Below are 112,702 nucleotides of genomic sequence, written 5' to 3'. Positions count from 1 at the left end.
TGCCGGCGTCCACTCCCGGTTCGGCATCTGCGGAACCGGTGTCGCCGGCCGTGTCGCCATCGACCATCAAGGCGATGCCGCAGGGGCCGTCGCCACCGCGGGCGGGGGCACAGCTGACGAACCAATGGTCGATGAAGGGACCGCCCCGCGCGGCCTCGCCGCCACTGCGCTCGACCATCACCGCCCCGGCCTGTGCCAGGGCGCCGGCCGGCGGCCCATCGTCCGCACCGGGCCGCAGGACGCGGGCCAGAAGCGCCGACCCGATGCCCGGCGTGGCATGGATGTGGAAACGGTCGGCCTGGACCCGCACGGCTTCCAGCGCGGCACCAAACCCGGGAGAAGCGGAGTCCGGCGCGGGCGATGCCGGCAGGTCGGTCGTAGCGGGATCGCGGTCATAGGCCAGACATTCGACGCCGGCCCCGCTCCGCATCCGGGCGATCAGGACGGTCCCGGCCGGCCGGCCCAGGGCATAATCGGCCATCGCCGTCACCAGCCGGTCGAGCCGGGCCGCCTCGTCCGCCGGCAGCACTCCTTCGGCCCGTTCCGCCGCGATCCGGCGCGCCGTGGCGATATCGTCGGGCGACGCCACGGCGATGCGACGGTGACCATGGTCGGGGAACATCGGACCGCTCCTGTCGGCGTTCTGGTTGCTCTTCCCCGGAACTTTACAATCCTCTTCCGATCAATCCCACGGAAAGGACTCTTCCGTCTTCAATTTTCAACCGGCCGGTGCTGACGGAGCCGCAGCCCCCGAGGATGGCGGCATCAGGATGCCGCCACTTCCATCATTGCTGCCTGCGCCGGCTGGCGGATGGAAAGGGCAGGCGGCAGGTCGCGGCCGCGCAGCATCTCCGCCGCTTCCCACAGGCGGCCCAGCCCGACGATGGACCGGCAGCAGGTCTTTTCCATGATGCGGGCGCGGTGGACCTCCACCGTCTTGATGCTGATGCCCAGTTCCCAGGCGATGGTCTTGCTCTGCTTGCCCTCGACGATCAGTTCCAGAACCTCCGACTCGCGGCGGCTCAGCAGGGCGAGCCGGCGGACGGCATCGCGGCTGCGGTCGCGCTGCTGGGCATGCGGACTGCCGGAGGCCAGACAGGCGCGCAGCCGCTCCAGGAAGGCCGGGATGGCGAAGGGGCGGGCGATGCAGTCCACCGCACCGGCCTTCATCGCGGCGACGGCGGCGTCGACGTCGCCCTGCTCGGTCATCACCAGGACCGGCAGGTCATGGCCGTGCAGCGAGGCTTCGGCCATGAACTCCATGGCGCTCATGTCCGGCAGGTCGCTGCGCAGGACGATGCAGGAGGACCCGGTGCCCAGCACGGCCAGCGCATCGGCGGCGGTGCTGTGGACCCGGCAGGCGATGCCGACGGCGCCCAGCGCCCGCGACAGCGTGCTGCGCGACAGCAGATCGCCGTCGACGATATGAACGAGGCAGGTGGTTTGCGAATAAACGGGCGCGGACATTTGCAGGGGCATCTTGGGACCTCCACCACATCGGACCGGCGAACAGCGCCGGCTCCACATGACGATCGATCCGTGAGCGAACCGCCGTCATGACCGACATTTTAGCGGTCATCCCTTATTGACCGCCGCAAGCGCGAGGGATAGTGGGGGTGTCTAAAAGGATATCGGGGATATTATACCGGCGAACGTCCCAACAAGAACGCCGATCTTCGCGCTATCCCGCGGCACATGGCAAAACCATACGGCGAACGGCACAAGTATTTTCGGCGAATTTATATCCAGTCAACCTTTGTGCACAGCAGCAACGCCGTCCGAATTTCATCACAGGGCAAATAGCATCATCCAGTTTGTTTGTTTCACTGGTCAGGTTTGAAAATTACCAACCCTGGGACTTATCGTTTCGCGCTGTACTTCCGGACGACACCCCCGGCACCGCTCAGGCCCGGCGGCGGGTCGCCAGGAGGATGCCGGCGGCGATCAGGGCGATGCCGATCCCATGGTAGAGGTGCGGCTGCTCGCCCAGGAACAGGATTGCCAGCAGGCTGCCGAAGACCGGAACCAGATGGATGGCAAGGCCGGCGGTGTTGGGACCCAGAAGCTCCACCGCCCGGTTGAAGCAAAGATAGGCGGCGATGGACGGGAACAGCACGGTGTAGCCGACCGCCAGCAGGGTGATGCCGCTGGCCTGGACCGGATGGCCGCTCAGGCTTTCCCAGATATAGAAAGGCAGCAGCTCCACCGCACCGATGGCGAAGGTGACGACGACGAAGCTCAGTCCGTGAATGGCCGGCCGGCGGCGCAGCAGCGTGGTGTAGGCGGCATAGATCACCACCGCCGCCAGCATCCAGACGTCGCCGGCATTCAGCTCCAGCCCCAGCAGGGTGCCCGGATCGCCGTGCGAGATCAGGGTCATCGCGCCGACCAGCGAGACGGCGATTCCCACCCCCTGCAATGCCCCGATCCGGTCGCGGAACAGGACGAGGCTCATCAGCACGATCATCACCGGCATCGACGATTGCAGCATCACGCAGTTCAGCGCGGTCGTCGTGTTCAGCGCGATATATTGAAAGGTGTTGTAGATGCCGATGCCCAGCGTGCCCAGCAGCAGGACGCTCTTCCACCGCGCCAGGATCGGCGTGATGTCGTGGCGCAGGTGCGGCCAGGCGAAGGGCAGCACCACCAGCATGCCCAGGCACCAGCGCCAGAAGGCCAGCCCGATGGGCGGCACCGCCCCGGCGACCGCCCGCCCCAGGACCGCGTTGCCCGCCCAGAACAGGGGTGGCAGCATCATCAGCAGCCAGGCCTGATCGGCGAGACGGGATCCCTTCACGGAGACGGTGCGGTCGACGGGCATTGCGCTGTCCCGTGCTTTCAGCTGCGGCGGCGCGGCGAGGCGAAGACGCTCGACGCGGTCACGGTGGCGCTGCGGTCACCACTGTCTTCGGCGCGGAAGACGCTGGGCCGGGCTTCGCGGCGGGGATGGCGCGGCGCGTCCTCGCGGCCTTCACGGCCCTCGCGGGGCGGCTTGGCGGGCTGGCGCAGTTCGGCGTCGAGTTCGGCGATGCGCTTGACCAACGCTTCACGGATGGCGGGGGCCGCGTGGGCTTTCAGCGTCGCCAGCTGCTCCTTGAGCTGAACCAGCTGACGCTGCTTCTCCTCGCGGCTGCGCTTGATGGCGACGTTGTCGGAATGCTGGCCCTCGAAGGAGCGCATGGAACAAGCCCTCGTAAAAAATACGGAAGTCAGGAGGCCGGCGCCCCACGCTGGGGGGCCGGCAAGAGAGGGCGGATTATTGGGAGACGACCGCGGCAAAGCAAGGCGGACTTCGCCTTGACATTTCAGGATCGCGGAATGCTGCGACCACCCCTTGCCCATCCACCCAAAAGAAGTCCGTCCAAAAGAAAAAGGGCGCCCCCTTGCGGAGGCGCCCCTTTCCAAACCGCGGAACGGTTGGCAGACAGGCTATGGGACGCGGGCTGATTAGAAGCCCATGTCGTCCATGCCGCCCATGCCACCCGGCATGCCGCCCGGAGCAGCCTTCTTCTCCGGCTTCTCGGCGATCATCGCCTCGGTGGTGATCAGCAGGCCGGCGATCGAGGCCGCATCCTGCAGGGCGGTGCGGACCACCTTCACCGGGTCGATGATGCCGGCGGCCACCAGGTTGGTGAACTCGCCCTTCTGGGCATCGTAGCCGAAGTTGGCGTCGTTCTGCTCCAGCAGCTTGCCGACCACGATCGAACCGTCGGTGCCCGCGTTGAAGGCGATCTGACGGACCGGGGCCTGCAGGGCGCGGCGGATGATGTCGATGCCGACGCGCTGCTCGTCGTTGACCGGGGTCAGCTTGTCGAGAGCCTTGGCGGCATACAGCAGGGCGGTGCCGCCGCCGGCGACGATGCCCTCTTCCACCGCGGCGCGGGTGGCGTGCATGGCGTCGTCAACGCGGTCCTTGCGCTCCTTCACCTCGACCTCGGTGGCGCCGCCGACGCGGATGACGGCAACGCCGCCAGCCAGCTTCGCCAGACGCTCCTGCAGCTTCTCGCGGTCGTAGTCGGAGGTCGTCTCCTCGACCTGGGCGCGGATCTGGCCGCAACGGGCTTCGATGTCGGCCTTGTCGCCGGCGCCGTCGACGATCGTGGTGGTCTCCTTGGAGATCACGACCTTCTTGGCGGTGCCCAGCATGTCGATGGTGACGTTCTCGAGCTTGATGCCGAGGTCTTCGGAGATGACCTGGCCGCCGGTCAGGATGGCCATGTCTTCCAGCATCGCCTTGCGGCGGTCGCCGAAGCCCGGGGCTTTGACGGCGGCGATCTTCAGGCCGCCGCGCAGCTTGTTGACGACCAGGGTCGCCAGGGCCTCGCCCTCGACGTCCTCGGCGACGATCAGCAGCGGACGGGAGGACTGAACGACGGCCTCCAGAACCGGCAGCAGCGACTGCAGGCCCGACAGCTTCTTCTCATGCAGCAGGATGTACGGATTCTCGAGATCCGCGATCATCTTGTCGGCATTGGTGATGAAGTACGGCGACAGGTAGCCGCGGTCGAACTGCATGCCCTCGACGACGTCCAGCTCGGTGTCCAGGCTCTTGGCCTCTTCCACCGTGATGACGCCCTCGTTGCCGACCTTCTCCATCGCCTGGGCGATCATCTTGCCGATCTCGGCTTCGCCGTTGGCGGAGATGGTGCCGACCTGGGCGATCTCGTCGTTGGTCGTAACCTTCTTGGCGCGGCTCTGGATGTCGGCGACGACGGCCTCGACGGCCACGTCGATGCCGCGCTTCAGGTCCATCGGGTTCAGGCCGGCGGCGACCTTGGTCACGCCTTCGCGGACGATGGCCTGGGCCAGAACGGTGGCGGTGGTGGTGCCGTCACCGGCCAGATCGTTGGTCTTCGAGGCGACCTCGCGGACCATCTGGGCGCCCATGTTCTCGAACTTGTCGGACAGTTCGATTTCCTTGGCGACCGACACGCCGTCCTTCGTGATGCGCGGAGCGCCGAAGGACTTCTCGATCACGACGTTGCGGCCCTTCGGGCCCAGCGTGACCTTCACGGCGTCGGCGAGGATGTCAACGCCACGCAGCAGCTTTTCGCGCGCGGTGGGGCCGAACTTGACGTCTTTGGCAGCCATGTCTCGATTCCTTTTAACTAGCGAATTTCAAAGGATACGGGCAGAGGACTTAGGCCTCGATGATGCCCATGATGTCGGATTCCTTCATGATCAGGAAATCCTGGCCTTCGATCTTCACCTCGGTGCCCGACCACTTGCCGAACAGGATGCGGTCGCCGGCCTTGACGTCCAGCGCCACGACCTTGCCCGACTCGTCGCGGGCGCCCGGGCCGACGGCGATGACTTCGCCTTCCTGCGGCTTTTCCTTCGCCGTATCGGGGATGATGATCCCGCCCTTGGTCTTGGTGTCGGACTCCAGACGCTTGACGACGACGCGGTCGTGCAGCGGACGGAACTTCATGGAATGCCTCCTTGGATCAAGGCTTGGTTCTGACTGACGTGAATTGGCGCGGGCTGGTTGCTGTTAGCACTCCCTCCCGGCGAGTGCCAGACAGCTAATCGAAGCGGTTTTGGGATTCAAGAGGCTCGTTTCGAAATTTGCCGCAAATGCCGGCAGCACTCACCCAAACCTGCTGCTAACACACTGAAATAACTTGATATTTCCCGTTGCACCCGAGGGCGGGCACAGGCAAGATTTCTTCAAACGGTCACGAAGGACCAGCCTGCCCGGCAGCGGCGCCCCGCGCCGGGACAGCAGAAAGAGGAAACCGACGCCGCCAGAGCCCGCCCAATCCACCCACTGCATGGGAGACCGTCCATGGCCGATCTCTGCCTTCAGCTCCGCGATTTCCGCCTGACCACCGCCGAGATTCTCTACCATATGCCGGACCATCCCGGCCTGTTGCAGTGCTACCTTTGGCAGGAGTTGGACCAGGCGCCCGACTATCCGGTGCTGCGGCGCTTCCTCGATTTCTGGCAGCGCAATCTGGACGGCAAGCTGCATTCGGTGCGGCTGGCGAGCCAGACCCTGATCACCCCCGGCGAGTTGCGCCACGCCGCCGCCGATTTCCGCCTCCACTGATCTCCGCCCCCGCTTCCCACGCCTGTGATTGCCGTCACAGCGCCACCCGTCGGTATTAGCTAAAATTTTAGCCAATACCGACATTGGAGAGGCGGAGGGCACGATGATGGCGAAGCGGAAGGCGGATGGCTGGACCGGAGGCCCTGCAGCCGGCCGCATCCGGAAAATGCCGCCGGCCGACAAACGGCTGGCCCGCACCGCTTCGAACCCGAACCCGACCAGGTGGACGCGTTGGCAGGACCGGGAGAGCCGGCTGGTGGAGGCTCTTCTGGAGTTCACGACCATCGCCGGCCTGTTCGCCCTGCTGTTCGCCCTGTTCGTGCTGTTCGGCGCCGCGCAGACCCTGTCACCCTGAGACCCTGCCGCCCTGAAATCCTGGGAAGCTCCGATCCTGCTGCGCACCCTCTCCGCTGGGATTTCCGCGGCTTGCGACAAATTTAAATCCCACCTTCCCGCTCGGCGGGTATCTCGCATAGCATCGCCCCCGATGCGGGCGGCGCCATTCCGCCCGGCGCGCCAACCGGGAGTTTCCATCCATGACCACCAAGCCGGTCTGCCAAGCCGCGGTCGATCTCGTGAAGCATTTCGAGGGGCTGTACCTCAAGGCCTATCTGTGCCCGGCCGGCGTTCCCACCATCGGGTACGGCCACACCGCCGGCGTGACGATGGGCGAGACCATCACCGCCGATCAGGCGGACGCCTTCCTCGCCTCCGACCTGACGGCCGCCGCCGGCCATGTCGACGCCCTGGTGAAGGTGCCGCTGAACGACGACCAGCGTGGTGCGCTGTCCTCCTTCGTCTTCAATCTCGGCGCCGGCAGCCTGCAAAGCTCGACCCTGCTGAAGCTGCTGAATGCCGGCGATTACGCCGGGGCCGCCGGCCAGTTCGGCCGCTGGGTCTATGCCACGGTGAACGGCACGCCGACCAAGCTGCCGGGTCTCGTCGCCCGCCGCGCGGCGGAGGAGGCGCTGTTCGAGGGGCAGACCGCCCAGCCGAAAGCCGGCGTGACCACCGCCGAGGGCACCCCCTGATATGGGCCAGTTCTCTGGGCCGGATCCCTGGGCCTGATCCGGCATTCCGGCAGACACCGGACAAGAGCCGTTTGACGGGACGGGATGTTCGCCCCACATTTGCGGACATCCCACCGCCGCGCTCCGGAATGCCGCATTGACCGCCTTTGCCTCCGACGGCCTCGCCGCCGACACCCGCCCCAATCCGAACCGGCCGATCGCCGTCTGGCTGCTGATCTGCGCCGCCATGGTGCTGGCCATGGCCGTGATCGGCGCCATCACCCGGTTGACGGAATCCGGCCTGTCGATGGTGGAATGGAAACCGCTGATCGGCATCCTGCCGCCGCTGTCCTCGGCGGAATGGAACCGGGTGTTCGACCTCTACAAGGCGACGCCGGAATTCCGCATCTACAACAGCCACATGGATCTCGCCGGCTTCCAGTCGATCTTCTGGTGGGAGTGGTTCCACCGGCTGTGGGGCCAGCTGATCGGTTTCGTCTTCCTGATTCCCTTCCTGCGCTTCTGGATGCAGGGCCGCATCTCTTCGGCTCTCTGGCCGAAGCTGGCCGGCCTGTTCCTGCTTGGCGGGCTTCAGGGCGGCATCGGCTGGTTCATGGTGAAGAGCGGGCTGGTCGATTCGCCGAACGTCAGCCATTACCGGCTGGCGCTGCATCTCGGCACCGCGATCCTGATCTACGCCCTGCTGCTGCGCACGGCGCTGGGCCTGCTCGACCCGCTGCCGCTGGCGGGCTGGCGGCCGGAGTCGGCGTCTTTCCGCCGCCACACCCGCTGGGCGCTGGGGCTGGTTGCCGTCACCATCGTCTGGGGCGCCTTCGTCGCCGGATCGGATGCCGGCTTCGCCTACAACAGCTTCCCGCTGATGAACGGCCACTGGATCCCGCCGGAGGTCGACACGCTGACCCCCTGGTGGCTCAACCCGGTCGAGAACACTGCGGCGATCCAGTTGATCCACCGCGCGCTGGCGATCCTGACCGGCGTGGTGGTTCTGGTGCTGGCCGCCCGAGTCTTGAATGCCCGCCTGCCCGGCCGCGCCGGCCGCGCGGCATTGGCGTCGGGCGCCATGGTCCTGCTGCAGATCGCCATGGGCATCGCCACGCTGCTGACCGTGGTGTGGGTCCCCATCGCCGCCGCCCATCAGGCCGGCGCCATTCTGGTGGTGTCGATGCTGGTGTGGCTGCTGTTCGAACTGCGGCCGATCGGTCGGGAGTAACGCGCGCTGTATTCTTGCCGGCGTGCGGGCGCGGCTGGCAAGATCTACACGGATGTTACGGATTTAAGCACGGATTACACGGATTTTTTAATGGCTTGCCGACGCGGAAGCTGCCCGGCAAGCCGAAGCATTGCGGAGAAACGTCCGCGACATCCGTGTTCTAATCCGTGACATCCATGGAAAAATTGCCGAATACGCCGGCCCCCCGCAAAGGCGCGTGGCTCACGCCCCTTCGGCCAGATCGTACATCGCGTCGATATCGGCGATCAGGACCTTGTTGCCTTCCTGGAGCGAGATCACGCCGGCGGTCTTCAGCTGGGTGAAGGTGCGGCTGACGGTTTCGGTGGTCAGGCCCAGATAGTCGGCGATGTCGGCGCGGCTCATCGGCACGAAGACCGGGTTTTCCTTGTGGCCGCGGCGGGCGGCGCGCTGCGACAGCATCAGCAGGAAGGAGCAGATCTTCTCCTTCGCCGTCTTGCGGCCAAGCAGAAGCATCTGGTCCTGTGCCGCGGCCAGCTCGTTCGACGCCATCGAGAACAGGCGCCGCTGCATCTTGGGGAATTCCTCCAGCAGCGCGTCGATCTTCTTGCGCGGGAAGCGGCAGAGCGAGGCGCTGGTCACCGATTCGGCGGTGTAGGCATAGCTGTCGTTGACCGCCAGCCCCAGGAAATCGCCGGTCACCAGGAAACCGGTGATCTGGCGGCGGCCGTCGGGCAGCAGCTTGTACAGCTTCACCGTGCCGGAGGTGACGTTGTAGAGCGCATCGGCGGCGTCGCCCTCGGCGAACAGGGTGTGGCCGGCATCGATGCGCACATTCTGCAGAATGTCGGCAAGACGGCGCAATTCCTCGGGGTCCAGCGCGGCGCAGACCGTCAGGCTGCGCACGGGACAGGCCCCGCAGGGATTCATTTCCGTCGCAGCGCTCTTTTCCCGAGCGCGAACCATATCAAAAGGTGGCATGGAGGAACCCAGCCTTTCATTCCGCATGGGCTCATATTGGTGGCAATCGCGCGGAATCGCAACCTCGCACGCATACAACCTAATCTTTGCCCATAGGGAATTTGGCACTATTGCCCGCGGACGGCCTCCGCCGGCTTGGCCGCTTCGCCGCCCGGGCGGGCGGGCGGCGGCAGATCATCGTCGAACAGGACACGGTGGGCCGCTCCGTCCAGATCGTCAAACTGGCCGGACTTCAGCGCCCACAGAAAGGCCGCCAGCCCCAGGCCGCCCAGGCTCAGCGCGATCGCGATCAGATAGAGAAGCTCGTCCATCACCCGAATCCTTACCCGGCAGTTCCCGGACGGCGATGTCCCGCACGGGAAGATCCTTGACGACGGCGCCGCGGGCCAGCCGCAGCGCGTTCAGAATGACGATCAGCGACGACGACGACATCGCCAGCGCCGCCAGCAGCGGCGTCAGCATGCCGCCCATCGCCAGCGGCACGGCGCACAGGTTATACACCAGGGCGATGCCGAAATTCTGCTTCACCAGACGGCCGGACCGGCGGGAAACCTCCACCGTCTCGACGATCGGGCGCAGCAGCCGGCCCTGGAACACCACGTCGGCCGCGGTCTGGCTGACGTCCACCGCGGTGGAGGGCGACATCGACACCGCGGCGGCGGCCAGCGCCGGGGCGTCGTTCAGCCCGTCGCCGACCATCAGCACGGTGCGTCCCCGGGCCGCCAGTTCGGTCAGCGCCGCGGTCTTGTCGGCCGGAGTCTGCTCGGCCCGCCAGTCGGCGATGCCCAGCCGCTCCGCCACCGCCGCCACAGCGCCGCGGCGGTCACCCGACAGCAGTTTCACCTCCAGCCCGCGCGCCTTCAGCGCCGCCACCACCGCGGCGGCGTCGGGGCGCGGGGCGTCGAGGAAGACGATCCGGCGCGGCTCCTCGCCCGGACGGGCCAGCCACAGCTCCGGACCGGCGGCGTCCTCCGCCTCCAGCGGCGCGCCGGTGAAACGGCGGCTGCCCAGCCGCACCTCGCCATCCGCCGTCTGCAAGGATAGGCCGGCACCGGCGATCTCGCGCACGCCCGCGGCCACCGGCACCTCGGGAGCGGCGGCCGCCAGCGCGCGGGCCAGCGGGTGGCGGCTGGCCGCGGCGAGTGAGGCCGCCAGCGCCAGATCCTCCGCCGGCAGCCCGTCGAGCTGCGGCACCGGACGCCCTTCGGTCAGGGTACCGGTCTTGTCGAACACCACCGTGTCGATGGCGGCGAGCCGTTCCAGCGCGGTCGGGCTCTTCAGCAGCGTGCCCTGGCGCATCAGCCGGCCGCTGGCGATCACCTGCACCACCGGCACGGCCAGAGCCAGCGCGCAGGGGCAGGTGATGATCAGCACAGCAATGGCGTTCATCAGCGCGTCCTGCCACACCACCCCGCCCAGCAGCATCCAGGCGGCGAAGGTGGTCAGCGCGGTCAGATGCACGACGGGGGCGTAGAGGCGCGACACCCGGTCGGCGATGGCGACGTATTTGGCGCGGCCCTGCTCCGCCACCTCCATCAGCCGGACGATCTCGGCCAGCAACGTGCCCTCCCCCACCGCGGTGACGGTCAGGCGCAGGGGTGCCGTCAGGTTCAGGGTGCCGGCGAAGACCTGATCGCCCGGCCGCGCGGTGCCGGGCACCGTCTCGCCGGTGATCAGGCCGGTGTCGAGGTCGGACACGCCGTCGGACACCCGGCCGTCGACGGGGATGCGCTCGCCGGCCGCGACCAGGATGGTGGTGCCGGGGACGATTTGCTCCGGCGCCACCACGGCGCTGGTGCCGTCGGCGTTCAGGATGGTGACGGCGTTGGCGCGCAGGCCCAGCAGCTGTTCGGCCGCCGACCGCGCCCGGCCACGCGCCCGCTGGTCGAGATAGCGGCCGACCAGCAGGAAGAACAGCAGCATGACGCCGCCGTCGAAATAGGCATGCTCGCCGCTGTGGATCGTCTCGAACAGGCTCATGCCGGTGGCGAGCAGCACGCCGATGGTGATCGGCACGTCCATGTTGGTGCGGCCGTGGCGCAGGGCCGACAGCGCCGAGCGCGCGAAGGGACGCAGCGCATAGGCAATGGCCGGCATGCAGATCAGCGCCGAAATCCAGTGCATCAGGTCGCGGGTGGCGGTGCCCATGCCCTGGCTGTGTCCAGCCCACACCGACACCGACAGCAGCATGACGTTGCCCATGGCGAAGCCTGCCACCGCCATGGCACGCAGCAGTTCCTTCTCGCTCTTGGCCTGGGCACCGCCCAGCCGGTCGGGGTCGAAGGGAACGGCGCGGTATCCGAGCTGCGCCACGGTGCCGACCACCGCGTTGGCGTCGGTCACCTCGGGCTTCCAGCGCACGGTCAGCCGGCGCGTGGTCATGTTCATGCGGGCCTGGGCGACGCCCGGCTGGCGGTTGAGCGCCGATTCGATCAGCCAGACGCAGGCCGCGCACTGCATGCCGTCGACCATCAGATGCAGGCTGCGGCTGCCGTCCTGCTCCTCGCGGGCATGCGGTTCGTAATCGACCGCCGGGGCGTCGTCGGGGCGCAGAGGGCGGGCGGTGGGATCGACGCTGCGGCGCTCGTAATAGCGCTCCAGCCCCAGCCCGCGGACGAGGTCGTAGGCGGCGGCGCAGCCGGTGCAGCAGAACGGCCCCGCGCCATCACCGGCCGTCATCGTGGCGACCTGTGCGCCCTCGCCCAGCTCTTGTCCGCAATGGAGGCAGACGGTCATCTCAACGTCACCCTGACAGTCCCGGTCGCGGCGTCTTCGCCGCCATCACTGCACCCAGGTCACTGCACCCAGACGCGCTTCTGGTCCTGATAGTCGCCGCTGGCGTGGGTGATGACGAAGCGCATGTCCCACTGGCCTTCCAGATCCAGCTCCACCGGGGCGCCATAGCGGCCCTCGCCCAGATAGGGCAGCGACAGGGTCTTGTCATGCCCTTCGGAGATCGGACGGATCATCGTCACGGTGACGGTAGCATCCTTCAGGATCTGGCCCTGCTTGTCGCGGACGGTGATGGCGATCACGCCCTTGCGCGGTTCGGTGCTGGTGAAGTCCGGCTGGACCTGCCAGCCGCGCTCGGCCTGGGCACGGGCACCGGCGAGGTCGTTGTTGTAGCCGAGCCCCTTGATGAAGTGGTTCTCGGTCTCGATCCCGGTCCAGCTCGACACCGCGAAATGGACCATGATCCCGTTCACCGCCAGGACGATCATGAAGACGCCGACGAAGATCCAGGGGATGTACCATCCCGGCTGACGCGGCGCCTTCAGGCGTTTCGGGGGGGCGGGACGGTTTCCGGTGGTGGTGCTGATGCTCATGGTCGCTGGCTGCCCTTCGACTGGTCGGCGGCGTTCGATCGCGGGAACTATGGCGACCGATTGCCGCAGGGACATTGCGATGGATCAAATGACAGGAAGTTAACGAACCGGCCTGCCGGCCTTGAAGCTTCCAAAGAAAAAGGCGCCGGGGAGAGACCTCCCCGACGCCCTTTCCGGTCGGTTCCGTAACGGTCCGCCCGGACTTTGGCTTACTTGCCGCCGCCCAGGTTGTGGACGTAGACGGCCAGCGACTTGATCGTCGCGTCGTCCAGGCGCTTGGACCAGGCCGGCATGACGCCGGCGCGGCCGTTGGTCACCGTCTCGACCAGCGTCTGCTTGTCGCTGCCGTAGAGCCAGTTGGCCTGCTTCAGCGGCGGGGCGCCGACGCCGTCGACACCGGCGGCAACCGAGCCCTGGGCCGCGTCGCCGTGGCAGGCGGCGCAGTTCTCGTCATAGACGGTCTTGCCCTTGGCGACCTTGCCCGCATCGGCGGTCTTGCCGTTCAGCGACAGGACATAGTCCGTCACCTGATCGATCTGGTCGCGGTTGAGGATGCCGTCCTTGCCGAAGGCGGTCATGCCGACGTTCGGCGTGCCGCGGGTGTCGCCGTCATCCGAGCGGATGCCGTGCTGGATGGTCTTGTAGATGTCGGCCGAGGAGCCGCCCCACAGCCACACGTCGTCGGCCAGCGTCGGGAAGCCCTTGGCGCCCTGGCCGCCGGCGCCGTGGCAGGCGGCGCAGTTCTCGTTGAAGTAGGAGCGGCCGCCGGCCATGGCGAAGCCCAGCAGGTCCTTGTCCTTCTGGATTTCGTCGACCGACTTGGCGGCGATGGCGGTCAGGTACTTGGCCTGGCCGGCCTTCGCTTCCGCCAGCCTGGTGTCCAGCTCCTCGCGCTGGGAATATCCCAGGATGCCCTTCGTGTAGGTCTTGCCCAGCGGCCAGGCCGGGTAGAACACGTAGTACACCATCGCCCAGGCGATGCAGACGTAGAACAGGTACAGCCACCACTTCGGCAGCGGATTGTTCAGCTCGCGCAGTCCATCCCACTCGTGGCCGGTGGTCTCGACGCCGGACAGCTCGTCCTTGTAATTCTGTGCCATGGTCTAAAGCTCCTGACCATCATCCTTGAGCGGGATCTGGGCGGCGTCGTCGAAGGTGCGGCGGTTGCCGGGCCACATGGCGTAAACCAGGATGCCCGTCAGCAGCAGCATCAACCACACCGTCCAGAAGGACCGAAGCATCACCGTGATCGAATCCAAGTCCATGGATTCCTCCCCCGATTACTGCTGCAGCTGCTTGGACTGGTACTTGGTGAAGTCCACCATGGTGCCCAGCACTTGCAGGTAGGCGACGAGAGCGTCCATTTCGGTGACGTTCTTTTCGCCGGTGAAGTTCGCCACCACGGCCTTCGGATAGCGCTTCATCAGCCCGGCGGTGTCGCCGTCGGGGTTCTTCTGCGCTTCCAGGTCGGCCTTGGCGTTGGCGATCTGCTCGTCGGTGTAGGGAACGCCGACGATCTTCAGCGTCTTCAGGTGATCGGCGATGTCGCCGTAGCTCAGCGGACGGTCCTTCATCCAGCCGTAGGTCGGCATGATCGACTCCGGCACGACCGCGCGCGGGTTCACCAGATGGGCGACCTGCCAGGCGTTGGAGTATTTGCCGCCGACGCGGGCCAGATCGGGACCGGTACGCTTGGAGCCCCACTGGAACGGATGGTCGTACATCGACTCCGCCGCCAGCGAGTAGTGGCCATAGCGCTCGACCTCGTCACGGAACGGACGGATCTGCTGGCTGTGGCAGTTGTAGCAGCCTTCGCGCAGGTAGATGTTCTGCCCGGCCAGTTCGAGCGGGGAGTAGGGACGGACCCCCTCCACCTTCTCGATGGTCGATTCGATCGTGAAGAGCGGGACGATCTGAACCAGACCGCCGATCGACACGGTGATCAGCACGAGCACGATCAGCAGAAGGGTGTTCCGCTCGATCAGGTCGTGGCTGAAGCCCTTTTTATCCTGAGCCATTTCTCGCATCCTTCCCTAGCGTCAGGCCGCGCCGACCGTCGCCTTGTGCGGCGTGGTGACATAGGGCTTCTCGATGCGGACATCGCCCTTCGCCGTGCGCCACAGGTTGTAGACCATGATGAGAGCGCCGGTGACGAACAGGACGCCGCCCATCGCGCGGATCACGTAGAACGGGTGCATCGCCGCGACGGTCTCCACGAAGGAGTACTGCAGGAAGCCCAGGTTGTCGTAAGCGCGCCACATCAGGCCCTGCATGATGCCCGACACCCACATGGCGGTGATGTAGAGCACGATGCCGATGGTGGCGGTCCAGAAGTGGTAGCTGACCAGACGCAGGCTGTAGAGCTGCGACCGCTTCCACAGCACCGGAACCAGATAATAGATCGCGCCGAAGGAGATGAAGGCGACCCAGCCGAGGGCGCCGGAGTGCACGTGGCCGACGGTCCAGTCGGTGTAATGCGACAGGGCGTTGACCGGCTTGACCGACATCAGCGGGCCTTCGAAGGTCGACATGCCGTAGAAGGCGACCGAGGTGACCAGGAAACGCAGGACCGGGTCGGTGCGCAGCTTATCCCAGGCGCCCGACAGGGTCATGATGCCGTTGATCATGCCGCCCCAGGACGGCATCCACAGCATGACGGAGAAGGTCATGCCCAGTGTCTGCGCCCAGTCCGGCAGGGAGGTGTAGTGCAGGTGGTGCGGGCCGGCCCAGATGTAGAGGAAGATCAGGGTCCAGAAATGGACGATCGACAGGCGGTAGGAATAGACCGGCCGCTCGGCGCGCTTGGGCACGAAATAATACATGATGCCCAGGAAGCCGGCGGTCAGGAAGAAGCCGACTGCGTTGTGGCCGTACCACCACTGCACCATGGCGCTCTGCACGCCCGACACGAAGGTGTAGGACTTCATGCCGAACAGCGACACCGGAACGTTGACATTGTTGCCGATGTGCAGGATGGCGACGGTCAGGATGAAGGCCATGAAGAACCAGTTCGCCACATAGATGTGCGACTCGCGCCGCGTCATCACCGTGCCGATGAACTGGACCGCATAGAGCACCCAGGTGACCGTCAGGTACAAGTCGAGGATCCACTCGGGCTCGGCGTATTCCTTGCCCTGGGTGAAGCCCAGGACATAGCTCAGCGCCGCGAGCACGATGAAGACGTTGTAGTTCCAGAAGATGAACTTGGCCAGCCCTTCGCCCCCGAAGAGATGCTGGCGGCAAGTCCGCTGGACCGAATAAAGCGAAGTGGCGAACAGCACATTGCCGCCGAACGCGAAAATCACGGCCGAGGTGTGGACGGGGCGCAGGCGCCCGAAGCTCGTCCACTCCAGCCCGAGATTCAGCGCCGGGAAGGCCAGCTGCAGAGCGATGAAGGTACCGGCCAGGAAACCGATCACGCCCCAGAACACTGCAGCGATAACGAAGAGTCGGATGGCGTCCTCATGGTAACGCACGTCTTCCGACACCCGCTGGCTGCCCAGGGTGGCCCCTGAAGTCAGAGTCGCTGATGTCATACAATCTCTCCCGTTTGCCCCGGGCAGCCGTAAGGCCACGCCGTCTGGGTTGCACCACCACTGGGTACGTACTGTTAAGGAGCGGGACAGGTTGCACTCGGAAATGCCGAAAAGGACGCCGGGCGCGCCTGTCTCCAATGGCGCCCACTATGTGGATGGGGGGGTTCAGCAACATTGATCTACGTCAACGACCCTTCCGCCCCGGGCCTGCCATCGTTCAGTGTCCTTGCAATCGGCCGGGCTGAAATGGACGACGGTTTCATCGCTAAACCCCTTGGTCGGCGCCAGATCGACCAGGCTTACCCGCTGGTCTGCGCCATAGCGCCGGGCCTGGGGGTCGACCAATGGCGCGCATTTGCCGCAGCGCTTCTGGACAGCGCAACCGGGAGCGGCAGTGGAAAGGGTACGGTCGAGGGTGCCGGCCGGCCCGCCGACCGGGGCATCATGACGGTGCAGAACGCGCAAGGGTACATGCACGGCCTGTTCTCCTACGCCGCCGAACCGCATCTGCTGCACGGGCGGACGCTGTGCGTCGACAACTTCGTGGTGCTCGACCTGTTCGACGTCGCCGGCGTGGCGGAGGCCCTGCTGCGGGCGATGGAGGGGCTGGCCCGGCAGCTGGGCTGTGCGGCCATCCATACCACCCTGCCCGACCGCACCGTCCAGCGGGACTCCCGCCGCGACCCGATCCCCGACTGTTTCCGCACCGAAGGGCACCGGCAGGAGACGATCCGCTTCTGCAAGGATCTGGCGGTGGTCAACGACAACGCCCCGGCGGTGGCGGACGGGCGGCGCGGCGCGGAATAGCCCCAGCCGGATGGCAGGGCGCTCGGCGGCTCTCGACCGGCCGCTGCCGCTGGTGCAGGATCGCGATCCCGGCCCCGTCCATGACGGCGTCGCGTTGCAACCACCGGACCCGGAAGCTTTTGGATGAGCGGAGCACGATTCGGCAGCCTGCTGGAGGGGCTTCCCGCAAGCCCGCAGCCCGACGAACTCTTCACCACGCTGGCGGCGCTGCCCGGTGTGCGGATCGAGCGGATCGTCTCCACCGGCCAGACCTCGCCGGACGGCTTCTGGTATGACCAGCACTGGGACGAGTTCGTCCTGCTGGTCGCCGGCACCGCCAGCTTGCAGGTGGAGGGAACGGGCGACCGCGTGCTGACGCCCGGCGACTGGACGCTGCTGCCCGCCCGCACCCGCCACCGCGTCGTCGCCACGGCGGTCGGCGAGCCGACGGTGTGGCTGGCGATCCATGTCGGCGAACCGGACAGCGAACCGGGCGACGCCATCGGAGCAGAGTAGAAACACCGCCGCCATTGCGCGCCGCCGATTTGCCGCTAGGATGCGGGCCCATGAGCGACACCGGCACCAAACCCGTCAAGAAATACCCGGCGATCCATCTGCAGTCCGGCCGCCAGCGGCGCGTCATGCATGGACATCCCTGGGTCTATTCCAACGAAGTCCAGATGGACAACACCGCCAAGGCGGTGCCGCCCGGCAGCCCGGTGCGGCTTCTGGACCCCGGCGGGACGCCGCTGGGCATCTACACCTTCAATCCGCACACGCTGATCGCCGCCCGGCTGCTGTCGGGCGACCCGGCGACCGTGGTGGACCACGCCTTCATCGCCGGCCGGCTGCGCCGCGCGGTGGAACTGCGCGACAGGCTGTTCACCCGCCCCTTCTACCGCGTCGTCCATGCCGAGGCGGACGGGCTGCCCGGCCTGATCGTCGACCGGTTCGACGATGTGGTGACGGTGCAGGCCAACTCCGTCTTCATGGACCGCCGGATCGACGAGATCCTGGCCGCCATCGACGAGGTGATGGCGCCGCGCGCGGTCATCCTGCGCAACGACAGCACCCAGCGCGCGCTGGAAGGGCTGGCGGAGGAGACCCGGCTGGCCAAGGGCGAGATCGACGGGCCGATCCGGCTGGAGGAGAACGGCGTCACCTTCTTCGCCAACCCGCTGGACGGCCAGAAGACCGGTTGGTTCTACGACCAGCGCGACAACCGCGCCTTCATCGCCTCGCTCGCCAGGGGCGGCCGGGCCATCGACTTCTTCAGCTACAATGGCGGCTTCGGCATCCAGTGCGCAGTGGCCGGCGCCACCCAGGTGATCGCGGTCGACCGCTCCGCCCTGGCGCTGGAGAACGCCACCCGCGCCGCCGAGGCGAACGGCGTCGCCGACCGCTTCGAGGCACGCAAGGCCGACGCCTTCCAGGAGCTGGAACGGCTGAACGCCGCCGGCGAGACCTTCCAGGTGGTGGTCGCCGATCCGCCGGCCTTCGTGAAGTCGAAGAAGGATCTGGCGGTCGGCTGCCGCGCCTACCGCAAGATGGCGCGTCTGGCGGCGAAGATCACCGCTCCCGGCGGCTATCTGCTGTGCGGGTCGTGCAGCCACAATGTCGACCCGCCGACCTTCGCCGAGCAGGTCGCCCGCGGCCTGAACGACGCCGGCCGCACCGGCCGCATCCTGCGCAGCGCCGGTGCCGGCCCTGACCACCCGGTCCACCCGCATCTGCCGGAGTCGGCTTATCTGAAGGCGATCGTACTGCAACTGGATTGAGGTTGCGGGCGCGGGGGCGCACGTACAGGTCAGGTACAGCCCCCATACGCCCCGGTATCGGCACGTACGCCCGCCAGCCGGGCAAATCCTATCCTGCAAATCCCGCCATCGCCCGCACTTCGGCCGGGCTGCGGCCCTCGTCCCGCAACGAACGCAGGGACTGGGCACGGTCGCGCTTGGCCAGCCGCTCGCCCGCCGCGTTCCGCAGCAGGCCGTGGTGGTGATAGTCGGGGGGATCATAGCCCAGCAGAGCCTGCAACAGCCGGTGCAGGTGGGAGGCGAAGAACAGGTCCTCGCCGCGGGTGACCAGGGTCACGCCCTGCAAATGGTCATCGACGGTGACGCTGAGGTGATAGCTGGTCGGCGTGTCCTTGCGCGCCAGCACCACGTCGCCCAGCAGCTCCGGTGTCGCGTCCTGCCAGCCTTGCACTTGGTCGTGCCAGCGCAAGGGACCGGTCAGCCGGCGGGCGGCCTCCACATCGAGTCGCAACGCCCAACTGTTGCCGGGGGCATCGCCATGCGCGATCCGCTCGGCGCGCTCCGCCGCGGAGCGATGGCGGCAGGTGCCGGGATAAAGCGGGCCATCCGGCCCATGCGGAGCGGCCCCGGCCCGCGCGATCTCGGCGGCGATGTCCTTGCGGGTGCAGAAGCAGGGATAGAGCACGCCCAGCGACTCGAGCCGGGCCAAGGCGGTGCGGAAATCGTCGAAATGGTCGGACTGGCGCCGGATCGGACCGTCCCAGTCGAGGCCGAGCCACGCCAGATCCTCGATCAGGTCGCGCTCGTAGTTCGGGCGGCAGCGGTTGGGATCGATGTCCTCGATCCGCAACAGGAAGCGGCCGGCGGCGCTGCGGGCGGTGGTCCAGCCGAACAGCGCGGAATGGGCATGGCCCAGATGCAGATGCCCGGTGGGGCTGGGGGCGAAGCGGGTGACGAGATCGCTCATCCCCGCTTTATAGCGGATCGCGCACCGGATCGGGCGCGGGATGTGAAAGGCGGAGCGGGCTTAGATATACGGATTGTCGCGGATCGGCTCGACCGGGATCTCCTCGCCTTCCAGATAGAGCGCCAGACGGCGGCGCAGCTCGCGGTCGAACGCGTCGATGCGGATCTGGCGTTCACGCTCCTCGCGTTCACGGCGCTTCTGGGCGAGGTCGATGATGACGGCGGTCATGGCGGGCTATCCTCGGGGTCGCGTCCGGCCGGGACAACCGGCGGGGTCTGCTTGGATCAACGAGACCCACCATGGTGCCGTCATGGTTAACGAGGGGTAACCGCGCAAGGGAAGCCACTGGTCTTTTTGTCGATGTCACAGCCTGCGCGCGTGGTGGCGGCCGGCCCCTTCACGGCCTCGGCGGCATGCCCACAGCGCGGAAAAGGTTACACAACGGTGAAGAAATTCGGCCGCACCGGGTCAAGATATTGAGTCCGGGCGCTTGATCCACTATGTATCTGGTTGTCCCGGAGGACGATCCGGCCGCCGGGGCACAGCAGACACGACCCCGCGCACGAGGCCGCATCAGTGTCGCGTGCCGGGATCCAGACAACGGTTACAGACAAGGGAGTGGCCATTGGCTCCACCACCCGATCACTGTCCGGCTCTGGTGCTGAACGCGGATTTCCGCCCGCTCAGTTACTTCCCCTTGTCGCTATGGTCCTGGCAGGAAGCGGTCAAGGCGGTCTTTCTCGAACGGGTCAACATCGTATCGCACTATGACCGAGTCGTCCGATCCCCAAGTTTCGAAGTCCGGTTACCCAGCGTCATCTCGCTGAAAGAGTTCATCCCGGCCACGCGCCGCCCCGCCTTCACCCGCTTCAACGTCTTCCTGCGCGACCGCTTCACCTGCCAGTATTGCGGCCGCCCTTTCCCCACCCACGATCTCACCTTCGACCATGTGATCCCGCGGTCCCGCGGCGGCCGGACAACATGGGAGAACGTCATCACATCCTGTTCGGCCTGCAACCTGGCGAAGGGCGACCGCCTTCCCCATGTCTGCGGCATGATCCCCCTCAGTCCGCCCTTCCAGCCCAGTGCCTACGAGCTGCAAGAGAACGGACGCGCCTTCCCGCCAAACTTCCTCCATGAAAGTTGGCGGGATTTTCTTTATTGGGACTCGGAATTGGACCCGATGTAGGGCCAATGATGTCGGGCCGATGCGGCAGAGATGCGGATGGGGGCCGCTGTTGGCCCCCGGCCCGCCCTACACCCGCCCCTTTATACTCTCTCGGCCACCCAGATCACCGCCCGGGTGCCGGCCTTGATCGCCGCCGACAGCAGCGGATAGCCCGCAGCACGCTCCGCCTCGTTCTGCAAGCCGATGTCGCGGTGCTCGACCTCTTCCGCCTGGAATTTGCGGATGCTGTCGGACAGCTCCTGCTCCTCCGGGCCGAGATGCTTCAGCTGCGACTCGTAATGCTCCTCGATCACCTCTTCCACCGCGACGGTGCAGGCCATCGCCGCCCGTTCGCCGAGGATCGCGGTGCCGGCGCCCAGCAGGAAGCCGGTGACGTGCCACAAGGGCTGTAGCAGCGTCGGGCGCACCCGGCGCCGGTTCAGCTGCTTTTCGAAATATTCCAGATGGACCAGCTCCTGCTCGGCCATGTGGCGCAGGGTCTTGCCGTGCCGGCCCTTGCCCATGACGGCGATCTGGCCCTCATAGATGCGCTTGGCGCCATATTCGCCGGCATGGTCGACGCGGACGATGCGGGCCAGCCGGTCGCGGCGCGGCAGGTCGCCGGGCATGGAACCGGGCAGCGCCCCCCGGCTCGAATCGGAGCGGGTGACAGCGGCTGGAGACGTCGTTTCACTCACAATGCGGTCCTCGACACCGGGGTGCGGGTGTAGGCGATGCGCGCCGCGACGAAGGCGTAGGCCGCCAGCGCCAGCGAGATCACCACGTTGTAGCCCGCCATGGAAATCCCGAACAGCGACCACGCCACTTCGTCACAGCGGGTGACCGGAGCGGCCAGCACCTGGGCGCGCAACGCCTCCAGCGAATTGGCCGGCGCCGAGCCGCCGCAGGACGAGGTGCCGGCCCACCAATGCTGCTCCACCCCGACATGATAGGCGGCGATGCCGGCCCCGGCCAGCAGGGCCAGCCCGCTCACCACCAGCAGGGCGTCGCCCAGCCCCTTCCAGCGGCGGAACAGCCAGGTCACCAGCCCCAGCACCATCACCGCCACATAGGGCCAGCGCTGCATGATGCACAGCACGCAGGGCTGGTAATTCAGCACGAACTGGAAGAACAGGGCCGACAGCAGCACGCCGGCGCTGGCCAGGGCCAGAAGCAGGGCGGCAATGCGGGGATCGTCCAGGACACGGTCGGATAAGGGCTTGGTCGTCATGGCCGACAAGGTAGCGCGTGCGGGGCCGTTCGGCCAGCCGTCCGCGTGGCCCGCCGCAAGCCTGCGACGGCATGACAGGGGCCGCGGCATCGATGGGGAATAAGCGGCACCGCGGCGGCGTCGCCGGGACGTTAGCGGGGGGTCGGCACGGTGCGAACGGAGATGCCCCGACGCCCCGTTCTTTTGCACTTTCCGTTTGCGGACTGTTGCGCTAGAAGAGGCGTCGCTGCGGGCGTGGTGAAATTGGTAGACGCGCCGGACTCAAAATCCGGTTCCGCAAGGAGTGTCGGTTCGAGTCCGACCGCCCGCACCACCCGATCCCAAGTTACGGGATCGCTTTTTCGGCGAACTGGTCGAACGCCTCGACCGCCTGGGCGGCATACATCACCGACGGTCCGGCGCCCATATAGACCGCCATTCCCATCGTCTCCATCACCTCGTCGCGGGTCGCTCCCTGCTTCATCGCCGCTTCGGCATGGAAGGCGACGCAGCCGTCGCAACGGATCGCCACCGCGATGCCGAGCGCGATCAGCTCCTTGCTCTTGGTGTCCAGCGCATTCGCCTTCAGCGCCGCCTGGGCCATCCCGGAAAAGGCCTTCATGACGTCGGGCGCGCCGCCGCGCAGCTCGCGGATGGCGCCCGACAGCTCGCCGGTCATCTGCGGCCAGTTCTTGTGCATGGTCGTCTCCTGTTTTCGAAAGATGCGCCTGCTGGAAGGCGGGGCTTCCGGTCAGCACCAGCCCCGCTCCATTGACTTAATATTAGAATGTACTAATTATTAGATCAAGAGCCCTTCACCGGCCCTCCCCGCTCCGATGCCACCGGTTGCCCCATCACCATCTGCAAGGACCGATTGCAATGTTCCTGTGCTCCCTGATGCGCCGCCTGTTCCCGACCGCCCAGCCCGGGACGCAGGGCGGTGCCGACCGCATCCAGCAGGTCGATCCGCAAACCGCCATCCAATGGCAAGCCAAGGACGAGGCGGTGATCGTCGACGTCCGCGAACCGCATGAGCACGCCGCCGGCCATATCCCCGGCGCCATCCTGAACCCGCTGTCGCAGTTCGATCCCTCGCGCGTCCCGGCCGACCCCGGCAAGCATCTGGTCTTCCATTGCCAGGGCGGCATGCGCTGCGGCCCGGCCGCCGAGCGCATGTTGGCCGCCGGCCATACCGGCACCGTCAACCGCCTGCGCGGCGGCTTCGCCGCCTGGGCCGATGCCGGCGGTCCGGTGGAGCGCTGACCAGCCCCGCCGCAACCGATGGCGTCGAAGCCGCTGGCCTGAACGCCACAGCGGACGTATGTGTCTGTCCGTGTCAGGCAGATGCACGGACCGTCGAATGAAGCCAGCCCCTTCCTCCATCGTCGTCGACGAAGCCGGCCCGCAGAGTTTCACCCTCACCGTGACGTTCGACGGCCAGCGGTTCGACTGCGGCAGCTACATCAGCCGCGCCGCCGCGATGCAGGCCGGCCGCCTGTTCCTCCAGCGCAAGGAGGGCGAAGCCGCCAGCGGCCGGACGAAACGCAAGCCGGGTAAGAAATGATGCCCGGCAGGATGCCTGACGACGACCGCACCCGCATGGCCGCCAACCTCGGCGCGGCCATCGCCATCATGATCGTCCTTGGTCTCGGCTATTGGCTGATGGGCGCCCTGATGCATCAGTCGAAGACCGAGGACTGCCTGCTGGCCCACCGGCGCAGTTGCGGGACCGTCGAGGTGCGGTGAGGATCGCGACTGGCCGAGTTCATGAAGGCATGACGGCGATTTGACCGGTGCGTCGTCGTCAGCTACGCTCGATCCCGTGCTGTCGGAGGATAAATCCATGGCCGATTTGATGGAAGCCCTCTGGGATATCCTGCTTGGAAACCGTCTTCTCAGATGGTTCTTCATCGGCCTGCTGATTGGATTGATACTGATCGCCTCCATGATTTGGTCCGGTTCCGATATGGAGGCCGCAGATGCCCTGATGGGTATCGTCGCCAGCGGCATTCTCGTCTTTGGTCTGCGCCTGTTCCTTTGGTTCTTTGACCATTGAATTCGCAAGGTTGCGCAGGGGTGACCGCCGGGAGGTGACGCCACCCCCCTTCTATTCCGTACCCGCTGCCGGGCCGGAGGCTTGCCTGGTCAGCCGATCAGAAAGTGGACCTGGAGCTTGCCGTGATGTGGCGAGCGTTCGACATGGGCGTTCACCCCATAGACGTCCCGGATCGTCTCCGCGGTCAGGACCTGGTCCGGCGGCCCCGCGCAGACCACCCGTCCATCGCATAGGATCGCGATGGTGTCGCAGAACAGGGCGGCGAGGTTGAGGTCGTGAAGGGCGACGATGCAGGTCGCCGGCAGCCGACTGACGAGCGACAGGATCTCCAGCTGATGCCGGATGTCGAGATGGTTGGTCGGTTCGTCGAGCAGCAGTTCGCTCGGGGTCTGCGCCAGGGCACGCGCGATGTGGGTGCGCTGGCGCTCGCCGCCGGAGAGCGTGTGCCAGAGCCGATCGCGCTTCTCCTCCATGCCGACATGGCGGAGCGCGCTTTCGACCGCCGCGTCGTCGGCACCGGTCCAGGGCGAGAGCGGTCCGCGGTGGGGCGTCCGCCCGAGCCGGACGATTTCGAGCACGGTGAGCGGGATCTCCGTGGTCGCCTGCTGCTCGACCAGCGCGAGCCTCCGGGCAATGGCGGCATGCGGCAGGGCGGCAATGTCGGCGCCGCCGAGCGTGACGATTCCGGCATCGGCCCGCCGCAGGCGGCCGATCAGGCGCAGCAGGCTCGATTTCCCCGACCCGTTGGGACCGAGCAATCCGAGCGTCGATCCCGCCGCCGCCTCGATGGTGACGCCATCCACGATCATCGCCCCGCCGGCCGCCCAGCGCACGTCCCTGGTCGCGATGCTCACAGCCGCCGCCTCGCCTTGTAGAGGATGAATGCGAAGGCCGGGGCGCCGAACAGGGCCGTGACCACGCCGATGGGGAGGATCTGCTGGGGAACGACGATCCGGGAGACGATGTCGGCCAGCACCATGAACACCGCGCCGATCATGAAGGATACCGGCAACAGCCGCATGTGGCCGGGGCCGACCAGGAAGCGCGCCGCATGCGGGACGACGAGCCCGACGAAGCCGACCGATCCGACAATGCTGACCATGGTCGCCGTCATCGCCGCGGTCAGGCCGAACAGGATCAGACGGACGCGCGTAACCGGAATCCCGAGTGCGACGGCGGCATCGACGCCGAAGGCGAAGGCATCCAGCGCGCGGGCGTGAAGGATGGCGATGGCGAAGCCGCCGATGGCGACCGGGGCCGCGAGGCCGACATCCGGCCAGCGGATGCCGCCGAGGCTGCCGAGCAGCCAGAACATGACGCCCCGCGCCTGTTCCGCATTCGCCGACGTCGTCACGATGTAGGAGGTCAGGGCGCTGAAGAGCTGGGACCCGGCGACCCCGGCGAGAATGATCCGTTCGGCCCCAGTCCCAGTTAAGCCTCCGGTACCGGCCGCCAGGGCGCAGACCAGCGTGAAGGCGATGATAGCGCCGGTGAAGGCGCCGCCCGACATCGACAGTGCCCCGCCGCCGAGGCCCGCGATCATCACCGCGACGGCCCCCGTCGAGGCCCCGGCCGATATCCCCAGGACATAGGGTTCGGCCAGCGGATTGCGGAGGAGCGCCTGGAGGATGGCCCCGGACATGGCAAGCGCCGCGCCGCAGCAGGCGGCGGCCAGCGACCGGCTGAGCCGGTAATCCCAGATGATGCCCTCCTGGATCGGGCTGATCGTGAAGCCCGTGCCCAACAGCCTGTTGCCGACGGCCTTGGCGATGGTGCCGAGCGGGATCGCCATCTCCCCGATCGAGACGGCCAGTCCGATGGCGACGACAAGGATGCCCAAAGCAAGGATGGCCAGGGCGAAGAGTGCCGGAACCGGAAGGGCGGGCACGGCCCGCAGCGTCCATCCGCCGGCGATGGCCGGGTTGCGCATCAGTCGGCCAGGCCGAACGCCTTGATGCCATTGGCAAGCGCCTCGATGCCGTCGATCGTCCGGATCGTCGGGTTCATCGATTGCGCGTCCATCAGCACGAAGCGCTTCTTGCGGACGGCCTCCAGCTTGCCGGTGACGGGATCGCTTTCAAGGAAGGCCAGCTTGACGGCGGGGTCGTCGGCGGCGTAGCGGCGGCGGTCCATCGTGGCGATGACGATGACCGCGGGATCGGCGGCGGCGATCCTCTCCCAGCTCGCCAGCGGCCATTCCTCTTCCGTCGTGACGACGTTCCTGGCGCCCAGCGCCTTCACGATGTAGGCCGGCGCCCCGTTCCTGCCGGCGACGAAGGCATCGCCCCGCACCTCCTTGCTCGAAAACCAGAAGACGACCGGCACGCCCTTGGCATCGCCGCCGGCGACGGATGCGATGGCGGCGGCCTCGCGCGTCCTGAGCGCCGCGACCAGTGCCTCGCCCCGGTCGTCGACGCCGAAGATCCGGGCGAGGTCACGGATCTCCTGATAGACGAGATCCATGGTGAACATCTGCTTGCGCAGACCGTCGCCGCCGCCGGAATTGTCCTTCTCGACGCAATCCGCGGGCGAGATGTAGGTCGGGATCCCGAGCTGCGCGAACTGCTCCCGCTTGCCGACCGAGCCGTTGGAGCCGATATGCCATTCGAACTGGGCCGCGACCAGATCGGGTTCCTGCTGAACCACGGATTCAAAGCTCGGGTCGTTGTCGGCCAGGCGCTTGATCCTGGCGTTCTGCGCTTCGAAGGGCTTCAGGACCGGGCCGACCCATACGGCCGTGCCGGCGATCCTGTCCGCCAACCCCAGCGACAGCAGGATCTCGGTGGTGCTCTGACCGATCGCGACCACCCGTGCCGGTGCCTTGCCGAACGTAACGGACATGCCGCAGTTCTGGACTGTCAGCGGATATCCGGCGGCTTCGGCGGCCGATCCCGGCGCAAGCCCAAGACCAAGCCCGGCGAGGCTGGAGAAAAAGGCTGGGAAGGCCCAGCGCAAAAGACTGGTGCAGAAGGTCTTTGCCATGATTCCCCCTGAGGTTTGACGAAGCAGGGGAACGAGATGGCCGTGCCCGTCGAAGTCGTCCGCAAGCCCTGACATCCGCAATCCCTTGGGTCGGGAGCGGCGTGCCGGACAGACGGCTTGCGGGGGACGGGCGGCCAGCGGCCGCGCATCAGCAAGCGACCACCGGGGCACCCCGCCCGAGGACGTTTCATTGCGGTACTGGCAGGTCTCCTGGCTTGCGGATCATCGCCGTTCCGTCCAGCCTTCCCAGCGCCGCAAGGTGCCAGTGGCAGGAGATGACGGAATGGCTCACCGCTCACAGTTGCGGGGGCAGCCCCGGTCTCGCCGCGCGATGCGGCTCACCGGGTTCCCTCTTAGCTTCCGGCGGAGACCGCCGGAAGAACCAGAACCGGGACCATTCATGAGCGAGCACAGCGCTCCGGTCAAGCTTCGTGAACGAACCGTCCGAGAGGGCGCCGGGCGGTCCACCCCGATCCCCGCCCCCTTCGCCTCCTTTTCAGGAAAAGTGGCAAATGGGGGGCGCACAATGCCTCTGCGGGGCGTGCCGCATGGTCGATAGGAGATAGCTTGGTGCGGTAGCAGGATTTTCGGAGACTGTTCTATCCGCCCCTGTCTGGACAGTGAGCGGCTTCGAAAACCGCCAACCACACGGCAGTCTCCTCACGCTGACACTGGGGCCGCCGAACACCAGTCGCGGGCTATGCCGAGACTTCTCAAGTCATTTCAATATGGTGCGGGCGGCGGGACTCGAACCCGCATACCTAAGGGTGAGGGATTTTAAGTCCCTTGCGTCTACCGGTTTCGCCACGCCCGCGTCCCGAACTCTGCCATTGCAAGCCGGTCCAGACGACCGGATCCGTAACGGCAAAGCCCATGTCCAAGAACGGTCCCACGCTGCGCGCGGAGATTGCATACGTTAATATGCAACGCACCGTTCCGTGGTCATGACTTAGACAATCGCAGGGGCGCGGGTCAAGGGGCCTTCGCAAAACCGCAGGCATTCCCATATCGAGGGACACGCAACTGGAAGACCGGCCCGGACGGGGACGGAAGAAGGAAGGAGGCGGCGTGAGCGAGACGGATTGGATGTCGCTGGTGGCGTTGCTGATGGTCGCGGTCCTGGTGGTGCCGGCGGCCCTTCGCCGCAACCGCGGAGTCGTGCTGCGCAATGCCGCACTGTGGCTGGCGCTGAGCGTCGCTCTCGTCTGGGCCTATGACCGCTTCGGACCTTTCGGCAACTGATTGCGGCAATCGATCACGGCCAACCGATCAGGGACGCGTGTCCTCGTTCATCGTCATGATGCCGATCCCCATCGACACGCTGCCGAAGGTCAACATCAGGCCGGCATAGAGCATCACGGTGGCGGTGATGCCATATTCGCTGCTGCCGATCAGCGTCGCCAGCTTGGCGACATCGAACCACAACAGCCCGGTCGCCAGCACCACGGCGCCGACGATGCCGGCGAACAGGTGGCGGAGAAGAAACAGCAACGCTGCTTTCTCGAAGCTCTTCATGGCGGGGCTCCCGCGGCAGGCCTGATGCGGATGAGAAAAAATCAATGTAGGACCGAATCGGTCCGCGACAATCGATCCGCCGACATAGGAGCCATCTGAGCCGCAGTCATAGGCACCGCTAACCTTTCGTACCAACCGTGAGGGTCGGCGTACCGCCCAGCCGGCGGACGATCCCCGCCAGTTCGTCGGCCGCGGTCGTCACCTCCGCCTCGTCGGTGCCGCGCAGCACCAGGCTGACGCCGAAGGAGCCGCTGCGGAAGTAAGGATAGCTGCCGATCTCCAACGCCGGATGGCGGTCCTGCAAGGCCGACAGGTCGGCGGCGATCACACCCTCCGCCAGCTCGCAGGCAACCGTGCGGGCATGCAGGGCCGGACCGCCGGCCAGTCGCGGCAGGATACCGTCCAGCATCGCCCGCATGATGTTGGGCACACCGGCCATCACGAAAACGTTGCCGATCTGGAATCCCGGCGCCTGGCTGATCGGGTTGTCGATCAGGATCCCGCCGGCCGGGACATTGGCCATGCGCAACCGTGCCTCGTTCAGCTGGCCGGCGGCGTAATGGCGCTCCAGTCGGGCGACCGCTTCCGGGTTGCGCTCCAACGCCACGCCGAAGGCCTTGGCGACGCAGGCGGCGGTGATGTCGTCATGGGTCGGCCCGATGCCGCCGGTGGTGAAGACGTAGGTGTAGCGGGGGCGCAGGGCGTTTACCGCGGCAACGATCTCCTCCTCCACGTCCGGCACCACGCGGGCCTCGCGCAGCCGCACGCCGATCCCCGCCAGCGTCTCGGCGATGTGGCCCAGATTGGCGTCCTTGGTGCGACCCGACAGGATCTCGTTGCCGATCACCAGCACGGCGGCGGTGGGGTTGGCGGCAGTCGGGGTTGCGGCGGTCTCGGACGTCATCTGGCGGGGATCTCCATCGGAACACCCTTGTCGAACGGGAAGGCCAAGGGTAGCGTCGCCGCCAAGATGCGCTTTCCCACCCCTCTTCTTCAAGGCCGCCTGATCCGCCGCTACAAGCGGTTCCTCGCCGATGTCCTGCTGGACGGGGTGGAGGTGACGGCGCATGTCCCCAATTCCGGCAGCATGATCGGGCTGGACATTCCCGGTTCCGCCGTCTGGCTGTCGCGCTCCGACCATCCCAAACGCAAACTGGCCTACACGCTGGAGCTGGTGGAGGCCGCCGCCCCCTGGGGCGAGGGGCTGGTCGGCGTCAACACCGGCCATCCCAACGCGCTGGTCGCCGCGGCGATTTCCGCCGGCACCATCCCGGAACTGGCCGGTTACGACCGGCTGCGGCGCGAGGTGAAGTACGGCCGCAACAGCCGGATCGATGTGCTGCTGGAGGACGATCCGGCCAGGCCCGGCGCCCGGCCTGCCACCTATGTCGAGGTCAAGAACGTCCATCTGCGCCGCCCCGACGGCCCCCATGGGGACGCCGCCGAATTCCCGGACTGCGTCACCGCCCGCGGCGCCAAGCATCTGGAGGAGATGGCGGCGATGGTGGCGCAGGGCTGCCGCGCGGTCATGCTCTACCTTGTCCAGCGCGGCGATTGTTCCCATTTCCGCACGGCGGGCGATCTCGATCCGGCCTATCATGACGGGCTGCGCCGCGCGCTGGATTCGGGGGTGGAGGCGCTGTGTTGGTCTTGCGCGATCACGCCCGAATCGATTGAATTGGACCGTCCGCTGTCGATCCGGCTTTGACGCTGCGGCGGGCTTCGTCATCCGGCATCTGGTTATCTGGCATAGGGGCTTTCGTCTTGGAACAGGATCACGTCGAATCCAACCGCGTCCGCCTTCATGGTCCGGAGGGATTCGAAGGCATGCGCAAGGCCGGCCGGCTGGCCGCGCTGGCACTGGACTACATCGTCCCCTATGTGCAGCCGGGCGTCACCACGGGCGAGCTCGACCGCCTGCTGGAGCAGTTCATCCGCAACCATGGCGGCATCCCCGCCCCGCTGGGCTATCGCGGCTTCCCGCGCGCCAACTGCATCTCGGTCAACCATGTCGTCTGCCACGGCATCCCCGGCGACAAGCGGCTGGTCGACGGCGACATCCTGAACATCGACGTGACGCCGATCGTCGACGGCTGGTACGGCGACAGCAGCCGCATGTATCTGTGCGGCGACGTCGGGGTGAAGGCGCGCAAGCTGGTCGACGTCACCTATGACGCGCTGATGATTGGCATCGCCGCGGTGAAGCCGGGCGCTACGCTGGGCGACATCGGCCATGCCATCCAGACCTTCGCCGAATCCCACCGCTTCTCGGTGGTCCGCGATTTCTGCGGCCACGGCGTCGGCCGCGTCTTCCACGAGCCGCCGTCGGTCCTGCATTACGGCAAGCCGGGCGAGGGGTTGGTGCTGCGGGAAGGCATGATCTTCACCATCGAGCCGATGATCAACACCGGCCGACCGGACGTGAAGATCCTGGGCGACGGCTGGACCGCCGTGACCAAGGACAAGTCGCTGTCCGCCCAGTTCGAGCATTCCATCGGCGTGACCGCCGACGGGGCGGAGATCTTCACCCTGTCGCCGGCGGGCTTTACCAAGCCGCCTTACGCAGTGGAGTGAGGGCGATGGGCATAGTGAGGTGAGTGGCGGGCGCCGTGTCGGGGGATGCGGCGCCCGAGTTGTTTTCAGCCTTCCGGCAGGGCAGACCCGGGACCGCGTCATGCCGGATGACGGGCACGAGCTTCCGTTCGCCCCATCGGAGCACGGACGCCCAACGGACGTGACTCGGAAGATGTATGGAAAACACCGATACAGAGCGCTTGATCCATCCAATCCAATAATTCACGCTAAGCCGTTTAGTCTTTCAAATCAACATACCGCTGTATGAAAATACTGCAAGATGGGGAGGAAGACATGACGGATATCGACAACGATAATTCAGACACTGATGAGGACGGCACCGGACCGTCTTTCCTGATCATCCACCTCAAAAACACCGCCGATATTCCTTACCTGGAGCACAGCGTCGCTGCGCAACTGTCCTGGCCCGGGCAATCTCTTCTAACCCTGCTGAAAGGCCCCGGTCGGAACCCCAGGGAGGGCGTAGAGGTCGTCCTGTCCCGCGCCGCCTACAAAAAGCTGCTGATGCTTCAGGGCGGCACCGACGCCGCCGTCATCTCGATGCTCAAGAGGGTGCCTGGCGTCGAGAACGCCCGGATCGTTCCTGGCGCCTTCATTCGCAATGCGATGGTGAACGGCAGCAACGCCGCGCGGCAACCAGCAGGGCCGGGGCCGGGTCAGTGGTATCTAGACACCATCAGGGCACGCCCGGCATGGAGCCTGCTCGGTGCGTCACCCGACACCCTGCCGTGGGGCGATATCAAGGTTGGCCATATCGATACGGGCATAACAGAGCACCCCGTGTTCTTCAATGCGGCGGGAAGCAGTTGGGTTCGCTGGGACCGCGGCATCAATTTCAAGGAACCCGGCAGGTTACCGGTCGATCCGCTGAGCTACGACGGCTATCCCGGACACGGAACCCGAACCTCCAGCGTTCTCGCCGGCCGCGCCGCGGCCGAGCCGTTCTACGGGGTGGCCCCCGGCGTCACGGTCATTCCGTACCGGATCACCAACACCGTCGTCATCGATTTCCTGAACAACGACACCCAGATCGCCAGGGCGCTGAAGCATGCGGTTTTCGACGCCGGCTGTCATGTGCTCAGCATCAGCCTGGGCGATCCCTGCCTTCCGGCGGAAGGGGCCGGTGCGATGATCGATGCCGCTTATGACAGCGGCGTCATCGTCGTGGCCGCCGCGGGCAACGTGACGAGCGAAGTGACCTATCCCGGCCGCTTCTCCCGCGTCATAACCGCTGGCGGATCGACGCGGATGAACACCCCCTGGCAGGGTGGTTCGCGCGGACTGAAAGTCGACCTGTCCGCCCCGGCCGACGAAATCCATCGCGCCGATGCGATCCTGGACAAGGACAAGGGCACGACCGCCTATGTCTATGGCGGCGGCGGCGACGGCACCTCCTATGCCACGGCGATGATCGCCGGTGCCGCGGCGTTGTGGCGTGCATTCCACGTCGGGGCGTTGGCAACCCTTTATCCGCAAGGATGGCAGATCGTCGAGGCCTTCCGCCAATGCGCCCGCCGCAGCGCGACGGTGCCGCAGGGATGGCCCACCACCGAATATGGGGCCGGAATTCTGAACGTAGAGGCACTGCTGCGCCATCCGCTGCCGCCCCCGGCCTCCCTGGTCTACCAAAGCAGATTGGCAGCGAACGAGCGTTTCTGAGCCGCGGCGCGACATGTTCGGATGGCAGGGCCGCTCGCAGGATTGGTCAACCACTTTCAACGGAGGGAGGCATCCATGATTCGGAACGGCATCGGTGCGTTGATCATCCTGGCGCTGTGCCACGTTCCCGCTTTCGCGGATAGTGGACCGATTGCCGTCAAACCCATCGCCGGCCCGCCCGCAGACACCGAGGATGGCTTCACGTTCAACAAGAAGACGAAGAAAACCAGAAGATCACTAAGCGGTATTGCGTGTCCGGAAGGACAAGGAAGCAAAAAGCTTTGCCTGGTGGTCTTCGATGAGGAAGCCGAGGCCAGATACCTCAAGATAGGTCGGGGAAAATATTCAGCCGACAATGAACGGGTCGTACTGGGTCCTGAGGACACTGAAATCGACGCGGAAGCCGCAGCAACGGACGGCAAGTACTATTACGTCACGGGATCGCACAGCTTGGGTCGTAAAACATGCGAGGTGCGCCCCAACACACGGCAAGTGATTCGCTTCAAAATGGACCCCGGTACAGGACGAGCGGTACGAGACTCTGCGGGACAACTTGTCGAGTATGCAAGCGTCGCCAATCTCTGGGGAATCATGGAGACCGAACCTAGTCTCAACAGCGACGCCGAATATAAATTCTGTCTCCAGGCAGGGGAGAAAAGGGGCATCGATATCGAGGGGTTGGCCATCAGGAACAACAGACTTTATTTCGGATTTCGTGGCCCCACAAAAGACACTGAAGCAAAGATAATGGCTGTCAATGCAGAACCCTTGTTCGGAAACGGTGACGTTAACGCCAAATTTTTCAGTGTTTCTCTGGGAGAAAATCGTCGAGGCATCCGGGATATGCAAGCGGTTTCTGACGGAATTCTTATACTTGCCGGTCCTGACGATCAAACTGATGATCCAGCAACACTTGGCGCTTCTCCCGGCAGCAAAGAGATCCTCTCCGCTAACGGAACCAAAAAGCAAATCGACCGATGGATTGTCGCCCTTTGGGACGGCAACGAGACGCATAACGGAATTATCCATGCAAGACCACTGGCTGAATTGGACTTGAGCACCGTAGAGAAACGATCCTGTGACACGGAAACAAAACCAGAGGCAATGACTGTACTCTCCGACGAAGCGGGAAAACCATACAAAATCCTTATCCTGTCCGACGGAATGTGCGACGGGGGGCCGCTTTTGTTCGAGGTACCGAAATAAATCCCATCGTTGTCGCTTTCCAGATCTCCATACCCGACAAATCAGGAGAGTGGATCATGAATCTTGTACTCACCGCGCAAGACTGGCGGGACATCTTCCCAAAGGCGCCGGACACCATCATCAAGGCGTTCGTCGACGATGCGAGTTATCTTGATGAGGCAGGAATCACCGCGACGGCCACGCGCCTTGCCTATGCTCTGGCAAACGTTGAACACGAGTGTGACGGGTATAGCATCAAGAATTTGACCGAGAATATCAATTACACTCCCCAATGCATGGCAGAATTCTGGCCGAAACGCTTCAAATCGGCTGAGGACGTGATTGAAAAGTACGGCACGGCTCCCGGTTGGCAGAAGAAAGCGTTCGATAGAATCTATGGCGACCGAATGGGCAATCGCCCGAATAGCAATGACGGCTCGACCTATATCGGACGTGGCGGTCCCCAGATCACGGGACGAGACGGATATGAGCAAGTTGGAAAGCGCTGCGGGCTCGATCTTGTTGGACAGCCGGATTTGGCCACCGAGCATAAGTACTAACCCAGGATCCTGGCTGCCTTCTGGACTTGGAAAAACTTGAATCACTTCGCCGATGACGAAGATTTCCATGGCTGTGTAGCAAGGTGGAACGGTGGCGATATCGGCTACAAGGACCGCCTGATCAGGTTGAAAGGAAACGACCCAATCATACAGCGACTGAACACTGCCGGATCGATCTCGACACGTTTGGCAAAAAGCGCCTTAGGTTGAGCTTTCTTTATGCCGGGATGAAGCGGCAGTCACGTAGCGGCATCGCTTTTTCGGCATCGGGAGCAACGGCCGCACCTGTCAGAATCCGACATGGAAACTCAATCGAACGACCGCTGCTCCAAACAAGAACCCCCCGGAAAGCGGAGCTTTCCGGGGGGTTCTAAAAAACTGGTGCCGCAACAGGGATTTGAACCCCGGACCTACTGATTACGAATCAGTTGCTCTACCCCTGAGCTACTGCGGCGTCGTTGTGGCGCGGAACATAGCGAGGTGTTTCGCGGGATGCAAGCAGGGAATTTCGGAAAAATCGGCCGCCCGCTCTCAGGCCTGCCATGCACCCGAACGCCTCATCCGTGCTGCCGGATCACCTCCAGGAATGCGTCGGCGTAGCGTTCCAGCTTGCGGCCGCCCACCCCCGGCAGATGGGCGAAGGCGGCGTGGTCGCGGGGGCGCTGGGCCACCATCTCCAGCAGCGTGCTGTCGTGGAAGATCACATAGGGCGGCACGCTCTGCGCCTTCGCCAGCGCCGTCCGGCAGTCCTTCAGCGCATGCCACAGCGCGTCGTCGGCCGCCGACAGCGCACCGCGGGCGCCAGAGCGCGATACGCCCTCCCCGTTTCCACCAACCGATCCGCCGCGCGCGGTGTGGCGGCGCAGCGCGTCGTGGACGCCGCGGCGGCGTTCCAGCACCGGGTCCTTGCGCAGCTTCACCACCCGCTGCCCCTTGATGACGGCAACCCCGGCATCGGTCAGGCGGAAGCCGCCATACTCCAGATCGACGGTCAGCAGGCCGGTCGCCACCAGCTGGCGATAGACCGACTGCCATTCCACCTTGGTCAGATCCTTGCCGACAGCGAAGGTCTTCAGCTGGTCATGGTTCTGCTGCACCACCTTCTCGGTGGCATTGCCGACCAGCACGTCGATCAGATGGCCTGCGCCATAGCGCTGGCCGGTGCGGTAGACCGCCGACAGCGCCTTCTGCGCCGCGATGGTGCCGTCCCAGGTCTCGACCGGGTCCAGGCAGGTGTCGCAGTTGCCGCAGGGCTCCGGCAGGGTCTCGTTGAAATAGTTCAGCAGCACCTGACGGCGGCAGTCCGGCGTCTCGCAGAAGCCCAGCAGAGCCTCCAGCTTGCCGCGCTCCACCCGGCGGTGGCTGTCGCCGGCCTCCGACTGCTCCAGCATCTGGCGCAGCATCACCACGTCGGCCATGCCATAGGCCATCCAGGCATTGGCGGGCAGGCCGTCGCGGCCGGCGCGCCCGGTCTCCTGGTAATAGGCTTCCAGGCTCTTGGGCGGGTCGAGGTGGCAGACGAAGCGGACGTTGGGCTTGTCGATGCCCATGCCGAAGGCCACCGTGGCGACCATCACCAGCCCCTCGCTCTTGATGAAGCGGTCCTGGTTGGCCTCGCGCACCTCGGCCGGCAGCCCGGCATGGTAGGGCAGAGCCTCGCGGCCTTGTTGGTTCAGCCAGGCCGCGACCTCCTCCACCTTGTTGCGCGACATGCAATAGATGATGCCGGCGTCTTCCGGATGGTTCTCGCGCAGGAAGGCCAGCATCTGCTGGCGTTCGCTCTTCTTCGGTACCACGCGGTAGGTGATGTTGGGGCGGTCGAAGCTGGACAGGAAGACGCGGGCGTCGGTCAGCCCTAGCTTGTCCTTGATCTCGGCGCGGGTCTGCACGTCGGCGGTGGCGGTCAGCGCGATGCGCGGCACCATCGGGTGGCGCTCGTGCAGGATCGACAGCTGCAGATATTCGGGGCGGAAGTCGTGTCCCCACTGCGACACGCAATGCGCCTCGTCCAGCGCGAACAGCGCCAGCCGGGTGCGGTCGAGCAGGTCGAGGAAGCGCGGCGTCACCAGCCGTTCGGGTGCGACATAGACGAGGTCGATCTCGCCCTGCACCATCGCCCGCTCCACCTCCCGCGCCTCCGCCGGACCAAGGGAGGAGTTGAGGAAGGCGGCGCGCACGCCCAGTTCCTGCAAGGCCGTCACCTGGTCGCGCATCAGGGCGATCAGCGGCGACACCACCACCGTCACCCCGTCGCGCACCAGCGCCGGGATCTGGTAGCACAGCGACTTGCCGCCGCCGGTCGGCATCAGCACCAGCGCGTCGCCGCCGCGCACCACATGGTCGATGATGTCGGCCTGCTGGCCACGGAAGGAGTCGTAGCCGAACACCGTCCGCAGCGCGTCGAGCGCCGTGGCCGGCTGTTGACCGGAGGCATCGTCCGATGCCCCCCGGTTGCTGTAGGAAAACAACGAATCCACGCCGATGCGGTTCAGGAAAGTGGGGCCGGAGATCCGGCTTGTCGTCTCAACGACTCATCATGTGGCACAGATCGCCCGCGGGGCAAAGCCGCAAAGGGCCACAGCCGGGAACAAAGGTCGGACCTTCCCCTCCGGCCATCCGCGATCACCATGCATTGGTGTGAAACCATAGCGACAGCTCATCGCCCGCGTGTAAACTGAAAACGGCGGATGGGTGGTCCATCCGCCGTTTCAGAAGGAGGAAGGTGGCATGAAGAAGATGCCCTTCTTCCTGGTGCTCCAGTGGCGCCGATGGCGGATCAAGATCCGCTTAACTCGTCGCTAGACACCGGGAGAGTGCCGGCGGGTGTTAGCGCACCCGCCGGCCACCTCCGTACACTATAGTCCCGTTCGGACTATTTTTCAACGCAGGGTCACAGCAGATCCCGCAGCATCGCCACCAGCGGCACGTCGGCCGGCGGCATCGGGTAGTCGCCCATCCGGTTCGGATAGACCCAGGCGAGCTTCTGCCCTTCCCGCGCCATCACGTCGCCCTCCCACACCCGGCAGACATAGAGCGGCATCAGCAGATGGAAACGCTCATAGCTGTGGGACGCGAAGGTGAAGGGCGCTAGGCAGCTGGCCGCCGTGTCGATGCCCAGCTCCTCCTTCAGCTCGCGCACCAGCGCCGCTTCCGGCGTCTCCCCGGCATCGACCTTGCCGCCGGGGAATTCCCACAGGCCGGCCAGCGACTTGCCGGGCGGGCGCTGGGCCAGCAGCACGCGCCCGTCGGCATCGACGAGCGCCACCGCGACGACCAGCAGCACCGGCAGCGAGCCGCGTGCGGGGGTGGAGCTGGGATCGAAACAGGCGGTCATGCGGAACCCTCTCGGCGGGCCGGCCATTCGGCGGCGGTGATTTCGAAATACGGCGCCGACAGGCTTCGCCCTCGGGCTGCGAAGTCATACTGGTGCCGCCCCTGCCGCCGGAAGCCCGCCTTGAGCAGCAAGGATTGGGACGGCCGGTTGTCGGGATCGGCCACCGCCCAGATCCGCGACAGGCCGAGCGGGCCGAAGCCGGTCACCAGCATGGCGGTCACCATCTCCAGCCCGTAGCCGACGCGATGGTACCGCGTGCCGACCCAATAGCCGATCTCGGCCCTGCCCGGCGCTCCCCGGTCCAGTTGCAACCCGATGCCGCCGATGGGAGCGCCATCATCGGTCCGCACCGCCAGCAGGTTGAGAGCGGCACGCTCGGCAAAGTTCCGGGCCGCCAGTTCGACCCACTCACGGCCGTCGTCCGCCCCGTAGGGATGCGGAACCCGGGCGAGCCAGCGCGCCCCCCCCCAGTCGCCGATCAGCGGCACGAAATCCGGCACGTCCTCATGCCCGAAGGCGCGGAGCAGCAGCCGCGGCGTCGCCACGCTGTCGGGCCAGGACTCCGCTCCGCCGCCCGCCAAGCCGTCAGCTCCGGTAGCTGCCGTTGATGTCGATGTAGCCGTGCGTCAGGTCGCAGGTCCACACCTTCGCCGTCCCCTTGCCAAGGCCGAGATCGATGTCGATGTCGACCTCCTTGCCCTTCATGTGGGCCGTGACCGGCGTCTCGTCGTAACCCGGGACTTCCATCCCTTCGGCGCAGATCAGGGTGCCGCCGACGGTGATCCTGATCAGGTCGCGGTCGGCGCGCTCACCGGCACGGCCGATGGCGGCGACGATGCGGCCCCAGTTGGCGTCCTCGCCGGCCACCGCGGTCTTGACCAGCGGCGAGTTCGCCACCGTCATGCCGATCCGCTTGGCGGCGGCGTCGCTGTCGGCGCCGCGCACGGTGATGGCGATGAACTTGGTCGCCCCCTCGCCGTCACGCACCACCTGAAGCGCCAGATCGAGCAGCAGATCCTCCAGCGCTGCGCGGAACTCCGCCAGCTCGGCGGCATCGGCGCTCGACACCGGGGCGTTGCCGGCCTTGCCGGTGGCGAACAGCAGCAGCGTGTCGCTGGTCGAGGTGTCGCCGTCCACCGTGATGGCGTTGAAGGTGCGCTCGGTGAATTCCGACAGCATGTCCTGCAGCGCGGTCGCGGCGATGGCGGCGTCGGTGAAGACGAAACCCAGCATCGTCGCCATGTCCGGCGCGATCATGCCGGAGCCCTTGGCGAAGCCGGCAATGGTCACCGTCGTCCCGCCGATCCTGGCGGTGCGCACCGACCCTTTCGGGAAGGTGTCGGTGGTCATGATGGCGCGGGCGGCCTTCTCCCACGCTGCCGAATCGGCGGCAAGGCTCGGGGCCATCGGCGCCAGGCACTTGCCGATGGCGTCGGCGGCCAGCGGGATGCCGATCACGCCGGTCGACGCGATATAGACCTCGTCCGGGGCGCAGCCCGCCACCTCGGCGGCGGCGCTGACGGTCGCCTGCACGGTGGCGTCGCCCGCCTTGCCGGTGAAGGCGTTGGCGTTGCCGGCGTTCACCACCACGGCGCGGGCCGAGCCCTTGGGCAGGCTGTCGCGGCACCAGATCACCGGAGCCGAGCAGGTCAGCGACCGGGTCAGCACGCCCGCCACGCTGGTGCCGGGATCCAGCACGGCCAGCAGCAGATCGTCGCGGCCCTTGTATCGGATGCCGCTGTTCGCCGTGGCGATGCGCACGCCCGCGATGGGCGGCAACGTCGGGAAGCTGGCGGGAGCCAAGGGGGAGAGGGTCGTGGCCATGGAGAGGATTCCCGTGGTGGGGGAGTGGTGGTGGCGTAAGGGGGGAGAGAAGATGCGGACGGCCGCCCCCTCCCCGTCTCGCGAGGGAAGGGGCGGCCGTCCGCTGCCGTCTTACTTCTTCGCCGGCTCGGCCGGAGCCGGGGTAGCCGGGGCCGGGGCGGCGGCCGGCTCTTCCTTCGGCATCGGCGAGCCGTCGAGCTGGAAGGTCTCGATCTTCGCCTTGCCGCGCAGCTCTTCGACCAGGGCGGTGACGATGTCCTTCGACAAGGTCTGCTCCAGCTGCGGCTTCACCTCGTCGAGCGTCGGCTGCGGCTGGGTCCGCTTATCCTCGACCTTGATGATGTGATAGCCGAACTGGGTCTTGACCGGCTCCTTGCTGATCTCGCCCGGCTTCATGGCGAAGGCGGCGTTGGCGAAGGGCTCGACCATCGCGTCCTTGGTGAAGTAGCCGAGATCGCCGCCCTGGGCCGCCGCGGCGGCGTCCTTGGACTTCTCCTTGGCCAGCTTGGCGAAATCGCCGCCCTTCTTCAGCTGGGCGATGATGGCCTTGGCCTCGTCTTCCTTCTCGACCAGGATATGGGCGGCCTTGACCTCCTCCTGCGCCGGGTTCTCCTTCAGGTAATCCTGATAGGCCTTGTTCAGCGCCTCCGGCGTGACGCGGGCCTTGATTTCCTTCTGGATGTAGGCCCGCTGCACCGCGCGCTCCTCGGCGCGCTTGATCTCGTCCTTCACCTCGGCCGAATCGGCCAGACCGGCCTTGTAGCCGGCCGAGGAGACCAGCTTGCCGCTGACCAGCTGGTCGATCACCGCCGGATAGATCATCTCGATCGGCATCTGCTGCACCTGCGGCGGCAGCTGCGAGACCATGCGGGTGACGTCCGACTTGTGCAGCTCCTCGCCGTTGACGCGGGCGACGACCGGATCGGCCGGGGTGGCCGGGGCCGGAGCAACGGCGGCGGCCGGGGCCGGAGCGGCCGGCGCCGGGGTGGCGGGAGCCGTCGTCTGGGCATGGGCGGCCAGCGCGATGCCACAGGCGGCAACCGACAGGAGCGCGGTGCGGAACACTCGTTGAACCATGGCGTGTCTGTTTCCTTCCGGCGGATGCTTCGCAACAAATGGGCGGCCGATGGGCCGGCGCCCGTTTCGCATGGTCTGCGGCATCGGAGCCATCCGCCGCTCCGCGCCCGATTCCGCAGGGGATTAAGCATGGCTAAGCCGCGCGGGGCAAGGGTCCCCATTGTCCCGTGGTGCGGCATCGCCCTATAGCTCATGCGCCTGCGCAGGGGATACCAGCCCTCACCGTCACCGGCCAACCGCCACGGCGCATTCTGGACGCGAATTCATCAAACGGTCATGGCGTGCCCCGTCCTGCCGCCCCCAACCGCCCCCAACCGCCTGCGCAAATGCCGCAACGGAGCCCCCGCCGGCCCGGTCTCGTTGACAGGGCCTTGCCATAGTCCTATGTGAGACCCGTCGATAGACTGGCCCGCATTCCGTTTTACTCCCGAGGTTTTCATGTTCGGCGCTCTCGCCCGCAAGATTTTCGGCACCGCCAACACGCGCGCGGTCAAGGCGCTGCACAAGACCGTGGCTCAGATCAACGCGCTGGAGCCGTCGGTCGCCGCGCTGTCGGACGACCAGCTGAAGGGTCGCACCGACTGGCTGCGCGAGCGGCTGGCCAAGGGCGAGACGCTGGACGACATCCTGCCCGATGCCTTCGCCACCGTGCGCGAGGCGGCCAAGCGCGTGCTGGGCCAGCGCCATTTCGACGTGCAGCTGATGGGCGGCATGGTGCTGCACAGCGGCAAGATCGCCGAGATGCGCACCGGTGAAGGCAAGACGCTGGTCGCCACGCTGGCCGTCTACCTGAATGCGCTGGAAGGCAAGGGCGTCCACGTCGTCACCGTGAACGACTACCTCGCCTCGCGCGACAGCGGCTGGATGGCGCGGGTCTACGGCTTCCTCGGGCTGACCACCGGCTGCATCGTCCATGGGCTGGACGACGACGAACGCCGCGCCGCCTACGCCGCCGACATCACCTACGGCACGAACAACGAGTTCGGCTTCGACTATCTGCGCGACAACATGAAGTTCCGGCTGGAGGAGCTGGTCCAGCGGCCCTTCAACTTCGCCATCGTCGACGAGGTCGACTCGATCCTGATCGACGAGGCGCGCACGCCGCTGATCATCTCGGGCCCCTCGACCGATTCGTCGGAGATGTATGTCCAGGTCGACCGGCTGATCCCGATGCTGGTGGCCGAGGATTACGAGAAGGACGAGAAGCACCGCACCGTCAGCTTCACCGAAGCCGGCCAGGAGCATATGGAGCAGCTGCTGGGCCAGGCCGGGCTGCTGAAGTCGGGCGGGCTCTACGACATCCAGAACGTGGCGCTGGTCCACCATTCGCAGCAGGCGTTGCGCGCCCACATGCTGTTCCAGCGCGACAAGGACTACATCGTCAAGGACGACAAGGTCGTCATCATCGACGAGTTCACCGGCCGCATGATGGACGGCCGCCGCTTCTCCGAAGGTCTGCACCAGGCGCTTGAGGCCAAGGAGAAGGTGACGATCCAGCGCGAGAACCAGACGCTGGCCTCCATCACCTTCCAGAACTACTTCCGCATCTATCCGAAGCTGGCCGGCATGACCGGCACCGCGCTGACCGAAGCAGCGGAGTTCGGCGAGATCTACGGGCTGGAAGTGGTCGACATGCCGACCAACGTCCCGGTCAAGCGCATCGACCATGACGACGAGGTCTATCGCACCGCGGCGGAGAAGTACCACGCGATGACCGACCTGATCGAGGACGCGCGCAAGCGCGGCCAGCCGGTGCTGGTCGGCACCACCTCGATCGAAAAGTCGGAACTGCTGTCGGAGCTGCTGACCAAGCGCGGCATCCCGCACAATGTCCTGAACGCCCGCCACCACGAGCAGGAAGCCTACATCGTGGCCCAGGCCGGCCGCGCCGGCGCGGTGACGGTCGCCACCAACATGGCCGGCCGCGGCACCGACATCCAGCTCGGCGGCAATCTCCAGATGCGGATCGAGGTCGAGCTTGCCGACGTTCCGGAAGGCCCGGAGCGCGACGCCCGCATCGCCCAGATCGAGGCCGAGATCGCCGAGGCGCGCGAGAAGGTGAAGCAGGCCGGCGGCCTCTACGTCATCGGCACCGAGCGGCACGAGAGCCGCCGCATCGACAACCAGCTGCGCGGCCGCTCCGGCCGCCAGGGCGATCCCGGCACGTCGAAGTTCTTCCTGTCGCTGGAAGACGACCTGATGCGCATCTTCGGGTCGGAGCGGATGGACAGCATGCTCCAGCGCCTCGGCCTGAAGGAGGGCGAGGCGATCATCCATCCCTGGATCAACAAGGCGCTGGAAAAGGCGCAGCAGAAGGTTGAGGCGCATCACTTCGAGGTCCGCAAGAACCTGCTGAAGTTCGACAACGTCATGAACGACCAGCGCAAGGTCGTCTACGAGCAGCGCCACGAGGTGATGGAGAGCGAGGACATCGCGGAGGAAATCCGCGAGATGCGCCACCAGATCATCGCCAACATGGTGTCGACCGCCATTCCGGCCAACAGCTACTCCGAGCAGTGGGACATCGACGGCCTGCACGAAGCGGTCAACCGCGTGCTGGGCATGGACCTGCCGGTGCAGGAATGGGCCAAGGAAGAGGGCATCGCCGAGCCGGAGATCGAGGAGCGCGTGCGCGAGGCCGCCGACCGCAAATATGCGGAGAAGGAGGAGGCCTACGGCGCCGAGACGATGCGGCATGTCGAGAAGAGCATCCTGCTCCAGATTCTGGACCAGGAATGGAAGGACCACCTCCTCCAGCTCGACCATCTGCGCCAGGGCATCAACCTGCGCGCCTACGCCCAGAAGGACCCGCTGAACGAGTACAAGCGCGAGGCCTTCGAGCTGTTCGACACGATGCTGATGGCTCTGCGCGAGCAGGTCACCACCATCCTGATGCATGTCGAAATCCGCATGGCACCGTCGCAGGAGGAACTGTTCGCCCGCCAGATGCAGGAGATGCACGAGGGCCGCATGGACCCGGCCCTGGCGATGGCGGCCATGGGGGCGGGAGACGCTGAAGCCTTGCCCGACGGCATGGTCCGCGCCTCGTCGCTCGCCGGCACGCCGGAAGACCAGCCGCTGCCGGCCGAGGTGATGGAAAACACCCCGCGCAACGCCGCCTGCCCCTGCGGGTCGGGCAAGAAGTTCAAGCACTGCCACGGGCGGATGGCGTAAGGACTGTGGTTATCCCCTCTCCCCCGCTCACGCGCAAACGTCGTTTGCGCTGACGCGACAGGCGGACCATAGGTCCGCCGAAAGCGGGGAGAGGGGGCTTCATGAAACCAGCCCCTCCCCGTCCCGTTTCCCATCCATCACCACGGAGACGCGGGACGCCATGCTCGAAGAGTTCAAGAAATTCATCAGCCGCGGCAATGTCGTGGAGCTGGCGGTTGGCATCATCATCGGTGCCGCCTTCACCGGGATCGTCAATTCCCTGGTCAAGGACATCCTGATGCCGCCGATCGGCTGGGTCATGGGCGGCATCGACTTCTCGAACTATTTCTTCAGCCTGTCCGGTGGCCACTACGATTCGCTCCAGGCGGCCGAGGCGGCGGGTGCGGCCACCATCAATTACGGCCGCTTCATCAACGCCTGCATCAATTTCCTGATCGTGTCGGGCGCGCTGTTCCTGATCGTCCGGCAGGTCAACCGGCTGCACATCCTGCACAAGGAAACGCCGAAGACCCCGCCGCGGCAGGAACAGCTGCTGGAGGAAATCCGCGACGCCCTGCGCGCGCAAGCCGGAATCCCGCCCGCCGACCGAACCCGCTGACCACTTTCCATCACTACGGGAGCTTGTCACAGGGACGGCAGAACCCCTCGTTGCCGCAGCGCGTCGAACGGGTTACCCTCTTGGATAAGTTGGCGATGGCGTGACGGGATGGCCTCACACGCCTGCGCTGTCCATAAGCTCGGCAAATGACCTCGGCAAGGGCCATGTCCATGTCCGCCACGCGCTGTCCGCCGACCGTCCCCGCCGGGGCGCCTCCATGATCGCCACCGCGATCCGCACCGCGCGGACCGCGATCCCGCGGCTTCTGGCGATCCTGCTGCTGTCGCTTCTGGCCGGCGATCCGGCGGCGGCGATCAACAGCCCGGTGCCGGCCGCTCTTCCGGAAGCCGGACCGCGGCCGGCCGAGATCCGGGTGACGCTGGACAACAATTACCCGCCCTACAGCTTCCAAACGCCGGACGGCGGCCATGTCGGCATCGTGAAGGACCTGTGGGCACTGTGGTCGCAGAAGACCGGCGTCCCGGTTCGCATGATTCCCCTCGATTGGGGCCTCGCCCGGCAGACCATGGACAAGGGCGGCGCCGACGTCATCGAGACCATCTTCCGCAACAGCGCGCGCGAGGTGATCTACGACTTCTCCAAGCCCTATGCCCGCGTCGACGTGCCGATCTGGTTCAGCGCCGACCTCAGCGGCATCACCGGAGTGGACTCGTTGCGCGCCTTCACCGTCGGGGTGAAGGACGGCGATTTCTGCATCGAATGGCTGACCGACCAGGGCATCACCGCCTTCCAGCGCTATTCCGGTTTCGAGGCGATGGTCGACGCCGCCTCGCACCAGGACACCCGGGTCTTCTGCATGGACGACCCCTCGGCCCGCTATTACATGACCAAGCGCGGGGTTCAGGGGCGCTTCCGCTACACCGAGCCGCTCTACACCGGCGAACTGCACTGGGCGGTGCACAAGGGCAACACCACCCTGTTCCGCCTGATCAATGACGGCTTTGCCCGCATCACCCCGGAAGAGCGCAAGGCGATCGAGGAACGCTGGGTCGGCCGCCGCCTGACCGGCATGGTCAGTCCGCAGACGATGGACCTGCTGGTCAAGCTGCTGGCCGGTCTGGTCGTGCTGGGCATCGGCGCCCTGGTCTGGGTCCTGCTGCTGCGCCGGCAGGTCGAAAGCAAGACACAGAGCCTGCGCACCGCGGTCGCCGCCCTGACCGCCAGCGAGGAGCGCGTCCGCACCATCTTCGACAGCGTCACCGACGCCATCTTCATCCACGATCTGGACGGCGGCGCCATCCTGGAGGTCAACCACCGGATGATGGAGATGTACAGGGTGGACGGCATCCCGCTGTCCGACCTCAATGTCGGGATGCTCAGCTCCGGCGTGCCGCCTTACACCCGGGCGGACGCCGCCGCCTGGATCCGCAAGGCGGCGGACGGCGAACCGCAGCTGTTCGAATGGCATGCCCGCCGGCTGGACGGGTCGCTGTTCTGGGTGGAGGTCAGCATGCGGCGCGCCGTCATCGACGGCAACGACCGCCGGTTGCTGGTTCTCGTCCGCGACATCACCGAACGCAAGGCGGCGCAGGAGCGGATGGAGTATCTGTCGCGCCACGACGCGCTGACCCTGCTGCCCAACCGGGTCCTGGTGCAGGACCGCACCGGACAGGCTCTGGCCCGGTCGGAACGCAACGGCCGGCTGGTGGCGCTGATCGCCTGCGGCCTGGACCGCTTCAAGACGGTGAACGACAGCCTGGGCCACGCCGTCGGCGACACTCTGCTGCGCGCGGTGGCGGAGCGGCTGAAGGCGGCGGTGCGCGACACCGACACGGTCAGCCGCGGCGGCGGCGACGAGTTCATCCTGCTGCTGTCCGGCCGGCCCGACATCGACGCGGTGGTGGAAACCGTCGCCTCCCTGCACGAGGCGATGGCCGAACCCTTCCAGGTCGGCGGGCAGGAGCTGACCCTCACCCTGTCGTCGGGCGTGGCGCTGGCCCCCGCCGACGGCAACGACTTCGCCACCCTGCTGAAGAACGCCGATACTGCCCTGCACCACGCCAAGGCGGCCGGCCGCGACACCCACCGCTTCTATGCCGAGGCGATGAATGCCGAGGCGGTGGCCCACCTGTCCACCCGCAGCGGCCTGCGCCGCGCGCTGGAACGGGGGGAGTTCCTGATCCATTACCAGCCGCAGATCAGCCTGGAGACCGGTGCGGTGACGGGGGCGGAGGCGCTGCTGCGCTGGAACCACCCCGACAAGGGCATGGTCCCGCCCGGCGATTTCATCCCGATCGCCGAGGACAGCGGTCTGATCGTGCCGATCGGCGCCTGGGTGCTGACGGAGGCCTGCCGGCAGGCGGCGCAGTGGCATACCCAGGGGCTGTCGCTGTCGGTTGCGGTCAACCTGTCGGCCTTGCAGCTTCAGCGCGGCGATCTCGTCGCCACGGTGACGCGGGCGCTGGCCGAAAGCGGCCTGGACCCGCTGCTGCTGGAACTGGAGCTGACCGAATCGATGCTGATCCAGAACACCGACGTCGTGATGGACAATCTGCGCCGGATCAAGGCGATGGGCGTGCAGGTGTCGATCGACGATTTCGGCACCGGCTATTCCAACCTGTCCTACATCGGCCGTCTGGCGGTGGACAAGCTGAAGATCGACCGCGGCTTCGTCGCCGACCTGACCCGCAACCACGACAGCGCCAAGATCACCGCCGCCGTCATCCAGATGGCCCACAGCCTGAACCTGACCGCCGTGGCCGAGGGCGTGGAGGATTCCGAGACGCTGGAGGCCCTGCGCGGTCTGCACTGCGACGTCGCCCAGGGCTATTATCTGGGCCGCCCCGGCCCCGCCGAGGCGGTGGAGCGCGCCGCCCGGCAGGTGAATCCGTTCAGGGTGGGGGTCTAAGCCCCTTACATCCCTTTCGTCAGTGCGACCATCTGATCGAGCGCGGCGCTCCATCCGTGATGGAAGCCCATCTCCTCGTGCTGCGTCTTGGTCGCCTCGTCCTTGTGGAGGGCGACGGCGGTATAGAGGGTGCCTGCGGCCGTCGGTTCGAAGGTGACGGATGCGGTCAGGAAGCTGTTGCCGGTGGGGCGGTAACCCGGCCCGAGGGCGGAAGTGAAGACCAGGAGCTTTTCCGGCTCGACCGCAAGGTAGCAGCCGATATTGTCGTTCTTCTCGCCGTTGGGCCCTTCCATGACCGTGCGGAACAGCCCGCCGGGCTTCAGGTCGATCTCGCAGGCGGTGGTCCGCCAGGGGGCCGGCGTGAACCACTTCATCAGCAGGTCGGGCTCGGTCCAGGCCCGCCAGAGCAGCGCCGGCGGAACCGGAACCTCGCGCTTCAGTTCAAGGTCGAGCCGCGGATCGAAGACGGTGGCGGTGACGGCATTGGTTTGGGCTGTCATGGTGTCCCTTCCTCCCGTTTGTTCAGGTCCAGCACCAGGCTGTCCAGTTGGTCGAGCCGCCTGGTCCAGAGGCTCCGCTGGGCTTCCAGCCAGCTTTCCGCAGCCGCCATCGCCTCCGGCTTCAGCGTGCAGGTGCGCACCCGTCCGACCTTCCGCGTTTCGACCAACCCGCTGTCCTCCAGCATCTTCAGGTGCTGGAGAAAACTCGGCAGAGCCATGTCGAAGGGTTTCGCAAGATCGCCGACCGACGCCGGGCCGCGCCCGAGCGCCTGGACGACCGCCCTGCGCGTGGGATCGGCCAGCGCACGGAATGTCAGATCGAGTGCCGCATCCATGACGGCACCCTACCGGGCGAAAACACTTAGGTCAACGCCTAACTATTGTGATCATGCCGGCCCGCTCGCCATGTGCAGGCTGATCACCCCGGCGACGATCAGGAGGATGCCGACCACCTTCATCACCGTCAGCGATTCGCCGAACACGAACACGCCGATGGCGGCGATGGCCGCCGTGCCGGTCGCCGACCAGATGGCATAGGCGATGCCGACCTCCATGCTGCGCAACGCCTTGGCCAGCAGCAGGAAGGCGATGCCGTAGCACACCACCACGACCGCCGCCGGACCAAGCCGCGTCATCCCCTCCGACATCTTCATCGCCGACGTGCCGACAACCTCGAACAGGATCGCCACCACCAGATAGAGCCAGCTCATCACCCAAAACCCCGCCAACGCCCGCAAGGCCGATCCTGCGGGGCGCGCAGGATGGACCGGGCGAAAGGGTGCCGCAAGTAGCGCCAAAGACATCCCCCACCAGACAGCCACGCCAGACATCCATGCCGGAGATACCCATGGTTGACGTCCCGTCCCGCCGGCCCTAGGGTCTTTGCCCTCATTCCCAACTCTATCTTTGTGGTTTCGAAAGGGTCCGACGATGACCGGCGAACGGGATCTGGCGTTGCAGGCGAAGGCATGGCCGTTCGAGGAGGCGCGCAAACTGGTCGCGCGCTTCGCGAAAGCGCCGCCCGCCAAAGGCTATGTCCTGTTCGAGACCGGCTATGGCCCGTCGGGCCTGCCGCATCTCGGCACCTTCGGCGAGGTGGCGCGCACCAGCATGGTGCGCCACGCCTTCCAGACCATGAGCGATATCCCGACCAAGCTGTTCTGCTTCTCGGACGACATGGACGGGCTGCGCAAGGTGCCCGACAACATCCCCAACAAGGAGATGGTGGCGGCCAACCTCGGCAAGCCGCTGACCCGGGTGCCGGACCCCTTCGGCACCCATGACAGCTTCGGCGCCCACAACAACGCCCGGCTGCGCGCCTTCCTCGACAGCTTCGGCTTCGAGTATGAGTTCCAGTCCTCCACCGACTGGTACAAGTCCGGCCGCTTCGACGAGGCGCTGCTCGGCATCCTGCGCCATTACGACGAGGTGATGGCGGTGATGCTGCCGACCCTCGGCGCGGAGCGTCAGGCGACCTACAGCCCCTTCCTGCCCATCTCCCCCTCCACCGGCCGGGTCCTCCAGGTGCCGATGCTGGAGCGCAACGTCGATGCCGGCACCATCGTCTTCGAGGACGAGGACGGGAAGAAGGTCGAACTGCCGGTCACCGGCGGCCATGTGAAGCTGCAATGGAAGCCCGACTGGGGCATGCGCTGGTTCGGCCTCGGCGTCGATTACGAGATGTACGGCAAGGACCTGATCCCGTCGGCCGAGCTGGCCGGCAAGATCTGCAAAATCCTTGGCGGCACCCCGCCGGAAGGCTTCAATTACGAGCTGTTCCTCGACGACAAGGGCCAGAAGATCTCCAAGTCGAAGGGCAACGGCCTGACGATGGAGGAGTGGCTGGCCTATGCGCCGCAGGAGAGCCTCGCCCTTTACATGTTCCAGAAGCCGAAGTCGGCCAAGCGGCTCTACTTCGACGTCATCCCGCGCGCCGTCGACGAGTATCTGACCTTCGTCGACAAGGTCCATGGCGAGGAGCCGGCGAAGAAGCTGGAGAACCCGGCCTGGCACATCCACAACGGCAAGCCGCCGGCCGTGCGCTCCGACGTGTCCTTCAACCTGCTGCTCAATCTGGCGGGTGCGGCGAATGCCGAGACCAAGGACACCATGTGGGGCTTCATCCGCCGCTACGCGCCGGACGCCACGCCGGAGAACAGCCCCTTCCTCGACAGCATGGTCGGCTATGCCGTGCGCTACTACCAGGATCAGGTGAAGCCGACCAAGCGGTTCCGCGCGCCCACCGACGCCGAGCGCGCCGCCTTGCAGGATCTGCTGGCCAAGCTGGATAGCCTGCCGGCCGACGCCCGCGCCGACGTCATCCAGAACGAAGTGTTCGAGGTCGGCAAAGCCCACGGCTTCACCGAACTGCGGGCGTGGTTCCAGGCACTGTACGAGGTGCTTCTGGGCCAGACCACCGGCCCGCGCATGGGATCCTTCATCCAGCTCTACGGCATCGACGAGACCAAGGCGCTGATCCGCAATAAGCTGGCGGCCTGACGCGCTTTCCGGCATTTGAACAAATTCGGACGAACAAGGGGGATGTCGCAGGGCGCCCCCTTTTTCGTTTACGAACATTTTCAGGCGCGATGGTTTTCGAAATCGATCGTCTGCCTGACCCGCAAAGCGCCACCTGCCCATTGAGAAGGCAAAAATCTGCCTACCCGCACACTCTCTGTGCAAACCAAACGTTATTCCATACGGTGTTATGCGGGTGTCGCACCGCACCAATTCGAAAAGGGTGGTACCGCTAACACGGCCGCAGGCTTAAACTCCGCCTCGTTACTGCATTTTGCAGTGCGTTTCCTCCCTAGACTAAAGGCCGCGCCCGCTTGGGTCGCGGCCCTTTTTTTGCCTTCCGGCAGCGCCCTCCGCCCACTGTGACGGCCATCACAGCCAAGATCAATAAAATACCGGATAAATTGTTCCGGTAACGACGACCGGCCCGCATGGCCGGCCGGCTGGGATGCATCGGAAGGGAGGGCGTGGGATGACCGCCGATCCGCCGCCGTTCGAACGCCATCATCGCACGGCGCAGGCTCTGGTCAGCACCTTTCAGGAGGCGCTGGAGCCGCAATTCACTGCAAAGGGCGTGCTGTCCCGCGAGGAGTTCGCGCGCGCCATGGGGCTGATGATGGCGCACTGGCCGTCGGTGCTGCCGCTGTTCGCCTCGATCTGCCAATCCTGTACCGCAGGGTCGTGCGGCGGCTGTGGAAACGGCTGCGAGACTGGGGGAGAGGAGCCCCCGCAGATCGAGGCCGGCGGGCGCCGGCGCGATTTCGTCACCCGCCTGATGGTCTCGGCCCTGCGCACCAGGCTTCCCGACAGCATGGACCCGATCACCGGCGCCAGCTTTCCCCAGGTGATCGTCCCCGGCCTGCAATCGACCCTCACCGCGCTCTTCTACGAGAAGGAGTGGGAGGCGATGAACGCCAGCGTCATCGCCCTGTTCAACCGGCTGGGGACCGACCGCGATGCCGAGGTCTGGCACCGGCTGGCGCATGAGGAAACGCTGGCGGTGCTGGCCGACACGCCCTTCATCCGGGTGATGCTGCGCTTCCGCCAGTTCCACCAGCAGCGCCAGACCTTCATCCGGCGGATGACCGACCAGCTGCGCGACCGCCATTTCGTTTTCGCCGAAGAACATTTCCAGGCACTGTTCGACGCGCTGTTCGGCCGGCTGCGCGACGGGCTGCGCACCGAACTGGGCCGTGCCCGCACCGACATCCAGTATGGCGAGGGCACCGCGGAGGCGCTGCTGCGCATCTTCAACGAGTTCGACAAGCACCGGCAGGAACAGTCCATGCCGGTCCGCGTGCTGGGCGGCCGGCAGATGCCGCGCCCGATGCTGGCGCAGCGGAGCATGCTGGGCGCCACCCCGGCGGCCAAGCGGCGCTGAGCGCCTCCATGATGGATGTCACGAGCGGGACCGCCGCCGAATTAGGGGGCCGTTAACCAGGGAGGCGTTTCGATGGACCGCATGATCTTCCCACTGCCGCTCCATCCCGGATGCGGCACAACCACAAGGTTCCAGGTCCGGTGACAGCCCGGCGCTCCCCGTCCCGCCCCTCTCTCAGCCTCCCGCCGGAGACGGAGTGCGGCGTCGCGCCCGAGCTGATGGACTATCTGTTCGCCGAGTCGGCGGAGCCTGAACCGGCCCCCGCTCCCCAATCAGGCCGCAGCGTCGCCCGGCAGGTCGGCGACGTGCTGGTCGAATCGCGACTGGCCGGCATGGGCGATGCGGACGTGCGCTCCACCCTGGCCCGCAAGCTGTGCCGGCTGCTGCCCGACCTGCCGCCGGGCGGCGCCGACACCGTCAGCACCGTCGCCGTCCGCGCCCTGGAGCAGCTGGCCCGCGACCACATCGTCCGCGTGCGCGAGGCGCTGGCGACGGCGATCAAGGACATCGCCTGCGCCCCGCCGTCGGTGGTGGCGACCCTGGCGCGCGACGTCGAACGGACGGTGGCCGAGCCGGTGCTGCGCTGCTGTGCGGCGCTCGGCGACGAGGAGCTGCTCGACATCGTCGCCGCGGCTCCCGCCGGCTGGGCGCTGTCGGCCATCGCCCGGCGCCACAGCATCGGCGCCGCCCTGTCCGACGCCATCGCCGGCAGCGGCCATGCCGAGGCGACCGGCATCCTGCTCGACAACAGCGGCGCGGTGATCGCCGAACCGACGCTCGACAGGCTGGTGGAGCAGTCCATCCACCATCCCGACTGGCGGGAGAAGCTGGCCCGCCGCCCCGCCCTGCCCCGCCGGCTGGCCTTGCGGATGGCCGATTTCGTCGATCTGGCGGTGGTCGAGGCCCTGCGCCGCCGGGCCGATCTCGACGACGCCACGGTGGCGGAGATCGCCGCGACGACCCGCCGCCGCATCGACTGGGCCGAAGCGCCGGAATCAGCCGAATCGCCGGAACGCCGCGCCGTCCGCCTGCACCGGCAGGGCAAGCTGGACGAGACCGCGCTCAGCGATGCGATGTCATGGAACGAGACGGGCTTCGTGCGGGCGGCGCTGACGCTCCGCGCCCGCGTGGCGCCGGAGGTGGTGGAGCTGATCCTCGACGCCCACGACCCGCAGGCGGTCACCGCGCTGGTCTGGCGCGCCGGCCTGTCGATGCGCTGCGCCATGCAGATCCAGGCGCGTGCCGCCGGCATCCACCCGCGCGCCATGCTGAACGCCCGGCAGGGCAGCGGCTTCCCGCTGTCCCCCGCCGAGATGGCCCGCCACCTGGAACGCTACGGCGTCGGGCCCTGACTGTTCAGCCTTACTGCACGCCCCCGCGCGGCATCGGCTGGCGCGGCGTGGCGCGGCCGGTGTGCGGGACCGGGGTGTCGGGCGAGACCTCCTTGTAATAGGGGCCGCGGTCGGTCGGGCCTTCCATCGCCTCGGCCGGGGTGACGATCTGCTCGCCGGTGCCGGCGTCGAAGGCGATGAGCGCCTGCTGGCGCACCTTCAGGCAGGCCTCGCGCTTGGCGGTCAGTTCCGCCGACTGCGAACCGTCCAGCGTCACCAGCGGCAGCACCCAGCTGGCCCGCTGATTGTCGGGGATCGAGGTGTAGACGTAGTTGGTCAGCGTCTGGCAATAGGCGACGCTGGGGGCAGCCACCGCGTCGGTGATCGGGGCGGCGGCGATGGCGGCGGTGTAGTCGCCGACCGTCTGGGCCTGAGCGGCGCCAGCGGCCGAAAGGCCGGCGGCAAGCGCCAGCGACATGGTCAGACCGGGAATGAAACGGGCCACGAGCTTGGCCATCTGCGCTCTCCTTCGACCATTTTCGAACAAGGTAAGGACCGGACGCGAACCATACGTATAAAGCCGAACGCTCCGGCGTTTGGAAAGGATCATCGGGGGTGCGACGCAACGCTGCAATGCTCCGCTTGCGGTCATGCTTGCCCTCCGCGACAAAACGCGCTACCTACGCTTCCGAAATCTCGGGGCGCTGGATCCCTAAGACGTTAGAATGACCAACGGTTCTAGTCTCCCGCTGAATGGGGGACGCTCAAACGTTTTAGGGAACGCTCCATGGCTCGCAAGAAGATTGCGCTCGTCGGTGCCGGCCAGATTGGCGGCACGCTGGCTCTGCTCGCCGCCCAGAAGGAACTGGGCGACGTCGTCCTGTTCGACATCGCCGAAGGCATGCCGGCCGGCAAGGCGCTGGATCTCGCCGAAACCTCCCCGGTCGAGGGCTTCAACGCCAGCCTGACCGGCGGCAACGACTACTCGATCATCGAGGGTGCCGACGTCGTGATCGTCACCGCCGGCATCCCGCGCAAGCCGGGCATGAGCCGCGACGATCTGATCGGCATCAACAGCGGCGTCTGCAAGACCGTCGGCGAGGCCATCGGCAAGTACGCCCCGAACGCCTTCGTCATCGTCATCACCAACCCGCTCGACGTGATGGTGTGGGTGCTGCAGCAGGCGTCCGGCCTGCCGCCGGAGCGCGTGGTCGGCATGGCCGGCGTGCTCGACTCGGCCCGCTTCCGCTACTTCCTGGCCGAAGAGTTCAACGTCTCGGTCGAGGACGTCACCGCCTTCGTGCTGGGCGGCCACGGCGACACGATGGTCCCGCTGGTGCGCTACTCCACCGTCGCCGGCATCCCGCTGCCCGATCTGGTCAAGATGGGCTGGACCACGCAGGAGAAGCTGGACGCCATCGTTCAGCGCACCCGTGACGGCGGTGCCGAGATCGTCAAGCTGCTGAAGACCGGTTCGGCCTTCTACGCCCCGGCCGCCTCCGCCATCCAGATGGCCGAGTCCTACCTGAAGGACCAGAAGCGCGTCCTGCCGGTCGCCGCCCACCTGAGCGGCCAGTATGGCCAGGACGACCTCTACGTCGGCGTCCCGACGATCATCGGCGCCGGCGGCGTCGAGAAGATCATCGAGATCGAGCTGAACGACGAAGAGAAGGCGATGTTCCAGAACTCCGTCGACGCGGTGAAGACGCTGGTCGACGTCGTCAAGAAGCTGGACGCCGAGAAGTCCGCTTCCTAAGACGGAACGCGCGGTCTCCGGCGTCCTCCCGGCCCCTATCCGGGTCGGGAGGACGCCGGTGGTGCGCCCGTCTTGTCCTTCAGTCGACCCGTTCTCGTCAGCCGAAACAAAAAACAGATGGACGCCCGATGAACATCCATGAGTACCAGGCGAAAAGCCTGCTGAAGAAGTACGGCGTCGCGGTTCCCCGCGGCGGCGTCGCCTACACCCCGCAGGAGGCCGAGACGGTCGCCCGCGAGCTGGGCGGTCCGGTCTGGGTCGTGAAGTCCCAGATCCACGCCGGCGGCCGCGGCGCCGGCCGCTTCAAGAACAACCCCGAGGGCAAGGGCGGCGTCCGCGTCGTCAAGTCGATCGAGGAGGTCGGCAAGAACGCCGCCGAGATGCTGAACAGCGTCCTGGTGACCAAGCAGACCGGCGCGGAAGGCCGCGAGGTGAAGCGCCTCTATATCGAGGAAGGCGCCGACATCAAGCGCGAGCTGTATCTCGGCATGCTGATCGACCGCGCCACCGGCCGCGTGACGATCATGGCCTCGACCGAAGGCGGCATGGAGATCGAGGAGGTCGCCCACAACACGCCGGAGAAGATCGTCAAGGTCGCGGTCGACCCGGCCACCGGCATCCAGGGCTACCACACCCGCAAGGTCGCCTTCGCGCTGGGCCTGGAAGGCAAGCAGGTCGGCGCCGCCGCCAAGTTCATCCAGGCCGCCTACAAGGCCTTCGTGGACCTGGACTGCGCCATCGTCGAGATCAACCCGCTGATCGTCACCGGCTCGGGCGACATCCTGGCGCTCGACGCCAAGATGAACTTCGACGACAACGCGCTGTTCCGTCACAAGGACGTCGAAGAGCTGCGCGACGAGGCCGAAGAGGATCCGGCGGAGATCGAGGCGGCCAAGCACAGCCTCAACTACGTCAAGCTCGACGGCAACATCGGCTGCATGGTGAACGGCGCCGGTCTGGCGATGGCCACCATGGACATCATCAAGCTGTATGGCGGCGAGCCGGCCAACTTCCTCGACGTCGGCGGCGGCGCCACGAAGGAGCGCGTTACCGCGGCCTTCAAGCTGATCCTGTCCGACAGCAACGTCGAAGGCATCCTGGTCAACATCTTCGGCGGCATCATGCGCTGCGACGTGATCGCCGAGGGCGTGGTCGCCGCGGCGCGCGAAGTGCACCTGCACGTTCCGCTGGTGGTGCGCCTGGAAGGCACCAACGTCGATCTGGGCAAGAAGATCCTGGCCGAATCCGGCCTGCCGATCCTCTCGGCCGACAACCTCGCCGATGCCGCCGAGAAGGTGGTCAAGGCCGTGAAGGAGGCCGCGTAACATGGCTGTTCTCGTCGACAAGAACACGAAGGTGATCTGCCAGGGCTTCACCGGAGCCCAGGGCACCTTCCACTCCGAGCAGGCCATCGCCTACGGCACCAAGATGGTCGGCGGCGTCACGCCCGGTAAGGGCGGCGCCAAGCATCTCGACCTGCCGATCTTCGACACCGTGTCGGAAGCGGTCGAGAAGACCGGCGCCAACGCCTCCGTGATCTACGTGCCGCCGCCGTTTGCGGCCGACGCGATCCTGGAAGCGATCGACGCCGAGATCCCGCTGGTGGTCTGCATCACCGAAGGCATCCCGGTGCTGGACATGGTCCGCGTCAAGCGCGCCCTCGACGGTTCCAAGACCCGCCTGATCGGCCCGAACTGCCCCGGCATCATCACGCCGGACGAGTGCAAGATCGGCATCATGCCGGGCCACATCCACAAGCGCGGCAAGATCGGCATTGTCTCGCGTTCCGGCACGCTGACCTATGAGGCCGTCGCGCAGACCACGGCGGCCGGCCTGGGCCAGACCACCTGCATCGGCATCGGCGGCGACCCGGTCAACGGCACCAACTTCGTCGACAGCCTGGAGCTGTTCGTGAAGGACCCGGAGACCGAGGGCATCATCATGATCGGCGAGATCGGCGGCGACGCCGAAGTCCGCGGCGCCGAGTTCATCAAGGCGTCGGGCACGAAGAAGCCGGTCGTCGGCTTCATCGCCGGCCGCACGGCGCCTCCGGGACGCCGCATGGGCCATGCCGGTGCGGTGATCTCCGGCGGCAACGACACCGCCGACTTCAAGATCGACTTCATGAAGTCGGTCGGCATCGCCGTCGCCGACAGCCCCGCCAGCCTGGGCTCCACCATGCTGAAGGTGTTCAAGGGCTGATCGCCTGCGGGCGTCGCGCACTCCGCGACGCCCGCGGCCACCGGCCTTTGAAAAGAGGACGCCTTTTGAAGAGGCCGACGGGCGGGACGCTGCGGTGCCCCGCCCGCCGCCCCTCTGGGCTCTCCACTTGGACGGACGGTCCTGGGGACCCATATGCAAGCCTCGGCGGCCCGCTCCGCCGGCGCTGGCACATGGGGATCCAACGATCCCCCGTCCCCTTCCGCCTTAAAACCATCTCCCACAGGGACCCGGGCGCACGGCCCGAGGTGAAACCATGTCGGCAAATCTGGAACAGACCTCGTTCCTCTTCGGCTCGAACGCCGGTTACGTCGCCGAACTCTACGCCAGCTACCTGTCCAACCCGGCCGCTGTCGACCCCAGCTGGAACAGCTTCTTCCAGGATCTGGACGAGGATTCGCGCGCCGTCCTGGACGAGCTGCGCGGCGCGTCCTGGACCGTGTCCGATCTGGAAGACCCCAAGGCCAAGCGCGACCCGGTCGCCGAGAGCTTCATCGTCGGCGCCCCCAACGGCGCCGGCAATGGTGCCGCCACGAACGGTGCCGCCGCCGCGCTGAACGGCCCCGGCAACGGCGCCATGCTGGCCCACACCCAGCAGGTCTATGGCGGCATCAGCCCGCAGCAGCTGCGCGCCGCCACGCTGGACAGCATCCGCGCCCTGATGTTGATCCGCGTCTTCCGCGTCCGCGGCCACATGAACGCGCATTTCGACCCGCTGGGCCTGGAGAAGCGCGAGCCGCACCCGGAACTGGATCCGGCGACCTACGGCTTCGGCCCGGACGATCTCGACCGTCCGATCTTCCTGAACTACTCGCTCGGCCTGGAAACGGCGACGCTGCGCCAGATCCTCGACATCCTGCACAAGACCTATTGCGGGACGATCGGCGTCGAGTTCATGCACATCCAGGACCCGGAAGAGAAGGCCTGGATCCAGGAACGCATCGAGGGCGGCCGCAACCACACCGACTTCACGGTGAACGGCAAGCGCGCCATCCTGGAGCGCCTGACCGCGGCCGAGGGCTTCGAGAAGTTCCTGCAGCTGAAATACACCGGCACCAAGCGCTTCGGCCTTGAGGGCGGCGAGTCGATGATCCCCGCGCTGGAGCAGATCCTGAAGCGCGGCGGCCAGCTCGGCCTGAAGGAAGCCGTCGTCGGCATGGCCCACCGCGGCCGCCTGAACGTGCTGACCAACTTCATGGGCAAGCCCTTCTCCGCCGTCTTCTCGGAGTTCCAGGGCAACCCGTCGAGCCCCGAGGACGTCCAGGGTTCGGGCGACGTGAAGTACCATCTCGGCACCTCGTCGGATCGTGACTTCAACGGCAACATCGTCCACCTGTCGCTGACCGCCAACCCGTCCCACCTGGAATGGGTCAACCCGGTCGTGCTGGGCAAGGTGCGCGCCAAGCAGCAGCAGCGCCGCGACCTGGATCGCGAGCAGGTGATGGGCGTGCTGATCCATGGCGACGCCGCCTTCGCCGGCCAGGGCATCGTGGCCGAGACGCTGGGCCTGTCGGAGCTGCGCGGCTACCGCACCGGCGGCACCATGCACTTCATCATCAACAACCAGATCGGCTTCACCACCAACCCGACCTATTCGCGGTCGGGCGTGTATTGCTCCGACATGGCCAAGATGGTGCAGGCGCCGATCTTCCACGTGAACGGCGACGATCCCGAAGCCGTCGTCCATGTCAGCCGCATCGCCATCGAGTTCCGCCAGAAGTTCAAGCGGGACGTCGTGATCGACATGGTCTGCTACCGCCGCCACGGCCACAACGAGGGCGACGAGCCGGGCTTCACCCAGCCGCTGATGTACAAGAAGATCCGGGCCCACGCGACCACGCGCGAGCTGTATGCCAAGCAGCTGGTCGAGGAGAACGTGATCACCCAGGCCGAGGGCGACCAGATCACCCAGGACTTCATGAAGAAGCTGGAGGGTGAGTTCGAGGCGTCCAGCACCTACAAGCCGAACAAGGCCGACTGGCTGGAAGGCAAGTGGGCCGGGCTGGAGGCGCAGGGCGCCGACACCGCCCATCGCGGCGAGACCGGCGTGGACATCGACACGCTGAAGCGGATCGGCTTCAAGCTCTGCGAGTACCCGAAGGACTTCGCGATCAACTCCAAGATCGCGCGCCAGCTGGAAGCGAAGAAGAAGACGCTGGAGACAGGCGAAGGCATCGACTGGGCGACCGCCGAGGCGCTGGCCTACGGCACGCTGGTCGCCGAGGGCACCGGTGTGCGCCTGTCGGGCCAGGATTCCGGCCGCGGCACCTTCTCGCACCGCCATGCGGTGATGTACGACCAGAACACCGAAGAGAAGTACGTCCCGCTCTGCCACGTCAGCCCGGATCAGGCGACCTTCGAGGTCCATGACAGCCCGCTGTCGGAAGCCGCCGTCGTCGGCTACGAGTACGGCTATTCGCTGGCCGAGCCGCACAATCTGGTCCTGTGGGAAGCGCAGTTCGGCGATTTCGCCAACACCGCCCAGACCATCATCGACCAGTTCATCTCGTCGGGCGAGTCCAAGTGGCTGCGCATGTCCGGCCTGGTGATGCTGCTGCCGCACGGCTACGAGGGCCAGGGTCCGGAACACTCGTCCGCCCGTCCGGAACGCTTCCTGCAGATGTGCGCCGAGGACAACTGGCAGATCTGCAACGTGACGACGCCGGCCAACCTGTTCCACGTCTTCCGCCGCCAGATCCGCCGCAGCTTCCGCAAGCCGCTGGTCCTGTTCACGCCGAAGTCGCTGCTGCGCCACAAGCTGTGCATCTCCGACCTGTCGGAGATGGGTCCGGGCAGCAGCTTCCACCGTGTGCTGGGCGAGACCGCCAACGATCTGGCCGCCAACGACAAGATCCGCCGCATCGTGGTGTGCTCCGGCAAGGTCTATTACGACCTGCTGCAGGAGCGCATGAGCCGCGGCATCAAGGATGTGGTCATCCTGCGCCTGGAACAGCTCTATCCGTTCCCGAAGGATGCGCTGGCGGCCGAGTTCGCCAAGTATCCGAACGCCGAGCTGGTCTGGTGCCAGGAAGAGCCGGAGAATCAGGGCGCCTGGCACTTCGCCGACCGCCGCCTGGAAGCCGTGCTGAAGGACGTCGGCCACAAGGCCGGCCGCCCGTCCTACGTCGGCCGCCCGGCCACCGCCTCGCCGGCGACCGGCCTGCTGAAGCGCCACAACAAGGAGCAGGCCAAGCTCCTGGATGAAGCCCTGACGGTCCGCTGACCCTCACCCAAGCGAACAAGAAGACGAACGAGGAATAAGAAATGGCTACCGACATCAAGGTCCCCACGCTGGGTGAGTCCGTCTCCGAAGCGACGGTCGCCCGCTGGCTGAAGAAGGCCGGCGAAGCCGTCGCCATGGACGAGGCGCTGGTCGAGCTGGAGACCGACAAGGTCACGCTTGAGGTGAATGCGTCGGCCGCCGGCGTGCTGGCCGAGATCGTCGCTCCGGAAGGGGCGAACGTCGAGGTCGGCGCCCTGCTGGGCGTCATCAACGAGGGCGCCGGCGCCGGTGCCGCCCCGGCGGCTGCCGCTGCTCCGGCCGCTGCCCCGGCTCCCGCCGCCGCCCCGGCTCCGGCTGCCCCGGCCGCTGCCGCTGCTCCGGGCAACATCGCCGCCTCCGGCCCGGCCGCCCGCAAGCTGGCCGACGAGAAGGGCGTCGACACCACCTCCATCGCCGGTTCGGGCAAGGACGGCCGCATCACCAAGGGTGACGTGCTGGCTGCCCCGGCTGCTCCGGCTCCGGCTCCGGCCGCCAAGCCGGCGGCTCCGGCCCCGGCTCCGAAGGTCCAGTGGGCCGCCGGCACCCAGGGCGACCGTCCGCGCGCCGCGCAGGAAGAGCGCGTCCGCATGACCCGCCTGCGCCAGCGCATCGCCGAGCGTCTGAAGGAGGCCCAGAACAGCGCCGCCATGCTGACCACCTTCAACGAGGTGGACATGTCGGCGGCGATCGCTCTGCGCGCCGAGTACAAGGACTATTTCGAGAAGCGCCACAAGGTGCGGCTCGGCTTCATGTCCTTCTTCGTCAAGGCCGCCGTCCAGGCCCTGAAGGAGATCCCGGCCGTCAACGCCGAGATCGACGGCACCGACATCGTCTACAAGAACTACTATGACATCGGCGTCGCCGTCGGCACGCCGCAGGGTCTGGTGGTTCCGGTCGTCCGCGACGCCGACAAGCTGGACTTCGCCGGCGTCGAGGGCACCATCGCCGCGCTCGGCAAGAAGGGCCGCGACGGCAAGCTGTCGATGGACGAACTCACGGGGGGTACCTTCACCATCTCCAACGGTGGTGTCTACGGCTCGCTGATGTCGACCCCGATCATCAATCCGCCGCAGTCCGCCATCCTCGGCATGCACAAGACGATGGACCGCGCGGTCGTCGTCGGCGGCAAGATCGAGGTCCGCCCGATGATGTATCTGGCGCTGTCCTACGACCACCGCATCATCGACGGCAAGGAAGCGGTCACCTTCCTCGTCCGCATCAAGGAGCTGATCGAGGATCCGCGCCGCCTGCTGCTGGACGTCTGATCCGAGATAACGGGCTTAACGAGGCAAGGGAGGGCTCCGCCCCTCCCTTGACCCACCCGTCCAAGGGCCATGGTCCTTGGAACCCTGAAGGGGCGCCGCGAGGCGCCCTTTTTCTTTTTGCGCTCCCTCCCCCCTCCAATCCCGGGAAATCCCCCTCTCCCCCCGGGGAGAGGGTCGGGGTGAGGGGGATGCACTGCGTGGCTCCAACAGAAGGGCCGGCGCTCGGCGTTCCTCGATAATCCTCGCCGCGCGACCCCCTCACCCTAACCCTCTCCCCGGGGGGAGAGGGGATCCCTCGGGTATTGCAGGGCGCGCGCTGCCCTCCCCCAAAAGGTTCGCGCAAACAACAGTCCGCAGGCCGCTCAAATCCTCTTGCCAGAGATATGGTATCTGGTATACCGTATCGATAATGTCAGTGCGACAGCGGCTTACCGGCCACCGCCGCACCGGCTTTCCCGGCGCCCAATCCAAGAGGGGGCGGGCGCCATGGAGATCGACATGCACGAGAAGACAGCAGCGGGTTCGCCCGCGGTTGTGGATTGCGAACAGCTGGTGGCGGTGATCGGCGATGCCGTCATCCTGTCCGACCCGGCCGGCGCCATCACCCTGTGGAATGCGGCGGCGGAGCGGATGTTCGGCTTCTCCGCCGACGAGGCGATGGGCAAGTCGCTCGACATCATCATTCCGGAACGCCAGCGCCAGCGTCATTGGGATGGATATGAAAAGACCATGGCCACCGGCGAGACCCGCTACGGCCATGACCTGCTTCGGGTTCCGGCGGTCCACAAGGACGGGCACAGCCTGTCGATCGCCTTCACCGTCGCGCTTTTGCGCGGGACCGACGGTGCGGTGACCGGGATCGTCGCCGTGGTGCGGGACGAAACCGCCCGCTGGACCGAAGAACGGAAATTGCGCCGCCGCCTCACCGAACTCGAAGCCGCCGCCCAAGCCGGCGTGGCGACGGCCGGCTGAGTGCGAGCGGACCAAAGGGCGGATCTCTCAAGATCTCTGAAGATCAAGTCCAAGAGACGAACTGAAACAACGCGAAATAAGGGAGTGTTGCAGTCATGACCAAGCCGCTCGAAGGCATTAAGATCATCGACTTCACCCATGTGCAGGCCGGCCCCGCCTGCACCCAGCTTCTGGCCTGGTACGGCGCGGACGTCATCAAGGTCGAACGTCCGGGTGCGGGCGACGTCACCCGCAGCCAGCTGCGCGACATCCCGGATGCCGACGCGCTCTATTTCACCATGCTGAACAGCAACAAGCGCTCCCTGACGCTGGACACCAAGACGGCCGAAGGCAAGGAAGTCCTGACCCGGCTGATCAAGGAATCGGACGTCCTGGTCGAGAATTTCGGCCCCGGCGCGCTGGACCGCATGGGCTTCAGCTGGGACAAGATCAAGGAACTGAACCCCGGCATGATCGTCGCCTCGGTCAAGGGCTTCAGCGACGGCCACCATTACCAGGACCTGAAGGTCTATGAGAACGTCGCCCAGTGCGCCGGCGGTGCGGCCTCGACCACCGGCTTCTGGGATGGCCCGCCGACCGTGTCCGCCGCCGCTCTCGGCGACAGCAACACCGGCATGCATCTCGCCATCGGCATCCTGACCGCCCTGATGGCCCGCACCAAGACCGGCAAGGGCCAGAAGGTCGCCGTGTCGATGCAGGACAGCGTGCTGAACCTCTGCCGCGTCAAGCTGCGCGACCAGCAGCGCCTGGACCGCGTCGGCTATCTGGAGGAATACCCGCAGTATCCGCACGGCAAATTCACCGACGTGGTTCCGCGCGGCGGCAATGCCGGCGGCGGCGGCCAGCCGGGCTGGGTGCTGAAGTGCAAGGGCTGGGAGACCGATCCCAACGCCTACATCTACTTCACCATCCAGGGCCATGCCTGGGCGCCGATCTGCAAGGCGCTGGGCCGCGAGGAGTGGATCGACGATCCGGCCTACAACACGGCGCTGGCCCGTCAGGACAAGATCTTCGACATCTTCGCGATCATCGAGGACTGGCTGAAGGACAAGACCAAGTTCGAGGCCGTCGACATCCTGCGCAAGTACGACATCCCGTGCTCGCCGGTTCTGTCGATGAAGGAGATCGCCAACGACCCGTCGCTGCGCGCCAGCGGCACCGTCGTCGAGGTCGACCACAAGCAGCGCGGCAAGTACCTGACCGTCGGCAGCCCGATCAAGTTCTCCGACATGACGGTCGAGATCACCGGCTCCCCGCTGCTCGGCGAGCACACCGACGAGGTCCTGGCCCAGCTCGGCTACAACAAGGACCAGATCGCCGCCATGCACGACGCCAAGGTGGTCTGAGGGACTTTGCCCCTACCCTGACCCTCCCCCACCCAGCGGGGAGGATCAGGCAGGGACAATCAGGACCACCCCACAAACGACAACGGCGCCCCACCAGGGCGCCGTTTCCTTTCCCGCAACTCCCACCCCGGCCGTTACGCCTTCCCGCTGCGCTTCAGATCGTCGAGGATCTCTCCCGCCCGGTTGGTCAGGGTGCGCGCCAGCCGGTCGTAATGGCCGTTGCCGGTCATGCGGGCACGCCGGGCAGCTTCCGCCCCCAGCTGTGCCAGTTCCTGCGCCATCTTCCGATAGTCCGGGACTGCGGTCCAAGCCATATCCGCCCGGGCCACATCAGTCTGGGCCACGTCCGCGGCGCCACGACTCTTCGGATGATCCTTCGAAGCCACAACCGCCCCATCCACCGGTGCCAGCGAAGGGTGCATCCTGGCATACTGGAACACTCGAACCAACCGACGCTTACGGCAGCACCGGCACAGCCTTTGGCTGTGACCAGCCCTGCCGAACCGGATAGGCCGCCGCCCGGCGAAAAGCCCGTCGGTCGATCAGCAGGTTCAGTCGATCAGCAGATCCAGCGTCGAGCGCACCACCTGCACGATCTCCCCGCCATGGGGCGAGGCCGTCAGACCGCGGGCATTCACGATGATCGCCAGCTCATGCTCCGTCGTCGGGGCGAAGCGGGCGATCTCCTGCACCAGATCGTCGGCCAGAATGGCGTCGCGCGTCACCCCGGCCTGGGTCGCGGCCTTGTCGCGCCAGCCGTTCAGCGCGGCGGCTATGGCGGCCTCGATCTGCTGCGATTCCTCCTTGCGGCGAAGGTCGGTGAACAGCACCAGCACGCGCCACGCCCCGTCGGCATAGGCGGTTTCGATGCGCTGGATCTCGACCGTCCGCAGGAAGGCGGACAGCTGTGCCTGGGCCTCTTCGGCGGCGGCGTCGGGAATGGAGAAGGTGCGGATCTCGGTGCTCATCGCCCAATCCTGTTGTAAGGGGCCGCCCCTGCTGTCAGGCCCTCTTCTGTGGTCGGAGCCTACACAGAAATGGGGCGTTCGGCAAATCGGGACCCTGTGACGGAGATGCTCCAGGACCTTGGGGATACCCCCAATTACCGCGTGTCGTTTAGCCTCCCCCGCGCGTTGTGGGAATAGCCGCAGCACGCCCGGAGACGCCCGATGTCCGATCTCGCCCCGCAGGAGCCCCAGCCGCAGCCGGAACCGCAAGCCCTCCCTCCCCATGCCGGGGATACCACCGGTGCCGCAACACCGCGGCGCGGCCGGCGGCGCTGGTGGATTCTGGGCAGCGGGCTGCTGCTGGCGCCGCTGGCTCTGGTCGGGCTGGCGGTGCTGGCGGTCCTGTGGACCGGCTCCCAGCTCTACGACCAGCCTTTCGCCTGGTACAACCTGAACCGCATCAACGCGGTGGCCGAGCGGGCGGCGCGCACCCCGGATTCGGTGCTGGTGGTGGCGCTGGGCGACACTGCGCTGCGCGACGCCACGCTGGACGAGCGCGGCATGGCGAAGATCGCCGCGGAGCGTGGCGTGCCCAACCTGGAATTCCTGCGCATCGTCCACCGGCAGGCGCAGTTCGCCGATTTCGAGCCGCTGCTCGACCGCCTGATCGCGGTGAAGCCGACGCTGATCCTGATCGACCGCAATCTGCTGACCGCCAGCCGCAGCCCGGTGGACGAGTTGCAACGCTACGGCAACGGCCTGATGCGCCTCTATCGCGGACAGACCTATGTGCAGGATCAGATGGCTCTGCAATACCGGCACGGCTGCGGCCCGACCCCGTCGGCCTGGCTGACCGGCGGGTCGCCCGGCGCCGTTGCCGGCTCCACCGCCACCGAGCGGCAGGTCCGCGCCTTCATCGACCGCGCCTGGGCCGCCGGCATCCGCGTCGCCCTGATCGAGGTGCACAGCCGTCCGGCCCGGCAGGCTCCCAGCCTGATCGCCACCGCGTCCGCCGCCGAACCCGCGTCCTCCGCACTGCCGCTGTGGAACTATGGCGGCGCCACCGCGGCAGCGGACGACGACGAGGACGCCGCTCCCGCCGCCGCCTGCGATCAGGCCAGCGCCGGCGGCCGCAACGCCTTCTCCGTCTGGCTGACCGGCGGCATCGCCGGTGCGCTGGCCGGTGCCCAGCCCGACCGCATGCCCGGCCGCGCCGCGGTGACGGAGGCTGCATCGCTGCCGTAATGCCGCCCCCAAAATGATGCAGTGCAACCGTCTCTCGCTCTTTCCGCCTTCCGGTTAAACCACTTTTTGTTTATGGTTTTCCTGTCGGGCGAGTCGCAACAGGAGACGGATGCATGGCTTCCATCATGATCAAGAAGGCCGGCGAAGGGCTGGTCTCGCAGGCCCACCGCAACGCCGACGTCGGCCCGACCAGCGGCAGTTCGGTCGTCTACGAGATCCAGAACGTGCCGGGCAGCGTCAGCGTCGACGACGTGATCGCCGCCTTCAAGACCTACCAGCCGGCCGACAAGGTGTACGAGATCGACTGGTCCGCCCTGTCAAAGTAACGAGGGAAGGGGGCAGCCAACGCCCCCTTCCTCATCCTGCCCCTACTCCTGCCCCTGCAAGGCCGGATAGCGCTTGGCCCACACCTCAAGCTGGGCGACATGCTCGGCCTCTTCGGCGGCGAACTCCTCGGCCATCATGCGGACCTCGGCATCGGTGGTGGTCTTCGCCACCTCGGCGTAGAAGGCCTGCCCGCGCCGTTCGCTGTCCAGCGCCAGTTCCAGCGCGTATTCCACCGTCATCAGATAGTGCGACCCCTCCATCGAGGCCGCTTCCGGGCTGTCGCCGTCCGGCCATTGGAAGTCTTCCGGCGCCAGATCGGGGATCTTGCGGAAGCCCGACCGTTCCCGCGCCTCGGCCAGATGCAGGCGCGAGAATTTCGCCATCTGGCCGAAGAAGGCCGCGACCTCCTGGTTGCCATAGGTCTTCATCGCCTCCGACAGGTCGGCGAAGCGGGTGGCGGCGTCCTCCTCCAGCGCGCAGGCGTGGGCGAGGAACAGGGCGGCGTCGTGGATATCGGTCATGGATCCCTGTGAAGTGCGAAGAAGCCCGACGACGGCAAAACCATACAGCCTATGCGGTCATCGGTCCCGCCCCGCTGCACCCTGCCCCGCCCCTGCGACCTTTTGGCGCGCGCCTCGCCCTCCGTCGCCCGAAAACCATTGCCTTTCCCGCCGGTTCGCGGCAGCAGACTCCCCCTCATGAGCAAGCCCGCCTTCCCGCCCCTTCCCCCCCTCCCGATCGATCCCGTCCTGCCCGCCCTGCTGGAGGCGCTGGACCGCCGCGGCACCGCCGTGCTGCAAGCCCCGCCGGGTGCGGGCAAGACCACCCGCGTGCCGCTGGCCCTGCTGGAGGCCGCTTGGCTGAAGGGCCGCAAGATCCTGGTGCTGGAGCCGCGGCGCCTCGCCGCCCGCGCCGCCGCGCGCCGGATGGCGTCGATGCTGGGAGAGGCGGTGGGCGAGACCGTCGGCTACCGCGTCCGCCTGGACACCAAAATCGGCCCGAAGACGCGGATCGAGGTGGTGACCGACGGCCTGTTCCTGCGCCAGCTTCAGGAGGATCCGGAGCTTCCCGCCGTCGGCGCCGTCCTGTTCGACGAGTTCCACGAGCGCGGCATCGACAGCGACCTCGCCCTCGCCCTGGTGCAGGAGGCGCGCGGGGCGCTGCGCGACGACCTGCGCCTCGTCGTGATGTCGGCGACGCTCGACGCCGCCCCGGTCGCCACCCTGCTGGCCGACGCCCAAGGCCCCGCCGCGATGGTGACCAGCGAGGGCCGCGCCTACCCGGTCGAGACCCGCCACCTCGACGCGCCCGCGCCCACAGGAAGAATGGATGGCACCCGCATTGAGGACGCCGTCGCCGCCGCCGTCCGCCGCGCCCTGCGCGAGGAGCCCGGCAACGCCCTGGTCTTCCTGCCCGGCGTCGGCGAGATCCGCCGCGTCCAGTCCCTGCTCGACCAGTCCGACCTGGGGCCGAACACCGTCATCGCCCCGCTCTATGGCGACCTGTCGGCCGAGGCGCAGGACCGCGCCATCTCCCCCACCCCGCCCGGCCAGCGCAAGATCGTGCTGGCGACCTCCATCGCCGAGACCAGCCTGACCATCGAGGGCATCCGCATCGTGGTCGACAGCGGGCTGATGCGGGTTCCGCGCTTCGACCCGCGCGGCGGCATGACCCGTCTGGCGACGGTGAAGGTCAGCCAGGCCTCGGCCGAGCAGCGCCGCGGCCGCGCCGGCCGTCTGGAGCCCGGCGTCTGCTACCGCCTGTGGCCGGAGGCGACGCACAAGGCGCTGGCCCCCTTCACCACGCCGGAGATCGCTGACGCCGACCTTGCCCCGCTGGCGCTGGAGCTTGCGGTGTGGGGCGTCTCCGACCCCGCCAGCCTGTCCTGGCTCGACCAGCCACCGGCCGCGGCGATGGCCCAGGCGCGCGAGCTGCTGACCAGCCTCGGCGCACTCGACAAGGCGGGAGCGATCACCCCGCACGGCCGCCGCATGGCCGGCTTCGGCGTGCATCCGCGTCTGGCCCACATGATGCTGGCCGGCAAGGCGATGGGCCAGGGCGCGCTCGCCTGTCTGGTCGCGGCGCTGCTGGGCGAGCGCGACATCGTCCGCTCCCAACCGGGTTTCCGCGACGCCGACCTGCGCCTGCGCGTCGATCTGCTGCGCGGCGAGGAGCGCGGCGGCCAGGGCGCGGCGCGCGGCCTCAGCGTCGACCGCGGCGGGGCGCAGCAGGCGGTGAAGCAGGCCCGGCAGTGGCGCCGCCAGCTTGGCGTGCGCGACGACGACGCGATGGATTCCAACGCCGTCGGCATCCTGCTGGCGCTCGCCTATCCCGACCGCATCGGCCAGCGCCGCCCCGGCGGCCAACCGGGCGGCGTGGCGGCGCAGTACCGCCTGTCGGGCGGGCGCGGCGCCTATTTCCAGCAGGCCGAGCCGCTGTCGGCCGAGGAATGGCTCGCCATCGCCGACCTCGACGGCGCTGCCCGCGAATCGCGCATCTTCCTGGCCGCCCCGGTCACGCTGGCCGATCTGGAGGAGAGCTTCGCCGACGACATCCGCACGGAGACCATCGTCGCCTGGGACGCGCGCGAGCAGACGGTGCTGGCGCGGCGGCGGCGCATGCTGTTCGCCCTGATCCTGAAGGACGAGAAGCTGGCCAAGCCGCCGACCGACGCGATGACCGCCGCGATGATCGAGGGCATCCGCGCGCTCGGCCCAAGCTGCCTGCCCTGGACCGACGAGCTGCGCAAATGGCGCACCCGCGTGATGTTCCTGCGCAGCCGCGAGGGCGACGCTTACGGCTGGCCCGACCTGTCCGACACGGCCCTGATGGACGGTCTGGAGGAGTGGCTGGCCCCCTTCCTCGACGGCGTGTCGCGCCGCGCCCATCTGGAGCGCATCGACCTGTCGAGCGCGCTCCGCGCCCTGCTGCCCTGGGAGCTGAAGACCCGCCTGGACGCCGAGGCCCCGACCCATGTCGAGGTGCCGAGCGGCTCCCGCATCCCCATCGACTATGACGGCGAGGAGCCGGTGCTGGCGGTGCGGTTGCAGGAGATGTTCGGTCTGGCCGAGACCCCGCGCATCGCCGGCGGCCGGGTGCCCTTGCTGCTGCACCTGCTGTCTCCCGCCCGCCGCCCGGTCCAGGTCACCCGCGACCTCGCGAGCTTCTGGGCCAACGCCTACAAGGCGGTGAAGGCGGATTTGAAGGGCCAGTACCCGAAACACTACTGGCCCGACAACCCGCTGGAAGCGGAACCGACCGCGAGGGCGAAGCCGAGGGGACGGTAAACGGCCTGCCCTGCACCGCAACGCCCCCAATCCCCTCTCCCCCTGGGGAGAGGGTCAGGGTGAGGGGGCAGCAAAGGCGCCAGCCTTTGCCAGGAGATCGCGAAGGGGCAGCATGCCCCTTTGCGGCGCGCCGAAGCGCGCCCGTCGGGACCGTGCGAAGTCCGGTTCAGGTGATGCGGATCGAGGGCTGGGTGAGGGCGTTCAGGCGTTCGGCCATCCACAGCAGCCCCGCATTCGCCGGACCATGCAGGGCCAGTTGATGCCGCCGGTACAGGGCTGCGTGGCTCAGCTGCGCAAAGCGCCCTTCGACGAATCCGCCAGGGAAGAGACCGAAGCGTCCCAAAGTGCCGAAGGCATTGTATTCGCCAAGCGATACCAGGGCGCCCAGGTCCCGGAAGACGAAGGGGGGAACCGGCCGGCGCTCGCCCACCCAGGACGGCAGGTGCGCGACGAGATGCAGCGCCTGCTGATTGGCGACCTGCGCCGTCGACGGCAAGGGACGCTCGGCACCCTCCGGGATGAGGCTGCTGCAGTCCCCGACGGCGAATATGGCCTCGTCGTTCCGGGCCTGGAGGTTGGGCGCCACCACGATCTGATGTGCACGATTGAGTTCGAGGCCGCAATTCCCGACCGCTTCGGACGCACGGATGCCGGCAGCCCAGACCTTCAAATCCGCCTCGATCCTTTCCCCGCTTTCCAGGCGATAGCCCCCGGCGTCGGCACCGACGATCTTGACGCCGACACGGACATCAACGCCAAGTCCGCGCAGTTGTTCGGTGGCGGAAGCGGCAACCCGCTCGGGAAATGCCGCAAGGATGCGCGGTCCGCTTTCCAGCAGGGTGATGCGCAGGCGGCTCCGGATGTCGACCTCGCCATACCCCCCGGCCAGCTCGACCATCCTGGTCAATTCCGCCGCCAGTTCGACCCCGGTCGCCCCACCGCCGCCGATGGCGATGCGGATTTCGTCACCATGCAGGAAGCTGCGGCCGACATGGGTGCGCAGTTTGTCGTTGAAGGCGTCGGCTTCCCTTTGGCTGTCGATGAAATGGCAATGCTCGGCGACGCCGGGGATGGCGAAATCATTGGCGCGGCTGCCCGTCGCAAGGATCAGAAGGTCGTAATCGAGATCCCGCGCATCGGCGATCACCTCGCCGTTCGCCTGCAGCGGCGCCAGACGGAGCCGTCGTCCCTCGCGATCAAGACCCGCCATCTCTCCGGGTATATATTTGAAGTGATGCGAACCGGCATGGACGAGGAACTGGACCTGCTGCTGGTAGATGTTCCAGGTGCCGGCCGCGAAGGTGTGCAGCATCGGCTTCCAGACATGGGTCGGGCTGCGGTCGATCAGGCTGATCTGTGCGGTTCCCCGTCGGCCCATGACATGGCCGAGGCGCGTCGCCAGGATCAGACCGGCGACGCCCCCGCCGACGATGCGGATATGGGGAATGGCGGAAGACGACGGCTTCATGCGGTGGGTCTCCACAGGATGGTAAGGACCGCCTTGATGGATCGCGCGATCCGCGGCCGATCGATCGCCGGGCTGTAAACCGAACGCAGGGTCAGGCCGGAGAGCAGCAGAGCGAAGATTTCCAGGCGCACGCGGCTCTCCGGGTCGTCGACGTCCGCAATCGCCGTTTCCCCCCGCGCCTCGGCCAGCGTAGCGAACTGCTGGGCCAGCCGGCGGTCGCTCTCCTGCAGCATGGCCGCGACCCGCGGATTTCTTGCGCCCTCCGAGGCGATCTCAAGCATCAGCGCGACACGTTGAGGGTCGAGGATACGGTTCAGGAGTTCGTCCATGAGCCGATGCATCGCATCCAGGAAGTCCCCTTCCCCTTCATCCCGTGCAAGCAACTGCATAAGCTCGGAGAAGTCGCCCTCTTCCTGCTTGACGATCGCCTCGACGATCGTCTCCTTGCTGTCGAAATAGTGATAGATGTGGCCTGAACTCATGCCGGCCGCCTGCGAGATGCGGGCGATGCTCGTGCCATGGAACCCTTCCCGGCGGAAACACTCGGCTGCCGCATCGATAACTTGGCGGCGGCGCATGTCGGCCTTGGGTTCGGCCCTAGGTTCGGCTTTCTGCGGCCTCATCACGATGCCTTTCCTGACGTCGTCCGTTACCCGACAAATTTAGAGTGTTTGTTCTAGAATGAATAGTCAACCTAATTTCCGGAGCATTGGAACAGTGAACACCCCGCCGAAAAACGTTCCATCCCGTTCCATCCGCCCCACGCCGCGCTGTCCCGCAACCGCCCGTACGCCCTGCGCGGCGCCCACCGACACACCATCATTGCGCCCATCCCCCGTCCGCCCTATGTTCCCGGCAAACTCTCGCTTGTTTGGGCCCCGATGACTGACCTCTCGCACATCCGCAATTTCTCGATCATCGCCCACATCGACCATGGCAAGTCGACCCTTGCCGACCGGTTGATCCAGCAGTGCGGCGGCCTCGACGCGCGCGAGATGCGCGAACAGGTGCTCGACAGCATGGACATCGAGCGCGAGCGCGGCATCACCATCAAGGCCCAGACCGTCCGCCTGCTCTACAAGGCCGAGGACGGCAAGCAGTACACGCTGAACCTGATGGACACCCCCGGCCACGTCGACTTCGCCTATGAGGTCAGCCGCTCCTTGGCCGCCTGCGAGGGCTCGATCCTGGTGGTCGACGCCTCCCAGGGGGTGGAGGCGCAGACGCTCGCCAACGTCTATCAGGCGATCGACAACAACCACGAGATCATCCCGGTCCTCAACAAGATCGACCTGCCCGCCGCCGAGCCGGAGCGGATCAAGCAGCAGATCGAGGACGTGATCGGGCTCGACGCCTCCGACGCGGTGGAGATCTCGGCCAAGTCCGGTCTCAACATCGGTGCTGTGCTGGAGGCGGTGGTCAAGCGGCTGCCGCCGCCCAAGGGGGATGCCGATGCGCCGCTGAAGGCGCTGCTGGTCGACAGCTGGTACGACCCCTATCTCGGCGTCGTCATCCTGGTGCGCATCGTCGATGGCGTGCTGAAGGTCGGGCAGAAGGTGCGCTTCATGGCCGCCGGCTCGGCCCATGACGTCGACCGCGTCGGCGTGTTCACCCCGAAGGCGCTGCTGACCGGGGAGCTGCGGCCGGGCGAGATGGGCTTCATCACCGCCGCCATCAAGGACATCACCCAGACCAAGGTCGGCGACACCATCACCGACGATCGCAAGCCGGCGACCGAGGCCCTGGCCGGCTTCAAGCCGTCCATCCCCGTGGTGTGGTGCGGCCTGTTCCCGGTCGATGCCGCCGATTTCGAACGGCTGCGCGACAGCCTGGGCAAGCTGAAGCTGAACGACGCCAGCTTCCATTACGAGGCGGAGACGTCGGCGGCGCTGGGCTTCGGCTTCCGCTGCGGCTTCCTCGGCCTGCTGCATCTGGAGATCATCCAGGAGCGGCTGGAGCGCGAGTTCAACCTCGACCTGATCACCACCGCGCCGTCGGTGGTCTACAAGCTGACGATGACCGACGGGACGGTGCGCGACCTGCACAATCCGGCCGACATGCCCGACGTGATGCGGATCGACCACATCGACGAGCCGTGGATCAAGGCCACCATCATGCTGCCCGACGAGTATCTCGGCGGCGTCCTCCAGCTCTGCACCGAGCGGCGCGGCCAGCAGATCGAACTGACCTACGCTGGCGCCCGCGCCATGCTGGTCTACCGCCTGCCGCTGAACGAGGTGGTGTTCGACTTCTACGACCGGCTGAAGTCGATCAGCCGCGGCTATGCCAGCTTCGACTACCAGATGGACAGCTACGAGGAGGGCGACCTCGTCAAGCTGTCGATCCTGGTGAATGCCGAGCCGGTGGACGCCCTGTCGATGATCGTCCACCGCAGCCAGTCCGAACGCCGCGGCCGCCAGCTCTGCGAACGGCTGAAGGAGCTGATCCCGCGCCAGCTGTTCAAGATCGCGGTGCAGGCCGCCATCGGCGGCAAGATCATCGCCCGCGAGAGCATCAGCGCCATGCGCAAGGACGTGACCGCCAAGTGCTACGGCGGCGACATCAGCCGCAAGCGCAAGCTGCTGGACAAGCAGAAGGAAGGCAAGAAGCGCATGCGCCAGTTCGGGCAGGTAGAAATCCCGCAGAGCGCCTTCATCGCGGCGCTCAAGATGGGCGACGAGTGAGGAAAACGGAAAGGCGGGCTCAGGCCCGCCTTTTCTTTATCGGATCCGCTGCCTTGGGGTGAGGCGCTGACGGACTTGGTTATAGACCTCGTTCACGCCGGGCATCGACAGGGTGACGGCCAGCCCATAGGGAACCGGATCGTCAATCGGTGTTCCCTGGTCGAGTTCCCGTTGGACGACCAACCGGACGGTCATATTTTCGGTAACGGCTGGAGCGCGGTTGCCCTCCCAACGGCGCGATAGGACCGTACCCCGCCGCACTTGGTTATGGTCCGGTTGGGCCGGTGCCGGTTTCATAGCAAGCGTCGCCAGATGGTCAGGATCAAGAAGGTTCAACCGCACTGACCGATAGCTACGCCGGCCCGGCTGAACCGGAGTGAACCATGCCAGAGTTGCCCATAGGCCATGCGGGCGGGCTTGGCCGCCGATACAGGTCGGAATGGGGATCTCGACGACCGCGGACTGTTCACTGGGCAACATCCCGACCGCCCAGAAAGTGGCGCGATCAGCCGCGCAAGCAACCGCATCATCGGGATCCAGAACCCCGTAGCCAAGGAAGCGGCGAACATTGTCCTTCTGTCGCACATGCTGTTTCGGATCGCTCGGCCCCAACGTTTCCCGAATGAGCAGCGCACTGCTTTCCGGCCAGCGGGCGGGATGCACCATCAACGCCTTGAGCAGCACGGCGCGCCGATGCCGCGGCAATGCCGTGAATGATTCGCCGTAGGCATCCTCCAAAGCATCATGGATGCGGTGACAGGTTCGGGAGCCGAGGGCTGTTGCCGCGCTGGTGCCGTTGGTGTAGCGCTCGGTGGCTTCGTTGCCATCGACCGGTGGGGCTGCAACCTTCAGCCCGAACGCTCTCGCAACGCCTGCCGGCGCAACGGACATATTCCCGCCACTTGCCCGAATCCGCAGATGTTCACGCGATCCCGGCATCAGAAAATCGGGCTTGATCGACCGGGCGAAGCCGGGACCGACCCGGCTGGACGGATTGGACATCCGATGTTCGGGATAGGGTTCGACGTTGATGCCGACCGTACGCCGCTCGTGCGCCGGTACCGCATCGACATTTGCCGCTCCCACCGTCAGCCCGTTGAGGGTTTCCGCGGGCGAAATCAAGCGCCGCTCCGCGATTTTATCGTTCAATGCGGACAAGACGCCACGGGCACGCGCAGTCCCATCCGCCCCTTCGAATTCCATGGAACCCGCGAAGGCCGGCACAGTGAACGCATCCGTGGCGTTCCCGGCACTTACCAGAAACAGCACTCCGAATCGCCATGCCAATCTGTCCAAAAGGCGACCCCATGGCGACATCTGCCCGTGGAATGGGCGTTTCCTGTTCCCCAGTGACATATTTACGATAAGAACACTTGGTGCAATGCTCTCAGGACCATGGAGTGCGTAGAGCGCTCGATACATCACATCGATGATCAACCGGTCCTTGGGCAAGCCCTCGTCTCTTCCGTCCCACCCCATCACGGGAAGGGCCAGGATACGGCGCGGTAGCGGAGCCTCCAGGCGGTTCCGATCACCATGCACGATCAGCGACGCCATGGCCGTTCCATGCACACGGTTGGCGACCGGCGTGTCCGGTTCCAATTCGAACAGGTCCAGCACCTCCAGGCGGTCGGCGAGCAGAGGATGGCGTGCGATGGGAACACCATCGAGCAGCGCAAGGATCGGGGGCTTTTCCGGTACCGGACCCGGGCGCAGTGGTTCGGTCACCGGGTCGGCAATATCGATGGACGGCGCCAAGCTCTGCGGCCGGATGTGCCACACCGCATTGAGTCCGAGGATCGATTCCGGTGACCGCTCAACAATCGACCGGACAGCTACAGCCGGAAGGGACACCAGCAGGGCATGATACGCAATGTCTTCAACGTAAGCGCGATGGGCGATTCGACCGCCATAGGTGAGGATGGAATCCGAAACAGCGGCTTCATAGCTGATGGCGCGCTCGGGTTTATCTGAAAATACCAGTTCGACTTCCAGAAGGATCAGATCGTTATCCGGACGCCCTTCAATCTCTTCCTCCAGGAAAGTCTGCTCCTCCTCGCTCAAGCGGTCGTCAGGCCCCCACGTCCGCAGATCGCGCAACAGATCAAACACTTTAGCCCAAGGTTTTGAGGCGTCCAGACGACCTGCGCTCCATCGCTTCCACGAGGACAGGATCTGCTCCATCGCCTGCGCATCGGGAACCAGCAGGTACGCGACCGGAGCCTTATCCCCTTCGTCGCCTTCAAGTTCCTCCTCGTCGATGAAGTCCAGACCGGCGATCTCATTGACCGCTTTGGCGAACTCTTGGATCGAACCGCGAACTTCGAACACCAGCAACCGCTCCGGTGCCAGTGCGGTGGGATCGGCCGTTAGTTCCAGTGCGCCCGGACGGGCCATGACCTCCGCCAAACGCTCAAATTTCGGTCCAAGCTTCTGAATCTGGTCGGCGCGTGGGAATGCTTTAGGAGGTGGGAGGAACTTCTTCGAACCTTTTTGGCGGTCGCCGTTTGCTTTGGGCGTCAGGCGCAGAAGTGGTTTGGTCGGATCGCTCGGCATCGCTCTCGGTCGGCTTGATACGCGACGCCCAAAGGTCAGATTCCACCTTCACGGCGTCATCGATCTGAATTTCTCCTAAACCGAGTATATAGCGTCGCCTAACATTTTGACAGTATTCACGTGCTTCGGCATAGCTGATCTTGCCAAGCACACGAACGATCCCTTTTGCTCCCACCTTCGGCTTCTCAGGCCACTGACCGATCAATCGCTCCACATAAGCTGTCAACATACTCTGGTCTGGCGCAGGAAATCCAAGCCGTAGCTGGAACCGCCGCCATACGGCTCTATCCAGCAGTTCCGCATGGTTGGTTGCAGCCACGACGATGACATAGCTCGGCAGTTGATCCAGTTGCATCAGCAGGAAGGAGACAACGCGCTTGATCTCGCCGGTCTCGTGGGTATCTCCGCGTTCTTTGCCGATGGCGTCGAACTCATCGAAGAACAGCACGCAAGGCTGGGTGCGGATGTAGTCGAAAAGCTTGCGCAGCCGGGTGTTGGTTTCTCCCAGATAACTGCCGATCAACGAGTCGTAACGCACCACAAAGAAAGGCATCCCCAGCGACTCGGCAATCGCTTCGGCGAATGAGGTCTTGCCATTTCCGGGCGGTCCGGAGAGGAGAACGCGGTGCCGGGGTTCCAAGCCATGGGCTCGCAGAACGCCAGCGCGGAAATGCTCTTCGATCAATTGGTCCGCATTACGGCGAACAGGAAGAGGAAGGATCAGTTCGTCGAGCCGGACGGTCGGCGTGATCTCAAGAATGGCATCGCGGCCTCCACCAGTCGGCATGGACGTCGATGTCAAAGGCGGTGGTGTGACGGCAACCGTGCTTAGCGCGCGTTGAAGACGGTCGGCCAGAATATGATGGCTTTTGGCGCGCTCGTCGGCAACGATCGCCTCGACCGTCGACTTCAACGTTTCCCGCTCACCAGCTATACCGGCGCGGACAAGGGATACAAGCAGGTCACTTCGAGCCATTGAGACACGCCACGCGAAGAAAGATAAGTTGGATACTCGCCGAGAGCCACTTTAGCAGGAATGAGATAGGGCGTCTCTCTAACCGCACCATCTTGCGCCGCGGGTGTAGCTCTTCGGAAGGCGGGTGGAACGAAGGCCGGTGAATTCAACACAAGCAGACGCAACAAAACGGCCGCCCGGGTGTCATCACACCTAGGACGGTGCCGTGCCCGCGCGGCATCTCCCCTGTTTTGGTTCAATCCGGGAGGATGACATGCGCAAGTTTCTCACCGCCGCGGTTCCGGCCCTGCTGCTGATGGCCACCGCCACGCCCGGCCATGCCCAGACCAGTGGTTCCCCCAGGTCCAACGCCGTCGCCAACGGCACGATGGACAGCGGCGCCCGCGACGTCCAGGCCAGCCGGGACATGATCGGCAAGCGGGTGGTCCACCGCCATGGCGGCCCGGTCGCCGGCACCATCCAGAACGTCACCACCGGCTCCGACGGCCAGACGATGGTCGAGCTGAAGCTGGCCAAGTCCGGCCAGTCGGTCATGCTGCCCCCGGCCTCCTTCGAGCGGCGCGGCAAGCAGGTGGTCGTCATGCAGGACCAGATGGAGCTTCAGCAACTCGCCCAATACAGCAGCCAGGCCAACATCGGCTACGGCAGCTCGACCGGCGGCGCCATGGGTAACCAGATGGGAAGCGGTTCGATGGGCGGCATGGGCTCCGGCTCGATGAACCAGGGCTCGATGAATCAAGGCACCATGAACCAGGGCATGAATCAGGAGTCGATGGGGAACGGCTCCATGGGCAGCGGCACGATGAACCGCGGCGCCATGCAGCCGACCCAGCCCGGCATGGGCCAGTAAGCCAAGCCGGCACACAGTGCCGGAGGCGGATGGCCCGGCGCGGCCACCGCCTCCGGACAGGCGTCAGCCCTCGATCACCGTCAGCTCGCCCGCCTGCGGCACCGGCATCGCCGCCTTGACCGCCGCGGCATCCAGTCCGCCGGCCAGCAGGCAGACCAGCTTGGCGTAGCTGGCCTCCGGCGTCATGTCATAGGCGCCGACTGCCCCCACGGCGCCCAGCCCGGTGGCGTAGGCGCCGGGCAGGACGGCGCCGCGCTGCACCTGGGTGTTGTCCATCAGCACGACCCCGGCCTTCACCGCCGCCGACAGGGCGTCGAGGAAATCCGGATCGGTCGGCCCGTTCCCCTCGCCGAAGGCCAGCAGCACCGCACCCTTCACCGCCGGGCTGGTGCCGGTCAGCATCGCCGACACCGTGCTCGCCCGGATGCCGGGATAGAGCCACAGCATGACGACGGAAAACGCCTCCAGCGCCGCCACCTGGGCGTCCAGCACCGCCAGCCGCCTGGATCTGTTGTCCGGCTCGGCCAGCGAGACACCCTTGTCCGGCATCGGCAGCCAATAGGGCTCGTTGCGGGCGACCACGCTGCCGACGGTGGCGAGCGGCGGGAAGTTCGGCGAATCGAAACCCGCGAAGCGGTTGGCGTCGACCTTGGACGAGCGGTTGCCGCGCAGCAGCTTGGTGTCGAAATAGACGCAGACCTCCGGCACCGGCAGGGTCCCCGCCACCACGATGGCACCGACCAGATTGGCCGGCGCATCGCTCAGCGTGAAGGACAGCGGCACCTGCGACCCGCTGAACACCACCGGCTTCGACAGGCCGGGCAGCAGGAAGGACAGGGCAGAGGCGCTGTAGGCCATGCTGTCGGTGCCGTGCAGCACGACGAAGCCGTCATACTCGTCATAGACCGACAGCAGCCGCCGGGCGATGGCGACCCAATCCGCCGGCTTCATGTTGGAGCTGTCGAGCGTGCGATCGAACCAGCCCATGGTCCAGTTCAGCCCGTCATAGCCCTGCACGCCATGACCGGACAGGCCGGGCACCGACAGGGCGAGCCGTTCGAACTCGGCTCCCGGAACCGGTGCCAGCGCGCCCTCGGGATTGGTCACGCACCCGATGGTGCCCCCGGTGTACAGAACATAGACCCGCGCCATCGCCCGCTCCTCCCGGCATTTCGTCGGCGGCAGGATAGGCGGACGCCCACCTACTTCTCAAGACACAGCCGGCGGGTCGAGACCGGCGCCGGCTCCGCCACGAGACGGCGGGCAGGAGCAGGGGTCGGGATGGGCGCAGCCGGCGGCACCGGGTTGTAGGCAAGGTGGAAGCGCCGCGGCTCCGGCACCTCCGGTGCTGCGGCGGCGGGCGGGTCGATGCGGGCGGCCCCGAGAACCACGCCGGTCCAGGCGGCGAACAGCGACATGATCGGACACTCCATAAGGATTGGAGACCGACAATGGGGCGCGCGCCAATCCCTTGGAAACGAATAGGCATTATGCCGTCATCACGAACCGTGATGACCGCGCCGTTGCGGACCGGGCGGTGCTCTGCTTGAATGGGCGGCAACTTCCGGTGCCCCGTCATGCCCGCCAATCTCGACACCGACCTGCTGCGCGCCTTCGTCGCCGTCGCCGACAGCGCCAGCTTCACCCGCGCCGGCGAAAGGCTGGGCCGCACCCAGGCGGCGGTCAGCCAGCAGGTGCGCCGGCTGGAGGACACGGTGGGCAAGCGCGTGTTCGAACGCGACACCCACGGTGTGCGCATGACCCGCGACGGCGAGGTGCTGCTGGCCTATGCCCGGCGCATGCTGACCCTGAACGACGAGGTGCTGGCGCTGATGCACCGCAGCCCGACGGTGGCGAGCGTGCGCATCGGCACGCCCGACGATTACGCCACCATGCTGCTGCCGGAGGTCCTGGCCCGCTTCAACGCCGCTTATCCCGACGTGATGGTGGAGGTCGTCTGCGACAACAGCCCCGATCTGGTGGCGGAGATCGACAAGGGCCGCTACGACCTGGCGCTGGTGACCCGCAAGGCCGGCGAGGCCGGTGGGGAGCTGGTCCGGCAGGAGCCGGTGTCCTGGGTCGCCCCGCCCCTGGATCCCGCATCGCCGCCGGGCCATCGCCCGGTGGAAAGTCTCGATCCCCTGCCGCTGGCCCTGTTCCCCAAGGGCTGCGTCGTGCGCGACCTCGCCGTCGCCGCCCTGGACGGGATCGGCCGCGACTGGCGCGTTGCCTTCGCCAGCAAGAGCGTCGTCGCCGTCCATGGCGCGGTGATGGGCGGGCTGGGGGTGACGGCGATGGAGGCCTGCACCATCCCGCCCAGCCTGCGCCGCATCGGCGCGGCGGAGGGGTTTCCCGGCCTGCCGGACATCGACATCGCCCTGCACCGCGCCCGCGGCACGGCGCCCAAGCCGGTGCGGCTGCTGGCCGACGCCATCCACGACCTCGTCGGCGGCCAACTGCTCGGCCGCCAGGGAAACCGCCCAATGAATGCCGTGCCATGATTGCCGCGCCGACCCGCCGCCGTCTTCCGGCGCTTGCCCTGCTCCTCGCCTGTGCCGGCACGGTTGCAGCAACCCCGCCGGCGCGGGCGCAGAGCCCCGTCGCCATCGGCGCCCCGCTGACCGGCGAGGTGGTGCTGAACCGCGACATCGAGGTGCGGATCGGCCCCAGCGAGGACGCCCGCATCGTCATGACGCTGAAACAGGGCAAGGCGCTGAACGCGCTGGGCACCCCGCGCGGCACTTATTGGACGGAGGTCGCCATCGGCGGCCAACCCATCGGCTATGTCCCCGCCGACTCCTTGGACCCGGCCCTGATGGTCACCGGCCGGCCGGCGGTGGGCGGCGAGGGACCGCGGCCGCCCAAGCCTGCCGCCAACCAGCCGGCGGACGCCACCCTGCCCCACCGCAGCGCCGCGGTCGTGCCGCGCGCCGCCTGGGACAAGGCGGCGCAGACCCCGGCGGAAGGCTATGTCGTTGCCGCCGGCCCGATCTCCGCGACCGAGATCCTGGCCAACCGCAAGCGGCGCAGCTTCACCCTGCGCAAGGGCGACGTGGTGGCGCTGATCGGGGCCGCCGATGGCGAGGCGACGCTGGCCCTGCCCGCCGGCACCCGCGCCCTGGCGCCGGTCCAGGGGCTTGTCGGGGTCGCCGCCCCCTATCCCCTGCCGGGCATGCCGCCGGTGGAGCCGGGCATGCTCTACGGCATCAAGCTCGGCGAATATGTCAGCTACGCCGAGGGCCTGCGCGCCTGGAAGGAGTTCACCGCCGGCCCGGGCAGCGCCTATCGTGACCTGCCGCCGATGGTCTGGCCGGTGTTCCGCAAGGGCCGGCTGCTGTACGTGGTCGGGGTGGCCCCCTTCACGCGCTTGCAGGTCGACACCGCCTGCGGCACGTTGGCGCAACGCGGACTCGATTGTACGGTGATCGAGCTGGATACGTTTTGATGGGTAACCAGCATCCGGGCCGGCCGCGCCCGTCCTCATGACCCTTTCGGGATTGAAGAGCCATGACCGACGCCGACCCGACCGGACCAGCGGATAAGGCCCGCCCCGATCCGGGCAGTGCCGACGAGGATCTGGTGTTCCTCGACGACGCCGCCCCGGATGAAGCGCCGGAGAACGGCAGTGCCGCGGAGGAGCCGCCCGGCAGCCGCTGGACCATGCTGATCGTCGACGACGAGCCGGAGGTCCATTCGATCACCAAGCTCGTCCTGTCCGATTTCGCCTACAAGGGGCGCAAGGCGCGCTTCCTGTCCGCCCATTCGGCGGCGGAGGCGCGGCGGATCCTGGCGCGGGAAAGCGACATCGCCCTGATCCTGCTGGACGTGGTGATGGAGACGGAGGACGCCGGCCTGCGGCTGGTCCACCATATCCGGGAAGAGCTGCAGAACCGCAATGTCCGCATCATCCTGCGCACCGGCCAGCCGGGGCAGGCGCCGGAGCGGGCGGTGATCCTCGACTACGACATCAACGACTACAAGGCGAAGACCCAGCTGACCGCCCAGCAGCTGTTCACCACCACCGTCGCGGCGCTCCGTTCCTACGAGGACATCGTGGCGATCGACGCCAACCGCCGCGGCCTGGAGAAGATCATCGAGGCGTCGTCGTCGCTGTTCCGCGCCCGCTCGATGAAGCTGTTCGCGGCCGGCGTGCTGACCCAGCTGTCGGGCCTGCTGGGGGTGGGACCGGACGCCATCCTGTGCGTGCAGCGCGGCGGTGCCGGCAGTGGCAGTTCAGGCACCGGCAGCCTGGGTAGCTGCAACCAGCCCGTCAACGACAGTAGTGTCAATGGCCTCTATGTGCTGGCCGGATCGGGCCGGTTCGAAATGCTGATCAACGAGCCCGCCGCCGGCCACGTCGGTCCGGCCGTGCTGGCCGCGGTGACCACCTGCCTGGAAAAGCAGGCGCATGTCTATGCCGGCGACCATTGCACGCTCTACATCCGCACGCCCAACGACCGCGAGACGGTGGTCTATCTGCGCTCCAACCGGCCGCTGTCGGAGTTGGACCGCAAGCTGATCGAGGTCTTCTGCGGCAAGATTTCCGTCGGTTTCGACAATCTGCACCATTACGAACAGCTCTACCGCGCCCAGCAGGGCACGCTGGCGGCGCTGGCCGAACTGGCCGAACGCGGCCGCGGCGCCCTGACACCAGACGGGCTGGCGACGGATGGGACAGGTGCTGAAACGGCGGACGGCGGCCGGTTCAGCCGGTCGCTGCGCATCGCCGCCATCACCGAGCGGATCGCCCGCCGCCTGCATGCCGGCGGTCTTTTCGCCGAGTCGCTGGACGAAGCGACACTGGAGATCATCGGGCTGGCCGCCATCCTGCACGACATCGGCAACGCCGCGGTCAACCCGGCGATCCTGTCGAAGCCCGGCCCGCTCGATGAGACGGAACGCAACGCCATGCAGGCCCACACGGTGGCCGGCGCCAACCTGCTGAGCCAGGCGAGCCATCTGGCCGACGGCCCGACCCACCTGCATCTGGGGGCTGCGGTGGCGCGCTGGCATCACGAGAACTGGGACGGCACCGGCTATCCCGACGGCCGCACCGGGGCGGCGATCCCGCTGTGCGCCCGCATCGTCGCCGTTGCCGACGCCTATGACGCCATGACGCGCGACCGGCCCTACCGTCCGGCGCTGGGCCGCGATCACGCTGTGAATGAAATCCGCCGGCTGGCCGGCCTGCGCTTCGACCCGGCGGTGGTCGATGCCTTCCTCGCCGTGTTGCCGGACATCGATCCGCCCGGATCCGGAGCGGATCCGGCAGCCTGACAGGCAAGTTGCCGCAACTCTTCCCTCACCACCCTGCCGGCGACAACCTCACTTGCTGCACAGGGCCTCGACCGCCTCGCGCAGCGGACCGACCTGCACCGGCTTCAGCAGCAGCTGGCACCCCATCAGTTCGGCTTCGTCCCGCCGTTCGGGCGTGCTGTCACCGGTCAGGATGATGGCCGGGACCTGCTGCCCGGTCTCGGTGCGGACACGCTCCACCACCTCCCGCCCGGTGCGGCCGGCCGGCAGGTAATGGTCGGCGATGATCAGGTTCGGCACCCGGTCCAACCCGCCGAGCTGCGCTTCCAGGGCGGCGGCGCTGAGCGCCTTCACCACCTCGTACCCCCAGCCGTCCAACAGAATCTCCAGCCCCTCGACGATCGAACGGTCGTCATCCACCACCAGGATCAGTGGTTTGACGGACTCCGGTTTGGTTGCCTGACCATTCGTTGGATCAACCATCAACTCCCCCTGCTTTGTCGCTTACAGCGTGTTGGGCACTGGACTTGCCAAGGCAATGCAAGCACTGCCTGTGCCGTAATCGTGACATCGAACGCATGGCGGGCTCTTCAGGGATAACAATCCCGAACCCCAATCTTCCCACGGATCAACGTCGTGGCGTCAAACATTGAATTGCAACAAACAGCCTCAGAGTTTTCCCTTAGCGAATGCACTCGGGAATCATCAATCAGCGATTCATCATATGATCGCGAAACCGAGGGGAAAGAAGGACCCTTTCGGGAATCCTTCAGGTCAGACAAAAGAAAAGGGCCTCCACCGAAGCGGAGGCCCTTTCCCTACATGATCTTATTTTTTCAACCCTTGGGGGTTTTTCTCAGGCGCGGAGATTTCCTCCGGTCGCCTTTACCACCGACGCGACGATTTTCTGGCCGACGGCTTCGATCGCCTCATCGGTCAGGGTTGCGGTGGTCGGCTGGTAGGTGACGGACACCGCGACCGACTTGCGCCCTTCGCCCACGCCCGGGCCTTCATAGACGTCGAACACTGCGACATCCTTGACCAGCGCCTTGTCGGCCCCCTTCACGGCGCGGAGGATCTTGTCGGCCTCCACCTTGCGGTCGACGACGAAGGCGAAGTCGCGCTCCACCGGCTGGAAGGCGGAGAGCTGGACCATCGGCTTGGCGGTGCCGCCCTTCTTCTTGGGCAGCGGCACGGCGTCCAGCATCACCTCGAAGCCGACGACCGGCCCCTTGACGCCCAGCGTCTCCAGCACCGACGGGTGGATCTCGCCGAAGCGGGCCATCACGGTGGGGCCGAGTCGCAGCACGCCCGACCGGCCGGGATGGTACCAGCCCGGCGCGTCGGTGGTGACCTGGAGGTTGGCAGCCGGGGCGCCGACCGCCTCCAGCACCGCCAGCGCGTCGGCCTTGGCATCGAACACATCGACGCCGCGCGCCTTCTCCGCCCAATGGCGCGGCACCGCCGCACCGGCGCGGATGCCGGCGGCGACGCTGTCCTGCCCGTCCGGCGCCGGATTGCGGAAGGCCGCCCCGACCTCGAACAGACGCACGTCGGCATAACCGCGGTCGGCGTTGCGGCCGGCCGCCTGGATCAGGTTGGGCAGGATCGACGGGCGCATGACGTCCAGATCGCTGCTGATCGGGTTGACCAGCCGCAGGCCGGGCTCACCGCCGCCGAACAGCTCGGCGACCGCACCGGACAGGAAGGACCAGGTCACCGCCTCCGACAGGCCGCGGGCGGCGAGCGTGCGCTTGGCCAGCGCGACGCGGCGCTGCTTCAGCGTCAGCGCCGGACGGGTCAGCACCGTCTCGCGCGGCAGCGGCGTCGCCGGGATGGCGTCGAAGCCGTGGACGCGCAGCACCTCCTCGACCAGATCGGCCTCGCCATGAACATCGGCGCGCCAGGACGGAACGCCGACGACCAGACGGCCCTCGGCATCCTCACCCTCCAGGGTGAAGCCCAGATCCGTCAGGATCCGCTCCTGACGGTCGCGCGGCAGCTCGACGCCGCCGAGCGCCGCGACGCGGCCCGGACGCAGGGTCAGCGTGCGCTTCCACTTCGGCTCGGCCCCCGCCGTCACGATCTCCGACGCCTCGCCGCCGCACAGATCGAGGATGAGGCGGGTCGCCCGCTCGATCCCCTCGACCACCGCGGCGGGATCGACGCCACGCTCCAGCCGGTAGCGGGCATCCGATTCGATGCCCAGCCGGCGGCCGGTCTGCGCGGTGCGGACGGTGTCGAAGATCGCGGCTTCCAGGAAGACGTTGGTCGTCTCCTCGGTGCAGCCGGATGCCTCGCCACCGATGATGCCGCCCAGCGCCTCGGCCCGCTCATGGTCGGCGATCACCGTCATCGCCGGGTCGAGCTGGTATTCCTTGCCGTTCAGCGCCGGCAGGGTTTCGCCCTCGCGCGCCAGCCGAACCACGATGCCGCCCTTCACCTTGTCGGCGTCGAAGGCGTGCAGCGGGCGGGACACGTCGAAAGTGATGTAGTTGGTGATGTCGACCAGGATGGAGATCGGACGCAGGCCGATGGCGGTCAGCTTGTCCTGCAGCCACTGCGGTGACGGGCCGTTCTTCACGCCGCGGAAATAGCGGCCGACATAGTAGGGGCAGGCGTCCAGCGACTCGATCTCGACCCCGATCGGGCTCTTGAAGGATCCGGGAACCGGGGTGGCGTTCAGCCGCCCTTCGGTCAGCGGCTTCAGCCTGCCCATGCCGGCAGCAGCGAGGTCGCGGGCGATGCCGCGCACCCCGGCGCAGTCGGCGCGGTCGGGCGTCAGGTTGATGTCGATGACCGGATCGTTCAGCCCGGCATAGTCGGCGAAGCCGGCGCCGACGGGGGCGTCGTCCGGCAACTCGATGATGCCCTCATGCTCGTCGGACAGCTTCAGCTCGCGCTTGGAGCACATCATGCCGTTCGACTCGACGCCGCGGATGACGCCCTTCTTCAGCGTGATGTCGGAACCGGGGACATAGGTCCCCTCCGGCGCGAAGACGCCCTTCATGCCGGCGCGGGCATTCGGGGCGCCGCAGACGACCTGCAGGGTGCCGGCGCCGGTATCGACCATCAGCACGCGCAGCTTGTCGGCGTCCGGGTGCTTCTCGGCCGAGACGACATGGGCGACGCGGAAGGGCGCCAGCTCCTTCGACCGGTCCTGGACGCCTTCCACCTCCAGGCCGAGGGCGGTCAGCTTCTCCGTGATCTGGTCGAGCGAGGCGTCGGTCTCCAGATGGTCCTTCAGCCAGGACAGCGTGAACTTCATGGGTCCGGCTCCTTAGCGCGTCAGGCCGTGGGCGATGTTGGGAATGTCGAGCGGGACGAAGCCGTAATGCTTCAGCCAGCGCAGGTCGGCTTCGAAGAAGGTGCGCAGGTCGGGGATGCCGTATTTCAGCATGGCGACGCGCTCCACCCCCATGCCGAAGGCGAAGCCCTGGTACCGGGTGCTGTCGATGCCGCAGGCTTCCAGCACGTTCGGGTGGACCATGCCGCAGCCGAGGATCTCCAGCCAGTCGCCGTAATTGCCCAGCTTCAGCTCGCCGCCCTTGCGCGAGCAGCCGATATCGACCTCCGCCGACGGTTCGGTGAAGGGGAAGAAGCTGGGGCGGAAGCGCAGCGGCAGGTCGTCCACGTCGAAGAAGGCGCGGCAGAACTCGACGAGGCAGCCCTTCAGGTGCCCCATGTTGGTCGCCTCGTCGATGACCAGCCCCTCGATCTGGTGGAACATCGGGGTGTGGGTCATGTCGTAGTCGGAGCGGTAGGTCCGCCCCGGCGCGATGATGCGGATCGGCGGCTTGTTGTTCAGCATGGTGCGGACCTGCACCGGGCTGGTGTGGGTGCGCAGCAGCATCTTCTTATCGCCCGAATCGGGCAGATAGAAGGTGTCGTGCATGTCGCGCGCCGGGTGGCCGGGCGGGAAATTCAGGGCGGTGAAGTTGTGGAAATCATCCTCGATGTCCGGCCCTTCGGCGACCGAGAATCCCATCTCGGCGAAGATGGCGACCATCTCGTCCATCGTCTGGCTGATCGGGTGGATGCGCCCCTCCGTCTCCGGCCGGACCGGCAGGGTCACGTCGACCCGCTCGGCCTCCAGCCGCGCCTTCAGATGAGCGGCGGCGAGGTCAGCCTTGCGCGCGTCGATGGCGGCGGCGATCTCGTCCTTCAGCGCGTTCAGCGCCTGACCGCGCTCCTTGCGCTCGTCGGGGGTGAGGTTCCCCAGCTCCTTCATGAAGCCGGTGATGCGCCCCTTCTTGCCGAGCGCGGAGACCCGCACCTCGTCCAGCGCCGAAAGGTCGGCGGCGGCGTTGACCTGCGACAGAAGTTCGTCTTTCAGCGCGTCGAGCATGGCGGTTCCCGGCAAGCGTGGGGAAGAAAACGGTGCAAAAAGAAAAAGGGAGCCGGCCCAGCGGCCCGGCTCCCTTCTCTTACAACTGACGCCGTGACGGCAAGCGTTCCCTGAATTCAGGAAACGCGAGGCGCGTTACGCGGCGGCCTTGGAGGCGAGCGCGGCCTGGGCCTTGTCCACCAGGGTCTTAAAGGCCTCCGGCTCGCGCGCGGCCAGATCGGACAGGACCTTGCGGTCGATCTCGATGCCGGCCAGCTTGATGCCGTTGATGAAGCGCGAGTAGGTCAGGCCGTACTGACGGACGCCGGCGTTGATGCGCTGGATCCACAGGCCGCGGAAATCGCGCTTCTTGTTGCGGCGGTCGCGGTAGGCGTAACGAAGCGCCTTTTCGACCTTCTCGATCGCAATGCGGAAATTCTTGGAATTGCGACCCCGGTAGCCCTTGGCGAGCTTCAGGATCTTGCGGTGACGGGCGTGCGTCGTGACGCCGCGCTTAACACGAGCCATGGTTCAGTCCTTCCGAATTTGTCAGTGTGCCGAGATCAGGCGTTGCGCAGCCAGTTCTTCAGCACCGTGCGGGCGTTGGAGTCGCACAGGGTCATCATGCCGCGCGCGTTGCGCTTCATGTTCGGGGACTTCTGTTCCAGGCAGTGGCGCTTGTAGGCGGCCTGAGCGCGGACCTTACCCGTGGCGGTCACCTTGAAGCGCTTCTTGGCGCCGCTCTTCGTCTTCAGCTTGGGCATTTTCGTTTCCTAGGTGGAAATGAGGCGGAATTCCAGCGGACGGGTGGGCATGCCCTGAGCCATACGGCCCAGCCTCGCCGCCCGTGGAAGGCTGGGCTTATACGCGCGGGAAGAGCGGGATGCAAGGGGGATGTGTCGCCGAGCGGCCGGGAGGAGGGGGAAGCAAGGATCGGAACACACATAGTTTGCCGGATTCCTTCCTCCGGGTCCGTCAACCATGCTAGGACTTCAGACCTAATCCATGCCATGGAGTGTCGGATGGAACATCGGCGGAAAACTGTTTCACCCTGTTCCATCCAGTCCCGAACCGCAGGCGCACCCCTGAACCGCAGCCTATGGAACAGCCTCCTGAGGAGTGTTTCACCCTGTTCCAGGCTGCATCGAACCGCAGGTGCACTGCCGGGCCGCACTCCATGGAACAGATCGGGAAAACTGTTCCACGCTGTTCCATCCCCCAATAGGACCGGCCCGCACTCCCATCCCCCTACGCCATTCGCCGCAGCGCCTTCCGCACTGCACGCCCCCGCTGGCGCATGGCCCCTGCCCGCGCTATGTTCCCGGCCATGAGCGACCGCATCCCCGACCCGCAAAAGCCCGCGTCCGGTGCCGAAGGCAACTGGTTCGGCTTCACCCCCGTCGATCCGTCCGCCAAGTCCGGGCTGGTCCGCGCCGTCTTCGACAGCGTGGCGACCAACTACGACCTGATGAACGACCTGATGTCGGGCGGCATCCATCGGCTGTGGAAGGACACGCTGATGGATCTGGTGGCGCCCAAGCCGGACATGACCCTGCTCGACGTGGCGGGCGGCACCGGCGACATCGCCTTCCGCTTCCTGAAGCGCGGCGGCGGGGCGGCGGTGGTCTGCGACATCACCGAGGCGATGGTCCGGGTCGGCCGCGACCGCGCCATCGACCGCAACATCCTGTCCGGCGTGCAATGGACGGTCGGTGACGCGGAACGGCTGCCGGTCGCCTCGCGCTCGGTTGACGCCTACACCATCGCCTTCGGCCTGCGCAACGTCACCCGCATCGACGAGGCGATCAGGGAGGCCCACCGCGTCCTGAAGCCGGGCGGCAAGTTCTACTGCCTGGAATTCAGCCACGTCGTGCTGCCGGTGCTGCGCGAGCTGTACGACGTCTATTCCTTCCAGGTGCTGCCCTTCATGGGCCGCGTCGTGGCGAAGGACGAGGCGAGCTACCGCTATCTGGCCGAGAGCATCCGCCGCTTCCCGCCGCAGGCCGATCTGGCAAAACGGATCGAGGCCGCCGGCTTCGGCGCCGTGCGCGTGCGCAACCTGTCAGGCGGGATCGCCGCCATCCATTCCGGCTGGCGGATCTAAGACCCCGTGTTCCGTATCCTGCGCAACCTGGTCCGGATGGCCGTGATCGGCCGGACGGTCGCCCGCCATGACGCCCTGCCCACCAGCCTGCTCGGCACCGCCCCCGGCCTGCTCTGGCTGTGGCGCCGCATCGCCCGCAAGGACGTGCCCGGCCGCGAGGGCGAGCGGCTGGCGCGCGCGCTGGCCGAACTCGGCCCCACCTATATCAAGCTGGGCCAGTTGCTCTCCACCCGATCCGATCTGGTCGGCGAGCGGATGGCGGTCGATCTTGCCGAGTTGCAGGACAAGCTGCCGCCCTTCCCCGCCGATCAGGCCCGCGCCATCATCGAGGCGGAGTTCGGCCAGCCGGTCCAGGCGCTGTTCCAGAGCTTCGACGACAAGCCGGTCGCCGCCGCCTCCATCGCGCAGGTCCATTTCGCCGTCACCGCCGACGGGCAGGAGGTGGCGGTCAAGGTGCTGCGCCCGGGCATCGAACAGGCGTTCGAGCGCGACATCGACCTGTTCTACCGGCTGGCGAGCCTTGCGGAATGGGTGCTGCCCCGGCTCAAGCGGCTGCGGCTGGTCGAGGTGGTCGACACCTTCGCCCGCACCTCGCGGCTGGAGATGGATCTGCGGATGGAGGCCGCCGCCGCGTCGGAGCTGGCGGCGAACTTCAAGGACGATGAAACCTTCAACGTGCCCAAGGTCGATTGGGAGCGCACCGGCGGCCGGGTGCTGACGCTGGAGCGCATCCGCGGCTTCAAGGTGGACGAGCCTGCCCGCATCTCCGCCGCCGGTTTCGACCGCGACGAGATCCTGGCGATGGCCTCGGCCAGCTTCTTCAACCAGGTGTTCCGCGACGGCTTCTTCCATGCCGACCTTCATCCCGGCAACCTGTTCATCAACGAACAGGGCACCATCACCGCCGTCGATTTCGGCATCATGGGCCGGCTGGACCGCGAGACGCGCTATTACCTCGCCGACATGCTGATCGGCTTCCTGACCGGCGATTACCGCCGGGTCGCCATCGTGCATTTCGAGGCCGGCTATGTCCCGCGCCACCAGTCGATCGAGATCTTCACCCAGGCCTGCCGCGCCATCGGCGAGCCCTTGCAGAACAAGCCGCTGGCCGACATCTCGGTCGGCCGGCTGCTGGCCCAGCTGTTCGCCGTCACCGAACAGTTCGAGATGGAGACCCAGCCGCAGCTGCTTCTCCTTCAGAAGAGCATGCTGACGGCGGAGGGCGTCGGCCGGCTGCTGAACCCCAACATCAACATGTGGGAGCTGGCCCGTCCGCTGATCGAGGAATGGATGCGCGAGAATCGCGGGCCGGAGGCGCAGTTCATCAACGATGCCGGCGCCATCCTGTCCACCGTCCGCCGCATCCCCGCCCTGGTCAGCGAGGCGGAGCGGGTGACCCGCGACATGGCGGAAGGTGGGGTGCGCCTGCACCCGCAGACCGTCCGCCAGATGCTGAACGGCTGGGACACCCGCCGCCGCTCGGACCGCGCCGCCCTGTGGGTGATCGCGGCCCTGCTGGCGGTGATCGCCGTCCAGATGCTGTAAGGGTTTAGTAGCCCCGGCTGCGGTCCACCACATTGGGTAGCGGCCGGCCTTCGCGGAGCGCCGTCATCGCTGCCGCCACCTGATCGACGCAGCGCGACGGGTGGGTAACCCCGGCGACATGGGGGGTGATGCGGACCTTCGGATGGCGCCAGAGCGGATGGTCGGCCGGCAGCGGCTCCGTCGCGAAAACGTCCAGGCTGGCGCCGCGCAGATGCCCGCTCTCCAGCGCGTCGAGCAGGTCCGACTCGACCAGATGCCCGCCGCGGGCGGCGTTGACGACCACTGCCCCCTTGGGCAGGGCGGCGAACAGCTTCGCATTCAGGATGCCGCGGGTCTCGTCGGTCAGCGGCAGCAGGCAGACCAGGAGATCGCACTGCGGCAGCATTGCCGCCAGCCCGTCGGGACCGGAGAAGCTCTTCACCCCCTCAATGCTCTTGGGGCTGCGGCTCCAGCCCATCAGGCGGTATCCCAGGGTCCGCAGCGTACCGGCCGACGCCGCCCCCAGCTCGCCCATGCCCAGGAAGCCGACGGTCACCTCGGAGGCCGGGCGATGGTCCAGCTGCTCCCACCGCGCCTCGGCCTGGAGGGTGGCATACTGGTCCATCAACCGATGCCAGTACAGCACCTGGAAAACCACATAGCCGGCCATGTCGACGGTCAGCCCGTCCGCCACCATCCGCACCAGCGGCACGTCCGGCAGCGTCGGGTCCTGAAGGATCGGCTCCACCCCGGCGCCCAATGACACGATCAGCTTTAGGTTGGGAAGGGTCGCCAGCATGCCGGCCGGCGGCTTCCACACCACCGCCACCTCGATGTCGGCGATATCGCCGGTCTCGGGCCAGACGCGCATCTCCAGGTCGGGAAGATGACGGGCGATTTCCCGGCGCCAATCCTCGGCGCTGTCGCTGGCGGAGCAGAACAGAAGCGTCACGGCCGAACCCCTGCTATCTAGATTGCTGTTGGGGTGCGAACGATAGCGCCTTTCCCGAACTCCGCAAGGAAGCAAGCCCGTGCCGCGCCTGATCCTGCTGAACAAGCCCTATGGCGTGCTGCCGCAATTCACCGACGACCAGGGCCGGGCGACCCTGGCGGAACTGGTGCCGGTGAAGGGCGTCTATGCCGCCGGCCGGCTCGATCGCGACAGCGAGGGGCTGCTGGCCCTCAGCGACGACGGCCCGCTGATCGCCCGCATCGCCGCGCCTACCAACAAGATGCCTAAGACCTATTGGGTGCAGGTGGAGGGCGTGCCGACCGACGAGGCGCTGGAGACGCTGCGTCGCGGCGTCACGCTGAAGGACGGCCCCACCCTGCCGGCCGAAGTGTGGCGGATGGAGGAGCCGGCGTTGCTGTGGCCGCGCGATCCGCCGGTGCGCTACCGCGCCGCCATCCCCACCAGCTGGATCGCGCTGACCCTGCGCGAGGGGCGCAACCGGCAGGTCCGACGCATGACGGCGGCGGTCGGCTTCCCCACCCTGCGGCTGATCCGCTGGTCGATCGGCGACTGGACGCTGGACGGGCTGGCGCCGGGGCAGTGGCGGGAGGTCCCCCAACCGCCCGCGACACCCGGCAATGGGCCAAAGGCCCCGGCACCAACCGGCAAGCGCGGCCCGGTCAAGCTCCGCCGAACAGCTGCTCCTCGCTCAGCGCCATCACGCTCGCGGAGCCGTTGACGACGGTCGCCCGCAGCGCCGCCGCCTTGGGCAGCAGATGGGTGGCATAGAAGCGGGCGGTCAGCGGCTTGGCCGACAGGAAGGCGATGTCGGCATCGCCCTCCGCCAGCTTCTCCACCGCCACCTTGGCGGCGCGGGCCAGTTGCCAGCCGCCGGCAATCACGCCCATCAGGTCCAGCAGCGTCACCGACGCGGCGGCCGGCAGGCGCGGGTCCTGCTTCGCCGCGGTCAGCATCCAGGCAATCGCCTGCCTTGCCTCATGCACCGCGGCGGTCAGCTCCGACCCGGTGACGCGCAGCGCCTCGTCAGCGTGGCTTGACAGCTCGCCGCCCAGCGCCGCAATCTCGTCCAGCAGGCCATTGGCCGTCGCCCCGCCGTCGCGCAGGATCTTGCGGTTGATCAGGTCGTTGGCCTGGATGGCGGTCGTGCCCTCGTAGATCGTGGTGATGCGGGCGTCACGCAGATGCTGGGCAGCGCCGGTCTCCTCGATGAAGCCCATGCCGCCATGAACCTGCACGCCGTCCGACGCCAGCTGTTGGCCGGTCTCGGTGCACCAGCCCTTGGCGATGGGGGTCAACAGGTCGACCAGCAGGGCGGCCCGGCCGCGCGCCGCCTCGTCGGCATGGTGGTGTGCCACATCCACCGCGGCGGCGGCAGTGTAGAGGATGCCCCGCATCGCCTCGATCCGCGCCTTCATACCCATCAGCAGACGGCGGACGTCGGGGTGATTGACGATGGCCTTCGACTGGCCCTCGATCCAGCCCAATGGCTTGCCCTGCACGCGGTCGCGCGCATAGGCCAAAGCCTGCTGATAGGCCCGCTCGGCGATCGACAGACCCTGCATCGCCACCGCCAGCCGGGCGTGGTTCATCATGGTGAACATGTATTCCAGGCCGCGGTTCGGCTCGCCCACCAGGAAGCCGGTCGCCCCGCCCTCGTCGCCGAAGGACAGCACGGCGGTCGGGCTGCCGTGGATGCCCAGCTTGTGCTCCAGCGACACGCACTTCACCTGATTGCGGGCGCCCAGGCTGCCGTCGGCATTGACCAGGAATTTCGGCACGACGAACAGGCTGATGCCCTTCACGCCTGGAGGCGCATCGGGCAGGCGGGCCAGCACCAGATGGACGATGTTCTCCGTCAGGTCATGGTCGCCGTAGGTGATGAAGATCTTCTGCCCGGTGACAAGGTAATGGTCGCCGTTCGGCACCGCCCGTGACCGCGTGGCGGCAAGGTCGCTGCCTGCCTGCGGCTCCGTGATGTTCATGGTGCCGGTCCACTCGCCCGAGATCATCCTGGGCAGGTAGATGTCCTTCAGCGCGTCGGAGCCATAGAGCTGCACCGCGTTTACCGCCCCCTGCGTCAGCATCGGGCAGAGCGCGAAGGCCATGTTGGCGGAATGCCACATCTCCTGCACGGCGGTGTTCAGCAGGTTGGGCAACCCCATGCCGCCGCGCGCCGGATCGAAGGGCAGCCCGTTCCAGCCGCCTTCCACCAGTGCCTGCCACGTCGTCCCCCAGCCCTCCGCCGTACGAACGATGCCGTCGGCGTCGAGCCGGGCGCCCTGGATGTCGCCGATGCGGTTCAGCGGTGCCAGGACGTTCCCGGCGATCTTCGCCGCCTCGCCCAGGATGCTGTCCACCATGTCGGGGCTGGCATCCTCGAAGCCCGGCAGAGCCGCCACGTCGGCCATGCCGGCGAGATGGTCGAGAACGAAGCGGATCTCTTTCAACGGCGGGGTGTAGGGGATCGCGGCGGCGGTCATGGGGGACCTCTTCGGAAGACGGAGGGGAACGGGGATCAGACGGCCTGCTGGAGTTCCGGCAGGGCCTTGAACAGGTCGGCGACGAGACCGTAGTCGGCGACCTGGAAGATCGGTGCCTCTTCGTCCTTGTTGATGGCGACGATGATCTTGCTGTCCTTCATGCCGGCGAGGTGCTGGATGGCACCCGAGATGCCGACGGCGACATAGAGGTCCGGGGCGACGATCTTGCCGGTCTGACCGACCTGATAGTCGTTCGGCACGAAGCCGGCATCGACCGCCGCACGGCTGGCGCCAACCGCAGCGCCCAGCTTGTCGGCGATCGCTTCCAGCAGGGGAAAGTTGTCGCCCGACTGCATGCCGCGCCCGCCGGAGATGACGACGCGGGCGGAGGTCAGTTCCGGACGCTCCGATTTCGACAACTCGGCCGAGACGAAGCTCGACAGGGCAGGGTCGGCGACGGCGGCGACACTCTCGACCGGAGCATTGCCGGTGGCGGCGGCCGCTTCGAAGGCGGTGGTGCGGACGGTGATCACCTTCACCGGGTCGGCCGACTGCACGGTGGCGATGGCGTTGCCGGCATAGATCGGCCGCTCGAAGCTGTCGGCGGAGACCACCGCAGTGATGTCGGAGATCATCGCCACGTCGAGCAGCGCCGCGACGCGCGGCAGCACGTTCTTGCCCACCGAGGTGGCGGCGGCCAGGACATGGCTGTAGCCGGGGGCGAGCGAGACCAGGAGGGCCGCAACCGGCTCGGCCAGCGCGTGCTCGTAGGCGGCATCGTCGGCGAGCAGCACCTTGGCGACGCCGGCCAGCTTGGCGGCCTGCTCCGCGGCCGACGCGGCATTGCGGCCGGCGACGAGGAGGTGGACGTCGCCGCCGAGCTTGGCAGCGGCGGTCACCGCATGGGCGGTGGCAGGCTTGAGGCTGGCGTTGTCGTGGTCGGCGAAGATCAGGATGGGCATGACGGATTCCTGTGTCGGGCGGGATGTAGGACTTGGGACACCGAGGCCAGTCCTCAGATTACCCGCGCCTCGTTCTTCAGCTTGTCGACCAGGGTGGCGACGTCCGGCACCTTGATGCCGGCCTGACGCTTTGCCGGCTCGGCCACCTTCAGCGTCTTCAGCCGCGGCGTCACGTCGACGCCCAGGCTGTCCGACGTGATGGTCTCCAGCGGCTTCTTCTTGGCCTTCATGATGTTGGGCAGCGAGGCATAGCGCGGCTCGTTCAGGCGCAGGTCGGCGGTGACCACCGCCGGCAGCTTGAGGTCCACCGTCTCCAGACCGCCGTCGATCTCGCGGGTGACCGCGACCTTGCCGTCGCCGGCAGCGATCTTGGAGGCGAAGGTGCCCTGGCCCCAGCCGAGCAGCGCCGCCAGCATCTGGCCGGTCTGATTGCAGTCGTCGTCGATCGCCTGCTTGCCGAGGATCACCATCCCCGGCGCCTCCTTCTCGACCAGTGCCTTCAGCACCTTGGCGACGGCCAGCGGTTCGGTCGTCACATCGGTCTGGACCAGGATGGCGCGGTCGGCACCCATGGCGAGAGCGGTGCGCAGGGTTTCCTGCGCCTGCGCCGGGCCGATGGAAACGACGACGATCTCGGTCGCCTTGCCGGCTTCCTTCAGGCGCACGGCCTCTTCGACGGCGATCTCGTCGAAGGGGTTCATCGAGAACTTCACATTGGACGTCTCAACGCCGGACTGGTCGGTCTTCACCCGGATCTTGACATTGTAGTCGACGACGCGCTTCACGGCGCAGAGGATCTTCATGGCGCAGGTCTCTTTGGAAATGGGCGGCGTGCAGGCATGGGAGGGCGTTGCCCCACTCTCTCCTCCGTCAGGCGGAGGAGAGAGTGGGCGCTTTAGCCGAAATGCGGGAAAAGATTAGGGAGAGGGCAATGCGCCCCGCCTCTTACAGCCCCTCGGTCTGCTTGCGCAGGACGTATTTCTGGATCTTGCCGGTGGAGGTCTTCGGCAGCGGGCCGAACACCACCGTGCGCGGGGACTTGAAGTGGGCCATGTGCGACCGGCAGAAGGCGATGATGTCGGCCTCGGTCGCGGTGGCTCCGTCCTTCAGCGTGACAAAGGCGCAGGGCGTCTCACCCCACTTCTCATCATGTCGGGCGACAACTGCGGCCTCCAGTACCTCGGGGTGCTTATAGAGGACATCCTCCACCTCAATGGACGAGATGTTCTCGCCGCCGGAGATGATGATGTCCTTCGAGCGGTCCTTGATCTCGACATAGCCGTCTTCATGCCAGACGGCGAGGTCGCCGGTGTGGAACCAGCCGCCGGCGAAGGCCTCTTCGGTCGCCTTGGGGTTCTTCAGATAGCCCTTCATGACGTTGTTGCCGCGCATCATGATCTCGCCCATCGTGCGGCCGTCCTTCGGCACCGGCTCCAGCGTGAAGGGATCGGCGACGATCACCGCCTCCAGCATCGGGCCGCGCACGCCCTGGCGGGCCTTGATCGCCGCCTTTTCGTCCAGCGACAGCCCGTCCCAGCGGTCGTGCCAGACGCAGACCACGGTCGGGCCATAGCATTCGGTCAGCCCGTAGACATGCGTGACTTCCCAGCCCATGCGTTCCATGCCGGCGATGACGGCGGCGGGTGGGGCGGCACCGGCGACCATCACCTTGACCTTCTGCCCGATGCCCTGCTTCAGCTCGGCCGGCGCATTGTTCAGCATGTTCAGCACGATGGGCGCGCCGCAGAAGTTGGTCACCCGCTCCTCGCGGATCAGCGTCAGCACGGCGTCCGGGCGGACCTGACGCAGGCAGACGGCGGTGCCGGCGGCGACTGCGATGGTCCAGGGGAAGCACCAGCCGTTGCAGTGGAACATCGGCAACGTCCACAGATACACGGGCGCATCGCCCATGTTCCAGGACAGCGCGTTCGACACCGCGTTCAGGTAGGCGCCGCGATGATGGTAGACGACGCCCTTCGGGTTGCCGGTGGTGCCCGAGGTATAGTTCAGCGCGATGGCCTGCCATTCGTCGGCCGGCAGGGTCCAAGGATGCTCGGCGCCGACATCGCTGATGAAGGACTCGTAATCGCGGTCGCCGATCAGCTCCCCGCCGGTGTAGGTCGGGTCGTCGATGTCCACCACCGGGATCGGCGCGTCGAGCAGGGCCAGCGCCTTCTTGGCGACGCCGGAGAACTCGCGGTCGACGATCAGAATCTTCGCCTCGCCATGCTTCAGGATGAAGGCGATGGCCTCGGCATCCAGACGGGTGTTGACCGCGTTCAGCACGGCACCGGCCAGCGGCACGCCGAAATGGGCCTCGAACAGTTCCGGCGTGTTGGCGGCCAGCATGGCGACGGTATCGCCAGTGCCGATGCCCAGATTGACCAGTGCCGCGGCCAGACGGCGCACGCGAACGAAGGTCTCGGCCCAAGTCCGGCGGACCGGACCATGGACGACGGCCAGCCGGTCGGGCCACACCGCGGCGGCGCGCTCCAGGAAGGTCAGCGGCGTCAGGGCGACGAAATTGGCGGCGTTACGGTCGAGGTCGAGGTCGTATGGATTGGCGCTGGGATTGGCTGCGGCGGCAATTGCACTCATCGGACCGTTCTCCCCAGGGGTTCTTTGTTGCGTGCCGACATTGGGCGCGGCGGTGTTGGAAAGAGCCTGTACCAGATCAGCTTTGCGCAACTTTCTCAGGATTATGACCAATTGTTATTGAGGTTGTTGCGGCACAAACGCAGCGGAGGTGCCTCTTTCAGCACAGCCAGCTCACATCGCCGGCAAACAGATAGCCGGCGCCATAGACCGTCTTGATCAGCCGCGGCGTGCGCGGATCCTCCTCGATCTTCTTGCGGATGCGCGAGATGCGGACGTCGATGCTGCGGTCATAGGGAAAATCGTCGCGATCCTGATCCGGTCCTTGCAGATGCTCGCGCGACAGCACGCGCTTGGGTGCCTTCAACAGCATCAGGAGAAGCGAGGCCTCCGCCGCGGTCAGGCTTTCCTGCCGGCCGTCGTCGGCGGTCAGCGTCAGGTTGCCAAGATCGAACACCCAGGGGCCGAAGCGCGCCCGAGCGGTTTCCGCAGCGGCGGTGGCGCCGGCCAGCTGTTCACGGCGGCGGATAGCGCTGTTGACGCGGGCGACCAGTTCCCGCGGCTCGAACGGCTTCACGATGTAATCGTCGGCGCCAAGTTCGAGCCCCAGGACACGGTCGGAGGTGCCACCGCGCCCCGACAGGATTATGACGCCGAAGCGGACATCCTCCCACAGCTCGCGCACCAGGGTCAGTCCGTCCATGTCCGGTAGGCCGAGATCGACGAGGCACAGGTCGGGCGCCTGGCGCTGGATCGCCGTCCGCGCCTCCCGCCCGCTGGCCCAGCCGGTCACCTCATAACCGTAACCTTCCAGCACCTCCGTCACCAGCCGGCGGATGTCGGCCTCGTCCTCGATCACATAGATGCGCTTCTTCTGTCCCACGCGCGTTTCCCCTCGGCACTCGTCACCCTGCTTTTTCCAGGTGCGTTCTGTTGGCCCACCCCTATCAGGCCGGCGTGGGTTCGGTGGCGTGGCCGATGGCCGCCACCAGCTCCCGCTTGTCCCATGGTTTGCGCAGTATGACGGCATCGGCGGGAACGTCGCCATACTCGACCGCGAATCCGCTGACCAAAACCACTCGCATGGCCGGCCGCAGCAGACGCGCACGCCGCGCCAGCTCCACCCCCGACAGGCTGGGCATGACGATGTCGGAGACCAGCAGCGACAGCCCATCGATCTGCTCCACCAGTTCCACCGCCTCGTCGCCGCTCCCCGCCTCCACAACCGAGAAGCCGAGATCGACCAGCTGCTGGCGCATCACCTGCCGGACATCGTCATTGTCCTCCGCCACCAGGGCCAACTGGCCGGACCAGTCAGCGGGCTGCGGGTCGGCCGCCACCGGGTCGGCGTCCTGCAGGCGGGGCGCCGGTTCGGCACGCGGCAGCAGCAGGGTGACGGTCGTGCCCTGCCCCGGCCGGCTGTCGATGCGCAGATAGCCGCGCGACTGCTTGACGAAGCCGTAGACCATCGACAGTCCGAGCCCGGACCCCAGCGCCTTGGTGGTGAAGAAGGGTTCCACCGCGCGGGCCAGCGCCTCCGCCGTAAAGCCGGTGCCGGTATCGGACACGCGGATTTCCAGATAATCGTCGGGCCGGACCGGCTCGTCGAAGGACTGGTCGCCCTCCAGCTTGCGGATGCCGACCGCGATGTCGAGCCGCCCGCCACCGGGCATGGCGTCGCGCGCGTTGATGGCGAGGTTGACCAGCGCATTCTCCAGCTGGGTCTGGTCGGCGATGGTCCAGCAGTCCCGCCCCTCCTCCGGTACGCCGATGGCAATGGAGCTGGGGAAGGACCGACGCAGCAGAACCGCCATGTCACGCAACAGGCCGCACAGCTCGATCGGCTCCGGCTTGAGCGGCTGCTGGCGGGAGAAGGCGAGCAGACGGGCGGTGATGTCGGCGCCACGGCGGCCGGCGCGCTGGGCCGGCTCCAGATAGGCGTCCAACCCCTCGACCGCGGCATAGCGGTCGCGCGCCGCCGACAAGTTGCCGATGATGATCGACAGCAGGTTGTTGAAGTCGTGCGCCAGCCCGCCGGACAGCTGGCCGACCGCCTTCAGCCGCTGCGCCTCGACCAACTGGCGTTCGGTCTGCTTCTCGTCGGTGATGTCGAGGGTCAGCACGAACAGGCCGGTGACGGTGCCCTCCTCTTCCAGGCCCTCCCCTTGTCCCTCGCCGCGATGGGGGATCAGCGTGGTCTTGGTCACCATCGTGCCTTCATAGCGCGGGAAAGCGTATTCGAAGGTCACCACCTCCCCCGACAGGCAGCGGTCGAGATTGGGGGCAAGGGCGTCCATCGCCCGCCGTCCGACGACCGCCGCCAGATCGCGGCAGATCACGTCCGCCTTGTCGCGGCCGACCAGTTCGGCCCAGCGCAGGTTGGCGAAGGTCAACCGGCCGTCGCGATCCAGCCCTGCGATACAAGCGGGTATGGCGTCCAGGATCACGCGCTGGCGGGTTTCCGCCTCCGCCAGTGCGGCGGTGCGGTCGCGCACGCGGCTGTCCAGCGTGGCGACGGTGTCGCGCAGCTGCCGGACCATGCCGTCGAAGGCGGAAGCCAGCAGCCCGATCTCGTCGCCGCGGCGGATGCCGCTCTGGGCGCCGAGGTCGCCGGCCCGCACCTGCGCCGCGGTGTCGGCCAGTCGGCGCAGCGGCCGGACCAAACGGCCGACGGCGACGTAGCCCAGCAGGCTTCCCGCCGCCATCAGCGCCATGCCGATGGCAAGGATGCGGTTGCCCAGCACCACAGAGGACCGCCGCAGTTCATCCACATAGACGGACGAGGCGATGTACCAGTCGAACCCCTCGAAGTGCCGGACCCAGCTGATCTTCTCGTAGGCGTAGTTGCCGGGATCGTCGGGCTTGTCCCAGAGATAGGTCAGCGGCTCACCCTTCGCCGCGGCGACCTTCAGATCCTCGGCGATGGGATTGCCGGTGGCTGAGTTCAGGCGGTCGCCGAAAGCCGTGCCCTCGATGTTCGCATTCGGATGGATGATCATCCGGTTCGCCGAATCGAAGATGTAGAGATAGCCGGTGCGGGCGATACGCAGCTTGCGCAGGGCCTGGCGCAGATCCTCGATGGCCTCGGCCTTGCGCCGCTCCACCTCGGCATCGACGTCGGCCAGATAGGCGCCGGTGCCGACGATGATGCCGCGCCTGGGCAGATCCTTGAAGAAGCTGAGCTTCGGCGCCCGCTCGTCGCCGTTCGGCCGCCACCACGGATAGGTCTGGAACCCCTCCCCCTCGCGCTTGGCGGTGGCGATGATGGTGGGGAGGATGTGGCGGCCCAGATTATCGCGCAGATCGTCGGCCTTGCGACCCTGATAGTCCGGCGACGGGTGCGACAGGATCACCGAATCGTAGCCGATGGCCCAGACATAGTCGCCGTTGCCGTAGCGGAAGGCGTGCAGCCCCTCCATCGCCTCGCGCCGCGCCTGTTCCATCGTGATCTCGCCGCGGTCGGCGCGGGCATGGACATGCTCGATATAGCCGACCGCCAACTCCAGCACGTCGCGCAGCCGGGTCTTGTAGGAGTCAACCGTCGCCACCCGCTGCTCCTCCAGCCCGCCGCGGATGCGGCTGACCAGTTCGAACACATTGTCGAGGATGGTGCGGCTGGCGTCGCGTTCGATCTCGTAGGCCTTCTCCTCGATGAAGGGGACCGAGAAGACGTAGGCCGCCGCGGAGAACAGCCCGAGCGAGATCAGGATCGCCGAAAACAGCCGGAGGAACAGGGGCGAACGGATCATTTTTCCGGGCAGGGCGGCGGATTCAGGGCATTGGAGAAAGCACCGCCATCATCCCAGCTTCGCCACCGCGGCTCAACGCGAATCGGTGGGATTGTTACCTGAATTGCACTGAAACAATTCGTCATATTTCCGGGAAATTTGCGAAACAGTGTTTTGTTAGCCGGAAAAACCATAAGCCCTTCAAGGCAAACCAAGGACGTATAGCGTCTGGAGGAAACATGCACTCTCCCGCGAACACTCCGGTTTACGAGCGGGTCCGCCGGAACCCCAAATTCCACGAACTGGTCCGCCAGCGCAGCCGGCTGGCCCTGATCCTGTCGGCCGTCGTTCTGGCCGGCTACTACGCCTTCATGATGGTGGTCGCCTTTGCGCCCGGCCTGCTGCACAAGCCGCTGTCAGACGACTCGTCGCTCAGCGTCGGCTTCCCGATCGGGGCTGCCATCATCATCCTGTCCTGGCTGCTGACCGGCGTCTATTCCCATTTCGCCAACGGCCGCTTCCAGGACCTGACCGACGAGATCACGCGGGAGACGCTGCAATGATCGCCCGCCGGATCCTCCTCGCGGGCACTGCCGCCACCCTGTTCGCCCTGCCGGCGCTGGCCGCCGGCGATGTCGGGCAGTTGGAAAAGCAGCCGGTCAACCTGTCGGCCATCGGCATGTTCATCGCCTTCGTGGTGATGACGCTGGGCATCACCTACTGGGCGGCCAGCCGCACCCGCTCCACCTCCGACTTCTACACCGCGGGCGGCGGCATCACCGGCTTCCAGAACGGTCTGGCCATTGCCGGCGACTACATGTCGGCGGCGACGCTGCTCGGCCTGTCGAGCCTGGTGTTCGCCAAGGGCTATGACGGCTTCGTCTACACCATCAGCTTCTTCGTCGGCTGGCCGATCATCCTGTTCCTGCTGGCCGAACGGCTGCGCAATCTCGGCCACTTCACCTTCGCCGACATCGCGTCGTACCGGCTGGACCAGGGCAAGATCCGCACCTTCGCCGCCATCGGCTCGCTGACGGTGGTGTGCTTCTACCTGATCGTCCAGATGGTCGGCGCCGGCCAGCTGATCAAGCTGCTGTTCGGGCTGGACTACAACGTCGCGGTGATCGTGGTCGGCGTGCTGATGGTGGTCTACGTCACCTTCGGCGGCATGATCGCCACCACCTGGGTGCAGATCATCAAGGCGGTACTGCTGCTGGGCGGCGGCATCCTGCTGGCCTTCCTGGCCCTGTCGCGCTTCGGCTTCAGCCTGGAGGCCATCGCCAGGAGCGCCATCGCCTCGCACAAGGACGGGGTGAAGATCATGGGGCCGGGCACGCTGCTGGCCGACCCGGTGTCGGCGGTGTCGCTGTCGCTCGGCCTGCTGTTCGGCACCGCCGCCCTGCCGCACATCATGATGCGCTTCTTCACCGTCCCCAACGCGCGCGAGGCCCGCAAGTCGGTCTTCTACGCCTCGGGCTTCATCGGCTTCTTCTTCCTGATCGTCTGCGTGCTGGGCATGGCGGCGATCACCATCGTCGGCACCGACCCGCAATTCTTCGAAGGCGGCAAGCTGATCGGCGGCGGCAACATGCCGGTGATGCATCTAGCCAAGGCGCTGGGCGGCGACCTGTTCCTGGGCTTCCTGTCGGCGGTCGCCTTCGCCACCATCCTGGCAGTGGTGTCGGGCCTGGCGCTGGCCGGCGCGTCCGCCATCGCCCACGACCTCTACGCCCGCGTCATCCGCAAGGGCGAGGCGACGGAGCGCGAGGAGATGCGCGTGTCCAAGATCGCCTCGCTGGTGCTGGGCGTGCTGGCGGTCGTTCTGGGCATCGCCTTCGAGAAGCAGAACGTCGCCTTCCTGGTCGGCCTGACCTTCGGCGTCGCGGCGTCGGTGAACTTCCCGGTGCTGATCCTGTCGATGTACTGGAAGGGGCTGACCACGCGCGGCGCGCTGGCGGGCGGCATCGCCGGCTTGATCTCCGCCGTCACGCTGGTGATCCTGTCGAACGCCGTGTGGGTCGTGGTGCTGAACAACCCGGCCCCCATCTTCCCCTACGAGCAGCCGGCTCTGTTCTCGATGACGCTGGCCTTCATCGTCACCATCATAGTGTCGAAGCTGGACAGCAGCGCGTTGGCCCGTGCCGAGCGCGAAGCCTTTGAAGACCAGTTCGTTCGGTCCCAGACCGGCATAGGTGCCGCCGCCGCGGCCAAGCACTGATCCCCTGACGGCCCGATACTTTTTAGCGGAAAGGCGCTCTTCTCCAGGCCCGGGGAAGGGCACCTTTCCGTTGTCAGCCGGCCGAGACGCTGTTGTCCTTGCGGCGCGACAGCTGAACCTGCCCGTCCAGGCATTTGACGTAGCCGGTCTTGCCCGGTTTCAGCCCATCCAGGATGGTCACCAGCGCACGGGGGATCGCCGCGAATTCCTTGGAGCCGCGCGACTGGCCGTTGTAGGCCGCGATGTGCTCGCGCAGCTTTTCCTTGGACACCGGCTTCCCGTCATTCCCAATCATCTCGTCCGCCTTTCAATGCTCCTGACCGCCGACAGGCTTACGCCGGCAGCCCGTCCGCCGCAACCGGCCGGCCGGTCCGGTCGGCAGGAAAGCGGATGGTGGCGGCGGTGCCGTGGCCCGGTTCGCTGTCGATGGACAGGCTGCCGCCATGCAGGGCCATCAGGTCGCGGCAGATCGACAGGCCCAGTCCGGTGCCGCCGAACCGCCCAGAAATGCTGCTGTCGGCCTGCTGGAATGGCTCCAGAATGCGGGCCAGTGCGTCGGCGGCGATGCCGATGCCGGTATCGCGCACGGTGACGGCGATCCGGCCATCCTCCTCCTGCACCGCACTCACCGTCACCCGGCCGCCGCGCGGGGTGAATTTGACCGCGTTCGACAGCAGGTTCAGCAGCACCTGACGCAAGGCGCGCTCGTCGGCCAGCAGATTGGGCAGGTCGGGCGGGCATTCGACCTCCAGCGTCACCCCACCCACATCGGCCGGCACCGCAGCCAGCGCCCGGCAGGTCTCGATGGCTTCGCCCGGCTCCATCCAGCTTTCATCGAGCGTGTAGCGCCCGGCCTCCAGCTTCGACATGTCCAGCACGTCGTTGATCAGGTCCAGCAGGTGGCGACCGCTGTTCTGCACATGGCGGGCATAGTCGCGATAGCGCGGGCTGCCCAGCGGGCCGAACAGCTCGTGCAGCATGATGTCGGAAAAGCCGATGATGGCGTTCAGCGGCGTGCGCAGTTCGTGGCTCATGGTCGCCAGGAAGGCGCTCTTGGCCCGGTTGGCGGCCTCCGCCTGATCAAGTGCCGTGGCGAGCCGTTCGGCAGCCTCGACCCGTTCGGTGATGTCGCGTGCCTCGACCACCAGCACCGTGACGATGCCCCTGTCGTCGTAGACCGGCTTGATCGTCACATCCATCACGCGGGTAACGCCATCGGTGACTACGTCGGTCTCATAGCGAACGAAACGTCCCGACGCCGCCTTCTCGATGGAGTGGCGGAATCCCGCCGCCAGTTCGTCCGTGCGGGCCCAGCCTCGGAATTCCCAGGCGCGGCGTCCGACCAGTGCCTCGGCCGGCAGCCCGGCCAAGGCACAAGCCGGCCGGTTCAGCGCCAGCACCCGGCCGTCCGGCGACAGCAGCCCCATGATCTGGAAACTGCTGTCGAACAGTGCCTGCGAGCGGCGTTCGCTGGCGCGCAACGCCTGCGTCGTCGTCTCCAGCCGACCGAGCTGCCGCAATGCCAGCAGAGCCAGCAGCATCACCACCACGGACACCGCCGCAGTTTCCAGAATGCGTTTCCAACGATCGGCGTACCAGCCGGATAGCACGTCCTCGGTCCTGATCCGGACATAGACGTAAAACGGAAAGCCCGCCACACGGCGAACCGTGCCGATGCGTTCGCGCCCTTCAGTCGGGTCCAGACCGGACAAAGTCCGCTCGGACTCGCCGGCGGGCAGACGGGGCAGGACGGCAGCGAACGTAGCGCGGTCCTGGTCGAGACGCACGACGGTGAGTGAATGGGCCAAAACCACCCCGTCCTCGCGATAGAGCAGGATGATGCTGCGCGATCCGATGTTCTGGGTCGCGTAGAGGCGGGCGAAACGGTCGAGGTCGAGCACCACCATCGCGACGCCGCTGCCATCCGCCAGTGGCCGGACCAAGGCTGCACGCCAGCCGCCGCCGGCTTCACGATAAGGTCCGACGAAAGCCGCCGATCCACCGGTCGCCGCCTCTGCCAGGGGGGTTCCCGCCACCGAAACCGGGGAGTCCAGACCGGTGGACTGCCGCACCCGCCCATCCCGATCCGCAATCAGCAGGGTCCGTACCGCCATCCCCGGAGCGGCGTCTGCGCCAGCCGCCTCACCCAGCATATAGGCCGGCAGCCGCCCAGCTTCCGCCATGCCCCGGAGGGTATAGCCGGCCACGACCATGACGCGGCGGGCATCCTCCACCAGCAGGGCCGACAGGTTGGCGGTCTGGCGCAGTCCGTCCTGGATCGCCCGGTCGCGCGCCCGCTCAAGGTCGGCATAGGAGACCAGCCAGAAGCCGGCAATCACGGCCACGAGCAAGCCGATGCGCGTGGCGGCGACAGGCGGCAAGGATGATAAGCGCCACCACCTCCGGCGTGCGCCACCGTCCGGTTCGGAGAGATCCGTCAAAGGAAATGGTCCGCCGCGTCTGGATTCCGGAAACGCGTCAGGCCGGAATGGCCGGACGCGAGGAACTGTAGCATGCCGGTGCAGTCATTTTCACGTTCGCTTACCCCTGATCCCCGAAGGACCGGGAATGCGGCGGCCGGGCGTCAGGGCATGGGAAAACTTGGCGGAAAACTTGGCGGAAAAGTTTGGCTCGACAAAGCCACCCGCCCACGCTTCTCTGCCCGGCAAGAATGTGAAGGAGGGTCCCGGCCGGCATGCTGCAGGATTTCATCGATAGCCTGTCCCAGGTGCCGCTCCTGGGGCTGATGCTGTTCCAGATCGCCATCGTCTGGCCATTGTCGCGCATCCTGCGCCGGGCCGGCTTCTCGCCGCTGTGGGCCTTGTTCTCACTGGTGCCGCTCGGGCATGTGGTGCCCATCGGCGTGATGGCGCACAGCCGCTGGCCGGTTCTGCCCGCCCGCCAGACGCGCAAGGTCAAGGCACGGAGGACGGCATGACGGAGACCATGGTTCATCTGGGCTTCTGGGAACTGCTGATCGGGTCGATCGTCACGACGTACATGCTGATCGCCGGCGGCTGGGTTCTGGCCAAGGCCGGGCGCAGTCCGCTGTGGATCCTGCTGCTGCTGTTCCCTTACGTCAACGTCCTGGCGGTCTGGGCCTTCGCCTTCATCCGCTGGCCCTTCGTCGACCGGTCTCCCGACCCTAGGCAGACCGCGCCAGTCGACGAGCACTGACCGCAGGTCAGGTTCAGACCTCGTCCTCGACCAGACGGACGATGACGTCGACGCGGGCGACACGGGTGCCGGCGGGTGCCGCCGGCAGGCTCTGCACCGTCAGCCGGTCGGCGGGAATATCCTCCAGCCGGCCGGTGGATTCGACGAAGAAATGGTGGTGGTCGCTGGTGTTGGTGTCGAAGTAGGACTTGCCCGCCTCCACCACCACCTCGCGCATAAGTCCGGCGGCGGTGAACTGGTTCAGCGTGTTGTAGACGGTCGCCAGCGACACCGGCAGGTCAGCGGCCAGCGCCTCGCCATGCAACTGCTCCGCCGTGACATGCCGGTCGCAGCCTTCGAACAGCATCCGGGCGAGGCCGAGCCGCTGGCGGGTCGGGCGGAGTCCGGCACTGTTCAGCCGGTCGAGTGCTCGCTTGAAGGGGCGTTCGGCGGTCATCATGGGCGAGGCCCCCCATACTGTCGACATCAGGATCGGACTCGGAGTCCAACACAGGACCGCGGCACTAAGCCGCAGTCCGTTCAACTGTAAAACCATTCGGAAAGGTCAGGCAAGCCATTGTCGCAGCAACGTCAATTGGAGGATCAATGGGGTGGGCCATCCGAGCGTATAAATACCAAGGCCGTCGGCGGTTTCCCGCCGACGGCCCTGCCCGTACCATAATGCGACCGGTCAGTAACCGGTAGCGATCCGTTCGACCAGCTGCTTCACCGTGGGGATGAAGCCGTCGTTGTAGTAGGGATCGCTGGCGAAGCGATAGGCGTTGTGCCCCGCGAACATCAGCTGGTTTTCGCAATCGTCGGTGTGGCTGACAGCCTGGAGCGTCTTCTGGATGCAGAAGGACCGGGGATCGGCGCGCTTGCCCGTCGTCCCCTCCTCGTTCTGCATCCAGTTGGAGAAGCCGCAGGCCGACAGGCAGCCCATGCAGTCGACCTGATCGCGCAGGATCTTCTCCGACTGTTCAGGCGTGACGAAGACCAGCGTGCTGTCCGGAGTCTTCAGGGCGGTGGTGAACCCCTGGGACAGCCAGCCCTCGGCACGCTGTTTGTCGCTTTCGGTCACATAGACCGGACGGCCGCGCGGGCCGACCGGAAATTCGGCCGAATGCTCGCCCACCGGCTTCGACAGATAGGCGATCTGGCGTTCGGACCGTGCCATCAGGTCCAGCAGGAAGGGGTTCTTCACCGCCGACGAATAGAAGCCGGTCGGAGAGAAACGGTTCAGGAAGACGTCGCCCGGCTGGAGCGCAACCAGCTTGCGCTTCCACGCCATGGAGATCGGGCTTTCCTGGGTCAGCAGCGGACGGGTGCCGAACTGGAAGGCGATCGGCCCCAGGTCGGGGTTGTCGATCCAGTCCTCCCACTCCGACAGCCACCAGACGCCACCCGCCATCACGATGGGGGTGTCGTTCAGGCCGAAGCTGTTCATCATCTGGCGCAGGGCCAGGACGCGGGGGAATGGATCCTCCGGTTTCTGCGGGTCTTCGGAGTTGGACAGGCCGTTATGGCCGCCGGCCAGCCACGGATCCTCGTACACCACGCCGCCGAGATGTTCCCGGAACTTGTGGTAGGCGCGCAACCATAGCGCGCGGAAGGCGCGGGCTGACGAGACGATCGGGTAGTAATGGACGCCGTAGCTCACGGCGATTTCGGCGACCTTGTAAGGCATGCCGGCACCGCAGGTGACGCCGTGGATCAGACCCTGGGCGCCTTCCAGCACGCCGTGCAGGATGTGCTCGGCGCCGCCCATCTCCCACAGGACGTTCATGTGGATACGGCCGTTGCCGTTCGACGTCTCGTGCGCGATGCGCGCCTGGGCAATGCCGCCCTCGATGCCGAAGGCGATCAGCTCGTTATGGCGCTCGCGCCGGGTCTTGCCCTTGTAGATCTGCGGCAGAAGGTTGCCGTTCTCATCGTAGCTGTCGGCGTTGACACCCGAGAAGGTGCCAATCCCGCCGGCCGCCGCCCAGGCGCCGGAGCTTTCGCCGTTGGACACGGCAATACCCTTGCCACCCTCGACGAGCGGCAGAACCTCCCGGCCGGACATCGGCAACGGCTTCAACGCCTTCAACGAACCCTCCAAAGACCGAACGTGGCATCCCGCGGGACACCGGACCAAAGCGGCGGACAACCAGACGACGAAAGGCTCCGCCGGAATCCGTGTGGGTCCCGGCGGGATCGCCAGTGCGGTTCTATATATGAGGAATTGGCGCGCCCTACGAGCGGATTCATCCCCTCGCGCAAAAAACGTTCACGAATTGCCGCAGTCGCGAACGGAAGCGTCAGCGTATGGGCCAGTCCCCCGGCGGATCATCAGGACACCAGTCAGGCGTCCACCCCCAGTTCGGCGGCCAGCCGGCCGGGGGCGTCGGTGAAGACCGTCGACACGCCCCAGCCGAACAGGGTCCGGGCGCGCCCCGCATCGTTGACGGTATAGGCCAGCACCGGCCGGCCGGTGGCAAGGTATTCCGCCACGCTGTCGGCCGTCTGGCGGTCCTGATGGACGTTGAGCGTTGCTGCTCCGATCCGGTCGGCGATCGCCGCCCAGTCAGCCGGCGGGTCCCACAGCAGGTAGCCGCGCGGGATCTCCGGCCACAGCCGCTGCGCCACCTCCAGGCAGGGCACCTCGAAGCTGGAGAGCAGAAGCGGCCGGTCAGACGGCCATAGCGGCCGCAGGGTGTTCAGCGCCACCTCGGCCGTGATTTCCTCCTGCCCCGGATAAGGCTTGATCTCCAGGTTCAGGCCCAGGCCCAGGTCATAGGCCAGTGCCACCGCCTCCTCCAGCGTCGGCACCCGTTCGCCGACGAAGGCGGCATCGAACCAGCGCCCGGCGTCGAGCGCCTGCAACTCCGCCAGATCGAGCAGCGGGACGGCGCCGGTGCCGGTGGTGGTGCGGTCCAGCGTGTCGTCGTGGATCAACACCGGTCGCTGGTCGCGGGTCAGCATGACATCCACCTCCACCCAACGGGCGCCCTGGCGGGCGGCTTCGCGGATCGAGGCGAGGGTGTTTTCCGGAGCGCTTTCCTTGGCGCCGCGGTGGCCGATCAGGCGGGGAAGAGTCGACAGCATGGGTCTCGCAGGAGTAAGAGCGGTCGCTTTCCTACATGACCCATTCCGTCGAAGCGGGAAAGAGCGATGAAGGCCCTGCACAGCGTTTCCGATCTGGTGGCCGCCGGGCTGATGACGCCGGAGGCGGGCGACGCCGTGCGTACGGTCGCCGACCGCTATGCCGTGGCACTGACCCCGTACCTGCGCGAGACGCTGGCCGGACGTACGGATCCGCAGGATCCCCTCTATGCCCAGTATGTCCCCTCCCCCGCCGAGGCGTACAGCACGCCGGAGGAGCGCGAGGACCCGATCGGCGATGTGGCCCGCAGTCCGGTGAAGGGCATCGTCCACCGCTATCCCGACCGGGTGCTGCTGAAGCCGCTGCATGCCTGTGCCGTCTATTGCCGCTTCTGCTTCCGCCGCGAGATGGTCGGCCCGGGTGGCGAGGCGCTGACCACCGAAGAGCTGAATGCCGCGCTCGCCTATGTCCGCGATCATGAGGAAGTGTGGGAGGTCGTCATCACCGGCGGCGATCCGCTGCTGTTGTCGCCGCGCCGGCTGCGCGGGATCGTGCAGGCGCTGTCGGCCATGCCGCATGTCGGCGTCGTCCGCCTGCACAGCCGCATTCCCGCCGCCGACCCGGAGCGCATCACGCCGGAGCTGGTGGAGGCGCTGGCCGCCCCCGACCTCGCCACCTGGGTCGCCGTCCACATCAACCATGCCGACGAGTTGACCCCGCCGGTACGGGCGGCGCTTGCCCGGCTGGTGGAGGCCGGCATCCCGCTGGTCGGACAGACCGTCCTGCTGAAGGGCATCAACGACAGCCACGCGGCGCTGGAGGCGCTGTTCCGCGGCATGGTCCGCAATCGGGTGAAGCCCTATTACCTGCACCACCCCGACCTTGCCGCTGGCACCAGCCACTTCCGCCCGACCCTGGCGGAAGGGCGGGCGTTGGTGACCGGCCTGCGCGGCAAGCTGTCCGGCCTGTGCCAGCCCACCTACGTCCTCGATATCCCCGGCGGCCACGGCAAGGCACCGGCCGCCCCGGCCTGGATCGAAGCAGAGGGCGAGGATCGCTACCGCGTGGCCGATTTCACCGGCCGGGTCCACGATTACCACGGCTGAGTGTCCGCACTCAGATCGTTTCCGCCCCCAGCGTGACAGCCCAATGAGCAACCCGCGCCTTCAGCTCGGCAGCACGGGCGAAGGCGAGGTCCTCATCCTCCAGCCGCTCGACGATTTCGAAGGCCAGCGACTCGACGCCATGGGCGTTCCAGGCAGCCTGAAGGCTGCGGTGCGGACAGCCACCCATCTTCAGCTGGAACCAGATGCGGTTCTGGATCTTGTCGAGGTCCGGCGCGCCGCCCACCCACACCGCACCGGCGGATGCGCAACGGACGGCGAACACCCCGGCCACGCTCTTGCGCTCCTTGTAGGCCGCCACCGCCGCCTTGCGATCCTCTTTCCCAATCATAGTCGCCACACCCGCTCTCCCCGCATGCATATCATCCTCCAGATAAATATACCCGGATGATATTTGGCTCAAAGATTTTATCCGGGTTTTATCCCCAGAGAGCCGGCGTGCCGAACAGCGGGTCGGGGTTGATGAGCGCGTTGTGGATGCCGACCACCGAGGCGAAACCGGTCCACAGGATCAGTGGCGTCCAGATCAGCGCGATGCCGCGGTCGTCCCGCGCCACCAACGCGATGCAAGCCGAGGTGATGACGAAGAAGGACACGGTCCAGAGGGCGGCGAGGATCGAGCTGCCGAAGGTGAAGTAGACGAGGCTGAAGGTGGCGTAGATCACCCAGGTCACCGCCTGGAACCCGATCAGCAGCCCGCGATCACGGATTCGCCGCGCCGGGTCGATCAGACGGATGTCGCCCCAGATTTGGAAGATGTTCAACGTGAACCACATCACCGGGAACACCCAGCCCGGCGGCTGCAACGGTGACGGCTGATGCCCGCCGAAGGGTTGTCCACCGCGCTCG

108 protein-coding genes, 3 tRNA genes and 1 riboswitch (2 of these 112 running past the window's edge) are annotated in these 112,702 nt (G+C 66.7%); of the genes, 48 read left to right on the top strand and 63 right to left on the bottom strand.

Annotation, left to right across the window (positions count from 1 at the left end):
• The 6 genes from J2848_RS19860 to groES all read right to left on the bottom strand — a co-directional run.
• On the bottom strand, positions 1-622 hold the 5' portion of the coding sequence (locus J2848_RS19860) for a hypothetical protein (RefSeq protein ID WP_149234485.1). The gene continues 533 nt to the left of window position 1, outside the view; 622 of the gene's 1,155 nt are visible here — the first part of the coding sequence; the start codon lies at positions 620-622; the stop codon falls past the left edge of the window.
• A 143-nt stretch (positions 623-765) separates the two neighbouring features.
• Positions 766-1,467, bottom strand: coding sequence for a response regulator transcription factor (locus J2848_RS19855; protein ID WP_246194312.1), 702 nt, complete (start codon positions 1,465-1,467; stop codon positions 766-768).
• A gap of 436 nt (positions 1,468-1,903) precedes the next feature.
• The gene (locus J2848_RS19850) at positions 1,904-2,821 is read right to left on the bottom strand and encodes a DMT family transporter (RefSeq protein ID WP_149234487.1); all 918 of its coding nucleotides are present in this window, start codon (positions 2,819-2,821) and stop codon (positions 1,904-1,906) included.
• Positions 2,822-2,838: 17 nt separating this feature from the next.
• Complete coding sequence (locus J2848_RS19845; RefSeq protein ID WP_149234488.1) at positions 2,839-3,180, bottom strand: hypothetical protein; 342 nt, start codon at positions 3,178-3,180, stop codon at positions 2,839-2,841.
• A 267-nt stretch (positions 3,181-3,447) separates the two neighbouring features.
• Positions 3,448-5,091, bottom strand: a complete 1,644-nt coding sequence (gene groL / locus J2848_RS19840) for a chaperonin GroEL (RefSeq protein ID WP_149234489.1) — start codon at positions 5,089-5,091, stop codon at positions 3,448-3,450.
• A gap of 49 nt (positions 5,092-5,140) precedes the next feature.
• The gene (groES, locus tag J2848_RS19835) at positions 5,141-5,431 is read right to left on the bottom strand and encodes a co-chaperone GroES (RefSeq protein WP_149234490.1); all 291 of its coding nucleotides are present in this window, start codon (positions 5,429-5,431) and stop codon (positions 5,141-5,143) included.
• A 357-nt stretch (positions 5,432-5,788) separates the two neighbouring features.
• On the opposite strand from groES, the gene J2848_RS19830 reads away from it, so the two are divergent.
• The 4 genes from J2848_RS19830 to J2848_RS19815 all read left to right on the top strand — a co-directional run bounded on the left by J2848_RS19830 (position 5,789) and on the right by J2848_RS19815 (position 8,293).
• The gene (locus J2848_RS19830; protein WP_149234491.1) at positions 5,789-6,052 is read left to right on the top strand and encodes an usg protein; all 264 of its coding nucleotides are present in this window, start codon (positions 5,789-5,791) and stop codon (positions 6,050-6,052) included.
• A 103-nt stretch (positions 6,053-6,155) separates the two neighbouring features.
• Positions 6,156-6,407 carry a hypothetical protein gene (locus J2848_RS19825; protein ID WP_149234492.1) on the top strand — a complete coding sequence of 84 codons (252 nt, stop codon included), beginning with the start codon at positions 6,156-6,158 and terminating at the stop codon, positions 6,405-6,407.
• Positions 6,408-6,588: 181 nt separating this feature from the next.
• Positions 6,589-7,083 carry a lysozyme gene (locus tag J2848_RS19820; RefSeq protein ID WP_149234493.1) on the top strand — a complete coding sequence of 165 codons (495 nt, stop codon included), beginning with the start codon at positions 6,589-6,591 and terminating at the stop codon, positions 7,081-7,083.
• A gap of 136 nt (positions 7,084-7,219) precedes the next feature.
• Positions 7,220-8,293, top strand: coding sequence for a COX15/CtaA family protein (locus J2848_RS19815; RefSeq protein WP_149234494.1), 1,074 nt, complete (start codon positions 7,220-7,222; stop codon positions 8,291-8,293).
• Positions 8,294-8,515: 222 nt separating this feature from the next.
• On the opposite strand, the gene J2848_RS19810 is transcribed toward J2848_RS19815, so the two are convergent.
• From J2848_RS19810 to ccoN, 8 genes are all read right to left on the bottom strand, one after another.
• A complete protein-coding gene (locus J2848_RS19810) occupies positions 8,516-9,178 on the bottom strand; it encodes a Crp/Fnr family transcriptional regulator (RefSeq protein ID WP_246194313.1) in 663 nt (220 codons plus the stop codon).
• Between the two features lie 182 nt (positions 9,179-9,360).
• Positions 9,361-9,564 carry a cbb3-type cytochrome oxidase assembly protein CcoS gene (gene ccoS, locus J2848_RS19805; RefSeq protein ID WP_149234496.1) on the bottom strand — a complete coding sequence of 68 codons (204 nt, stop codon included), beginning with the start codon at positions 9,562-9,564 and terminating at the stop codon, positions 9,361-9,363.
• On the bottom strand, positions 9,470-11,989 hold the full coding sequence (locus J2848_RS19800) for a heavy metal translocating P-type ATPase (protein ID WP_149234497.1): 2,520 nt from the start codon (positions 11,987-11,989) through the stop codon (positions 9,470-9,472). The genes ccoS and J2848_RS19800 overlap by 95 nt, the downstream gene beginning before the upstream one ends.
• Positions 11,990-12,048: 59 nt before the next feature.
• Positions 12,049-12,579: a FixH family protein gene (locus J2848_RS19795; RefSeq protein WP_149234498.1), complete on the bottom strand. Its 531-nt coding sequence runs from the start codon at positions 12,577-12,579 to the stop codon at positions 12,049-12,051.
• A 209-nt stretch (positions 12,580-12,788) separates the two neighbouring features.
• Positions 12,789-13,679 carry a cytochrome-c oxidase, cbb3-type subunit III gene (gene ccoP, locus J2848_RS19790; protein WP_149234499.1) on the bottom strand — a complete coding sequence of 297 codons (891 nt, stop codon included), beginning with the start codon at positions 13,677-13,679 and terminating at the stop codon, positions 12,789-12,791.
• 3 nt (positions 13,680-13,682) lie between these two features.
• Entirely contained in the window at positions 13,683-13,844 is a 162-nt protein-coding gene (locus J2848_RS19785) for a cbb3-type cytochrome c oxidase subunit 3 (protein WP_012972963.1), read from the bottom strand.
• A 15-nt stretch (positions 13,845-13,859) separates the two neighbouring features.
• Positions 13,860-14,597: a cytochrome-c oxidase, cbb3-type subunit II gene (gene ccoO, locus J2848_RS19780; RefSeq protein WP_109442804.1), complete on the bottom strand. Its 738-nt coding sequence runs from the start codon at positions 14,595-14,597 to the stop codon at positions 13,860-13,862.
• A 21-nt stretch (positions 14,598-14,618) separates the two neighbouring features.
• On the bottom strand, positions 14,619-16,115 hold the full coding sequence (gene ccoN / locus J2848_RS19775; RefSeq protein ID WP_149234500.1) for a cytochrome-c oxidase, cbb3-type subunit I: 1,497 nt from the start codon (positions 16,113-16,115) through the stop codon (positions 14,619-14,621).
• A gap of 246 nt (positions 16,116-16,361) precedes the next feature.
• Here ccoN and J2848_RS19770 point away from each other — a divergent pair, with 246 nt between their 5' ends.
• The 3 genes from J2848_RS19770 (at position 16,362) to J2848_RS19760 (ending at position 18,679) form a co-directional block, all read left to right on the top strand.
• Positions 16,362-16,922, top strand: coding sequence for a hypothetical protein (locus tag J2848_RS19770; RefSeq protein ID WP_149234501.1), 561 nt, complete (start codon positions 16,362-16,364; stop codon positions 16,920-16,922).
• A 123-nt stretch (positions 16,923-17,045) separates the two neighbouring features.
• A complete protein-coding gene (locus J2848_RS19765; protein ID WP_149234502.1) occupies positions 17,046-17,417 on the top strand; it encodes a cupin domain-containing protein in 372 nt (123 codons plus the stop codon).
• A 50-nt stretch (positions 17,418-17,467) separates the two neighbouring features.
• Complete coding sequence (locus J2848_RS19760; protein ID WP_149234503.1) at positions 17,468-18,679, top strand: class I SAM-dependent rRNA methyltransferase; 1,212 nt, start codon at positions 17,468-17,470, stop codon at positions 18,677-18,679.
• An 88-nt stretch (positions 18,680-18,767) separates the two neighbouring features.
• Here the strand turns inward: J2848_RS19760 and gluQRS are convergent, their stop codons facing one another.
• Entirely contained in the window at positions 18,768-19,625 is an 858-nt protein-coding gene (gene gluQRS / locus J2848_RS19755) for a tRNA glutamyl-Q(34) synthetase GluQRS (protein WP_149234504.1), read from the bottom strand.
• Between the two features lie 60 nt (positions 19,626-19,685).
• Positions 19,686-19,853 carry a hypothetical protein gene (locus J2848_RS19750; RefSeq protein WP_014248815.1) on the bottom strand — a complete coding sequence of 56 codons (168 nt, stop codon included), beginning with the start codon at positions 19,851-19,853 and terminating at the stop codon, positions 19,686-19,688.
• A gap of 397 nt (positions 19,854-20,250) precedes the next feature.
• On the opposite strand from J2848_RS19750, the gene J2848_RS19745 reads away from it, so the two are divergent.
• Positions 20,251-20,814 carry an HNH endonuclease gene (locus J2848_RS19745; protein WP_042688610.1) on the top strand — a complete coding sequence of 188 codons (564 nt, stop codon included), beginning with the start codon at positions 20,251-20,253 and terminating at the stop codon, positions 20,812-20,814.
• An 80-nt stretch (positions 20,815-20,894) separates the two neighbouring features.
• Here the strand turns inward: J2848_RS19745 and J2848_RS19740 are convergent, their stop codons facing one another.
• Entirely contained in the window at positions 20,895-21,491 is a 597-nt protein-coding gene (locus tag J2848_RS19740; RefSeq protein ID WP_211103304.1) for a demethoxyubiquinone hydroxylase family protein, read from the bottom strand.
• Entirely contained in the window at positions 21,488-22,024 is a 537-nt protein-coding gene (locus J2848_RS19735) for a disulfide bond formation protein B (protein ID WP_149234505.1), read from the bottom strand. The genes J2848_RS19740 and J2848_RS19735 overlap by 4 nt, the downstream gene beginning before the upstream one ends.
• Positions 22,025-22,252: 228 nt before the next feature.
• Between J2848_RS19735 and J2848_RS19730 the strand changes: the two genes are divergently transcribed.
• Positions 22,253-22,337: transfer RNA gene (locus tag J2848_RS19730), tRNA-Leu, on the top strand.
• A gap of 12 nt (positions 22,338-22,349) precedes the next feature.
• Here J2848_RS19730 and J2848_RS19725 read toward each other — a convergent pair.
• Positions 22,350-22,703 carry a carboxymuconolactone decarboxylase family protein gene (locus tag J2848_RS19725; RefSeq protein WP_149234506.1) on the bottom strand — a complete coding sequence of 118 codons (354 nt, stop codon included), beginning with the start codon at positions 22,701-22,703 and terminating at the stop codon, positions 22,350-22,352.
• A gap of 179 nt (positions 22,704-22,882) precedes the next feature.
• Here J2848_RS19725 and J2848_RS19720 point away from each other — a divergent pair, with 179 nt between their 5' ends.
• The 4 genes from J2848_RS19720 (at position 22,883) to J2848_RS19705 (ending at position 24,059) form a co-directional block, all read left to right on the top strand.
• Positions 22,883-23,266, top strand: coding sequence for a rhodanese-like domain-containing protein (locus J2848_RS19720; protein WP_149234507.1), 384 nt, complete (start codon positions 22,883-22,885; stop codon positions 23,264-23,266).
• A 97-nt stretch (positions 23,267-23,363) separates the two neighbouring features.
• A complete protein-coding gene (locus J2848_RS19715) occupies positions 23,364-23,567 on the top strand; it encodes a hypothetical protein (protein WP_149234508.1) in 204 nt (67 codons plus the stop codon).
• A gap of 11 nt (positions 23,568-23,578) precedes the next feature.
• Entirely contained in the window at positions 23,579-23,749 is a 171-nt protein-coding gene (locus J2848_RS19710) for a hypothetical protein (protein WP_170307232.1), read from the top strand.
• A gap of 97 nt (positions 23,750-23,846) precedes the next feature.
• Positions 23,847-24,059: a hypothetical protein gene (locus tag J2848_RS19705; protein ID WP_149234509.1), complete on the top strand. Its 213-nt coding sequence runs from the start codon at positions 23,847-23,849 to the stop codon at positions 24,057-24,059.
• Positions 24,060-24,148: 89 nt separating this feature from the next.
• Here the strand turns inward: J2848_RS19705 and J2848_RS19700 are convergent, their stop codons facing one another.
• From J2848_RS19700 to J2848_RS19685, 4 genes are all read right to left on the bottom strand, one after another.
• Complete coding sequence (locus J2848_RS19700; RefSeq protein WP_149234510.1) at positions 24,149-24,913, bottom strand: ABC transporter ATP-binding protein; 765 nt, start codon at positions 24,911-24,913, stop codon at positions 24,149-24,151.
• Positions 24,910-25,989, bottom strand: a complete 1,080-nt coding sequence (locus J2848_RS19695) for a FecCD family ABC transporter permease (protein WP_149234511.1) — start codon at positions 25,987-25,989, stop codon at positions 24,910-24,912. Before J2848_RS19695 ends, J2848_RS19700 begins: the two co-directional genes overlap by 4 nt.
• Complete coding sequence (locus J2848_RS19690) at positions 25,989-27,041, bottom strand: ABC transporter substrate-binding protein (RefSeq protein ID WP_149234512.1); 1,053 nt, start codon at positions 27,039-27,041, stop codon at positions 25,989-25,991. Before J2848_RS19690 ends, J2848_RS19695 begins: the two co-directional genes overlap by 1 nt.
• 183 nt (positions 27,042-27,224) lie before the next feature.
• Positions 27,225-27,443, bottom strand: a riboswitch (cobalamin riboswitch).
• Between the two features lie 327 nt (positions 27,444-27,770).
• Positions 27,771-27,855: transfer RNA gene (locus tag J2848_RS19685), tRNA-Leu, on the bottom strand.
• A 254-nt stretch (positions 27,856-28,109) separates the two neighbouring features.
• On the opposite strand from J2848_RS19685, the gene J2848_RS19680 reads away from it, so the two are divergent.
• Positions 28,110-28,283: a hypothetical protein gene (locus J2848_RS19680; RefSeq protein ID WP_170307233.1), complete on the top strand. Its 174-nt coding sequence runs from the start codon at positions 28,110-28,112 to the stop codon at positions 28,281-28,283.
• A 27-nt stretch (positions 28,284-28,310) separates the two neighbouring features.
• Here J2848_RS19680 and J2848_RS19675 read toward each other — a convergent pair whose 3' ends face one another.
• The gene (locus J2848_RS19675; protein WP_149234513.1) at positions 28,311-28,556 is read right to left on the bottom strand and encodes a hypothetical protein; all 246 of its coding nucleotides are present in this window, start codon (positions 28,554-28,556) and stop codon (positions 28,311-28,313) included.
• Positions 28,557-28,674: 118 nt separating this feature from the next.
• Positions 28,675-29,460 carry a competence/damage-inducible protein A gene (locus J2848_RS19670; protein WP_149234514.1) on the bottom strand — a complete coding sequence of 262 codons (786 nt, stop codon included), beginning with the start codon at positions 29,458-29,460 and terminating at the stop codon, positions 28,675-28,677.
• 66 nt (positions 29,461-29,526) lie between these two features.
• On the opposite strand from J2848_RS19670, the gene sfsA reads away from it, so the two are divergent.
• The 5 genes from sfsA to J2848_RS19645 all read left to right on the top strand — a co-directional run bounded on the left by sfsA (position 29,527) and on the right by J2848_RS19645 (position 34,555).
• A complete protein-coding gene (sfsA, locus tag J2848_RS19665) occupies positions 29,527-30,264 on the top strand; it encodes a DNA/RNA nuclease SfsA (protein ID WP_149234564.1) in 738 nt (245 codons plus the stop codon).
• Positions 30,265-30,320: 56 nt separating this feature from the next.
• Complete coding sequence (gene map / locus J2848_RS19660; RefSeq protein ID WP_149234515.1) at positions 30,321-31,130, top strand: type I methionyl aminopeptidase; 810 nt, start codon at positions 30,321-30,323, stop codon at positions 31,128-31,130.
• 294 nt (positions 31,131-31,424) lie between these two features.
• On the top strand, positions 31,425-32,810 hold the full coding sequence (locus J2848_RS19655) for a S8/S53 family peptidase (RefSeq protein WP_170307234.1): 1,386 nt from the start codon (positions 31,425-31,427) through the stop codon (positions 32,808-32,810).
• A 75-nt stretch (positions 32,811-32,885) separates the two neighbouring features.
• Entirely contained in the window at positions 32,886-34,016 is a 1,131-nt protein-coding gene (locus tag J2848_RS19650) for a DUF3616 domain-containing protein (RefSeq protein ID WP_170307235.1), read from the top strand.
• 56 nt (positions 34,017-34,072) lie between these two features.
• Complete coding sequence (locus tag J2848_RS19645; protein ID WP_149234518.1) at positions 34,073-34,555, top strand: hypothetical protein; 483 nt, start codon at positions 34,073-34,075, stop codon at positions 34,553-34,555.
• A gap of 379 nt (positions 34,556-34,934) precedes the next feature.
• Here the strand turns inward: J2848_RS19645 and J2848_RS19640 are convergent.
• The 6 genes from J2848_RS19640 to J2848_RS19615 form a co-directional block, all read right to left on the bottom strand.
• Positions 34,935-35,009, bottom strand: a tRNA-Thr gene (locus J2848_RS19640).
• A 103-nt stretch (positions 35,010-35,112) separates the two neighbouring features.
• Positions 35,113-37,032: a DNA helicase RecQ gene (gene recQ / locus J2848_RS19635; RefSeq protein WP_149234519.1), complete on the bottom strand. Its 1,920-nt coding sequence runs from the start codon at positions 37,030-37,032 to the stop codon at positions 35,113-35,115.
• 413 nt (positions 37,033-37,445) lie between these two features.
• Complete coding sequence (gene mutT, locus J2848_RS19630; protein WP_149234520.1) at positions 37,446-37,889, bottom strand: 8-oxo-dGTP diphosphatase MutT; 444 nt, start codon at positions 37,887-37,889, stop codon at positions 37,446-37,448.
• The gene (locus J2848_RS19625) at positions 37,886-38,470 is read right to left on the bottom strand and encodes a GNAT family N-acetyltransferase (RefSeq protein WP_149234521.1); all 585 of its coding nucleotides are present in this window, start codon (positions 38,468-38,470) and stop codon (positions 37,886-37,888) included. The genes mutT and J2848_RS19625 overlap by 4 nt, the downstream gene beginning before the upstream one ends.
• A gap of 4 nt (positions 38,471-38,474) precedes the next feature.
• Positions 38,475-39,713 (bottom strand): bifunctional glutamate N-acetyltransferase/amino-acid acetyltransferase ArgJ, encoded by a 1,239-nt coding sequence (gene argJ, locus J2848_RS19620; RefSeq protein WP_149234522.1) that lies wholly within the window; start codon positions 39,711-39,713, stop codon positions 38,475-38,477.
• Between the two features lie 111 nt (positions 39,714-39,824).
• Positions 39,825-40,790, bottom strand: coding sequence for a peptidylprolyl isomerase (locus J2848_RS19615; protein WP_149234523.1), 966 nt, complete (start codon positions 40,788-40,790; stop codon positions 39,825-39,827).
• Positions 40,791-41,228: 438 nt separating this feature from the next.
• Here J2848_RS19615 and secA point away from each other — a divergent pair, with 438 nt between their 5' ends.
• The 3 genes from secA to J2848_RS19600 all read left to right on the top strand — a co-directional run bounded on the left by secA (position 41,229) and on the right by J2848_RS19600 (position 47,431).
• Entirely contained in the window at positions 41,229-43,964 is a 2,736-nt protein-coding gene (gene secA, locus J2848_RS19610) for a preprotein translocase subunit SecA (protein ID WP_149234524.1), read from the top strand.
• 160 nt (positions 43,965-44,124) lie between these two features.
• The gene (gene mscL / locus J2848_RS19605) at positions 44,125-44,562 is read left to right on the top strand and encodes a large conductance mechanosensitive channel protein MscL (protein WP_149234525.1); all 438 of its coding nucleotides are present in this window, start codon (positions 44,125-44,127) and stop codon (positions 44,560-44,562) included.
• Between the two features lie 100 nt (positions 44,563-44,662).
• On the top strand, positions 44,663-47,431 hold the full coding sequence (locus J2848_RS19600; protein ID WP_246194317.1) for an EAL domain-containing protein: 2,769 nt from the start codon (positions 44,663-44,665) through the stop codon (positions 47,429-47,431).
• A 5-nt stretch (positions 47,432-47,436) separates the two neighbouring features.
• Here the strand turns inward: J2848_RS19600 and J2848_RS19595 are convergent, their stop codons facing one another.
• From J2848_RS19595 to J2848_RS19585, 3 genes are read right to left on the bottom strand one after another with little or no spacing between them, the layout of a single operon-like run.
• Entirely contained in the window at positions 47,437-47,931 is a 495-nt protein-coding gene (locus tag J2848_RS19595; protein WP_149234526.1) for an SRPBCC family protein, read from the bottom strand.
• Positions 47,928-48,266 carry an ArsR/SmtB family transcription factor gene (locus tag J2848_RS19590; RefSeq protein WP_149234527.1) on the bottom strand — a complete coding sequence of 113 codons (339 nt, stop codon included), beginning with the start codon at positions 48,264-48,266 and terminating at the stop codon, positions 47,928-47,930. The genes J2848_RS19595 and J2848_RS19590 overlap by 4 nt, the downstream gene beginning before the upstream one ends.
• 51 nt (positions 48,267-48,317) lie before the next feature.
• Positions 48,318-48,641 (bottom strand): DMT family transporter, encoded by a 324-nt coding sequence (locus J2848_RS19585; RefSeq protein ID WP_109048466.1) that lies wholly within the window; start codon positions 48,639-48,641, stop codon positions 48,318-48,320.
• Between the two features lie 220 nt (positions 48,642-48,861).
• Here J2848_RS19585 and J2848_RS19580 point away from each other — a divergent pair, with 220 nt between their 5' ends.
• The 3 genes from J2848_RS19580 (at position 48,862) to J2848_RS19570 (ending at position 53,181) form a co-directional block, all read left to right on the top strand.
• A complete protein-coding gene (locus J2848_RS19580; RefSeq protein ID WP_149234528.1) occupies positions 48,862-50,430 on the top strand; it encodes a lysine--tRNA ligase in 1,569 nt (522 codons plus the stop codon).
• 490 nt (positions 50,431-50,920) lie between these two features.
• Entirely contained in the window at positions 50,921-51,829 is a 909-nt protein-coding gene (locus J2848_RS19575; protein WP_149234529.1) for a hypothetical protein, read from the top strand.
• A gap of 140 nt (positions 51,830-51,969) precedes the next feature.
• Positions 51,970-53,181, top strand: a complete 1,212-nt coding sequence (locus J2848_RS19570; protein WP_246194319.1) for a DUF2336 domain-containing protein — start codon at positions 51,970-51,972, stop codon at positions 53,179-53,181.
• A 10-nt stretch (positions 53,182-53,191) separates the two neighbouring features.
• Here J2848_RS19570 and J2848_RS19565 read toward each other — a convergent pair whose 3' ends face one another.
• Positions 53,192-53,677 (bottom strand): hypothetical protein, encoded by a 486-nt coding sequence (locus J2848_RS19565; RefSeq protein WP_149234530.1) that lies wholly within the window; start codon positions 53,675-53,677, stop codon positions 53,192-53,194.
• A 270-nt stretch (positions 53,678-53,947) separates the two neighbouring features.
• On the opposite strand from J2848_RS19565, the gene mdh reads away from it, so the two are divergent.
• The 7 genes from mdh (at position 53,948) to frc (ending at position 63,981) form a co-directional block, all read left to right on the top strand.
• The gene (gene mdh / locus J2848_RS19560; protein WP_149228032.1) at positions 53,948-54,916 is read left to right on the top strand and encodes a malate dehydrogenase; all 969 of its coding nucleotides are present in this window, start codon (positions 53,948-53,950) and stop codon (positions 54,914-54,916) included.
• A 128-nt stretch (positions 54,917-55,044) separates the two neighbouring features.
• On the top strand, positions 55,045-56,241 hold the full coding sequence (gene sucC / locus J2848_RS19555) for an ADP-forming succinate--CoA ligase subunit beta (RefSeq protein WP_149234531.1): 1,197 nt from the start codon (positions 55,045-55,047) through the stop codon (positions 56,239-56,241).
• Position 56,242: 1 nt separating this feature from the next.
• Positions 56,243-57,118, top strand: coding sequence for a succinate--CoA ligase subunit alpha (gene sucD / locus J2848_RS19550; protein ID WP_014246680.1), 876 nt, complete (start codon positions 56,243-56,245; stop codon positions 57,116-57,118).
• Positions 57,119-57,392: 274 nt separating this feature from the next.
• The gene (locus tag J2848_RS19545; protein WP_149234532.1) at positions 57,393-60,359 is read left to right on the top strand and encodes a 2-oxoglutarate dehydrogenase E1 component; all 2,967 of its coding nucleotides are present in this window, start codon (positions 57,393-57,395) and stop codon (positions 60,357-60,359) included.
• 41 nt (positions 60,360-60,400) lie between these two features.
• Positions 60,401-61,663 (top strand): 2-oxoglutarate dehydrogenase complex dihydrolipoyllysine-residue succinyltransferase, encoded by a 1,263-nt coding sequence (gene odhB / locus J2848_RS19540; protein WP_149234533.1) that lies wholly within the window; start codon positions 60,401-60,403, stop codon positions 61,661-61,663.
• A gap of 486 nt (positions 61,664-62,149) precedes the next feature.
• On the top strand, positions 62,150-62,635 hold the full coding sequence (locus tag J2848_RS19535) for a PAS domain-containing protein (RefSeq protein WP_253568698.1): 486 nt from the start codon (positions 62,150-62,152) through the stop codon (positions 62,633-62,635).
• Positions 62,636-62,730: 95 nt separating this feature from the next.
• Complete coding sequence (gene frc / locus J2848_RS19530) at positions 62,731-63,981, top strand: formyl-CoA transferase (protein ID WP_149234535.1); 1,251 nt, start codon at positions 62,731-62,733, stop codon at positions 63,979-63,981.
• A gap of 134 nt (positions 63,982-64,115) precedes the next feature.
• Here frc and J2848_RS19525 read toward each other — a convergent pair whose 3' ends face one another.
• Together J2848_RS19525 and J2848_RS19520 are read right to left on the bottom strand one after the other, a co-directional pair.
• The gene (locus tag J2848_RS19525) at positions 64,116-64,262 is read right to left on the bottom strand and encodes a hypothetical protein (RefSeq protein WP_246194320.1); all 147 of its coding nucleotides are present in this window, start codon (positions 64,260-64,262) and stop codon (positions 64,116-64,118) included.
• A gap of 270 nt (positions 64,263-64,532) precedes the next feature.
• Positions 64,533-64,949 carry an HRDC domain-containing protein gene (locus J2848_RS19520; protein WP_149234537.1) on the bottom strand — a complete coding sequence of 139 codons (417 nt, stop codon included), beginning with the start codon at positions 64,947-64,949 and terminating at the stop codon, positions 64,533-64,535.
• 201 nt (positions 64,950-65,150) lie between these two features.
• Between J2848_RS19520 and J2848_RS19515 the strand changes: the two genes are divergently transcribed.
• A complete protein-coding gene (locus J2848_RS19515; protein WP_149234538.1) occupies positions 65,151-66,173 on the top strand; it encodes a hypothetical protein in 1,023 nt (340 codons plus the stop codon).
• A gap of 113 nt (positions 66,174-66,286) precedes the next feature.
• Positions 66,287-66,499, top strand: coding sequence for a hypothetical protein (locus tag J2848_RS19510; RefSeq protein ID WP_149234539.1), 213 nt, complete (start codon positions 66,287-66,289; stop codon positions 66,497-66,499).
• 42 nt (positions 66,500-66,541) lie between these two features.
• Here J2848_RS19510 and J2848_RS19505 read toward each other — a convergent pair whose 3' ends face one another.
• Positions 66,542-67,021 (bottom strand): ferritin-like domain-containing protein, encoded by a 480-nt coding sequence (locus J2848_RS19505; protein ID WP_149234540.1) that lies wholly within the window; start codon positions 67,019-67,021, stop codon positions 66,542-66,544.
• A 177-nt stretch (positions 67,022-67,198) separates the two neighbouring features.
• Between J2848_RS19505 and hrpB the strand changes: the two genes are divergently transcribed.
• Complete coding sequence (gene hrpB, locus J2848_RS19500; protein WP_149234541.1) at positions 67,199-69,787, top strand: ATP-dependent helicase HrpB; 2,589 nt, start codon at positions 67,199-67,201, stop codon at positions 69,785-69,787.
• A 166-nt stretch (positions 69,788-69,953) separates the two neighbouring features.
• On the opposite strand, the gene J2848_RS19495 is transcribed toward hrpB, so the two are convergent.
• Together J2848_RS19495 and J2848_RS19490 are read right to left on the bottom strand one after the other, a co-directional pair.
• A complete protein-coding gene (locus J2848_RS19495) occupies positions 69,954-71,255 on the bottom strand; it encodes an NAD(P)/FAD-dependent oxidoreductase (protein ID WP_149234542.1) in 1,302 nt (433 codons plus the stop codon).
• Positions 71,252-71,878: a TetR/AcrR family transcriptional regulator gene (locus J2848_RS19490; protein ID WP_149234543.1), complete on the bottom strand. Its 627-nt coding sequence runs from the start codon at positions 71,876-71,878 to the stop codon at positions 71,252-71,254. Before J2848_RS19490 ends, J2848_RS19495 begins: the two co-directional genes overlap by 4 nt.
• Before the next feature lie 258 nt (positions 71,879-72,136).
• Here J2848_RS19490 and lepA point away from each other — a divergent pair, with 258 nt between their 5' ends.
• Positions 72,137-73,939 carry a translation elongation factor 4 gene (gene lepA / locus J2848_RS19485; RefSeq protein ID WP_149234544.1) on the top strand — a complete coding sequence of 601 codons (1,803 nt, stop codon included), beginning with the start codon at positions 72,137-72,139 and terminating at the stop codon, positions 73,937-73,939.
• Between the two features lie 36 nt (positions 73,940-73,975).
• Here the strand turns inward: lepA and J2848_RS19480 are convergent, their stop codons facing one another.
• Both J2848_RS19480 and J2848_RS19475 read right to left on the bottom strand, forming a co-directional pair.
• Positions 73,976-76,495, bottom strand: a complete 2,520-nt coding sequence (locus J2848_RS19480) for a S8 family peptidase (RefSeq protein ID WP_211103306.1) — start codon at positions 76,493-76,495, stop codon at positions 73,976-73,978.
• The gene (locus tag J2848_RS19475) at positions 76,401-77,408 is read right to left on the bottom strand and encodes an AAA family ATPase (RefSeq protein WP_246194322.1); all 1,008 of its coding nucleotides are present in this window, start codon (positions 77,406-77,408) and stop codon (positions 76,401-76,403) included. Before J2848_RS19475 ends, J2848_RS19480 begins: the two co-directional genes overlap by 95 nt.
• A 316-nt stretch (positions 77,409-77,724) precedes the next feature.
• Here J2848_RS19475 and J2848_RS19470 point away from each other — a divergent pair, with 316 nt between their 5' ends.
• On the top strand, positions 77,725-78,321 hold the full coding sequence (locus J2848_RS19470) for a hypothetical protein (protein ID WP_149234546.1): 597 nt from the start codon (positions 77,725-77,727) through the stop codon (positions 78,319-78,321).
• Between the two features lie 63 nt (positions 78,322-78,384).
• Here J2848_RS19470 and J2848_RS19465 read toward each other — a convergent pair whose 3' ends face one another.
• Positions 78,385-79,473: an asparaginase gene (locus J2848_RS19465; protein WP_149234547.1), complete on the bottom strand. Its 1,089-nt coding sequence runs from the start codon at positions 79,471-79,473 to the stop codon at positions 78,385-78,387.
• 50 nt (positions 79,474-79,523) lie between these two features.
• Positions 79,524-79,739: a hypothetical protein gene (locus J2848_RS19460; RefSeq protein WP_149234548.1), complete on the bottom strand. Its 216-nt coding sequence runs from the start codon at positions 79,737-79,739 to the stop codon at positions 79,524-79,526.
• 159 nt (positions 79,740-79,898) lie between these two features.
• Between J2848_RS19460 and J2848_RS19455 the strand changes: the two genes are divergently transcribed.
• From J2848_RS19455 to J2848_RS19445, 3 genes are all read left to right on the top strand, one after another.
• On the top strand, positions 79,899-80,822 hold the full coding sequence (locus J2848_RS19455) for a LysR substrate-binding domain-containing protein (RefSeq protein ID WP_149234549.1): 924 nt from the start codon (positions 79,899-79,901) through the stop codon (positions 80,820-80,822).
• Positions 80,819-81,766: an SH3 domain-containing protein gene (locus J2848_RS19450; protein WP_149234550.1), complete on the top strand. Its 948-nt coding sequence runs from the start codon at positions 80,819-80,821 to the stop codon at positions 81,764-81,766. The genes J2848_RS19455 and J2848_RS19450 overlap by 4 nt, the downstream gene beginning before the upstream one ends.
• Positions 81,767-81,828: 62 nt before the next feature.
• On the top strand, positions 81,829-83,598 hold the full coding sequence (locus J2848_RS19445; protein WP_149234551.1) for a DUF3369 domain-containing protein: 1,770 nt from the start codon (positions 81,829-81,831) through the stop codon (positions 83,596-83,598).
• Between the two features lie 48 nt (positions 83,599-83,646).
• On the opposite strand, the gene J2848_RS19440 is transcribed toward J2848_RS19445, so the two are convergent.
• The 5 genes from J2848_RS19440 to rpmI all read right to left on the bottom strand — a co-directional run bounded on the left by J2848_RS19440 (position 83,647) and on the right by rpmI (position 88,668).
• On the bottom strand, positions 83,647-84,060 hold the full coding sequence (locus tag J2848_RS19440) for a response regulator (protein WP_149234552.1): 414 nt from the start codon (positions 84,058-84,060) through the stop codon (positions 83,647-83,649).
• A 373-nt stretch (positions 84,061-84,433) separates the two neighbouring features.
• Positions 84,434-86,845 carry a phenylalanine--tRNA ligase subunit beta gene (gene pheT / locus J2848_RS19435; protein ID WP_149234553.1) on the bottom strand — a complete coding sequence of 804 codons (2,412 nt, stop codon included), beginning with the start codon at positions 86,843-86,845 and terminating at the stop codon, positions 84,434-84,436.
• Positions 86,846-86,857: 12 nt separating this feature from the next.
• Positions 86,858-87,925, bottom strand: a complete 1,068-nt coding sequence (gene pheS, locus J2848_RS19430; RefSeq protein WP_085087493.1) for a phenylalanine--tRNA ligase subunit alpha — start codon at positions 87,923-87,925, stop codon at positions 86,858-86,860.
• A gap of 135 nt (positions 87,926-88,060) precedes the next feature.
• On the bottom strand, positions 88,061-88,432 hold the full coding sequence (rplT, locus tag J2848_RS19425; RefSeq protein ID WP_012975157.1) for a 50S ribosomal protein L20: 372 nt from the start codon (positions 88,430-88,432) through the stop codon (positions 88,061-88,063).
• A 35-nt stretch (positions 88,433-88,467) separates the two neighbouring features.
• On the bottom strand, positions 88,468-88,668 hold the full coding sequence (gene rpmI / locus J2848_RS19420) for a 50S ribosomal protein L35 (RefSeq protein ID WP_012975158.1): 201 nt from the start codon (positions 88,666-88,668) through the stop codon (positions 88,468-88,470).
• 563 nt (positions 88,669-89,231) lie between these two features.
• On the opposite strand from rpmI, the gene J2848_RS19415 reads away from it, so the two are divergent.
• On the top strand, positions 89,232-90,008 hold the full coding sequence (locus J2848_RS19415; RefSeq protein WP_170307236.1) for a class I SAM-dependent methyltransferase: 777 nt from the start codon (positions 89,232-89,234) through the stop codon (positions 90,006-90,008).
• 6 nt (positions 90,009-90,014) lie between these two features.
• Entirely contained in the window at positions 90,015-91,553 is a 1,539-nt protein-coding gene (ubiB, locus tag J2848_RS19410; protein WP_149234554.1) for a 2-polyprenylphenol 6-hydroxylase, read from the top strand.
• A gap of 4 nt (positions 91,554-91,557) precedes the next feature.
• On the opposite strand, the gene J2848_RS19405 is transcribed toward ubiB, so the two are convergent.
• Entirely contained in the window at positions 91,558-92,484 is a 927-nt protein-coding gene (locus J2848_RS19405; protein ID WP_149234555.1) for a 2-hydroxyacid dehydrogenase, read from the bottom strand.
• A gap of 79 nt (positions 92,485-92,563) precedes the next feature.
• On the opposite strand from J2848_RS19405, the gene J2848_RS19400 reads away from it, so the two are divergent.
• Complete coding sequence (locus tag J2848_RS19400) at positions 92,564-93,223, top strand: pseudouridine synthase (RefSeq protein ID WP_149234556.1); 660 nt, start codon at positions 92,564-92,566, stop codon at positions 93,221-93,223.
• Here J2848_RS19400 and J2848_RS19395 read toward each other — a convergent pair.
• The 6 genes from J2848_RS19395 to J2848_RS19370 all read right to left on the bottom strand — a co-directional run bounded on the left by J2848_RS19395 (position 93,165) and on the right by J2848_RS19370 (position 102,291).
• Positions 93,165-94,985, bottom strand: coding sequence for an acyl-CoA dehydrogenase family protein (locus J2848_RS19395; RefSeq protein WP_149234557.1), 1,821 nt, complete (start codon positions 94,983-94,985; stop codon positions 93,165-93,167). The genes J2848_RS19400 and J2848_RS19395 overlap by 59 nt on opposite strands.
• Positions 94,986-95,020: 35 nt before the next feature.
• Positions 95,021-95,947, bottom strand: a complete 927-nt coding sequence (locus J2848_RS19390) for an electron transfer flavoprotein subunit alpha/FixB family protein (protein ID WP_253568696.1) — start codon at positions 95,945-95,947, stop codon at positions 95,021-95,023.
• Positions 95,948-96,000: 53 nt separating this feature from the next.
• Complete coding sequence (locus tag J2848_RS19385; RefSeq protein WP_253568694.1) at positions 96,001-96,750, bottom strand: electron transfer flavoprotein subunit beta/FixA family protein; 750 nt, start codon at positions 96,748-96,750, stop codon at positions 96,001-96,003.
• A gap of 142 nt (positions 96,751-96,892) precedes the next feature.
• On the bottom strand, positions 96,893-98,545 hold the full coding sequence (locus J2848_RS19380) for an acyl-CoA synthetase (RefSeq protein WP_149235385.1): 1,653 nt from the start codon (positions 98,543-98,545) through the stop codon (positions 96,893-96,895).
• Between the two features lie 157 nt (positions 98,546-98,702).
• A complete protein-coding gene (locus J2848_RS19375; protein WP_149235386.1) occupies positions 98,703-99,425 on the bottom strand; it encodes a response regulator transcription factor in 723 nt (240 codons plus the stop codon).
• A 64-nt stretch (positions 99,426-99,489) separates the two neighbouring features.
• Entirely contained in the window at positions 99,490-102,291 is a 2,802-nt protein-coding gene (locus tag J2848_RS19370) for a cache domain-containing protein (protein WP_149235387.1), read from the bottom strand.
• A 218-nt stretch (positions 102,292-102,509) separates the two neighbouring features.
• Between J2848_RS19370 and J2848_RS19365 the strand changes: the two genes are divergently transcribed.
• A complete protein-coding gene (locus J2848_RS19365) occupies positions 102,510-102,833 on the top strand; it encodes a DUF485 domain-containing protein (RefSeq protein WP_149235388.1) in 324 nt (107 codons plus the stop codon).
• Positions 102,830-104,488 carry a cation acetate symporter gene (locus tag J2848_RS19360; RefSeq protein WP_149235389.1) on the top strand — a complete coding sequence of 553 codons (1,659 nt, stop codon included), beginning with the start codon at positions 102,830-102,832 and terminating at the stop codon, positions 104,486-104,488. The genes J2848_RS19365 and J2848_RS19360 overlap by 4 nt, the downstream gene beginning before the upstream one ends.
• 73 nt (positions 104,489-104,561) lie before the next feature.
• Here the strand turns inward: J2848_RS19360 and J2848_RS19355 are convergent, their stop codons facing one another.
• A complete protein-coding gene (locus J2848_RS19355) occupies positions 104,562-104,783 on the bottom strand; it encodes a hypothetical protein (RefSeq protein ID WP_098740694.1) in 222 nt (73 codons plus the stop codon).
• A 37-nt stretch (positions 104,784-104,820) separates the two neighbouring features.
• Positions 104,821-106,833 carry an ATP-binding protein gene (locus J2848_RS19350; protein WP_246194479.1) on the bottom strand — a complete coding sequence of 671 codons (2,013 nt, stop codon included), beginning with the start codon at positions 106,831-106,833 and terminating at the stop codon, positions 104,821-104,823.
• Positions 106,834-107,183: 350 nt separating this feature from the next.
• Between J2848_RS19350 and J2848_RS19345 the strand changes: the two genes are divergently transcribed.
• Both J2848_RS19345 and J2848_RS19340 read left to right on the top strand, forming a co-directional pair.
• Positions 107,184-107,426 (top strand): hypothetical protein, encoded by a 243-nt coding sequence (locus tag J2848_RS19345; RefSeq protein WP_149235391.1) that lies wholly within the window; start codon positions 107,184-107,186, stop codon positions 107,424-107,426.
• Complete coding sequence (locus J2848_RS19340) at positions 107,423-107,665, top strand: hypothetical protein (protein WP_149235392.1); 243 nt, start codon at positions 107,423-107,425, stop codon at positions 107,663-107,665. Before J2848_RS19345 ends, J2848_RS19340 begins: the two co-directional genes overlap by 4 nt.
• A gap of 13 nt (positions 107,666-107,678) precedes the next feature.
• On the opposite strand, the gene irrA is transcribed toward J2848_RS19340, so the two are convergent.
• From irrA to J2848_RS19325, 3 genes are all read right to left on the bottom strand, one after another.
• Positions 107,679-108,104: an iron response transcriptional regulator IrrA gene (gene irrA / locus J2848_RS19335; protein ID WP_149235393.1), complete on the bottom strand. Its 426-nt coding sequence runs from the start codon at positions 108,102-108,104 to the stop codon at positions 107,679-107,681.
• A gap of 231 nt (positions 108,105-108,335) precedes the next feature.
• Positions 108,336-109,733, bottom strand: a complete 1,398-nt coding sequence (locus J2848_RS19330; RefSeq protein WP_170307299.1) for an NAD(P)H-dependent flavin oxidoreductase — start codon at positions 109,731-109,733, stop codon at positions 108,336-108,338.
• A 254-nt stretch (positions 109,734-109,987) separates the two neighbouring features.
• Positions 109,988-110,731, bottom strand: coding sequence for a glycerophosphoryl diester phosphodiesterase (locus J2848_RS19325; protein ID WP_149235394.1), 744 nt, complete (start codon positions 110,729-110,731; stop codon positions 109,988-109,990).
• Between the two features lie 66 nt (positions 110,732-110,797).
• Here J2848_RS19325 and J2848_RS19320 point away from each other — a divergent pair, with 66 nt between their 5' ends.
• A complete protein-coding gene (locus J2848_RS19320; protein ID WP_149235395.1) occupies positions 110,798-111,835 on the top strand; it encodes a lysine-2,3-aminomutase-like protein in 1,038 nt (345 codons plus the stop codon).
• A 10-nt stretch (positions 111,836-111,845) separates the two neighbouring features.
• On the opposite strand, the gene J2848_RS19315 is transcribed toward J2848_RS19320, so the two are convergent.
• Together J2848_RS19315 and J2848_RS19310 are read right to left on the bottom strand one after the other, a co-directional pair.
• The gene (locus tag J2848_RS19315; RefSeq protein WP_149235437.1) at positions 111,846-112,184 is read right to left on the bottom strand and encodes a GIY-YIG nuclease family protein; all 339 of its coding nucleotides are present in this window, start codon (positions 112,182-112,184) and stop codon (positions 111,846-111,848) included.
• A gap of 88 nt (positions 112,185-112,272) precedes the next feature.
• On the bottom strand, positions 112,273-112,702 hold the 3' portion of the coding sequence (locus J2848_RS19310; protein ID WP_149235396.1) for a tryptophan-rich sensory protein. 101 nt of this gene lie beyond the right edge of the window; 430 of the gene's 531 nt are visible here — the last part of the coding sequence; the start codon falls outside the window, past its right edge; it ends in the stop codon at positions 112,273-112,275.

The organism is Azospirillum lipoferum, from assembly GCF_024170005.1.
Taxonomy (GTDB): Bacteria; Pseudomonadota; Alphaproteobacteria; order Azospirillales; family Azospirillaceae; genus Azospirillum; species Azospirillum lipoferum.
This window is presented reverse-complemented; position numbering and strand designations above follow the sequence as displayed.

Bases quoted from the DNA above. Each gene is read 5' to 3' on its own strand.
- J2848_RS19690 (WP_149234512.1), bottom strand. From the start codon at position 27,041: ATGGCAAAGACCTTCTGCACCAGTCTTTTGCGCTGGGCCTTCCCAGCC.
- J2848_RS19320 (WP_149235395.1), top strand. From the start codon at position 110,798: ATGAAGGCCCTGCACAGCGTTTCCGATCTGGTGGCCGCCGGGCTGATG.
- ccoN (WP_149234500.1), bottom strand. From the start codon at position 16,115: ATGACATCAGCGACTCTGACTTCAGGGGCCACCCTGGGCAGCCAGCGG.
- lepA (WP_149234544.1), top strand. From the start codon at position 72,137: ATGACTGACCTCTCGCACATCCGCAATTTCTCGATCATCGCCCACATC.
- J2848_RS19490 (WP_149234543.1), bottom strand. From the start codon at position 71,878: ATGAGGCCGCAGAAAGCCGAACCTAGGGCCGAACCCAAGGCCGACATG.
- J2848_RS19725 (WP_149234506.1), bottom strand. From the start codon at position 22,703: ATGCACAAGAACTGGCCGCAGATGACCGGCGAGCTGTCGGGCGCCATC.
- gluQRS (WP_149234504.1), bottom strand. From the start codon at position 19,625: ATGAGCGATCTCGTCACCCGCTTCGCCCCCAGCCCCACCGGGCATCTG.
- mutT (WP_149234520.1), bottom strand. From the start codon at position 37,889: ATGACCGCCTGTTTCGATCCCAGCTCCACCCCCGCACGCGGCTCGCTG.
- J2848_RS19325 (WP_149235394.1), bottom strand. From the start codon at position 110,731: ATGCTGTCGACTCTTCCCCGCCTGATCGGCCACCGCGGCGCCAAGGAA.
- J2848_RS19345 (WP_149235391.1), top strand. From the start codon at position 107,184: ATGCTGCAGGATTTCATCGATAGCCTGTCCCAGGTGCCGCTCCTGGGG.
- J2848_RS19510 (WP_149234539.1), top strand. From the start codon at position 66,287: ATGGCTTCCATCATGATCAAGAAGGCCGGCGAAGGGCTGGTCTCGCAG.
- ccoS (WP_149234496.1), bottom strand. From the start codon at position 9,564: ATGGACGAGCTTCTCTATCTGATCGCGATCGCGCTGAGCCTGGGCGGC.
- J2848_RS19670 (WP_149234514.1), bottom strand. From the start codon at position 29,460: ATGACGTCCGAGACCGCCGCAACCCCGACTGCCGCCAACCCCACCGCC.
- J2848_RS19360 (WP_149235389.1), top strand. From the start codon at position 102,830: ATGATCGCCCGCCGGATCCTCCTCGCGGGCACTGCCGCCACCCTGTTC.
- J2848_RS19615 (WP_149234523.1), bottom strand. From the start codon at position 40,790: ATGGTTCAACGAGTGTTCCGCACCGCGCTCCTGTCGGTTGCCGCCTGT.
- irrA (WP_149235393.1), bottom strand. From the start codon at position 108,104: ATGATGACCGCCGAACGCCCCTTCAAGCGAGCACTCGACCGGCTGAAC.
- J2848_RS19415 (WP_170307236.1), top strand. From the start codon at position 89,232: ATGAGCGACCGCATCCCCGACCCGCAAAAGCCCGCGTCCGGTGCCGAA.
- J2848_RS19715 (WP_149234508.1), top strand. From the start codon at position 23,364: ATGAAGCCAGCCCCTTCCTCCATCGTCGTCGACGAAGCCGGCCCGCAG.
- J2848_RS19675 (WP_149234513.1), bottom strand. From the start codon at position 28,556: ATGAAGAGCTTCGAGAAAGCAGCGTTGCTGTTTCTTCTCCGCCACCTG.
- J2848_RS19355 (WP_098740694.1), bottom strand. From the start codon at position 104,783: ATGATTGGGAATGACGGGAAGCCGGTGTCCAAGGAAAAGCTGCGCGAG.
- groL (WP_149234489.1), bottom strand. From the start codon at position 5,091: ATGGCTGCCAAAGACGTCAAGTTCGGCCCCACCGCGCGCGAAAAGCTG.
- J2848_RS19595 (WP_149234526.1), bottom strand. From the start codon at position 47,931: ATGACAGCCCAAACCAATGCCGTCACCGCCACCGTCTTCGATCCGCGG.
- J2848_RS19545 (WP_149234532.1), top strand. From the start codon at position 57,393: ATGTCGGCAAATCTGGAACAGACCTCGTTCCTCTTCGGCTCGAACGCC.
- J2848_RS19505 (WP_149234540.1), bottom strand. From the start codon at position 67,021: ATGACCGATATCCACGACGCCGCCCTGTTCCTCGCCCACGCCTGCGCG.
- frc (WP_149234535.1), top strand. From the start codon at position 62,731: ATGACCAAGCCGCTCGAAGGCATTAAGATCATCGACTTCACCCATGTG.
- J2848_RS19735 (WP_149234505.1), bottom strand. From the start codon at position 22,024: ATGACGACCAAGCCCTTATCCGACCGTGTCCTGGACGATCCCCGCATT.
- J2848_RS19390 (WP_253568696.1), bottom strand. From the start codon at position 95,947: ATGCCCATCCTGATCTTCGCCGACCACGACAACGCCAGCCTCAAGCCT.
- J2848_RS19455 (WP_149234549.1), top strand. From the start codon at position 79,899: ATGCCCGCCAATCTCGACACCGACCTGCTGCGCGCCTTCGTCGCCGTC.
- ccoP (WP_149234499.1), bottom strand. From the start codon at position 13,679: ATGGCACAGAATTACAAGGACGAGCTGTCCGGCGTCGAGACCACCGGC.
- J2848_RS19705 (WP_149234509.1), top strand. From the start codon at position 23,847: ATGGCCGATTTGATGGAAGCCCTCTGGGATATCCTGCTTGGAAACCGT.
- J2848_RS19380 (WP_149235385.1), bottom strand. From the start codon at position 98,545: ATGAGTGCAATTGCCGCCGCAGCCAATCCCAGCGCCAATCCATACGAC.
- J2848_RS19460 (WP_149234548.1), bottom strand. From the start codon at position 79,739: ATGTCGCTGTTCGCCGCCTGGACCGGCGTGGTTCTCGGGGCCGCCCGC.
- J2848_RS19760 (WP_149234503.1), top strand. From the start codon at position 17,468: ATGAGCGACACCGGCACCAAACCCGTCAAGAAATACCCGGCGATCCAT.
- J2848_RS19820 (WP_149234493.1), top strand. From the start codon at position 6,589: ATGACCACCAAGCCGGTCTGCCAAGCCGCGGTCGATCTCGTGAAGCAT.
- J2848_RS19770 (WP_149234501.1), top strand. From the start codon at position 16,362: ATGGACGACGGTTTCATCGCTAAACCCCTTGGTCGGCGCCAGATCGAC.
- J2848_RS19440 (WP_149234552.1), bottom strand. From the start codon at position 84,060: ATGGTTGATCCAACGAATGGTCAGGCAACCAAACCGGAGTCCGTCAAA.
- groES (WP_149234490.1), bottom strand. From the start codon at position 5,431: ATGAAGTTCCGTCCGCTGCACGACCGCGTCGTCGTCAAGCGTCTGGAG.
- pheS (WP_085087493.1), bottom strand. From the start codon at position 87,925: ATGCTCGACGCGCTGAAAGACGAACTTCTGTCGCAGGTCAACGCCGCC.
- rpmI (WP_012975158.1), bottom strand. From the start codon at position 88,668: ATGCCCAAGCTGAAGACGAAGAGCGGCGCCAAGAAGCGCTTCAAGGTG.
- J2848_RS19450 (WP_149234550.1), top strand. From the start codon at position 80,819: ATGATTGCCGCGCCGACCCGCCGCCGTCTTCCGGCGCTTGCCCTGCTC.
- sfsA (WP_149234564.1), top strand. From the start codon at position 29,527: ATGCGCTTTCCCACCCCTCTTCTTCAAGGCCGCCTGATCCGCCGCTAC.
- sucC (WP_149234531.1), top strand. From the start codon at position 55,045: ATGAACATCCATGAGTACCAGGCGAAAAGCCTGCTGAAGAAGTACGGC.
- odhB (WP_149234533.1), top strand. From the start codon at position 60,401: ATGGCTACCGACATCAAGGTCCCCACGCTGGGTGAGTCCGTCTCCGAA.
- J2848_RS19565 (WP_149234530.1), bottom strand. From the start codon at position 53,677: ATGGCCAAGCTCGTGGCCCGTTTCATTCCCGGTCTGACCATGTCGCTG.
- argJ (WP_149234522.1), bottom strand. From the start codon at position 39,713: ATGGCCACGACCCTCTCCCCCTTGGCTCCCGCCAGCTTCCCGACGTTG.
- rplT (WP_012975157.1), bottom strand. From the start codon at position 88,432: ATGGCTCGTGTTAAGCGCGGCGTCACGACGCACGCCCGTCACCGCAAG.
- J2848_RS19370 (WP_149235387.1), bottom strand. From the start codon at position 102,291: ATGATCCGTTCGCCCCTGTTCCTCCGGCTGTTTTCGGCGATCCTGATC.
- J2848_RS19315 (WP_149235437.1), bottom strand. From the start codon at position 112,184: ATGATTGGGAAAGAGGATCGCAAGGCGGCGGTGGCGGCCTACAAGGAG.
- J2848_RS19750 (WP_014248815.1), bottom strand. From the start codon at position 19,853: ATGACCGCCGTCATCATCGACCTCGCCCAGAAGCGCCGTGAACGCGAG.
- J2848_RS19650 (WP_170307235.1), top strand. From the start codon at position 32,886: ATGATTCGGAACGGCATCGGTGCGTTGATCATCCTGGCGCTGTGCCAC.
- J2848_RS19850 (WP_149234487.1), bottom strand. From the start codon at position 2,821: ATGCCCGTCGACCGCACCGTCTCCGTGAAGGGATCCCGTCTCGCCGAT.
- J2848_RS19535 (WP_253568698.1), top strand. From the start codon at position 62,150: ATGGAGATCGACATGCACGAGAAGACAGCAGCGGGTTCGCCCGCGGTT.
- J2848_RS19830 (WP_149234491.1), top strand. From the start codon at position 5,789: ATGGCCGATCTCTGCCTTCAGCTCCGCGATTTCCGCCTGACCACCGCC.
- J2848_RS19575 (WP_149234529.1), top strand. From the start codon at position 50,921: ATGACCGCCGATCCGCCGCCGTTCGAACGCCATCATCGCACGGCGCAG.
- J2848_RS19520 (WP_149234537.1), bottom strand. From the start codon at position 64,949: ATGAGCACCGAGATCCGCACCTTCTCCATTCCCGACGCCGCCGCCGAA.
- J2848_RS19785 (WP_012972963.1), bottom strand. From the start codon at position 13,844: ATGGACTTGGATTCGATCACGGTGATGCTTCGGTCCTTCTGGACGGTG.
- J2848_RS19825 (WP_149234492.1), top strand. From the start codon at position 6,156: ATGATGGCGAAGCGGAAGGCGGATGGCTGGACCGGAGGCCCTGCAGCC.
- mdh (WP_149228032.1), top strand. From the start codon at position 53,948: ATGGCTCGCAAGAAGATTGCGCTCGTCGGTGCCGGCCAGATTGGCGGC.
- mscL (WP_149234525.1), top strand. From the start codon at position 44,125: ATGCTCGAAGAGTTCAAGAAATTCATCAGCCGCGGCAATGTCGTGGAG.
- hrpB (WP_149234541.1), top strand. From the start codon at position 67,199: ATGAGCAAGCCCGCCTTCCCGCCCCTTCCCCCCCTCCCGATCGATCCC.
- J2848_RS19695 (WP_149234511.1), bottom strand. From the start codon at position 25,989: ATGCGCAACCCGGCCATCGCCGGCGGATGGACGCTGCGGGCCGTGCCC.
- J2848_RS19480 (WP_211103306.1), bottom strand. From the start codon at position 76,495: ATGCCGAGCGATCCGACCAAACCACTTCTGCGCCTGACGCCCAAAGCA.
- secA (WP_149234524.1), top strand. From the start codon at position 41,229: ATGTTCGGCGCTCTCGCCCGCAAGATTTTCGGCACCGCCAACACGCGC.
- J2848_RS19765 (WP_149234502.1), top strand. From the start codon at position 17,046: ATGAGCGGAGCACGATTCGGCAGCCTGCTGGAGGGGCTTCCCGCAAGC.
- J2848_RS19580 (WP_149234528.1), top strand. From the start codon at position 48,862: ATGACCGGCGAACGGGATCTGGCGTTGCAGGCGAAGGCATGGCCGTTC.
- J2848_RS19340 (WP_149235392.1), top strand. From the start codon at position 107,423: ATGACGGAGACCATGGTTCATCTGGGCTTCTGGGAACTGCTGATCGGG.
- J2848_RS19710 (WP_170307232.1), top strand. From the start codon at position 23,579: ATGCCTGACGACGACCGCACCCGCATGGCCGCCAACCTCGGCGCGGCC.
- J2848_RS19470 (WP_149234546.1), top strand. From the start codon at position 77,725: ATGCGCAAGTTTCTCACCGCCGCGGTTCCGGCCCTGCTGCTGATGGCC.
- J2848_RS19655 (WP_170307234.1), top strand. From the start codon at position 31,425: ATGACGGATATCGACAACGATAATTCAGACACTGATGAGGACGGCACC.
- sucD (WP_014246680.1), top strand. From the start codon at position 56,243: ATGGCTGTTCTCGTCGACAAGAACACGAAGGTGATCTGCCAGGGCTTC.
- J2848_RS19720 (WP_149234507.1), top strand. From the start codon at position 22,883: ATGTTCCTGTGCTCCCTGATGCGCCGCCTGTTCCCGACCGCCCAGCCC.
- J2848_RS19800 (WP_149234497.1), bottom strand. From the start codon at position 11,989: ATGACCGTCTGCCTCCATTGCGGACAAGAGCTGGGCGAGGGCGCACAG.
- J2848_RS19515 (WP_149234538.1), top strand. From the start codon at position 65,151: ATGTCCGATCTCGCCCCGCAGGAGCCCCAGCCGCAGCCGGAACCGCAA.
- J2848_RS19855 (WP_246194312.1), bottom strand. From the start codon at position 1,467: ATGTCCGCGCCCGTTTATTCGCAAACCACCTGCCTCGTTCATATCGTC.
- J2848_RS19385 (WP_253568694.1), bottom strand. From the start codon at position 96,750: ATGAAGATCCTCTGCGCCGTGAAGCGCGTCGTCGACTACAATGTCAAG.
- pheT (WP_149234553.1), bottom strand. From the start codon at position 86,845: ATGAAGTTCACGCTGTCCTGGCTGAAGGACCATCTGGAGACCGACGCC.
- J2848_RS19590 (WP_149234527.1), bottom strand. From the start codon at position 48,266: ATGGATGCGGCACTCGATCTGACATTCCGTGCGCTGGCCGATCCCACG.
- J2848_RS19465 (WP_149234547.1), bottom strand. From the start codon at position 79,473: ATGGCGCGGGTCTATGTTCTGTACACCGGGGGCACCATCGGGTGCGTG.
- J2848_RS19845 (WP_149234488.1), bottom strand. From the start codon at position 3,180: ATGCGCTCCTTCGAGGGCCAGCATTCCGACAACGTCGCCATCAAGCGC.
- J2848_RS19585 (WP_109048466.1), bottom strand. From the start codon at position 48,641: ATGAGCTGGCTCTATCTGGTGGTGGCGATCCTGTTCGAGGTTGTCGGC.
- J2848_RS19795 (WP_149234498.1), bottom strand. From the start codon at position 12,579: ATGAGCATCAGCACCACCACCGGAAACCGTCCCGCCCCCCCGAAACGC.
- J2848_RS19445 (WP_149234551.1), top strand. From the start codon at position 81,829: ATGACCGACGCCGACCCGACCGGACCAGCGGATAAGGCCCGCCCCGAT.
- J2848_RS19525 (WP_246194320.1), bottom strand. From the start codon at position 64,262: ATGGCGCAGGAACTGGCACAGCTGGGGGCGGAAGCTGCCCGGCGTGCC.
- J2848_RS19645 (WP_149234518.1), top strand. From the start codon at position 34,073: ATGAATCTTGTACTCACCGCGCAAGACTGGCGGGACATCTTCCCAAAG.
- J2848_RS19395 (WP_149234557.1), bottom strand. From the start codon at position 94,985: ATGACCGCCGCCGCGATCCCCTACACCCCGCCGTTGAAAGAGATCCGC.
- J2848_RS19365 (WP_149235388.1), top strand. From the start codon at position 102,510: ATGCACTCTCCCGCGAACACTCCGGTTTACGAGCGGGTCCGCCGGAAC.
- ccoO (WP_109442804.1), bottom strand. From the start codon at position 14,597: ATGGCTCAGGATAAAAAGGGCTTCAGCCACGACCTGATCGAGCGGAAC.
- J2848_RS19495 (WP_149234542.1), bottom strand. From the start codon at position 71,255: ATGAAGCCGTCGTCTTCCGCCATTCCCCATATCCGCATCGTCGGCGGG.